This window comes from Kumtagia sp., assembly GCF_059502445.1.
This window is the reverse complement of record NZ_JCACER010000009.1, coordinates 1-111,869: the sequence shown is the minus strand read 5'-3', so window position 1 is coordinate 111,869 and position 111,869 is coordinate 1. Positions and strand designations below refer to the sequence as shown.

General features: G+C 65.8%; 103 protein-coding genes, 2 tRNA genes, 2 pseudogenes and 2 riboswitches. Of the genes and pseudogenes, 43 read left to right on the top strand and 64 right to left on the bottom strand.

The window, feature by feature from the left end:
• Positions 1–79: 79 nt before the first annotated feature.
• Positions 80–290, bottom strand: a riboswitch (cobalamin riboswitch).
• A gap of 195 nt (positions 291–485) precedes the next feature.
• The 12 genes and pseudogenes from AC5JDC_RS04165 to AC5JDC_RS04110 all read right to left on the bottom strand — a co-directional run bounded on the left by AC5JDC_RS04165 (position 486) and on the right by AC5JDC_RS04110 (position 9,498).
• Entirely contained in the window at positions 486–1,145 is a 660-nt protein-coding gene (locus tag AC5JDC_RS04165) for a YiaD family glycine zipper/OmpA-like lipoprotein (RefSeq protein WP_106774658.1), read from the bottom strand.
• Positions 1,146–1,243: 98 nt separating this feature from the next.
• A complete protein-coding gene (locus AC5JDC_RS04160) occupies positions 1,244–1,612 on the bottom strand; it encodes a GFA family protein (protein WP_106774657.1) in 369 nt (122 codons plus the stop codon).
• 98 nt (positions 1,613–1,710) lie between these two features.
• Positions 1,711–1,953 carry a hypothetical protein gene (locus AC5JDC_RS04155; protein WP_495839357.1) on the bottom strand — a complete coding sequence of 81 codons (243 nt, stop codon included), beginning with the start codon at positions 1,951–1,953 and terminating at the stop codon, positions 1,711–1,713.
• A complete protein-coding gene (locus AC5JDC_RS04150; protein WP_495839355.1) occupies positions 1,946–2,143 on the bottom strand; it encodes a DUF3606 domain-containing protein in 198 nt (65 codons plus the stop codon). Before AC5JDC_RS04150 ends, AC5JDC_RS04155 begins: the two co-directional genes overlap by 8 nt.
• A gap of 120 nt (positions 2,144–2,263) precedes the next feature.
• Positions 2,264–2,746: a hypothetical protein gene (locus tag AC5JDC_RS04145; RefSeq protein ID WP_106774655.1), complete on the bottom strand. Its 483-nt coding sequence runs from the start codon at positions 2,744–2,746 to the stop codon at positions 2,264–2,266.
• Positions 2,747–2,981: 235 nt separating this feature from the next.
• Positions 2,982–3,507, bottom strand: a pseudogene (locus AC5JDC_RS04140) (pyridoxal-phosphate dependent enzyme); the annotation flags it as partial.
• Between the two features lie 265 nt (positions 3,508–3,772).
• A complete protein-coding gene (locus AC5JDC_RS04135) occupies positions 3,773–4,840 on the bottom strand; it encodes a helix-turn-helix domain-containing protein (RefSeq protein WP_495839353.1) in 1,068 nt (355 codons plus the stop codon).
• A gap of 314 nt (positions 4,841–5,154) precedes the next feature.
• Positions 5,155–5,244: transfer RNA gene (locus AC5JDC_RS04130), tRNA-Ser, on the bottom strand.
• Between the two features lie 175 nt (positions 5,245–5,419).
• Positions 5,420–6,013 (bottom strand): ABC-type transport auxiliary lipoprotein family protein, encoded by a 594-nt coding sequence (locus AC5JDC_RS04125; protein ID WP_495839351.1) that lies wholly within the window; start codon positions 6,011–6,013, stop codon positions 5,420–5,422.
• Positions 6,014–6,112: 99 nt separating this feature from the next.
• Positions 6,113–7,486, bottom strand: a complete 1,374-nt coding sequence (locus tag AC5JDC_RS04120) for an MlaD family protein (protein ID WP_106774650.1) — start codon at positions 7,484–7,486, stop codon at positions 6,113–6,115.
• A gap of 15 nt (positions 7,487–7,501) precedes the next feature.
• Positions 7,502–8,323, bottom strand: coding sequence for an ABC transporter ATP-binding protein (locus AC5JDC_RS04115; RefSeq protein WP_495839348.1), 822 nt, complete (start codon positions 8,321–8,323; stop codon positions 7,502–7,504).
• On the bottom strand, positions 8,323–9,498 hold the full coding sequence (locus AC5JDC_RS04110; protein ID WP_495839346.1) for an ABC transporter permease: 1,176 nt from the start codon (positions 9,496–9,498) through the stop codon (positions 8,323–8,325). Before AC5JDC_RS04110 ends, AC5JDC_RS04115 begins: the two co-directional genes overlap by 1 nt.
• A gap of 80 nt (positions 9,499–9,578) precedes the next feature.
• On the opposite strand from AC5JDC_RS04110, the gene dgcA reads away from it, so the two are divergent.
• On the top strand, positions 9,579–10,562 hold the full coding sequence (gene dgcA / locus AC5JDC_RS04105) for an N-acetyl-D-Glu racemase DgcA (protein WP_495839344.1): 984 nt from the start codon (positions 9,579–9,581) through the stop codon (positions 10,560–10,562).
• On the opposite strand, the gene AC5JDC_RS04100 is transcribed toward dgcA, so the two are convergent.
• Positions 10,551–11,747 (bottom strand): MFS transporter, encoded by a 1,197-nt coding sequence (locus AC5JDC_RS04100; RefSeq protein ID WP_495839342.1) that lies wholly within the window; start codon positions 11,745–11,747, stop codon positions 10,551–10,553. The two genes, dgcA and AC5JDC_RS04100, sit on opposite strands and share 12 nt — an antisense overlap.
• Before the next feature lie 142 nt (positions 11,748–11,889).
• Complete coding sequence (locus AC5JDC_RS04095; protein WP_106774645.1) at positions 11,890–12,708, bottom strand: UDP-2,3-diacylglucosamine diphosphatase; 819 nt, start codon at positions 12,706–12,708, stop codon at positions 11,890–11,892.
• Between the two features lie 123 nt (positions 12,709–12,831).
• Between AC5JDC_RS04095 and AC5JDC_RS04090 the strand changes: the two genes are divergently transcribed.
• The gene (locus AC5JDC_RS04090; RefSeq protein ID WP_495839340.1) at positions 12,832–13,611 is read left to right on the top strand and encodes an SDR family oxidoreductase; all 780 of its coding nucleotides are present in this window, start codon (positions 12,832–12,834) and stop codon (positions 13,609–13,611) included.
• A gap of 65 nt (positions 13,612–13,676) precedes the next feature.
• Positions 13,677–15,989 carry an NADP-dependent malic enzyme gene (locus AC5JDC_RS04085; protein WP_106774643.1) on the top strand — a complete coding sequence of 771 codons (2,313 nt, stop codon included), beginning with the start codon at positions 13,677–13,679 and terminating at the stop codon, positions 15,987–15,989.
• A gap of 14 nt (positions 15,990–16,003) precedes the next feature.
• Here the strand turns inward: AC5JDC_RS04085 and AC5JDC_RS04080 are convergent, their stop codons facing one another.
• Positions 16,004–17,014 carry an isopenicillin N synthase family dioxygenase gene (locus AC5JDC_RS04080; protein ID WP_495839337.1) on the bottom strand — a complete coding sequence of 337 codons (1,011 nt, stop codon included), beginning with the start codon at positions 17,012–17,014 and terminating at the stop codon, positions 16,004–16,006.
• Positions 17,015–17,018: 4 nt separating this feature from the next.
• On the bottom strand, positions 17,019–17,417 hold the full coding sequence (locus AC5JDC_RS04075) for a hypothetical protein (RefSeq protein ID WP_495839335.1): 399 nt from the start codon (positions 17,415–17,417) through the stop codon (positions 17,019–17,021).
• A 249-nt stretch (positions 17,418–17,666) separates the two neighbouring features.
• On the opposite strand from AC5JDC_RS04075, the gene secG reads away from it, so the two are divergent.
• The 3 genes from secG (at position 17,667) to pyrG (ending at position 21,416) form a co-directional block, all read left to right on the top strand.
• Positions 17,667–18,230, top strand: coding sequence for a preprotein translocase subunit SecG (gene secG, locus AC5JDC_RS04070; protein ID WP_495839333.1), 564 nt, complete (start codon positions 17,667–17,669; stop codon positions 18,228–18,230).
• Positions 18,231–18,477: 247 nt separating this feature from the next.
• A complete protein-coding gene (locus AC5JDC_RS04065) occupies positions 18,478–19,632 on the top strand; it encodes a L,D-transpeptidase (RefSeq protein WP_495839331.1) in 1,155 nt (384 codons plus the stop codon).
• A 155-nt stretch (positions 19,633–19,787) separates the two neighbouring features.
• On the top strand, positions 19,788–21,416 hold the full coding sequence (gene pyrG, locus AC5JDC_RS04060; RefSeq protein ID WP_495839329.1) for a CTP synthase: 1,629 nt from the start codon (positions 19,788–19,790) through the stop codon (positions 21,414–21,416).
• Positions 21,417–21,657: 241 nt separating this feature from the next.
• Here pyrG and AC5JDC_RS04055 read toward each other — a convergent pair whose 3' ends face one another.
• Positions 21,658–23,178 carry a DUF1254 domain-containing protein gene (locus AC5JDC_RS04055; protein WP_495839327.1) on the bottom strand — a complete coding sequence of 507 codons (1,521 nt, stop codon included), beginning with the start codon at positions 23,176–23,178 and terminating at the stop codon, positions 21,658–21,660.
• Between the two features lie 136 nt (positions 23,179–23,314).
• Here AC5JDC_RS04055 and AC5JDC_RS04050 point away from each other — a divergent pair, with 136 nt between their 5' ends.
• Positions 23,315–24,352 (top strand): AraC family transcriptional regulator, encoded by a 1,038-nt coding sequence (locus AC5JDC_RS04050; protein WP_495839399.1) that lies wholly within the window; start codon positions 23,315–23,317, stop codon positions 24,350–24,352.
• Positions 24,353–24,365: 13 nt separating this feature from the next.
• A pseudogene (locus AC5JDC_RS04045) lies at positions 24,366–24,612 on the top strand (hypothetical protein); the annotation flags it as partial.
• On the opposite strand, the gene arsK reads toward AC5JDC_RS04045, so the two are convergent.
• The 4 genes from arsK to AC5JDC_RS04025 are packed head-to-tail and all read right to left on the bottom strand — an operon-like array spanning position 24,609 to position 27,746.
• Positions 24,609–25,796 carry an arsenite efflux MFS transporter ArsK gene (gene arsK, locus AC5JDC_RS04040; RefSeq protein WP_495839325.1) on the bottom strand — a complete coding sequence of 396 codons (1,188 nt, stop codon included), beginning with the start codon at positions 25,794–25,796 and terminating at the stop codon, positions 24,609–24,611. The pseudogene AC5JDC_RS04045 and the gene arsK sit on opposite strands and share 4 nt — an antisense overlap.
• Positions 25,797–25,809: 13 nt before the next feature.
• Positions 25,810–26,865 (bottom strand): ACR3 family arsenite efflux transporter, encoded by a 1,056-nt coding sequence (arsB, locus tag AC5JDC_RS04035; RefSeq protein ID WP_495839323.1) that lies wholly within the window; start codon positions 26,863–26,865, stop codon positions 25,810–25,812.
• A 3-nt stretch (positions 26,866–26,868) separates the two neighbouring features.
• The gene (locus tag AC5JDC_RS04030) at positions 26,869–27,396 is read right to left on the bottom strand and encodes an arsenate reductase ArsC (RefSeq protein WP_495839321.1); all 528 of its coding nucleotides are present in this window, start codon (positions 27,394–27,396) and stop codon (positions 26,869–26,871) included.
• Positions 27,393–27,746: an ArsR/SmtB family transcription factor gene (locus AC5JDC_RS04025; RefSeq protein ID WP_495839319.1), complete on the bottom strand. Its 354-nt coding sequence runs from the start codon at positions 27,744–27,746 to the stop codon at positions 27,393–27,395. The genes AC5JDC_RS04030 and AC5JDC_RS04025 overlap by 4 nt, the downstream gene beginning before the upstream one ends.
• A gap of 42 nt (positions 27,747–27,788) precedes the next feature.
• Here AC5JDC_RS04025 and AC5JDC_RS04020 point away from each other — a divergent pair, with 42 nt between their 5' ends.
• A complete protein-coding gene (locus AC5JDC_RS04020) occupies positions 27,789–28,331 on the top strand; it encodes a DUF6428 family protein (RefSeq protein WP_495839317.1) in 543 nt (180 codons plus the stop codon).
• A gap of 529 nt (positions 28,332–28,860) precedes the next feature.
• Positions 28,861–29,184 (top strand): hypothetical protein, encoded by a 324-nt coding sequence (locus tag AC5JDC_RS04015; protein WP_495839315.1) that lies wholly within the window; start codon positions 28,861–28,863, stop codon positions 29,182–29,184.
• 438 nt (positions 29,185–29,622) lie between these two features.
• On the opposite strand, the gene eno is transcribed toward AC5JDC_RS04015, so the two are convergent.
• The 5 genes from eno to AC5JDC_RS03990 form a co-directional block, all read right to left on the bottom strand.
• Entirely contained in the window at positions 29,623–30,897 is a 1,275-nt protein-coding gene (eno, locus tag AC5JDC_RS04010) for a phosphopyruvate hydratase (protein ID WP_495839313.1), read from the bottom strand.
• A gap of 160 nt (positions 30,898–31,057) precedes the next feature.
• Entirely contained in the window at positions 31,058–31,741 is a 684-nt protein-coding gene (locus AC5JDC_RS04005; protein ID WP_495839311.1) for an ABC transporter ATP-binding protein, read from the bottom strand.
• Position 31,742: 1 nt separating this feature from the next.
• The gene (locus AC5JDC_RS04000) at positions 31,743–33,032 is read right to left on the bottom strand and encodes a lipoprotein-releasing ABC transporter permease subunit (RefSeq protein WP_495839309.1); all 1,290 of its coding nucleotides are present in this window, start codon (positions 33,030–33,032) and stop codon (positions 31,743–31,745) included.
• Positions 33,029–34,360 (bottom strand): proline--tRNA ligase, encoded by a 1,332-nt coding sequence (gene proS, locus AC5JDC_RS03995; RefSeq protein ID WP_495839307.1) that lies wholly within the window; start codon positions 34,358–34,360, stop codon positions 33,029–33,031. The genes AC5JDC_RS04000 and proS overlap by 4 nt, the downstream gene beginning before the upstream one ends.
• A gap of 673 nt (positions 34,361–35,033) precedes the next feature.
• On the bottom strand, positions 35,034–35,663 hold the full coding sequence (locus tag AC5JDC_RS03990) for an invasion associated locus B family protein (protein ID WP_495839305.1): 630 nt from the start codon (positions 35,661–35,663) through the stop codon (positions 35,034–35,036).
• A 256-nt stretch (positions 35,664–35,919) separates the two neighbouring features.
• Here AC5JDC_RS03990 and AC5JDC_RS03985 point away from each other — a divergent pair, with 256 nt between their 5' ends.
• The 5 genes from AC5JDC_RS03985 to AC5JDC_RS03965 all read left to right on the top strand — a co-directional run bounded on the left by AC5JDC_RS03985 (position 35,920) and on the right by AC5JDC_RS03965 (position 39,973).
• Complete coding sequence (locus AC5JDC_RS03985) at positions 35,920–37,737, top strand: extracellular solute-binding protein (RefSeq protein WP_495839303.1); 1,818 nt, start codon at positions 35,920–35,922, stop codon at positions 37,735–37,737.
• A gap of 36 nt (positions 37,738–37,773) precedes the next feature.
• Positions 37,774–38,460, top strand: a complete 687-nt coding sequence (locus tag AC5JDC_RS03980) for a DsbA family oxidoreductase (RefSeq protein WP_495839301.1) — start codon at positions 37,774–37,776, stop codon at positions 38,458–38,460.
• 7 nt (positions 38,461–38,467) lie between these two features.
• Positions 38,468–38,695 (top strand): hypothetical protein, encoded by a 228-nt coding sequence (locus tag AC5JDC_RS03975; protein WP_495839299.1) that lies wholly within the window; start codon positions 38,468–38,470, stop codon positions 38,693–38,695.
• Between the two features lie 104 nt (positions 38,696–38,799).
• Positions 38,800–38,979, top strand: a complete 180-nt coding sequence (locus tag AC5JDC_RS03970) for a type II toxin-antitoxin system RelE/ParE family toxin (protein ID WP_495839297.1) — start codon at positions 38,800–38,802, stop codon at positions 38,977–38,979.
• Between the two features lie 169 nt (positions 38,980–39,148).
• Positions 39,149–39,973: a hypothetical protein gene (locus AC5JDC_RS03965; RefSeq protein WP_495839295.1), complete on the top strand. Its 825-nt coding sequence runs from the start codon at positions 39,149–39,151 to the stop codon at positions 39,971–39,973.
• A gap of 189 nt (positions 39,974–40,162) precedes the next feature.
• On the opposite strand, the gene mfd is transcribed toward AC5JDC_RS03965, so the two are convergent.
• Positions 40,163–43,657: a transcription-repair coupling factor gene (gene mfd / locus AC5JDC_RS03960; protein ID WP_495839293.1), complete on the bottom strand. Its 3,495-nt coding sequence runs from the start codon at positions 43,655–43,657 to the stop codon at positions 40,163–40,165.
• Positions 43,658–43,660: 3 nt separating this feature from the next.
• The gene (locus AC5JDC_RS03955) at positions 43,661–43,951 is read right to left on the bottom strand and encodes an FAD assembly factor SdhE (RefSeq protein WP_495839291.1); all 291 of its coding nucleotides are present in this window, start codon (positions 43,949–43,951) and stop codon (positions 43,661–43,663) included.
• A 320-nt stretch (positions 43,952–44,271) separates the two neighbouring features.
• Here AC5JDC_RS03955 and recG point away from each other — a divergent pair, with 320 nt between their 5' ends.
• Positions 44,272–46,380, top strand: a complete 2,109-nt coding sequence (gene recG, locus AC5JDC_RS03950; RefSeq protein WP_495839289.1) for an ATP-dependent DNA helicase RecG — start codon at positions 44,272–44,274, stop codon at positions 46,378–46,380.
• A gap of 4 nt (positions 46,381–46,384) precedes the next feature.
• On the opposite strand, the gene AC5JDC_RS03945 is transcribed toward recG, so the two are convergent.
• From AC5JDC_RS03945 to AC5JDC_RS03930, 4 genes are all read right to left on the bottom strand, one after another.
• Complete coding sequence (locus AC5JDC_RS03945; protein WP_106771138.1) at positions 46,385–47,125, bottom strand: DUF502 domain-containing protein; 741 nt, start codon at positions 47,123–47,125, stop codon at positions 46,385–46,387.
• Positions 47,126–47,219: 94 nt separating this feature from the next.
• Positions 47,220–49,043, bottom strand: coding sequence for a glutamine--fructose-6-phosphate transaminase (isomerizing) (gene glmS / locus AC5JDC_RS03940; RefSeq protein WP_106771139.1), 1,824 nt, complete (start codon positions 49,041–49,043; stop codon positions 47,220–47,222).
• 151 nt (positions 49,044–49,194) lie between these two features.
• On the bottom strand, positions 49,195–50,541 hold the full coding sequence (gene glmU / locus AC5JDC_RS03935) for a bifunctional UDP-N-acetylglucosamine diphosphorylase/glucosamine-1-phosphate N-acetyltransferase GlmU (protein ID WP_495839286.1): 1,347 nt from the start codon (positions 50,539–50,541) through the stop codon (positions 49,195–49,197).
• Between the two features lie 141 nt (positions 50,542–50,682).
• A complete protein-coding gene (locus AC5JDC_RS03930) occupies positions 50,683–51,429 on the bottom strand; it encodes a cytochrome c biogenesis CcdA family protein (RefSeq protein WP_495839284.1) in 747 nt (248 codons plus the stop codon).
• Positions 51,430–51,620: 191 nt separating this feature from the next.
• On the opposite strand from AC5JDC_RS03930, the gene AC5JDC_RS03925 reads away from it, so the two are divergent.
• Positions 51,621–51,696, top strand: a tRNA-Lys gene (locus AC5JDC_RS03925).
• Between the two features lie 108 nt (positions 51,697–51,804).
• On the opposite strand, the gene AC5JDC_RS03920 is transcribed toward AC5JDC_RS03925, so the two are convergent.
• The 7 genes from AC5JDC_RS03920 to AC5JDC_RS03890 all read right to left on the bottom strand — a co-directional run bounded on the left by AC5JDC_RS03920 (position 51,805) and on the right by AC5JDC_RS03890 (position 57,229).
• Entirely contained in the window at positions 51,805–52,269 is a 465-nt protein-coding gene (locus tag AC5JDC_RS03920; protein ID WP_495839282.1) for an aminoacyl-tRNA deacylase, read from the bottom strand.
• Positions 52,270–52,534: 265 nt separating this feature from the next.
• Positions 52,535–52,933: a GFA family protein gene (locus AC5JDC_RS03915; RefSeq protein WP_495839280.1), complete on the bottom strand. Its 399-nt coding sequence runs from the start codon at positions 52,931–52,933 to the stop codon at positions 52,535–52,537.
• Between the two features lie 142 nt (positions 52,934–53,075).
• A complete protein-coding gene (locus tag AC5JDC_RS03910; RefSeq protein WP_495839278.1) occupies positions 53,076–54,029 on the bottom strand; it encodes an alpha/beta fold hydrolase in 954 nt (317 codons plus the stop codon).
• 265 nt (positions 54,030–54,294) lie between these two features.
• On the bottom strand, positions 54,295–54,543 hold the full coding sequence (locus tag AC5JDC_RS03905) for a ParB N-terminal domain-containing protein (RefSeq protein WP_106771145.1): 249 nt from the start codon (positions 54,541–54,543) through the stop codon (positions 54,295–54,297).
• A 53-nt stretch (positions 54,544–54,596) separates the two neighbouring features.
• The gene (locus AC5JDC_RS03900) at positions 54,597–54,794 is read right to left on the bottom strand and encodes a hypothetical protein (protein ID WP_495839275.1); all 198 of its coding nucleotides are present in this window, start codon (positions 54,792–54,794) and stop codon (positions 54,597–54,599) included.
• 65 nt (positions 54,795–54,859) lie between these two features.
• Positions 54,860–55,960: an FAD-binding oxidoreductase gene (locus tag AC5JDC_RS03895; protein WP_495839397.1), complete on the bottom strand. Its 1,101-nt coding sequence runs from the start codon at positions 55,958–55,960 to the stop codon at positions 54,860–54,862.
• 21 nt (positions 55,961–55,981) lie between these two features.
• A complete protein-coding gene (locus AC5JDC_RS03890; protein WP_495839273.1) occupies positions 55,982–57,229 on the bottom strand; it encodes an aromatic ring-hydroxylating oxygenase subunit alpha in 1,248 nt (415 codons plus the stop codon).
• Between the two features lie 116 nt (positions 57,230–57,345).
• A riboswitch (cobalamin riboswitch) is annotated at positions 57,346–57,551 on the bottom strand.
• A 230-nt stretch (positions 57,552–57,781) separates the two neighbouring features.
• On the opposite strand from AC5JDC_RS03890, the gene zigA reads away from it, so the two are divergent.
• A complete protein-coding gene (zigA, locus tag AC5JDC_RS03885) occupies positions 57,782–59,002 on the top strand; it encodes a zinc metallochaperone GTPase ZigA (RefSeq protein WP_495839271.1) in 1,221 nt (406 codons plus the stop codon).
• 334 nt (positions 59,003–59,336) lie between these two features.
• Here the strand turns inward: zigA and AC5JDC_RS03880 are convergent, their stop codons facing one another.
• Both AC5JDC_RS03880 and metH read right to left on the bottom strand, forming a co-directional pair.
• Complete coding sequence (locus AC5JDC_RS03880) at positions 59,337–59,990, bottom strand: class I SAM-dependent methyltransferase (protein WP_495839269.1); 654 nt, start codon at positions 59,988–59,990, stop codon at positions 59,337–59,339.
• Positions 59,991–60,244: 254 nt separating this feature from the next.
• Entirely contained in the window at positions 60,245–64,027 is a 3,783-nt protein-coding gene (gene metH, locus AC5JDC_RS03875) for a methionine synthase (protein WP_495839267.1), read from the bottom strand.
• Positions 64,028–64,203: 176 nt separating this feature from the next.
• Here metH and AC5JDC_RS03870 point away from each other — a divergent pair, with 176 nt between their 5' ends.
• From AC5JDC_RS03870 to AC5JDC_RS03835, 8 genes are all read left to right on the top strand, one after another.
• The gene (locus AC5JDC_RS03870) at positions 64,204–64,431 is read left to right on the top strand and encodes a hypothetical protein (RefSeq protein ID WP_106771151.1); all 228 of its coding nucleotides are present in this window, start codon (positions 64,204–64,206) and stop codon (positions 64,429–64,431) included.
• Positions 64,432–64,573: 142 nt separating this feature from the next.
• Positions 64,574–65,488, top strand: coding sequence for a fatty acid desaturase family protein (locus AC5JDC_RS03865; protein WP_495839265.1), 915 nt, complete (start codon positions 64,574–64,576; stop codon positions 65,486–65,488).
• Between the two features lie 124 nt (positions 65,489–65,612).
• The gene (locus tag AC5JDC_RS03860; RefSeq protein ID WP_495839263.1) at positions 65,613–65,915 is read left to right on the top strand and encodes a virulence factor; all 303 of its coding nucleotides are present in this window, start codon (positions 65,613–65,615) and stop codon (positions 65,913–65,915) included.
• Complete coding sequence (locus tag AC5JDC_RS03855; protein ID WP_495839261.1) at positions 65,908–66,552, top strand: methylenetetrahydrofolate reductase C-terminal domain-containing protein; 645 nt, start codon at positions 65,908–65,910, stop codon at positions 66,550–66,552. The genes AC5JDC_RS03860 and AC5JDC_RS03855 overlap by 8 nt, the downstream gene beginning before the upstream one ends.
• The gene (locus AC5JDC_RS03850) at positions 66,549–67,649 is read left to right on the top strand and encodes a methylenetetrahydrofolate reductase (RefSeq protein ID WP_106771153.1); all 1,101 of its coding nucleotides are present in this window, start codon (positions 66,549–66,551) and stop codon (positions 67,647–67,649) included. Before AC5JDC_RS03855 ends, AC5JDC_RS03850 begins: the two co-directional genes overlap by 4 nt.
• 153 nt (positions 67,650–67,802) lie before the next feature.
• Positions 67,803–68,777, top strand: a complete 975-nt coding sequence (locus tag AC5JDC_RS03845) for a methyltetrahydrofolate cobalamin methyltransferase (RefSeq protein ID WP_106771154.1) — start codon at positions 67,803–67,805, stop codon at positions 68,775–68,777.
• 8 nt (positions 68,778–68,785) lie between these two features.
• Positions 68,786–69,298, top strand: coding sequence for a hypothetical protein (locus AC5JDC_RS03840; RefSeq protein ID WP_106771155.1), 513 nt, complete (start codon positions 68,786–68,788; stop codon positions 69,296–69,298).
• Complete coding sequence (locus AC5JDC_RS03835) at positions 69,295–71,397, top strand: ASKHA domain-containing protein (RefSeq protein WP_495839260.1); 2,103 nt, start codon at positions 69,295–69,297, stop codon at positions 71,395–71,397. The genes AC5JDC_RS03840 and AC5JDC_RS03835 overlap by 4 nt, the downstream gene beginning before the upstream one ends.
• A 44-nt stretch (positions 71,398–71,441) precedes the next feature.
• Here AC5JDC_RS03835 and AC5JDC_RS03830 read toward each other — a convergent pair whose 3' ends face one another.
• The 3 genes from AC5JDC_RS03830 to AC5JDC_RS03820 are packed head-to-tail and all read right to left on the bottom strand — an operon-like array spanning position 71,442 to position 75,297.
• A complete protein-coding gene (locus AC5JDC_RS03830) occupies positions 71,442–72,407 on the bottom strand; it encodes a substrate-binding domain-containing protein (RefSeq protein ID WP_495839258.1) in 966 nt (321 codons plus the stop codon).
• Positions 72,404–73,720: an ABC transporter permease gene (locus tag AC5JDC_RS03825; protein WP_495839256.1), complete on the bottom strand. Its 1,317-nt coding sequence runs from the start codon at positions 73,718–73,720 to the stop codon at positions 72,404–72,406. Before AC5JDC_RS03825 ends, AC5JDC_RS03830 begins: the two co-directional genes overlap by 4 nt.
• The gene (locus tag AC5JDC_RS03820) at positions 73,717–75,297 is read right to left on the bottom strand and encodes a sugar ABC transporter ATP-binding protein (RefSeq protein ID WP_495839254.1); all 1,581 of its coding nucleotides are present in this window, start codon (positions 75,295–75,297) and stop codon (positions 73,717–73,719) included. Before AC5JDC_RS03820 ends, AC5JDC_RS03825 begins: the two co-directional genes overlap by 4 nt.
• A gap of 230 nt (positions 75,298–75,527) precedes the next feature.
• On the opposite strand from AC5JDC_RS03820, the gene AC5JDC_RS03815 reads away from it, so the two are divergent.
• A complete protein-coding gene (locus AC5JDC_RS03815) occupies positions 75,528–76,526 on the top strand; it encodes a LacI family DNA-binding transcriptional regulator (RefSeq protein ID WP_495839395.1) in 999 nt (332 codons plus the stop codon).
• Positions 76,527–76,551: 25 nt separating this feature from the next.
• Here AC5JDC_RS03815 and AC5JDC_RS03810 read toward each other — a convergent pair whose 3' ends face one another.
• Entirely contained in the window at positions 76,552–77,052 is a 501-nt protein-coding gene (locus AC5JDC_RS03810; RefSeq protein ID WP_495839252.1) for a cupin, read from the bottom strand.
• A gap of 201 nt (positions 77,053–77,253) precedes the next feature.
• Here AC5JDC_RS03810 and AC5JDC_RS03805 point away from each other — a divergent pair, with 201 nt between their 5' ends.
• Positions 77,254–77,928 (top strand): HAD family hydrolase, encoded by a 675-nt coding sequence (locus AC5JDC_RS03805; protein WP_495839250.1) that lies wholly within the window; start codon positions 77,254–77,256, stop codon positions 77,926–77,928.
• A gap of 125 nt (positions 77,929–78,053) precedes the next feature.
• Here the strand turns inward: AC5JDC_RS03805 and AC5JDC_RS03800 are convergent, their stop codons facing one another.
• On the bottom strand, positions 78,054–78,221 hold the full coding sequence (locus tag AC5JDC_RS03800; protein WP_165815988.1) for a hypothetical protein: 168 nt from the start codon (positions 78,219–78,221) through the stop codon (positions 78,054–78,056).
• A gap of 380 nt (positions 78,222–78,601) precedes the next feature.
• Between AC5JDC_RS03800 and AC5JDC_RS03795 the strand changes: the two genes are divergently transcribed.
• Genes AC5JDC_RS03795 through AC5JDC_RS03785 form a run of 3 tightly spaced genes read left to right on the top strand, consistent with a single transcriptional unit; the run spans position 78,602 to position 83,454 of the window.
• Positions 78,602–80,551 carry a PrkA family serine protein kinase gene (locus AC5JDC_RS03795; protein ID WP_106771161.1) on the top strand — a complete coding sequence of 650 codons (1,950 nt, stop codon included), beginning with the start codon at positions 78,602–78,604 and terminating at the stop codon, positions 80,549–80,551.
• Positions 80,552–80,577: 26 nt separating this feature from the next.
• The gene (locus AC5JDC_RS03790) at positions 80,578–81,894 is read left to right on the top strand and encodes a YeaH/YhbH family protein (RefSeq protein ID WP_495839248.1); all 1,317 of its coding nucleotides are present in this window, start codon (positions 80,578–80,580) and stop codon (positions 81,892–81,894) included.
• Entirely contained in the window at positions 81,895–83,454 is a 1,560-nt protein-coding gene (locus AC5JDC_RS03785; RefSeq protein ID WP_495839246.1) for a SpoVR family protein, read from the top strand.
• 83 nt (positions 83,455–83,537) lie between these two features.
• On the opposite strand, the gene AC5JDC_RS03780 is transcribed toward AC5JDC_RS03785, so the two are convergent.
• Positions 83,538–84,281 carry an alpha/beta fold hydrolase gene (locus AC5JDC_RS03780; RefSeq protein ID WP_495839244.1) on the bottom strand — a complete coding sequence of 248 codons (744 nt, stop codon included), beginning with the start codon at positions 84,279–84,281 and terminating at the stop codon, positions 83,538–83,540.
• 212 nt (positions 84,282–84,493) lie between these two features.
• Here AC5JDC_RS03780 and AC5JDC_RS03775 point away from each other — a divergent pair, with 212 nt between their 5' ends.
• Positions 84,494–84,946: a MarR family winged helix-turn-helix transcriptional regulator gene (locus AC5JDC_RS03775; protein ID WP_106771165.1), complete on the top strand. Its 453-nt coding sequence runs from the start codon at positions 84,494–84,496 to the stop codon at positions 84,944–84,946.
• A 5-nt stretch (positions 84,947–84,951) separates the two neighbouring features.
• Here AC5JDC_RS03775 and msrQ read toward each other — a convergent pair whose 3' ends face one another.
• From msrQ to AC5JDC_RS03760, 3 genes are all read right to left on the bottom strand, one after another.
• A complete protein-coding gene (msrQ, locus tag AC5JDC_RS03770) occupies positions 84,952–85,824 on the bottom strand; it encodes a protein-methionine-sulfoxide reductase heme-binding subunit MsrQ (protein WP_495839241.1) in 873 nt (290 codons plus the stop codon).
• Positions 85,825–85,912: 88 nt separating this feature from the next.
• Positions 85,913–86,524, bottom strand: a complete 612-nt coding sequence (locus AC5JDC_RS03765; protein WP_495839239.1) for a pyridoxamine 5'-phosphate oxidase family protein — start codon at positions 86,522–86,524, stop codon at positions 85,913–85,915.
• 2 nt (positions 86,525–86,526) lie between these two features.
• Positions 86,527–86,877 carry a gamma-butyrobetaine hydroxylase family protein gene (locus AC5JDC_RS03760; protein ID WP_495839237.1) on the bottom strand — a complete coding sequence of 117 codons (351 nt, stop codon included), beginning with the start codon at positions 86,875–86,877 and terminating at the stop codon, positions 86,527–86,529.
• A 174-nt stretch (positions 86,878–87,051) separates the two neighbouring features.
• On the opposite strand from AC5JDC_RS03760, the gene moaA reads away from it, so the two are divergent.
• The 10 genes from moaA to AC5JDC_RS03710 all read left to right on the top strand — a co-directional run bounded on the left by moaA (position 87,052) and on the right by AC5JDC_RS03710 (position 95,943).
• Positions 87,052–88,053 (top strand): GTP 3',8-cyclase MoaA, encoded by a 1,002-nt coding sequence (moaA, locus tag AC5JDC_RS03755; protein WP_495839393.1) that lies wholly within the window; start codon positions 87,052–87,054, stop codon positions 88,051–88,053.
• Between the two features lie 136 nt (positions 88,054–88,189).
• Positions 88,190–89,539: an adenylate/guanylate cyclase domain-containing protein gene (locus AC5JDC_RS03750; protein ID WP_495839235.1), complete on the top strand. Its 1,350-nt coding sequence runs from the start codon at positions 88,190–88,192 to the stop codon at positions 89,537–89,539.
• Between the two features lie 111 nt (positions 89,540–89,650).
• Entirely contained in the window at positions 89,651–90,571 is a 921-nt protein-coding gene (locus tag AC5JDC_RS03745; protein ID WP_495839233.1) for a DMT family transporter, read from the top strand.
• A gap of 21 nt (positions 90,572–90,592) precedes the next feature.
• Positions 90,593–91,243, top strand: coding sequence for a molybdenum cofactor guanylyltransferase MobA (gene mobA / locus AC5JDC_RS03740; RefSeq protein WP_495839231.1), 651 nt, complete (start codon positions 90,593–90,595; stop codon positions 91,241–91,243).
• Positions 91,240–91,752 carry a molybdopterin-guanine dinucleotide biosynthesis protein B gene (gene mobB, locus AC5JDC_RS03735; RefSeq protein ID WP_106771173.1) on the top strand — a complete coding sequence of 171 codons (513 nt, stop codon included), beginning with the start codon at positions 91,240–91,242 and terminating at the stop codon, positions 91,750–91,752. Before mobA ends, mobB begins: the two co-directional genes overlap by 4 nt.
• A 149-nt stretch (positions 91,753–91,901) precedes the next feature.
• Positions 91,902–92,690, top strand: coding sequence for an ABC transporter substrate-binding protein (locus AC5JDC_RS03730; RefSeq protein ID WP_106771174.1), 789 nt, complete (start codon positions 91,902–91,904; stop codon positions 92,688–92,690).
• A gap of 72 nt (positions 92,691–92,762) precedes the next feature.
• On the top strand, positions 92,763–93,473 hold the full coding sequence (locus tag AC5JDC_RS03725; RefSeq protein WP_495839228.1) for an ABC transporter permease: 711 nt from the start codon (positions 92,763–92,765) through the stop codon (positions 93,471–93,473).
• A complete protein-coding gene (locus AC5JDC_RS03720) occupies positions 93,470–94,300 on the top strand; it encodes an ABC transporter permease (protein WP_106771176.1) in 831 nt (276 codons plus the stop codon). Before AC5JDC_RS03725 ends, AC5JDC_RS03720 begins: the two co-directional genes overlap by 4 nt.
• A 54-nt stretch (positions 94,301–94,354) precedes the next feature.
• Positions 94,355–95,227, top strand: coding sequence for an NAD(P)-dependent oxidoreductase (locus tag AC5JDC_RS03715; RefSeq protein ID WP_495839226.1), 873 nt, complete (start codon positions 94,355–94,357; stop codon positions 95,225–95,227).
• Positions 95,224–95,943 (top strand): DNA alkylation repair protein, encoded by a 720-nt coding sequence (locus tag AC5JDC_RS03710; RefSeq protein ID WP_495839224.1) that lies wholly within the window; start codon positions 95,224–95,226, stop codon positions 95,941–95,943. The genes AC5JDC_RS03715 and AC5JDC_RS03710 overlap by 4 nt, the downstream gene beginning before the upstream one ends.
• A gap of 47 nt (positions 95,944–95,990) precedes the next feature.
• On the opposite strand, the gene tgt is transcribed toward AC5JDC_RS03710, so the two are convergent.
• The 6 genes from tgt to coaD all read right to left on the bottom strand — a co-directional run bounded on the left by tgt (position 95,991) and on the right by coaD (position 100,386).
• On the bottom strand, positions 95,991–97,121 hold the full coding sequence (gene tgt / locus AC5JDC_RS03705) for a tRNA guanosine(34) transglycosylase Tgt (protein ID WP_495839222.1): 1,131 nt from the start codon (positions 97,119–97,121) through the stop codon (positions 95,991–95,993).
• 104 nt (positions 97,122–97,225) lie between these two features.
• A complete protein-coding gene (gene queA, locus AC5JDC_RS03700) occupies positions 97,226–98,302 on the bottom strand; it encodes a tRNA preQ1(34) S-adenosylmethionine ribosyltransferase-isomerase QueA (protein WP_495839220.1) in 1,077 nt (358 codons plus the stop codon).
• Entirely contained in the window at positions 98,299–98,700 is a 402-nt protein-coding gene (locus tag AC5JDC_RS03695) for a hypothetical protein (protein ID WP_495839218.1), read from the bottom strand. Before AC5JDC_RS03695 ends, queA begins: the two co-directional genes overlap by 4 nt.
• Positions 98,700–99,212, bottom strand: a complete 513-nt coding sequence (locus AC5JDC_RS03690; RefSeq protein WP_106771182.1) for a peptidylprolyl isomerase — start codon at positions 99,210–99,212, stop codon at positions 98,700–98,702. The genes AC5JDC_RS03695 and AC5JDC_RS03690 overlap by 1 nt, the downstream gene beginning before the upstream one ends.
• A 65-nt stretch (positions 99,213–99,277) precedes the next feature.
• Positions 99,278–99,862 (bottom strand): peptidylprolyl isomerase, encoded by a 585-nt coding sequence (locus tag AC5JDC_RS03685; protein ID WP_495839216.1) that lies wholly within the window; start codon positions 99,860–99,862, stop codon positions 99,278–99,280.
• Between the two features lie 23 nt (positions 99,863–99,885).
• A complete protein-coding gene (coaD, locus tag AC5JDC_RS03680; protein WP_106771184.1) occupies positions 99,886–100,386 on the bottom strand; it encodes a pantetheine-phosphate adenylyltransferase in 501 nt (166 codons plus the stop codon).
• Between the two features lie 185 nt (positions 100,387–100,571).
• Between coaD and AC5JDC_RS03675 the strand changes: the two genes are divergently transcribed.
• Positions 100,572–100,715, top strand: coding sequence for a hypothetical protein (locus tag AC5JDC_RS03675; protein WP_165815990.1), 144 nt, complete (start codon positions 100,572–100,574; stop codon positions 100,713–100,715).
• Positions 100,716–100,766: 51 nt separating this feature from the next.
• Here the strand turns inward: AC5JDC_RS03675 and dnaE are convergent, their stop codons facing one another.
• The 8 genes from dnaE to AC5JDC_RS03635 form a co-directional block, all read right to left on the bottom strand.
• Positions 100,767–104,225, bottom strand: a complete 3,459-nt coding sequence (gene dnaE, locus AC5JDC_RS03670) for a DNA polymerase III subunit alpha (RefSeq protein WP_495839391.1) — start codon at positions 104,223–104,225, stop codon at positions 100,767–100,769.
• Positions 104,226–104,470: 245 nt separating this feature from the next.
• On the bottom strand, positions 104,471–104,740 hold the full coding sequence (locus AC5JDC_RS03665) for a DUF1467 family protein (protein ID WP_106771186.1): 270 nt from the start codon (positions 104,738–104,740) through the stop codon (positions 104,471–104,473).
• 4 nt (positions 104,741–104,744) lie between these two features.
• Entirely contained in the window at positions 104,745–105,149 is a 405-nt protein-coding gene (gene mce / locus AC5JDC_RS03660; protein ID WP_106771187.1) for a methylmalonyl-CoA epimerase, read from the bottom strand.
• Between the two features lie 97 nt (positions 105,150–105,246).
• Positions 105,247–106,917, bottom strand: a complete 1,671-nt coding sequence (locus AC5JDC_RS03655) for a ribonuclease J (protein ID WP_106771188.1) — start codon at positions 106,915–106,917, stop codon at positions 105,247–105,249.
• Between the two features lie 102 nt (positions 106,918–107,019).
• The gene (locus AC5JDC_RS03650) at positions 107,020–107,847 is read right to left on the bottom strand and encodes a biotin--[acetyl-CoA-carboxylase] ligase (RefSeq protein WP_495839211.1); all 828 of its coding nucleotides are present in this window, start codon (positions 107,845–107,847) and stop codon (positions 107,020–107,022) included.
• 4 nt (positions 107,848–107,851) lie between these two features.
• A complete protein-coding gene (nuoN, locus tag AC5JDC_RS03645) occupies positions 107,852–109,288 on the bottom strand; it encodes an NADH-quinone oxidoreductase subunit NuoN (protein WP_106771190.1) in 1,437 nt (478 codons plus the stop codon).
• A 14-nt stretch (positions 109,289–109,302) separates the two neighbouring features.
• On the bottom strand, positions 109,303–110,841 hold the full coding sequence (locus tag AC5JDC_RS03640; protein WP_495839209.1) for an NADH-quinone oxidoreductase subunit M: 1,539 nt from the start codon (positions 110,839–110,841) through the stop codon (positions 109,303–109,305).
• A gap of 3 nt (positions 110,842–110,844) precedes the next feature.
• On the bottom strand, positions 110,845–111,869 hold a 1,025-nt coding region (locus AC5JDC_RS03635; RefSeq protein ID WP_495839207.1), incomplete at its 5' end, for a proton-conducting transporter transmembrane domain-containing protein.

Here is a 111,869-nt window from a genome sequence, read left to right as displayed (position 1 = left end):
GACGCGGCCGGTCGAACCGCCGCACGGCAAAAAGATGCACGCCATCAATTATCCTTTCTCGGGCATCCCCGCCCGGACATTGGACCAAATTGCGACGGCAGGTCTCCTGGCTCGCGGATTGTCTCCGACCATCGGCCTTCCCGCGGTAGTCGCAGTGGCCCGGTGCCTTCCGGCACCGCAAGGACGATCGGCATCCGCTTACAGTTGCGGGGGCAGCGCCGGTTTCACACCGGCTTCCCTTTTGATCCCCTGGGTCATGCCTTTGGGGAACCGTCGCGCGACACTTAGTGCCGGCGACACCGCCTCGTCAAGGCGATCTCCGGGAGGAGGCGTCCGCCTCCACAGCTTCCGGCTGCCGCGGGCGGAAAGCGCACCCTCCGGATGCGGCGGCGGACACGCCATGACGTGATCGGCAGACGCACGCCTGGTGCATCTGCCGAAACAGTCAGCTTTCTGGAACTTCTCCGGGTGGACGGGCTTGAACGCTATTCGGTGAGCGGCGAGATCTGGATCTCGACGCGCCGGTTCTGCGCCCTGCCCGAGTCGGTGGCATTGGAGGCGATCGGCCTGGTCTTGCCGAAGCCGGTGACGGCGAAGCGGCGTTCGTCGACGCCCTGGGCGCCGAGATAGTTGGCGACGGCCAGCGCGCGGCGCTGCGACAGGTCGAAATTGTGGCTGTCGCTGCCGGTCGAATCGGTATGGCCGTAGACGTCGACAATGGTCTGCCGGTAACGCTTGAGCACGATCGCGACGGAATTCAGCACCGGGTAGAAATTCGGTCTGATCGCATCCTGATCGATGCCGAATGTGATGTCGGAGGGCATGTTGAGGATGACCTGGTCGCCGACGCGGGTGACGCTGACGCCGGTGCCCTGGAGCTGCGCGCGCAGTTCCGACTCGTTCTTGTCCATGGTGGCGCCGATGGCGCCGCCGGCCAGCGCGCCGACGCCCGCGCCGATCAGCACCGCGTTGCGCTGCGCCACCCTGCTGCCGCCGACGGCCATGCCGGCCAGCGCGCCGAGGCCGGCGCCCAGCGCCGCGCCGCCCGCCGTATTCGAGATCTTCTGCTCGCCGGTATAAGGGTCGGTGGTGCAGGCCCCAAGCAACGCGGCGGCGGCCACGACGGCGACGATCTTGCTCTTCATGCTGATATAAATCCCTCACAAACCGGCCGGCGGCCGGCACGAATCCCTTCTCGTCCTTTTAGCATGAATTGCGGCGAAATCCGGAACCGGCCGGCCTGCTACCAGAGGTTCTTGCCGTCGATCACCACAACCTCGACGGCGTCGAGGTCGAAATCGTCGAGCAGGCGCGCATTGATGCTGACGCGCGGGTTGTCGAAGTCCGGCTCGCCGCTGGTGAAATCAGGCGTGTCGGTGAAGGTGCCGCAGCCGCAGACCGGACAGAAATGGTGTTTTATGGTCCTGGAGCCCCACTGATAGGTCGCGACATTTTCGCGCGGCGTCAGCAGCCGGAACTGCGGCGGCTGGTAATAGGCCCAGAGCGCGCCGCGTTTCGAGCACAGCGAACAGGTGCAGCGCGTGACCGTGGTCGGGGCCTCCGTCACTTCGAACACCGTCGCCTTGCAGTGACAGCTTCCGCGCAGGCTCATATGTCCGTCCTCCCTGAAGAAGACGATCTTACCCGAGCTCGTTCGTCTGAAAAATCCCGAGAATATCTGAATCCTAAGGCCCACGCCGGAGCGAAGTTCTATTCGCGCTTGCCGTCGTGGTGGCGGGTCTTCGCGCCGCGGTCGTCCATCGGCTCGGTCAATCCATAAGGCTTCTTCGGACGATCACCACGGTCGCCGGTGTCGACCGGATCGGGCTGCCGGTGGACCGGATCGGGTTTTGGCGCGCGGGCTCCGGTTTCCCGATCGTTCCCGTCAAAGGGACGCCCGCGCTCGCTGGCCTTTCGTGCGCCGCCTTGCGGCGGCTTGCCGGCGTCAGGCATGGCGCACCTCCGTGAGCCGCGCGGCCGCCTGCATCAGCGTCTCGCGATCATTGCCGTGCACGGCGATCAGGTGACGCGCCTGGTCGAGGCTGATGCCCGCCTCCTGCGCGAGATGGCGGACCTCGTAATCCTGCTCCGCCGCGACACGCGAACGGTCGCGGCTGTCGGTGACGGTCTTGTCGTCGGCCATGGTCTTCTCCTTTCAACTGGAACCTCCAACGAAGCCCGAATGTTCCCAAAGTGATTGAATCCCGAGCGTCGGCGCCACGTTCCGCGCTCCGACACTGCAGGACCACCGGGCCGACCTGCGTCAGCCGGCCTTCTTGGTCTGCGCCTCGCGTTTGCGGCGCAAAACCTCCTCCACGCCTTCCAGCTTCTTGCCGCCGCCCGAGATCGCCGTCGAGACGACTGCCGGCGGGTCGCTCGCCGGAAACGTGTCTTCCAGCCCGTGCTGCAGCTGCTCCTCCAGCGTGTCCGGGTTTTCCGACCGTCCGGCGGTGCGCCGCGTCTGGGTATCTTCCGGCGGCTGGCGGGTATCCGGATTGGAGCGGACCTCCTTGACGATGGTATAGAGCCGCTGGATCGCATATTCCTTCATCAGCTCGAAATCGGGATCGTCCCCAGCCATGGCCTCCAGCCGGTCGACCATGTGCTTTTCGTAGGAATCCAGGCAGGCCGCGGTTTCGGAACGGCAAAGCCGCTTGAGCGCTTCCTCGAGCAGCACCGGCCCGAAATGCAGGACGGCTTTCGTCTCGATCTCGGCGATCTTGTCAGGACGCAGGGTCGTGCTCATCGTGACGTGCTCCCATGACTCCTTCGGTCGGAATCAACCCGCACCGGCCAAGCTCGGTTCCATGGATCGGATGAATTCGCGGGGCGCAGGGTGCCGATCAGCCAAGCAGGCAGATGACGTTCATCATTCCCGGCGCGGCCCGACGGAGAAACCGTCGGGAGTCGAATGCGGAGTTTGCACCCGACTTCTGCGACGGGATTTTCCCCTGACTTTCAGCGGCGATCTCGCCGCAAAGTCAGGATTTCGGCGCTGTTCCGGGCAACCAGGTCCTGATCTGCCGGTCGGTGAGATTGCCCCCGCACAACGCCGTCGCCACGCGCAAGCCCTGCAGCGAACTTGCCCCCGCCAGAACACCGGCGAGACCCGCGGCACCGGCCGGCTCGACAAGCCGGCCCCAGGTCGCATGGGCGAAACGCATCGCTTCGATCATCTGATCGTCGTCGACCAGAACGACATCGTCGATGGTATCGGCCAGCCAGGTCACGGCCGATGGCACGGGAATCCGGACGGCGATCCCATCCGCGATGGTTCGGGCTTCGTCGGTCGGAACGGACGTTCCGGCCTGCCATGACAAGGCCATGCACGGTGCACCTCGGGCGGCAACGGCAATCACTCTGGTCGCAGGAGATACCGCTCTGAACCAGCAGCCGACACCAGCAGCGAGCGCGCCGTTTCCCAAAGGAACGAAGACGGCGTCGATGTCGGCGCAAGCATCCGTCAGCTCCGCCGCGATCGTTCGCACCGTCCTCCACGAATGGCAAGCCGCCTGTGGACGCGTAGTATCGACGATGAGAGGACGCGCTCCACTTCCCCCCGGGCGCAGTGAGCCAAGGCGTGGCGGTGGTCCTCAAGGTGCTCGGATCAGGGATTGGTCCCCTTGAGGTAAGCTTGGGTTACGTCGGAGAGGCTGCACGAACCGTGGTGTTCGCCCGCGTTAACGCGCGTCTTGCGGACCTATCACTCGTCAAGTGTGACCAAGCATCTTCTCAATCTGTTCACGGCTGTAAGGCAAGGATACGTCAGTTCTCATTTCGTCCTCTCCCTCTTTTTGGTCTTCGGCGGCTTGGTCACCATGGCATCGTCACCGTTGGCTTCATCGTCATCGATCAGCCCGTCGTCATAGCTCTCGGCTTCATCCTCTTCGATTTTGTGGGTCGGAAAGGAAATATAATCCAGCACGTCCGGGTTGAAGAACGCGGTGCGATGATAGCCCTCATACGGCAACCGGATCATATTCGGTTCGTCGTCATCGTTCCCGCTGTAAGGATAATGGATATCAATAAGAGGCTCGATGCATTCGAAAAGGTTGCAATCGACATCGGTGATGTCCCGTCGCTTGCCGGTCGAAAACTGGACCGTCACCGTGTGAGCTAGGGACACAATCTCATCGGTTTCCGCCGCTCTCGCGACCTTCTCAATCGCGAGATCTTCGGGTTTGATAGCACCCTCGGCGACCAGTTTATCGAACTGCTCGTCGGTAATCATAATCTGGAGTTGGACGCGCTTAACATCGTCCCAAGCAAAGTCCGACGTGTAGTCACCGCCGACAACCTCTTCATCTCGAATGGCCTCTACGATGGCCCAGTCGCGGGTGTCAGGCATCTGGATTGGCGTTGCCAGTTTGTATTCATCATGGTCTGGCCCGTACGTGTCATAAGCTTCACTGGAAAAATAAAACTCGGAAATCGCCTTGTGCCGGATCGCCACGGTACGATTGCCCAAGTCCTTGATAACGATGAACCGTTTGTTGCTCTGCAATTCGCGATAGGCTTGCGCGTACGTCGCTTCCGAAATCGAAAGCACCAAAGGCTCTCCGCCGCCGCCGAAATGCACCGCACACTCACCGTAATATTGCAAGTCCTTCGGAGCTTCGTCGTCATAAAATGCGGCCTGCTTCGGCGGATGCCGACCAAGCAATTCTAATTCGGTGACCTTGAAGTGCTTTGCTAGCTTGGCAAGGTGATTTTTCGGAATCTCGGCCTTGCTGGTTTCCCAGCGCTGATACGTGGGTTGCGTCACGCCCGCCGCCTTGGCGGCTTGGGTCTGGGTTTCGCCATTCATGACGCGGAAATGTTTCAGTCGATTGATCGTCATTTGGCTCGCCTGAAGGTTGGAGCTATTATGCGCATACATACACATAATATCTCCAACCTTGCAAGGGCGCTTTCTCGCTTGCAGCTTGGCGACGCAATCTGGGGAATGAATTTGTCTGCTCGTATCTCTCTGCGGTACCCGACGAACCAGGTCTGCGTAAATTATTTCGCTGTTGATGTTTGAATCCACCCCTTCCGCGATCTGCTCATTAGCGACTTAGCAACAATTGGCTGCAGCGTGGAATCGGCGGTGTATTCTACTTGGTGATGATGCGCCATCGGCGGTGATCGGCGGCTATGTCGCACGATAGTGTTTGGCGGAGGGAGTGGGATTCGAACCCACGGTGAGGTCGCCCCCACGCCGGTTTTCAAGACCGGTGCCTTAAACCGCTCGGCCATCCCTCCCGCGTGACCATGGATCGACCCATGGGCGCTTCGAACCGCCAGCTCGCCGCGGCGTCGAATCGGCTCCGGAGCCGCCACGGACGGGTTCGCGTCATTCCTCTAGTGCGCTAGCCGGTGCCGCGTCAACCACGGCCGCAGCGCAGTTTGGCCGCCGCCAACCGGCACGCGAGCCGCGCTAGACCTGCGACTGCGTCCAGCTCACGATCTCGGCGCCGGCCTCGCCGAAGGCGGCGTCGAGCGCCCGCACATAGGCGTCGTTGCCGCTGCCCGAGAGCGGCGCGGCGGCGCTGAAGACGCGCGAGGCGCGCACCACGCCGTTGCGGTCGTTGAGGATGCGCACGAAGATCTCGACCTCGGCGCGGCGGGCGCTGTCGACCCTGACCTGGAAGGTGCGAATCTCGGCGACGAGCTGATAGTCGATGGCGAGCCCCTCGCCCGGCGTGCCGACGCCGGTGAAGCCGCCGGAGCCCTGGAATGCCTGCGCCAGCTTGGCCTGCACGACCAGCGGCAGCCGGTCCGACCATTGCGCTCCCTTGAGGAACTGGATGGCGCCCGGTCCCGTGCGGATGACCACGTTCTCGCCGTCGAAGGCCTTCAGCGCGCCCGGCTCGGCAATCAGCAGCTGGGCGTTGCGGCGGTGCGTCGCCGCCGGGGCGTCGGGCGTGCTCAGATCGTAGGTGTCGAGCGGCGCCGGCCCGCCGCCCAAGGCGGCGCAGCCGGCGAGGGCGAAGGCGAGCAGCAGGATAGCGGACGGCTGTTTGACACGCATGTGGAGAAGGCTACCCGCTCGCTTGAGAACCCGGACGCGCCAGCGGGCGATGTCCCCCCGCCCCTGCTGATTCCTTCTTGCGGCGCGCTGCAATCGCTGTCAACGCCGCGCCCGCCCGTCATACTGGCGCACGGTACCGTCTCCACCGGTAATGATGCGCTGCGGATTGCGTTCGAGGTCGGTGATCGCCCGCTCGATGCGGGTGATGGAGCGGCGGGCGTCGCGGATGAGCGCCTCGGCGTCGCGCAGTCCCGATCCGGAGAAGCGCGCCAGCCCGTCGGTGATGGTGCCAAGCCGTGCGTTGAGCGTGTCGGCGACCTGTCGAAAACCCTTCAGCGTCTCGTTGGCGTTGGCGACCAGGCCCTTCGCATCGTCCGAGCCGAGCAGGTTGTCGACCTTGGCGAGCACGCCGTCGACCCGCACGGAAGCCTGGTTGAGGCGGCGCATCAGCTCGGTGGCGTCGCTGATCATCTGGTCGATGTCCTCGGCCTTGTTGCCGAATTTCGAGGTGACCTTGGCGACGTCCGCCGCCGCCGCATTGGCGCTGCGGCTGGCCTGCTCGATGTTGGACAGCGCCGTGCGCACCTTGGCGGGGTCGACGCCGTCGAGAATGCCGTCGACCTTGGCGATGGTCTGCTGCGTACGGTCCGAAAACTCCTTGATGGAGGCCACCGTCTCGCGCACCTCGCGCACCGTGTCGTTGAACTGGCCGCTGGTCTGCGCCAGGTCGCGCGAGAATTTCTCGGCGTTGCCGACCACGGCCTCGACCTTCCTGGGGTCGACCGCCTTCAATATGTCCTCGGCGGCCTTCAGCGAGCCGTCGAGCTTGCCGGACAGGCCGGCCAGCTCCTCGGACAGCTTGGAGGCGGCTTCCAGGAACTTGTCGACGCCATCGGCATTGCGCGCCAGTGCGCCCGAAAAGGTCTGCACATTGCGCACCGTGTCGGTGAGCGGCCCGCGCACATCCGTTGTAAATCCCTCGAGCTGGGTCAGCACCGTGTCGGCGCGGGTAAAGATGTCCTGCGCCTTCTGCAGGAGGTTGGTCACCGCCGAGGGATCGGCGTTGATTTCGGCGACGGTCCCGTTCGCCTCCGCCTCGTCGAGCAGGTTGGGCTCCTGCACCTCCGAGCCCTTGATCTCGATATTGGCCTGGCCGGTCAGGCCGGCGATGCCGATGACCGCGGAAGTCGAGCGGGTGATCGGCGTCAAGCGGTCGATCTGGGTGTCGGCGATGGCGACGGTGGGATTGGTCACGTCGATGTAGACGCGCTGCACGTCGCCGACTTTGACGCCGTTGAACAGCACGGCGCTGCCGCGCCCCAGGCCCGAGGCCGAGCCCGGGATGCGCACGCGCAGCAGCGTCGTCTCGCCGCGGTCGCCGATCGCCGCCGTCCAGTAGATGAAGGCGAAGGCGGCAACAATGGCGACCAGCGTGAAGATACCGACGACGACGTAATTGGCTCTGGTTTCCATCCCGCAACCGTAATTCTATGTTCGGCCCGCAAGATCAAGCTGGCGCGCACGTTTTCCGCGAAAATAGGATTTTACCCACGGCTCCTCGCTGGCCAGCATGTCTTTGATCGGGCCCTCCACCAGCACTTTCTTCTTGCCGAGCACGGCGACGCGGTCGCACACCGAGAACAGGCTGTCGAGGTCGTGCGTCACCATGTAGACGGTCAGCCCCATCGTGTCGCGCAGCTTGGCGACCAGCTCGTCGAACTCCGCGGCGCCGATCGGATCGAGGCCCGAAGTCGGCTCGTCGAGAAAGACCAGGTCGGGATCGAGCGCCAGCGCCCGGGCGAGTGCGGCGCGCTTGATCATGCCGCCCGACAGCTCCGAGGGGAATTTCGGCGCCGCGTCGGCCGGCAGGCCGACCAGCTCGAGCTTGAGGTAGGCGAGTTCGTCCATCAGCGAGCGCGGCATGTCGAGATATTCGCGCATCGGCACCTGGATGTTCTCCAGCACCGTCAGCGAGGAGAACAGCGCGCCATGCTGAAACAGCACGCCCATGCGCATGTCCATCCGCAGCCGCTCCTCCTCGCTCGCCTCGTCGACGTCGAGACCGAACAGCCGGATGGTGCCGGCGCGCTTCTTGTTGAGGCCGAGAACCGTGCGCAGCAGCACCGACTTGCCGGCGCCGGATGCGCCGACAAAGCCGAGTATCTCGCCGCGCCGGATGTCGAGATCGAGATTGTCGAGCACGATCTTGTCGCCGAAGCCGACGGTGACGCCGCGCACCGACAGGATCGGCTGGTCGTCCGCGACCGCCGCTCCGTTTGTCGTCGCATCCGACCTCGCTGCGCCACGCATCAGAAATTGATCTGCGCGAAGAAGATGGCGAACATGCCGTCGAGGATGACGACGACGAAGATCGACTTCACCACCGAGGCGGTGACGTGCAGGCCCAGCGATTCGGCGCTGCCGCCGACCTTCATGCCCTCGACCGAGGCGATGATGCCGATGATCATGGCCATGAACGGTGCCTTGATCAGGCCGACGAAGATGGTGCCGACGTCGATCGCCGAGCGCAGCCGGTCGATGAAGGCGGTGGGCGTGATGTCCGAATAGGTCCAGGTGATGCCGATGGCGCCGCCGATCGCCGCGAAATTGGCGAGCACGGTGAGGCAGGGCAGCGCGATCACCAGCGCCACGAGGCGCGGAAACACCAGCACGCCGACCGGATTGAGGCCGATGACGGTCAGCGCGTCGACCTCCTCGCGCATCTTCATGGAACCGATCTCGGCGGTGATGGCGCTGCCGGAGCGGCCGGCGATCATGATCGCCGTCATCAGCACGCCGAGTTCGCGCAGCACGAGGATGCCGACGAGGTCGACAACGAAGATGTCGGCGCCGAAATAGCGCAGCTGGAAGGCGCCCTGCTGCGCGACGATGGCGCCGACGATGGTTGACATCAGCAGGATCACGGGAATAGCGCCCACGCCCATCCGGTCGATCTGGTGGAAGATCGCGGTGAAATTGATGCCGTGGCCGCGGCCCGACTTCATCTGGCCGCCGCGGATGGTGGCGCCCAGGATGTTCATGGCGGCGAGGAAGTCGTCGCGGGCGCCGTAGACGGAGCGGCCGATCCCCTCGAGCAATCGCAGCACGACGTTGGGCCGGGCCGCCTTCTCCGGCCGCTCCAGCGCCCGCGCGGCGTCGATGGCGTTGAGCAGGACATCCATGGAGGGGCTCTGTCCTTCGACCGCCACCTCGGCGCCGCCGGCCTTCGCCCGCTCGCACAGCCGGTCGATCAGCCAGGCGCCGGCGGTGTCCATGCGCTCTATGCCGGACAGGTCGAGCACCAGCGGGCGGCCGCCCATCCGGCTGCCCAGCCGGTTCATGGCGTCATCCACCCCGGCAACGTTGCGCGTCGTCCAGCGGCCGGCGAGCCGCAAGACCAGACGGCCGTCCTCCTCGACCTCCTCGACGGACGGCCGGTTGACGGTCCCCGACAGGCTTGCCTCGCTGGAACGGTTGTTCAACATAAGACCCAAGTCTTAGCTGCGGAATCACGGCCTGTCACTTTACGCGGCATCGCGCGCGATCACATCCGGAGGAGAAAATCATGGCGCGTGTCCTTTCGGTCGAGGTCGAACGTTTTCCGATCGCCGGCACCTTCACCATCTCGCGCGGCTCCAAGACGGAAGCCGAGGTGATCTGCTGCACCATCCGCGAAGGAGCATTCGCCGGCCGCGGCGAATGCGTCCCCTACCGCCGCTACGGCGAATCGATCGACAGTGTGGTTTCGGCGATCGAGACCGGCCGCTCTGCCATCGAGAGCGGCATCGACCGGAAGGGGCTCGCCGCCGCCATGCCGGCCGGCGCGGCGCGCAACGGGCTCGACTGCGCGCTGTGGGATCTGGAAGCCAAGGCTTCCGGCCGCCCGGCGGCTGACGCGGTCGGCGTGTCGGCGCCGCACCCGATCATCACCGCCTACACGCTCTCGCTCGACACGCCGGAGCGTATGGCCGCGCAGGCGCGCGCCAACGCGGCGCGGCCGCTGCTCAAGGTCAAGATCGGCGGCCGTGGCGATGCCGAGCGCATCCGCGCGGTCGTCGAGGCGGCGCCGAAAAGCCGCATCATCCTCGACGCCAACGAAGGCTGGAACGAAGGCAACCTTGCGGAAAACCTCGCGCTTGCGGCGGAACTCGGCGTGGCGCTGGTCGAGCAGCCGCTGCCAGCCGACAGGGACGAGGCGCTGCGCGGCATGGCGCGGCCGGTGCCGGTCTGCGCCGACGAGAGCATCCATGTCGCGGAAGACCTCGAGCGGCTGGCCGGCCTTTACGACGCCGTCAATATCAAGCTCGACAAGGCGGGCGGGCTCACCGCCGCCCTGGCACTGCGCGACCGGGCGCGGGCGCTCGGCTTTCGCATCATGGTGGGCTGCATGGTCGGCACCTCGCTCGGCATGGCGCCGGCCGTGCTCCTGGCGCAGGACGCCGATTTCGTCGACCTCGACGGGCCCCTTCTTCTGGCAAGAGACCGCCAGCCGGCGCTCGCCTATGCCGGGTCGCTGGTCTTCCCGCCCACGTCGGCCCTATGGGGCTGAGCGGCGCGCCAGCGCGATCAGGCCCATTCCGGCGGCCGCGACGGCTGCCATCGGAAAGAAGCCGCCGACGCCGAAAGCCGCATAGAGCGGACCCGACAGAAGCGTGACGGCGGCCATCGAGAAGCCGTTGGCGAAGAAGGCGATGCCTTGCGCCGCCCCGGTGCGCTCCTCCGGGACCGTCTCGACGATCAGCTTCTGCACGCCGATCAGGATGAGCGCGGTCGACAAGGCATGCAACGTCTGCACCGCGAAGAAGCCGGCGACGCCGGCGCCGGATGGCCAGACCAGCGGAAAGGCGATCCAGCGCAGCACCGCCCCTGCCCCGGCGAGGCCGAGCACGGTGGTCGCCGAGCGGTGCGAGAACAGCCGGGTGAACAGCATGAACATGACGATCTCGGCGGCGACCGACCAGGCCCACAACATGCCGATCACCGTGTCGGCGATGCCGATCGACGTCCAGTAGATGGACACGAAGCCGTACAGAAAGCCGTGGCTGCCGGTGATCAGGCCGGCGCCGGCGACGAACAGCACGAAATAGCGGTTGAGCAGCCGCGGCCCGCCCTCCTGGATGTCGACCGCAGACAGGGGCGAGGCCCGCCGCGGCCGGCCGAGCCGCGGCGCCAGCAGCGATACCGCCAGCGTCAGGCACAGGCTGCCGGTGATGATGAGCGGAACGGCCTGCACGCCGGCCACGGACAGGAAGAAACCGCCGCCCAGATTAGCGGCGAGGAAGGCGATGGAGCCCCAGATGCGCATGCCGGGATAGACCGAGCCGAAGCGCCGCACACCGGAAAGCGCCAGCGAATCCGACAGCGGCGAATGCGGCGTCCAGGCGACCGCCAGCGCCAGCGACGCGGTGAGGACCACCAGATAGGTGGGCTGCAGGAAGAAGCCGAGCGAGACGGCGAGCGCTGCCGCGATCAGCAGGATCAGCACATTGGCCCGGTCCTTCGCCTCGTCGGCCATCGCCGTGATGAACGGGGTGGTGACGACGCGCAGGAACATCGGCGCCGACAGCATGAGCGCGATCTCGCCGGCGCCGAAGCCTTTTGCCTCCAGCCAGAGCGGGAAGTAGGGCAGATGGATGCCCTGCGGCACGAAGATCACGGCGAACAGCAGCGACATCCGGAGTTCGAAATGGCGCGGCTTGACGAGTTGTTCCGGCGAGAGCGGGGGCAGAGACATGAAGCGGTCCGGCCGGCTGTTCGGGCGATGCGGCCCGGTGCTGCTCGTCGGCCCATATCATGCCGGCAATGAGTCGCCCAACGGCCGGCGTCCGGCCTCGCCCGAAGCTCCGCCGCTGTGGCCGAAACGCCACGCAGGCGCGTCAGGCGGCTTCCGCCGCCGTGCCCTCGATCACCCGCGGCTCGAAGCCGCGCCCCTTCGACGCGGCGACCGCTACATGCGGCCAGTGCAGGATTTCCAGCGCCCCGTCGAAATGCTCGACCACCGCGGTGCAGCTTTCCACCCAGTCGCCGGTGTTGACATAGGTGATGTCGTCGAAGCGCTCGATCACGGCGTGGTGGATGTGGCCGCAGATGACGCCGTCGACCTCCGAGCGCCGCGCCTCCTCGCTCAGCACCTGCTGGAAGGCGCCGATGAAGTTCACGGCCTTCTTCACCTTCACCTTGGCCCAGGACGAGAACGACCAGTAGGGCAGGCCGAGCGCCCGCCGGATGCGGAAGACGACACGGTTGACGGTGATCGCCAGGTCGTAGGCGCGGTCGCCGAGATAGGCGAGCCAGCGGACGTTGTGGACGATGGTGTCGAACTGGTCGCCGTGGATGACGAGGAAACGCTTGCCGTCGGCGGTCTCGTGGATCGCCCGGTCGCTGACGACGATGCCGCCGAAATGCGTGCCCTGGAACTGCCGCAGGAACTCGTCGTGGTTGCCGGCGATGTAGAAGATGCTGGCGCCCTTGCGGGCCTGGCGCAGCAGCTTCTGCACCACGTCGTTGTGCGCCTGCGGCCAGTGCCAGGAGCGGCGCAGCCGCCAGCCGTCAACGATGTCGCCGACCAGGTAGATGGTGTCCGCCTCGTGATGGCGCAGGAAGTCGATGAGGAAATCGGCCTTGGCCGCCTTCGAGCCGAGATGCAGGTCGGAGATGAAAAGCGTTCTGTACCTGCGGGGCGCCGTGTCGGTCATGGCGGCCTGCTCCTGTTTCTGCTGGAGCGGCAATGCCCAGATTCATGCTACATCCGTATGACGGTTGCGGTTTCGCGGCGGCCCGCTATAGGGTGCGCGCCTTCGCAAACGGAGGACGGCGAGATGGATCTCGGCATTCGCGGACGCAAGGCGATCGTCTGCGCATCGAGCAAGGGGCTGGGCAAGGGCTGCGCCATGGCGCTGGCGGAAGCCGGCGTCGACCTGGTGATGAATGCCCGCGACGCCAAAATCCTCATTCAGGCGGCTGCCGAGATTCGCGAGCGTTTTCAGGTCAGTGTGACGGAAGTCTCAGGTGACGTCTCCGATCCGGCCGTGCAGCGCGAGCTGCTTGCCGCCTGCCCCGAGCCGGACATCCTGGTCAACAACAATGGCGGTCCGCCGCGCCGCGATTTCCGCGAGCTCGACCGCGCCGCCATCCTGCAGGGCATCACCGGCAATCTCGTGACGCCGTTCGAGTTGATCCAGGCGGTGGTCGACGGCATGGCGGCGCGCGGCTTCGGGCGCATCGTCAACATCACCTCGCTGTCGGTCTACGTGCCGATCGAGGGGCTCGACCTTTCCTCGGCGGCGCGGGCCGGCCTGACCTCGTTCCTGTCCGGCATCGCGCGCGGGGTTGCCGACAAAAACGTCACCATAAACAATCTGTTGCCGGGAAAGCTTGATACCGACCGGCTGCGCGGCCCGCACGATCCGAGCGTGCCGGAAGACCCGGACGCGGCGCGCAAGCGCAAGGCCCGGCTCGCCGCCGACATACCGGCCAAGCGGCTGGGAACGCCGGAGGAATTCGGCCAGATCTGCGCCTTCCTGTGCTCCGCCCATGCCGGCTACCTGACCGGGCAGAACATACCGGTCGACGGCGGGCTCTATGTGAGCGCGTTCTGACGCACGGGCGGAAACCGCTCGAAAAGGTGATAAAAACTCCGCAGGAAAGAACGAAGGTCGCGTGAATGAGCAGCGAAAACAGCAAGTCGGCCCGTTTGGACCTCGAAGAAGCGGCACTTTTCTTCCACAAATATCCGACCCCCGGCAAATTGGAGATCCAGGCGACCAAACCGCTCGGCAACCAGCGCGATCTGGCGCTGGCTTATTCGCCGGGCGTCGCCGCGCCCTGCCTCGCTATCCGTGACGACCCGGCGACCGCCGCCGACTACACCGGCCGCGCCAATCTGGTCGCCGTCATCTCCAACGGCAGCGCCGTGCTCGGCCTCGGCAATATCGGGCCGCTCGCCTCCAAGCCGGTCATGGAAGGCAAGGCGGTGCTGTTCAAGAAGTTCGCCGGCATCGACGTCTTCGACATCGAGATCGACGCGCCGCAGATCGACCGCATGGTCGAGACGGTCGCCGCGCTCGAGCCGACCTTCGGCGGCATCAACCTCGAGGACATCAAGGCGCCCGAATGCTTCGAGGTCGAGGAGCGGCTGAAGGCGCGCATGGGCATCCCGGTCTTCCATGACGACCAGCACGGCACCGCCATCATCGTCGCCGCGGCCATCCTCAACGGGCTGGAGTTCGCCGGCAAGAACGTCGCCGACGTCAAGATCGTCACCTCCGGCGCGGGTGCCGCGGCGCTCGCCTGCCTCAACCTGCTGGTGTCGCTCGGCGCCAAGGTCGAGAACATCTGGGTCACCGACCGCTTCGGCGTCGCCTACAAGGGCCGCGTCGACGAGATGGACCGCTGGAAGGACCCCTACGTCAAGGACACCGAGGCGCGCACGCTTGCCGACGTGATCGCCGGCGCCGACGTCTTCCTCGGCCTGTCGGCGGCCGGCGTGCTCAAGCCGGAGCTGCTCCAGCACATGGCGCCGAAGCCGCTCGTGCTGGCGCTCGCCAACCCGACGCCTGAGATCATGCCGGAGGTGGCGCGGGCCGCGCGGCCCGACGCCATGATCTGCACCGGCCGCTCGGACTTCCCCAACCAGGTCAACAACGTCCTGTGCTTCCCCTACATCTTCCGCGGGGCGCTGGACTGCGGCGCCAGCGCCATCAACGAGGAGATGAAGATGGCGGCGGTGCGCGCCATCGCGGCACTCGCCCGCGAGGAGCCGTCGGACGTGGCGGCGCGCGCCTATTCGGGCGAGACGCCGATCTTCGGCCCCGACTTCCTCATCCCCTCGCCCTTCGACCCGCGCCTCATCCTGCGCATCGCGCCGGCGGTGGCCAGGGCGGCCTGCGAGACCGGCGTGGCGACACGCCCGATCGCCGACTTCCCGGCCTATATCGACCGGCTGAACCGCTTCGTCTTCCGCTCCGGCCTGGTCATGAAGCCGGTGTTCTCCGCCGCCAAGACCTCACCCGCCAAGCGCGTCATCTATGCCGACGGCGAGGACGAGCGCGTGCTGCGCGCGGCCCAGGTGGTGATCGACGAGGAGATCGCCACGCCGATCCTCATCGGCCGTCCCAACGTCGTGGAAGTGCGCCTCAAGCGTTACGGCCTGCGCATCCGCCCCGGCACCGATTTCGAACTGATCAATCCCGAGGACGATCCGCGCTACCGCGACTATGTCGACCTGTTGACCGAGCTGGGCGGCCGGCGCGGCATCACGCCCGAGGCGGCGCGCACCATGGTGCGCACGGAAGCGACGGTGATCGCCGCGCTCGCGGTGCGCCGCAACGAGGCCGATGCCATGATCTGCGGCCTGGAGGGGCGGTTCGCGCGGCACCTTCGGCATGTCTCGCTGCTCATCGGCGCGCGCCCGGACGTCACCGACCGCGACCTCTCGGCGCTGTCGATGCTGATCTCCAGCCGCGGCGTGGTGTTCTTCACCGACACCTACGTCACCGTCGATCCGACCGCCGAGGAGATCGCCGAGATGACGATGCTCGCGGCCGAGGAGATACGGCGCTTCGGCATCGAGCCGAAGGCGGCGCTGCTGTCCTTCTCCAACTTCGGCTCGCGCGAATCGCCCAGCGCGCTGAAGATGCGGCAGGCCGCCGAGATTCTGCGCGACCGCGCGCCCGACCTCGAATGCGACGGCGAGATGCACGCCGATTCGGCGCTGTCGGAGGCGCTGCGCCAGCGCATCAACCCGCATTCTCGGCTGAAGGGCGAGGCGAACCTGCTGGTCTTCCCCAATCTGGATGCCGCCAACATCGCGCTGACCACGGTCAAGCAGATGATGGACGCGCTGCATGTCGGCCCGATCCTGCTCGGCACCGACCGGCCGGCACACATCCTGACCCCCTCGGTGACCTCGCGCGGCATCGTCAACATGACGGCGCTTGCGGTGGTGGAGGCGGCGCAGCGCAAGGCCGAGGGCTGAGGGCCGCCCGCCTCTCACGCCGCCGGCTTCACCGTCGCCTGGAACTTCGACATCAGATACGGCCCGGAAAACACCGGCGCGTAGCGCGGGCTCTCGCCCGGCGCCAGGCATGACGGGATGCAGGCGATCTCCTGGTGCCAGTTGGGCTGGTGGAAGAAGGCGAGCGACTGGCGGCGGGCCGCGCTGCCGTCGGAATTGACGACGCGGTGCAGCGTCGACACCCAGCGGTCGTTGGTCCAGCGCGCCATCAGGTCGCCGATGTTGATGACGAAGGCGCCGTCGACCGGCGGCACCTCGCGCCAATCCCCTTCCGGCGTGAATATCTGCAGGCCGGACGAGCCAGGCTGCGGCAACAGGATCGTGAGGCTGCCGTAGTCGGTATGGGCGCCGGCGCGCAACTGCCCCGGCTGCGGCGCCACATGCGTCTGCGGATAGTTGAGCGCGCGCAGGGCGCTGACCGGACGGTCGATGGTCTTGTCGAAAAAGGTTTCGGGCAGGTCGAGCGCCGCCGCGAAGACGCGCATGATGCGGCCGGCAAGGTCCTCCATGGCGCGGTAATAGGCTTCCCAGGCCGAGCGGAAACCCGCCGGCTCCTCCGGCCAGATCGTCGCGGCATAGCAGAAGGCGAGCGCCTGGGCATCGTCCAGCCCTTCCGGCACGGAAAGCGGGCCGCCGTTAAAACTTTCCTTGAGGTCGGGCGGCGTGTCCTGCCCCTTCGACTTCGCCAGCGCCTCCACGCCAGGGCCGAGATAGCCATAGGGATAGCCGGGATAAGGCGCCCTCGCCTTCTCCTTGACCTCGGCAGGCAGGTCGAAGAAGGCATGCGCCTTCCGCCAGACGGCATCGATCACCGGCCGCGGCACCGAATGGCCGGAGATCGCCAGGAAGCCGGTGCTGCGGCAGATGGCGTCGACCTCCGCGCCCAGGGCCCGGCGGCCGGCGGCATCGGCCTGCTCGAAGCGGGAGAGATCGAAGATAGGGAAGTTGCGGGCGGGGGCCGGATTTTCCGACAGATCGGACGGCATGTCGTCACCTTTCCCGGTAATTTCGCTCGAAAATCACAACCTTGCCGTGATCTTTCGGATCAATTTTCACGGAAAACCTATGCCCGATAACGACGCCAACGGTATTTATATCAAGATCATTGCGAACATCTGCATAACAATCTTTGCCAAGATATCTATATGCAACTCTATAGGAAGATGAAGGAGGATCTTCAGAAAGCTGAATGCAATCAACCACCACAGCCTCAACCAAATCCCAGCCCTCCACCTCCTTTAGTAGTCTGGGCTTTATGTATGCCTCACGGTATGCAAAATACACCACGAACAGGATCAGTATTATCCAGATAATCCATGCTGTAGTGTCTGCATCCACGGGCGGCATCGATACCGGACCTCGCTGGCTCCCCTCGGCTTTCGCGAACATAGCCGAACCTTGGCTTTGCGGACAACCGGGATCGGTGGTTCCGGCATCCGGCGATGATCAGCCCTCACCACTATCGCCTGAAGCGAATGGAGCGGTCGCGAAGCGGCATTTCTGTCAAAAAACCCTTTCACCCCCGCCGGCACTGCCCCATATAGGCCTCGGGCTTGGAAATGCGGCGAAAGCCATGTATTGAGCCGCCACGTTCGGCAGGGCGCGCCTGTCCGCGTCCTGGAATCCGCCGGAGAAGTCATGCAAACCGTCGTTATCGTCGTCCACCTGATGATCGTTCTGGCTCTTGTCGGCGTCGTGCTTCTGCAGCGCTCGGAAGGCGGCGGTCTCGGCATCGGCGGCGGCTCGGGCTTCATGACGGCGCGCGGCGCGGCCAATGCGCTGACGCGCACCACGGCGATCCTGGCGGCGGCCTTCTTCGTCACCTCGCTCGGCCTGTCGCTGATCGCCCGCTACGGCGAGCGGCCGATCGACATCCTCGACCGCGTGCCGACCACCCAGGGACAGGGCGGCGCCGGCGTGCTCGACCAGCTCGGCGGATCCTCCGACGTTCCGGCCCCGGCCGCGCCTGCCGGCGACACCCCTGCCCCGGCTCCCGGCGCCGATGCGCCCGCTCCGGCAATCCCGACGGCTCCCGAGGCGGCCCCGAGCGAAGGCTCCGCCACGCCACCCGCCGGCGAGCAGGCCACGCCGCCCGTCGTCACGCCGGTGACCCCGCCCGCCGCCGACGGCACCACCGCGACCCCGCCGGCCGCCGAGCCGGCGCCCGCCCAGCCGGCGCAGCCGCAGGTTCCGAATCAGTAACCATAAGCTGTGCTTCTTTGATCACACCCCGGCTAAATGCCGCCGTGATCACGCGGAATCGATCTCGCCGGCACCGCGCGGCGCCTTGAGCAGGCCCGGAATTTGCGCTTATAACGCGTCCACGGCCGCCATGATGGGGGGCGAAGCGGAAATGCCGCTCGTCTGAGCGCCGGGCGCATTACGTTTCGGGATATTTAGCATGCTACCTCGCAGTCTCCTGCTGTTGGGCCTCTGTGCCGCGTTGGGCATGGCCACGCCGGCCCTTGCCGAACCGGCCAAGCCGCAGAAATCCACGGTCGTCCAGGCCAAGAAGAAAACCGCCGAAGCCAGGACTTCGGCCAAGAAGAAGGTCGTCGCCAGGAAGAAGGCAGGCCAGACCGAGGAGGAGAAGGCACTCGCCGCCCAGGAGAAGGCCAAGGCGCGGCAGGAAGCACTCGAGAAGCAGCGCCAGGCAAAACTCGCCGCCATGCGCGCCAAGGCCAAGGCCGACGCGGACGCCCGCCGCACCGCCTTCCTGGGCTCGAAGGAGACGGCCAGGGAGGCAGCGGCCAAGGAGAAGCCCGGCAAGAAGGGCAAGGCCGCCGAGGTGGCGGTGGCCGAGCAGCCGAAGAGGAGCACCTTCCGCATCCTGTTCGGCGACGAGCGCAAGCCCGAGCCCGAGCAGTCCCAGCCGGTCGCCCTGCGCAGCGCCAAGCCGGTCACCGGGCTGACCGCCGAGCGCATCGCCGCGCAGAAGGCGGCGGCCGTCGGCGCCGAGACCGTGGTGCGCAGCGGCAACAATGGCGAGTTGCGCAGCGGCGAGGTCGGCAACCCGCAGTCCGGCTTCTTCCAGGTCCTGTTCGGCGACGAGCCGGCCGGCACCAACCTTTTGCCCGAGACCCGCGCCCTCGATTCGGTGCTGGAGCAGAAGCAGCAGACCAAGGGCCGCTTCAAGCTGCGCCCCGAATACGAGGCGCAGACCGTCGCCTTCTCCGGCTATCCCCGCGGCACCATCGTCGTCGATACCGCCAACCACTTCCTCTACCTCGTCGAATCGGCCGGCACCGCGCGGCGCTACGGCATCGCGGTCGGCCGCGAGGGCCTGCAATACAAGGGCCGGGTGACGGTCGGCGACAAGCAGGAATGGCCGCGCTGGATCCCGACCAAGGAGATGCAGCAGCGCGAGCCGAGGAAATACGGCCAGTACAAGGACGGCATGCCCGGCGGCGGCCAGAACCCGCTCGGCGCCCGCGCCATCTATCTCTACAGCGGCAAGCAGGACACCTATCTGCGCATCCACGGCACCATCGCGCCGCAGTCGATCGGCACCAACGCCTCCAATGGCTGCTTTCGCATGACCAACGAGCACGTCATCGACCTCTACAACCGCGTCCGCCCGGGCACGCCCGTCGTCGTGCTCTGATCGCGCCAACCGCATCCCGGAAGGGCCGGCCCGCGCCGGCCCTTTTTGTTTTGGGCGCAAAATCCTATATCGAGCGGGGCCCGCCGGGGATTATTCGGCCAGGGCCTGATTTTTTTCTGGCGGAATCGGACCGCCCCAGCTAAGCGATAATTCCCATGGCGCGATATGTTTTCATCACCGGCGGCGTGGTCTCCTCCCTTGGAAAAGGCATAGCGGCGGCAGCCCTCGGGGCGCTGCTGCAGGCGCGCGGCTACCGCGCCCGCATAAAAAAGCTCGACCCCTATCTCAACGTCGATCCCGGCACCATGTCGCCCTACCAGCATGGCGAGGTGTTCGTCACCGACGACGGCGCCGAGACCGACCTCGACCTCGGCCATTACGAGCGTTTCACCGGCCGCTCGGCCAACCAGAGCGACAACATCACCACCGGCCGCATCTACCGCAACATCATCGAGCGCGAGCGCCGCGGCGACTATCTCGGCGCCACCGTGCAGGTCATCCCGCACGTCACCGACGAGATCAAGAATTTCGTGCTGTCAGGCAACGAGGACTATGATTTCGTGCTGTGCGAGATCGGCGGCACGGTCGGCGACATCGAGGCCATGCCCTTCCTCGAAGCGATCCGCCAGCTCGGCAACGACCTGCCGCGCAACAACGCCGTCTACGTGCACCTCACCTTGATGCCCTATATCCCCAGCGCCGGCGAACTGAAGACCAAGCCGACGCAGCATTCGGTGAAGGAATTGCGCGGCATCGGCATCGCCCCCGACATTCTGCTCGTGCGCGCCGACCGCGCCATCCCCAAGGAGGAGCGGCGAAAGCTGTCGCTGTTCTGCAACGTGCGCGAAAGCGCCGTCATCCAGGCGCTCGACGTCGGCCACATCTACGACGTGCCGATGGCCTACCACAAGGAAGGGCTGGATTCCGAAGTGCTCGCCGCCTTCGGCATCGACCCGGCGCCGAAGCCGCGCATGGAGGCCTGGCAGGAGGTCTCGCGGAAAATCCACAATCCGGAGGGCGAGGTCACCATCGCCATCGTCGGCAAATATACAGGGCTGAAGGACGCCTACAAATCGCTGATCGAGGCGCTGTCGCATGGCGGCATCGCCAACGGCGTGCGGGTAAAGCTCGACTGGATCGAGAGCGAGATTTTCGAGAAGGAGGACCCCGCGCCCTTCCTGGAGAAGGTGCACGGCATCCTGGTCCCCGGCGGATTCGGCGAGCGCGGTTCGGAAGGCAAGATTCTGGCCGCGAAATTCGCAAGAGAGAGAAAGGTGCCGTATTTCGGCATCTGCTTCGGCATGCAGATGGCCTGCATCGAGGCGGCACGCTCGCTCGCCGGCATCGAGGCCGCCTCCTCCACCGAGTTCGGCCCCGCAAAAGAACCCGTCGTCGGCCTGATGACCGAATGGCTGCGCGGCAACATGCTGGAGAAGCGCCAGGCAGCCGGCGACCTCGGCGGCACCATGCGGCTCGGCGCCTATGAAGCCTCCCTGGCCCCGGAATCGCGCATCGCCTCGATCTATGGCGACACCCGCATCTCCGAGCGCCACCGCCACCGTTACGAGGTCAACATCGACTACAAGGAGCGGCTGGAGGGCTGCGGCCTGGTGTTCGCCGGCATGTCGCCCGACGGCGTTTTGCCGGAGACGGTCGAATATGCCGACCACCCCTGGTTCATCGGCGTGCAGTACCACCCGGAGTTGAAGAGCCGCCCGCTCGACCCGCACCCGCTGTTCGCGAGCTTCATCGGGGCGGCGGTGGAGCAGTCAAGGTTGGTGTGAGGGGTTGATGCAGGCCGATCTCCCCCCTTGTGGGGGAGATGCCCGGCAGGGCAGAGGGGGGTGCTGTCCCGCCAACGGTCCCGCAAAATCCGATGCGTACGCGCGTCGCGTGAAAAAAGGATTCCCGCGACGCGCTGCAGGTTCTGGTTGGCGCATGTCTTTACCCCGAAACCGCCGCACGCTTCCGGAGGCATGCTTTATGCCCCGGACATGCCCGACAACGGGTTGTCGATGACGCTCGCTACCTGACCAGCTCTATCTCGCCCGGCTTCCAGGTCTTGTCGAACCATGGCTCCAGCGGGCCGTAGAGGCGAAGAAGAACGTTCCAGCCCTTGCCGGGAACCGTCTGGACCCAGTTGGTCTCATGGCCTTCCGGCGCCGTCGGGCCGAACCAGACATCGACCGAGGAGTCCGGGTTGATCACGATGTCCTTCTTGTCGCTGCCGATGCTGGGGAATTGCTGGTCCGTCTGCAGCATCGAGCGCGTCTGGTTGTCGTAGACGACGAACGACCAGAATTCCTTTGCCGGAATGTTCGGCGGCAGGTGCACCTTGTAGGTCTTGCCGCCATCGAACGGCTTGCCGTCCTTGTCGGTCGTGGCACCGGCGTATTGCGAGCCGACGCCGACGCGCTTGATCGCCATGGCCGGCGAGATGCCCGTCGCGTAGTAGTGGAACAGGACACGGGCATCCAGATAGCGGACGCCGGGCTGCAGAAGAAACTCGTAACTGCCTCCGACGAAGCCGGTGAACCAGGCGCTGTCCGGATAATAATAGGCGTCCTTCATGCGGGTCTTGAAGGTGATGGTGCGCGCCGTCGCGTTGCCGACGGCCACCGCTTCCGTGAGGATCTTCTTCATCCGCTCGTCGGGTGCGAAGGGTTGCCCCTTCACGATGCCGATGGCGGCGAGCTGGCCCAGCACCTCCGGGTGATACGAATCGCTCGGCTCGTATTGGACGATGTCGTTCACTTCCTCGTAGAAATGAAAATCATTGGCATGGATTGTGTTGAACTCCTTGCCCGAGACGTTGACGATCTTCATCGGCGGCGGGTTGCCGGCTTCCGCAAGAGGATAGACCCTGGCGAACTTCCTGGTGTTTTCGACCGCGGTCGCGGTGCTGCCGTTGTCGAGGAAGCCGCGCCAGAAGAACAGGTTTCCGTAGGTCGACGTCCGCAGTACGAAATAGCCCTCGGGTATCTCGCCTTCATAGCCCGGCGGCAAAAGCAGGTATTTTCCGCCCTTGCCCTTGTCCGGACCGGCATTGCCGACATCGCCGACATATTCGAACCAGTGATTGTCGATCATGCCCAGGATGTTGGGCGGCGTCTCGATGACCAGCGGGCCGGCCTTGGTGTCCAGCCACATGAGGTTGTAGATGCTTTCGGTGTTGCCTGTCAGGAACAACGAACGCGAGTCCGCCAGGTTTTCGAAGATCAGAATGGTCTGGTTGTTGTCGGCGCCCTGACTGGCCAATCCGACCCGCATGGCTTCAACCGATGCGCCGGGCATGGCATTGAGAAATGCATCGACGCCACGCATGAAGGCGAGATTGTCGTAGATCTTCTCCGAAGTGGCGTCATCCGGGAAGCCGTCGAAAAACTTCAGCGTGCCAAGCCTGGTGTCGACGCTCTCCGGCGTGACGATCGAATCCGGTATCGGCGTCGTCATCTTCATCTTGGGCGCCGTATCGGCGGCAGCGGCGCTCAAGCCCATCAGCACCACCGCGGTGGTGCTGCAAAGCAGTCTCGTCATGCGTATCATTGCTTTTCCCCGCCAACAGCCACTGCAACCGTCGGCCGTTTCCTTGCGGCCGTCAATGGCGACTGCACTATTGAGCCGCAACGGCGTTGCGCCACCACTCATTTTACGCCAAGTCTGAAGAAATGCTTCGAGGGTCATAAGAATTCCCACGATCCCGGTCATTTCCAACCTGACGCTGCACGGCCTGCCGCAGCTGATCCGCCGCGAACTCGGCGAGCGGGCCCTGGCGCGGGCGGTCCGCGCCGCCGGCGTCGACCTCGAGGCGATCGAAGGCGAAAGCTGCTTCATCCCGCACGCGGCGGCCCTGAGGCTGATCGACACGGCGGCGCGGATTGCCGGCGAGGCCAATCTCGGCCTGCTGATGGCTCCGCAGATGGACGTCGCCAACTACGGAACCTATGGGCAATACATCTACGCCGCCGATACGCTCGGCGCGGCGATCGGCGGGGCGATCGAAGCCCTAGCCTACCACTCCCACGGCGATACGATGGCCCTCGTCACCCGCGGTGGCGAGGCCCGGTTCAGCTATGGCTTCGCCCTTGCCGGCCGCCCCGGCTACGGCCATGTCGCGAATGTCGCGGCCGGCGCGCTTGCAAGCGTTTGCCGGCACTTCCTGTCGGACAAATGGCGGCCGCTCAGGATCGAGCTCGACATCCCCCGGCCGCGCCACGCCACCCCCTTCGAGGACATGTTTCACTGTCCCGTGGTCTTCAACGCACCGGCGATGACCGTCGTGTTCGACCGGGGTCATCTCGACGCGTGCGGTCCGGCGCCCGCCGCCGGACCTATCCTCACGATCGCCGACGTGGCGCGCGACCGGCGCGGCGCCGCCCCGCGCGATACGCTCGGCGTCATCTCGGAACATATCCGCCTCCAGGTCCGCGGCGGCTCGATCTCGATCGACAGCACGGCCCGCGCGATGGAGATCAGCATCCGCACCCTGCAGCGCGAGCTGAATCGCGAGGGAACCGATTTCCGCTCCCTGGCGAATGCCGCCCGGGCCGGACGCGCCGACGAGCTGCTGCGGCACACCGACGTCTCGATCACCCGCATCGCCGCCGAGCTCGGCTACTCCACACCCGCCAATTTCAGCCGCGCCTTCCGCGGCGCCACCGGATCGAACCCCGGCGCGTTTCGCGCGGCCGCGCGAACGCCGCCGATGCGGAGCGGTTGAAATCGCCGTGGCCAGGAAGCGGCTGGAGGGCCGCGGCCTGGTGTTTGCCGGCGCTTTGCCCGACGGCGGGTTGCCCGAGACGGTCGAATACCCCGACCACCCTGGTTCATCCGCGTGCAGGATCACCCGGAGCCGAAAAGCCGCTCGACCCGCACGCGCAGTTGGCGGATTTCATCGGGGCTGCGGTGGAGCAGAGGAGGTTGGTGCGGGGGGGCGACTCTGCGCATCGGCATGTCGTGACAGAGGGCCCCGTCGGCTAAGGAACCGCTTTCAGCCTGCCGACAACGCCGAAGGCCACCACGGCAAGCAGGCCGAGTACGGCCGTTGCTGCCAGCGACGGGGTTACCCCGGCCTCGGCCATTCCAAGGGCCAATGCGAAGGGCGCGACCGCCGAAACCACCAGCCGGGCCGAAGAGACTTTGCCCTGCAGCCTGCCGTACCCATCACTTCCGAACAGGTGCAGCGGCAAGGTCCCGACAACGATGCTGAACAGGCCGTTGCCGAGACCGAACAGGATCGCGAAGATTGTCGCGCCAAGCAGCGACGGCGCCGTCAGAGCGAGCACGATGACCCCCACCGGCATCAAGATGGCGGCGATCACCGCCAGAACGACCGGCGAGAGGTTGCGGCCGAATACCATGTTGATGACACGGCTCGCCACCTGCGACGGACCGAACAGCGATCCGACGATTGCCGCCGATGCACCGAGCCCGAGGCCCGCCAGCAGCGGTACCATGTGGACCAGGATGGCGGCGGCGACCAGCGACTGCAACGCGAAGCCGACAACCATCAAGACAAAGCCCCTGCGCCGGTGCTCCGGGGGCAGCCTGCCGGCCGCCGTTACCGGCGCTCCGTCGGCGCGCGCACGGCTCAGCGTCAGGCCGCGTGACAGCCAGCCATGCAGCGGAACGCATATGACCAGATTGAGACCGGCAAAGACCAGGTAGATCTCCTGCCAGCTAAGGTGATGATGCAACGCCGTGGTGATCGGCCAGAACGCGGTCGAGGCGAACCCGCCGATCAGCGTGAGATAGGTGATGGAACGAGGCGCCGTCTGCGGTCCGAGTTGCACCAGGAGCGCAAAGGCGGCGCCGTACTGAACGAGGTTGGATGCTACCTCGACGCCGATCAGTGCGGCAACGAAGAAGGCTGCATTGGGTGCGGCAGCGCAGGCAACGAGCGCGGCGGCCGCCAGTATCGATCCGGCGGTCATCATGCGGCCCGCGCCATGCCTGTCGATCATGCGCCCGAACCACGGCGCGATCAGGCCGCCGACCAACAAGGCGGCGGAAAGTGCTGCGAAGACCCATTCCTTTGACCAGCCAAGATCCTTGGCCATGTCCGGCGCCAGGATGCTGAAGCTATAGTAGAGCGTGCCGTATGCGATGATCTGTGTGATGCCGAGCGCAACGATTGCCGCGGCCGGAGTCCGCTTTGTGCTCATCAGACATTCACGCTCAGGCGCCTGTCCAGCCCTCGGCGCGGACCGCTTGCCCGCGCTCGTACCAGCCTTTGCTTCTGTTGACGATCCAAACCACCGACAGCATCACCGGAACTTCAACCAGCACTCCGACGACGGTAGCAAGTGCTGCACCAGAACTGAAGCCGAAGAGGCTGATGGCGGCGGCGACGGCGAGTTCAAAGAAGTTCGACGCTCCTATCAATGCCGAGGGACCGGCCACGCAGTGCTTCTCGCCGGAAACGCGATTGAGGAGGTATGCGAGGCCCGCGTTGAAATAGACCTGGATCAGGATCGGTACGGCCAGCAGCGCTATGATCGTAGGATGAGAGATGATCTGCTCGCCCTGAAAGCCAAACAGCAGGATGAGCGTCGCCAGGAGAGCCGCAAGCGACATCGGCTGCAGCGTCCGCAAAAGTGCCTGAAGCGCCGCCTCCCCACCTTTCGCCAACAGGTGCCGGCGCAGGAATTGGGCGATCGCCACGGGGACCGCGATATAGAGGACGACCGAGAGGACGAGAGTGTCCCACGGGACGGTGATCGCCGACAGCCCGAGGAGCAGCCCGACGATCGGCGCGAAAGCAACAACCATGATGGCGTCGTTGAGGGCCACCTGAGACAGGGTGAAATGAGGCTCGCCCTTGGTCAGATTCGACCAGACGAACACCATCGCCGTGCAAGGGGCGGCGGCCAGGATGATCAATCCCGCAACATAGGAGTCGATCTGGTTCGCCGGCAGATAGGGCCGGAACAGCCAGCCGATGAAAAGCCAGCCGAGCAGAGCCATGGAAAACGGCTTGACCGCCCAGTTGATAAAGAGCGTAACCCCGATACCCCGCCAATACTGGCCGACGTCCCGCAAGGCCGCGAAGTCGATCTTGAGCAGCATCGGAATGACCATCAGCCAGATCAGAGCCGCTACAGGGATATTGACCTTGGCAATCTCAGCCGCGCCGATCGACTGGAAGAAGCCTGGAAACAGATGTCCGAGCGTCACGCCTGCAACAATGCAAAGCGCGACCCAAAGGGTCAGGTATCGTTCGAAAGTCGACATGGCTCAGCTTGCGTCCGTCGGCTTCGCGGTCGCCCCGTCCTGACGGCCGATAACCTTCAGGTGGTGCTCCATTGCCATGCGATCGATCGAAGCGTGCGGCAGGTTGAGAAACGCCATGATCCGGTTCTTCATGAACCTTGCAGCCGTGCTGAAGGCGCGTTCCTTCTCGATGTCGGTACCCTCGACATTGGAGGGATCCTCGATTCCCCAATGCGCCGTCATCGGCTGACCGGGCCAGACCGGACAGGCTTCGCCGGCCGCGTCGTCGCAGACGGTGAAGACGAAGTCCATTTCGGGTGCGCCAGCCACCGCGAATTCGTCCCATGCCTTGGATCGGAAACCTTCGGTAGGATAATCGAGCGCGGCGAGCACCTTCAGGGCGAAAGGGTTCACTGAACCTTTCGGCTGGCTTCCGGCGGAATAGGCGTTGAAGCGCCCTGCACCTTCCTTCTTCAGAATGCTCTCCGCCAGGATGGAGCGCGCAGAATTCCCGGTGCAGAGAAACAAGACGTTGTAGACGTGGTCGGTCATTGCACGATGTCCCTGGTTGGTACGCAGCAGGAGGCGGCATCGACGACGGGAGAACAGATCTCGGGACGGCCGGAACAGCAGTCCTCCATCAGAAAGCGGATCAGGCCGCTCAGAGCGTCATATTCAGCGCTGTAGATAATCGATCGGGCATCGCGGCGGGCGCTGGCAAGTCCCGCCCGCTCCAATTCCTTCAGATGGAAGGATACGTTGGAAGCCGACACGTCCGCCTTCTCCGCGATCACCCCGGCGGCCAGGCCATCGGTGCCGGCGACAACCAGCATGCGCAGGACGCGGAGTCTGGTTTCCTGGGACAAGGCACTGAAGGCAACTAGGGCTTGACGCTCATCCATATTTCGATAATCCTTGAAGTGTTGAAATGAGGATTAAACGAGATGAACGCGCTTGGCAACGACAAAGCACTGATCCTTTCAGATTCTGATGAGGTGACCATAGGCACTCTGCTCGATGCGCTGTCCCGCCGTCCTGCCGACCGCCTCACCTTTCGCTACGGCGGGCGTCCGATCCGGAAGGGTTATCATGTGACCGAGGTCAAGGCCGGCAGCTTCGCTGCCCTTGATTGCGGCGCCAATCCGGAGGCCTGGACGGAGATCTTCGTGCAACTTTGGGACGCTGACGACGCGCCCGAGCAGATGACGGCCAAGAAGTTCGCGGCGATCATCGGCAAAGTCGCAGACCGCGTGGCCCTCGATAGGGGCGCGAAACTGACCTTCGAGGTGAGCGACGGCGTCGCGCCTATGCAGCTTCATCGTGCGGCAAGCCCTGCACTGAATGAAGGCGAGATCATCATCGAGCTGTCGCCGCGCCCGGCCAGTTGCAAACCACGCGACCGGTGGCTGGAATCGGAAGGGCGTTCATGTTGCGGCGCCTCGGATCAGCCTCAGCCGTGTTGCGGCCAAGGGTCTGCCGGTGACTGAACCATTGTCCGTCATAACTGCGCCACAACCTCTTGGCGGCGCGAATGCTCGCCTGATTTTTCGCTGTCGCCAGTGGCGTAAAATCACTGCGTGGCTTGCACTCCATCGCCAGGGGAGCACTCCAGAAAGGGGATAGCCCACCACCCCTTCCCGCCAAAAACCCAGCAATTTCAATCCCGCCCACCAAAAATCGTCGACCTTTTATCCCCGCCCCTCAACACTCCGCCATACTGCTCGCCATCGCCCTCGCGGGAACACGGGTCATGAACCGGATGATCGTGGAGGGGACGGCGCCGGGTCGGCCGCGTGACGGTGCGCGGCTGGCGAAAGCTGGAGATCCGGGCCCCAGCCGCGACACCCGCGCAAATGCGGCGCTAGCGGACGGGCAAGAACGCCGGCGGGGCGCGTCCGTCGCGCCAGATAAAAAAATAAGAGGCTCGGCCTCGCGCCCCGCTTCCCACTTTCAATGGCCAGACTGCAACCGCAGGGCGTGGCGAAGATGAAACGCGCGCGCCGATAGGAGGTTTTCATGATCGGCATGGATGACGACGATTTTGGCGGCGAAGGCCGCTGGCAGTACATGACCCCCGACATGCGCGAGATGTTCGCCGACGCGCTGCGGCTTTCGGCGAGCAACAGCGGCGCGCCGCAGCGCTGCCGCCGAAAAGCCTGCCAGCGCTCCGGCCGCTGCTGCGTGAAGCTCGACGCCGAGGGCGACGGCACCTGCTTTGGCGGCATGACCGAGCAGACGGCGAAGGAGGCGGCGATGATGATCGTCTTCGCCATGACCCTGTGGGAGAAGCGCACCGGCATCCCGCTGCGCGACGGCGCGCGGCTCGCCCTGCCGAAATGAGCGACGGGCGGCGGCTTGCCTGTCCCTGTTGGCAAGCAGTTGCTCGCCCCCTCTCCCCCGACGCCAGGGCATAGGCACATGTCGGCAGCAGAGTTGTGGTGGGCAGAAACGTCTTCGCCGGCTTTGACTTCGCCGCCTCCGAGACCTGTTGGGTGGACGGCTCCCTGTTTGATATCTGACGACCTCACTCTGGCACATTTGATGCCGTCGGGCGCCGTCCATCTCAACAGGTCTCGACGGTGGCGAAGCCAGAGGCGGTCACGGCAATCGGCACTTGGCATCGCCCGTCGCCAGCGAAATGCGTGAATCCGACAGGTCCTTCACGGAGAGAGGCTAAGGTGAGGGGCTGCGCAATCTTCGAGGTCAGGGCCGTCCCCTCATCTGCCTGCTGGCATCTTCTCCCCGTGAAGGACGGGGAGAAGATGCCGGCAACAGCCTCTACCCCCTCAAAATGCCCCGGCCGGCATAACGCGCCTGCTTGCCCAGTTCCTCCTCGATGCGGATGAGCTGGTTGTATTTCGCGGTGCGGTCGGAGCGGGCCAGCGAGCCGGTCTTGATCTGCCCGCAATTGGTGGCCACCGCCAGATCGGCGATGGTCGAATCCTCGGTCTCGCCCGAGCGGTGCGACATGACGGCCGTATAGCCGGCCTTGTGAGCGGTCTCGACCGCGTCGAGGGTCTCGGACAGCGAGCCGATCTGGTTGACCTTGACCAGGATCGAGTTGGCGACGCCCATCTTGATGCCGTCGCGCAGCCGCGCCGTGTTGGTGACGAACAGATCGTCGCCGACCAGCTGCGTCTTCTTGCCGATCAGGTCGGTCAGGATTTTCCAGCCTTCCCAGTCGTCCTCGGCAAGACCGTCCTCGATCGAGATGATCGGATAGTCGGCGGCGAGTTTTGCCAGATACTTCGCCTGCGCCTTGGGATCGCGGGTCTTCTTCTCGCCCTCATAGACGTAGTTGCCGTCCTTGAAGAACTCGGTGGCCGCGCAATCGAGCGCCAGCGCCACCTCCTCGCCCGGCTTGAAGCCGGCCTTCTCGATCGAGCCCATGACGAAGTCGAGTGCTGCCTGCGCGCTCTTCAGATTGGGGGCGAAACCGCCCTCGTCGCCGACATTGGTGTTGTGGCCGGCTTCCTTCAGGCCCTTCTTCAGCGTGTGGAAGATCTCCGAACCCCAGCGCACGGCCTCGCGCAGCGACGGCGCGCCGACCGGCATGATCATGAACTCCTGGAAATCGATCGGATTGTCGGCATGGGCGCCGCCGTTGATGATGTTCATCATCGGCACCGGCAGCACATGGGCGGAAGCGCCGCCGACATAGCGGTAGACCGGCAGGTCGGAGGCTTCGGCGGCGGCGCGGGCGACTGCCAGCGACACGCCGAGGATGGCGTTGGCGCCGAGCCGGCCCTTGTTGGGCGTGCCGTCGAGCTCGATCATGGTGGCGTCGATGGCGATCTGGCTCTCCGCCTCCATGCCGCCGATCGCTTCGAATATCTCGCCGTTGACGGCCTCGACCGCACGCTCGACGCCCTTGCCGAGATAGCGGGCGCCGCCGTCGCGCAGCTCGACGGCTTCATGCGCGCCGGTCGAGGCGCCGGAGGGGACCGCGGCGCGGCCCATCGACCCGTCCTCCAGCACCACGTCCACCTCGACGGTCGGGTTGCCGCGGCTGTCGAGAATCTCGCGGCCGATGATGTCGACGATCGCCGTCATGAAGTCCCTCCGGATTGGATCGATTGAATTTTCGCGCCCGTCTTAGCCAAAGTGCTGCAAAAGGCAATGTGGAGCGGAGACGGCAGCCTACTTTCTTTATGCGACAGCCCGCTCACACGGCCCCGCGAACGGAAGAATAAATGCCCGCAATTCCCCGCCGTCACAGCGGCACGACGTGCCCCTCGGACAGGGTGACGCGGCGGTCCATGCGGCGCGCCAGCTCGTGGTTGTGGGTGGCGATCAGCGCCGCCAGGCCGGACTGGCGCACCAGCGCCGACAGCGCGTCGAACACGTAGGAGGCCGTCGTCGGGTCGAGATTGCCGGTCGGCTCGTCGGCAAGCAGCACCAGCGGCGCATTGGCGACGGCCCGGGCGATCGCCACGCGCTGCTGCTCGCCGCCCGACAGCTCCGCCGGCCGGTGCTCGGCGCGCTTGGCGATCTGCATGTAGTCGAGCAGCTGCATGGCGCGTGTCCGCGCCTCGGTCGCCGGCAGCCCCTTCACCAGCTGCGGCATCATGATGTTCTCCACCGCCGAGAACTCCGGCAGCAGGTGATGGAACTGGTAGACGAAGCCGATGTCGTTGCGGCGGATGGCCGTCCGCTCGTCGTCGGAGAGCCGCCCGCAGGCGCGGCCCGCCAGGATGACGTCGCCGGCATCCGGCCGCTCGAGCAGGCCGGCGGTGTGCAGCAGCGTCGACTTGCCGGTTCCGGACGGCGCCACCAGCGCCACCATCTCGCCGCGATGCAGCGAGAAATCGACGCCGTTGAGGATGGTCAGCTTGCGCTGGCCCTGCACGTAGTGGCGCTCGACCGCCTTCAGTTCGATGACGACGTCGGCAGCCATGTCATTCGTACCGCAGCGCTTCGACCGGATCGAGCCGCGCGGCGCGCCAGGCCGGAAAGATGGTCGCTATGAAGGAAAGCACCAGCGCCATCAGGACGACGGTCATCGTCTCGCTGAAGTCCATGCGGGCCGGCAGCTGGCTGAGGAAATAGAGTTCCGGGCTGAACAGCTCGGTGCCGGAGAGCCAGGAGAAGAACTGCCTGATCTTCTCGACGTTCAGGCAGACGACGACGCCGAGCACCACGCCGGCGACTGTGCCGGCGACGCCGATCGCCGCACCCGTCATCAGGAAGATGCGCAGGATGGCGCCGCGCGTGGCGCCCATGGTGCGCAGGATGGCGATGTCGTGCCCCTTGTCCTTCACCAGCATGATCAGCCCGGAGATGATGTTGAGCGCCGCCACCAGCACGATCAGCGTAAGAATCATGAACATGACGTTGCGCTCGACCTGCAGCGCCGAGAAGAAGGTCTGGTTGCGCTGGCGCCAGTCGGACAGGTAGACGGGGCGCCCCGCCGCCTCCTCGATCTGCGGCTTCAGCGCGTCGACGCCGTCCGGGTTGTCGACGAAGATTTCGATGGTCTGCGCCTGCCGCTCCAGGTTGAAATAGAGCTGCGCCTCGCCGAGCGGCATGAAGATGATCGAGGAATCGTATTCCGACATGCCCACTTCGAAGATCGCCGTCACCGGATAGGTCTTTACCCGCGGCGTGGTGCCGAATGGCGTGGCGTCGCCTTCCGGCGAGACCAGCGTGATCGTGTCGCCGAGCACCAGGCCGAGATTGTCGGCCATGCGCTGGCCGATGGCGACGCCCTCGCCTGTGTCGAAGCCGACCAGCGAGCCCTGGCGGATGTTGTTGGCGACCAGCGTGATCCGGGCCAGATCGGCGCCGCGCATGCCGCGCACCAGCGCGCCGCTGCCGGGCCCCGCGATGCCGGAGGCCAAGACCTGGCCGTCGACCATCGGGATGGCGTAGCGGACGCCCGGCACGCCGTCGATGCGCGTGGCGATGGCTTCGTAGTCGTCGAGCGGCAGGTCGACCGGCGACAGGATGACATGGCCGTTGATGCCGAGGATGCGGGTGAGCAGCTCGGCGCGGAAGCCGTTCATGACGGCCATGACGATGATCAGCGTCGCCACGCCCAGCATGATGCCGAAGAAGGAGATCGAGGCGATGACCGAGATCACCGTCTCCTTGCGGCGCGAGCGCAGATAGCGCCAGGCGACCATGCGCTCGAAGGGCGAGAACGCCCCGGCCCCGGCCGATGCGCCGGCCGACTTCTTGTCCGTCATGCCGACTTGCCCGAAAGCCGCGCCACCACCTCGGCCAGCGGCACGGTGCTGCGCTCGCCGGTCGCCCGTTTCTTGATCTCGGCCTCGCCGCTCGCCGCGCCGCGCGGGCCGACGATCACCTGCCAGGGCAGGCCGACCAGGTCGGCGGTCGCGAATTTTCCGCCCGGCCGCTGGTCGGTGTCGTCGTAGAGCACGTCGCGGCCCGCCGCCGTCAGCGCCGCGTAGAGGCCGTCGCAGGCGTTGTCGCAATCGGCGTCGCCGGCCTTCATGTTGATCAGCGCCACGTCGAAGGGCGCCACCGATTCCGGCCAGATGATGCCGTTCTCGTCATGGCTCGCCTCGATGATGGCCGCGATCAGGCGCGACGGGCCGATGCCGTAGGAGCCCATCGAGACGAAATGGTCCTTGCCGTCCGGCCCCGCCACCTTGGCGCCCATCGGCTTCGAGTATTTTTCGCCGAAATGAAAAATATGGCCGACCTCGATGCCGCGCGCCGACAGCCGTTCGGCCTCGGGTATCCGCTCCCACGCGGCCTCGTCATGCATCTCGTCGGTCGCCGCGTAGGGCGTCGTCCACTCCTTGACGATGCCGCCGATCTCGGCGTCGTCGCTGAAGTCGGTATCCTCGCCGGGGACCGGCAGCGACAGGAAATCGCGCTGGCAGAAGACCTGGCTCTCGCCGGTGTCGGCCAGGATGATGAACTCGTGGCTGAGGTCGCCGCCGATCGGGCCGGTGTCGGCGCGCATCGGGATCGCCTGCAGCCCCAGCCGCGTGAACGTCCTGAGATAGGACACGAACATGCGGTTGTAGGCCGCCCTGGCGCCCTCGTAGTCGAGGTCGAAGGAATAGGCGTCCTTCATGAGGAATTCTCTGCTGCGCATCACGCCGAAGCGCGGCCGTACCTCGTCGCGATACTTCCACTGGATATGGTAGAGGTTGAGCGGCAGGTCCTTGTACGACTTGACGTAGGAGCGGAAGATTTCCGTCACCATCTCCTCGTTGGTCGGGCCGAACAGCATGTCGCGGTCCTGGCGGTCCTTGATGCGCAGCATCTCCTTGCCGTAGTCGTCGTAGCGGCCGCTCTCGCGCCACAGCTCGGCCGACTGGATCGTCGGCATCAGGATCTCCAACGCGCCGGCGCGATCCTGCTCCTCGCGCACGATGCGGCACACCTTGTCGAGCACCCGCTTGCCCAGCGGCAGCCAGGAGAAGCTGCCCTGCCCCTGCTGGCGGATCATGCCGGCGCGCAGCATCAGCCGGTGCGACACGATCTCGGCCTCGCGGGGCGTTTCTTTGAGGATCGGCAGGAAATAGCGCGACAGCCGCATGAAAGGTCCGTTGGTGCTGGAAAGGCGCCGGAATCGGCGGCAGGCGGGAGGGTCTGCACGCGCTTCATAGCGATTTCATGACAGGAAGAAAACCCGGCCGTCCGAAGCGCTCCGCCGGGCCTCGGGACAACTGTCTTTTTTTCGTGCAAGGAATGCCGTTCTATTGTGCAGTGCAGCACATCAAAGGCTGTTTCCCGTCAAAATTTTCCGTGACAATTTGTCCTCCCTTGTTCTAAGGTGCCTCCACATAACCGAGAAGGCGATGAGCAATTCGCTTTCCTACGCGGTCAAGTCTTGGGAGGATGCGATCTAGGCGCGAGAAATTGCTGCCGCCGGACACCGGAAAGCAGATCGGACGCGTTAAAATTGCAAGGCCTTGTGCCTTGCATTTTTTTTGTGCAGATTTTTCAGCTACTTTTGACGGAACGCGGAGAAACGACGTGCGCGCGGCCGCGAGAGGCGGCGGCATTTCCCGTCGCACCGTATCTGTGTCCGAGCCGAAACGACGTGCTGTGGCCCCGCGAAAGGCGGCCGCTTCGCGGCTCGTGAGCCGGCTGTCGATTTGCCGCGTGCCCGACTGGCCTCGCCCTGCGGCCTCGCCTGCCGCGGCGCATCAAAAAAGCGGGGACGACGCCCCGCTTCTTTCTGTATCGTCCGTCCGTTTGCGTCGATGTCAGTTGGCGGTCTTCGCCTTGTCCTGCTCTTCCTTGAGCTTCTTGGCGAAGTCCTCGTTGTTCTTCGAAACGAATTCCTGGAGCTTCTTCTGGCGGTCCTCGATGTCGGACTGCTGCAGCGGCGCGCCGTCATAGGCGCCGGTGAAGCCCTGCAGCGACACCTTCACCGGATTGGGCTGGTTCTGGAAGTTGACGGAGGTCAGCGTGAGCTCCGAGCCCTTCTTGAAGTTGCCGACGAGCTGGTCGGAAAGCTGGACCTCGGCGACGCAACGGTCCGGGAAGCAGATGACGTAGTCGAGCTTCTGCGCCTTGCCGTTGTCGACCTGCAAGCCAATGCCGGGCGGCACGAGGCGCCCGGTCGGCACGGTCACCTGGAAGACCTTGCGGTTGATCTTGCCCTTCAGCTCGATCAGGCTGATGCCGGTCACCAATTGTCCGTTGGATGCGGTGATGATGTTCTGCACGTTGCAGATGTCGACTTCCTCCTGCTTCGTGCAGGCCTTGAACCAGCCCTGCGGAAGCTGCTGCTGCTGCTGAGCCGACGCCGGGGCAAGACCCGTGGCGAGCAACCCGACGACGCCTGCGGACAGCACCGAAAGACGGAACCTGTCGGTTTTCGAGCTCGTCATCTTGACCTTTCCTCTCAATGATCCGGAACGGCGTGAAGCGCCGTGCATGGCGGCTACCTGTTGCGCAAATGCGGCAACAGCATGACTCGGGCACGCCTGTACAGCCGTCGGCGCCGTAAATCCAGCCTCGGAGCGCAACAAACGCGCGGGGTCAGCCAGGAAGGCGCCGCCTCCGAGCACCGGCCAACCGGCCCCATATTAACGACATCATGGTAGTGTGGAACACGAATCATCGTGATCCCTGCGGATTTCCGCCATGCGACGTCCCCTTCTCGCGCTCTGCGCAGCGCTTGCCGCCATTGCCATGCCGGCGTCCGCCGTGGCGGAGCCGAAGCACGCCATCGCCATGCAGGGCGAGCCGGCCCTGCCCGCCGATTTCACGCATTTCCCCTATGCCGATCCCGACGCGCCGAAGGGCGGCGGCATCACCTATTGCGTGGTCGGCAGCTTCGACAACCTCAACCCGTTCATCATCAGGAGCCTGCGCACCACGGCGCGCGGCGTGATCGACACGATCTACGGCAACCTCGTCTTCGAGCCGCTGATGCAGCGCAACCTGGGCGAGCCGTTCTCGCTCTACGGCCTGCTGGCTGAATCGGTCGACATCACGCCCGACCGCAAGGTGGCGACCTTCAATCTCGATCCGAAGGCAAAATGGTCGGACGGCCGCCCGGTGACGCCGGAAGACGTCATCTTCACCTACGAGGTCTTCACGGAAAAGGGCCGGCCGCCCTACAGCGACCGGATGAAGGGCATCGCCAGGCTGGAGAAGACCGGCCCGCTGTCGGTGCGCTTCACCTTCAACGACCGGGCCGACCGCGAATTCCCGCTGATCGTCGCGATGACGCCGATCCTGCCGAAGCACGGCTTCGACAAGGAGACGTTCGACCACACCACCCTCGACCCGATCGTCGGCAGCGGGCCCTACACCATCGACAAGGTCGTTGCCGGCCAGCGCATCGTCTACAAGCGCAACCCCGACTACTGGGCGCGCGACCTGCCTTCCAAGCGCGGCTTCGACAATTTCGACAGCATCGCCATCGAGTATTTCCTCAACGAGAACTCGCTGTTCGAGGCGTTCAAGAAGGGCATCTGCTCGGTCTATCCCGTCGCCGACCCGCTCAAGCTGAAGCGCGACTTCGACTTCCCCGCGCTCAAGGACGGCCGCGCCACCGTCGGCGAGTTCACCATGGGCGTGCCGCCGGTGGTCACCGGCTTCCTGTTCAACACGCGGCTGCCGAAATTTTCCGACCCGCGCGTGCGCCGGGCGCTGGCCATGCTGTACGACTTCGAATGGGTGAACAAGAACATGTTCGACGGCCGCTACGACCGGCTGGCGAGCTATTGGCAGAATTCGGAACTCTCGGCACTCGGCCGGCCGGCCGGCGACAGGGAAAAGGCCCTTCTCGCCCCCTACCCCGACGCGGTGACGCCCGAGGTGATGGACGGAAGCTGGCGGCCGGCCGTGACCGACGGCTCGGGGCGCGACCGCAAGGCGCTGAAGGCGGCGCTCGACCTGCTGAAGACGGCGGGCTATCGGCTCGACGGTGCCGCGCTCGTCGGCCCCGACGGCCAGCCGCTCGCCTTCGAGATCCTGACCTCCTCCGACAGCGAGCAGCGGCTTGCCGCCGTCTACCAGCGCACATTGGCCAGGATCGGCATCGCCGTCTCGATCCGCACGCTGGAGGCCGACCAGATCCAGATGCGCAAGCAGCGCTTCAATTTCGACGTGCTGATCGGCGCCACCGGCTTCCTCGGATCGCTGTCGCCGGGCATCGAGCAGACTTTCCGCTGGGGCTCGGAATCGGCCAATGTCGAGGGCTCGTTCAACCTTGCGGGGGTGGCGGACCCGGCCATCGACGCGACGATGCAGGCCATGCTCAACGCCCGCGACAAGGACGACTACGTCGCCGCGGTCAGGGCGCTCGACCGGCTGCTGATCTCGGGCGCCTACATGGTGCCGATGCAGTACAATCCAAAACAGTATCTCGCCTACTGGACCTATCTGGAACACCCGGCCGAAACGTCGCTCTACGGCTACCAGTTGCCGACATGGTGGCGGAAGCCTAACTGAAGGTACGAGCACCCAACTGAAACCGGGAGACATTCGATGAGCGAACGGCAGTCCGTAACCGTCGACGTGGTGTCCGACGTCGTCTGTCCCTGGTGCTATGTCGGCCAGAAGCGTCTGGAAAGCGCGATCGCCGGCCTGGCCGACATCGACGTCACGGTGAACTGGCGGCCGTTCCAGCTCGACCCCACCGTTCCGCCGGAAGGCACGGATCGCAGGCAATACATGCTGGCGAAGTTCGGCAGCGAGGAGCGCATCCGCCAGATCCACCAGCGCATCGAGCCGCTGGGCGAGGCCGAGGGCATATCCTTCGCCTTCGACGCCATAAAGGTGGCGCCCAACACCCTCGACGCGCACCGCCTCATCCGCTGGGCCGCCAGCGGCGCGCCGGACGCGCAGAACCGCCTCGTCAAGCGGCTGTTCGCCCTTTATTTCGAGGAAGGCGGCAACATCGGCGACCACGCCGTGCTGGTGCAGGCCGCACGCGAGGCCGGCATGGACGCCGCCGTCGTCGAAGCGATGCTGGCCACCGACGCCGACCGCGAGGCTGTGGAGACGGAGGTGGCGACGGCTTCGAGTATGGGCATCACCGGCGTGCCCTGCTTCCTGCTCGACAGCCGCTATGCGGTGATGGGCGCGCAGGAGACGGAAACGCTGGTGGATGCGATCAGGCAGGTGGCGGCGGAGAAGGGGAAGGCTTCCCTTGGACAGTCGTCCACGCCATAATGCGGCGATGACGCAGCTTTTCGACCGCGCGGTAGAGGCCGCCCGCAATCTCCCTGCATCGGTTCAGGACGACATTGCCCGCCTTGTCCTCGAGTTGGCCGGCGAAGAACAACCGCCAGTTCAGCTCACGGCCGAGGAAGAGGCATCCCTGTCCGAATCGCTGGCGCAAGCCGCTCGCCGTGAATTCGCGAGCGAGGACGAGGTACGCGCCATCTGGGCGAAATGCGGGCTGTGAGGCTTCGCTACACACCAAGAGCAGCCGCCGAACTCGTCCGCATTCTCGCCTACATAGATAAACAATCGCCCCAAGGCGCGCGACGCGTATAGCGGCGTATTCAAGTGATCCTCGACCTTCTGGTCCAGCAGCCTCACAGCGGGCGACGGACAACCAATCGTCACCTGCGACGCATCGCAGCGACGCCCTACCCCTATCTCATCTTCTACGAAGTGACGGATCAGGAAGTCATTATAGTCGGCGTGCGGCATGGCGCCCGCGAGCCGAAATCCATGCCGCGGTGACGGCAGACGCTTGTCCGTGCTGCCCGGTGACGAGCCGTCCCGGCAACTCATGCCAGGCTCGCTCCTGGCTGCCATTGTCAGTATTTGTCAGGATTATTTTCCCCGAGTTTATCCCCGCCCCTCCCTGCCGGAGCGATACTTTCGCCGCCCGTGCTGGAAAGGAGCGGCAATGGACTGGACCGTGGCAATCGAGAGAAATCGCGAGGCGCTGAAGCGTATCCTCGCCATGCTCATCGCCATGGCCGGGTTGGACTCCAGGGAACTCGGGGGACAGTTCACTTTCTTTCGGCGGAAAGGCGGCAGCGGTGAAGAGGTGGCGCGGGCCGAAAAAAGTGAACTGTCCCCCGCACTGTCCCCTTCCCTTACCCTGCCGCGCCGCCTCCACCGGGCCGTGGTCAAATTGCTGCATCCGGCCGAGGCGGCGGTGCGGCGGCTGATCATCGTGGCGGCGCGCGGCCTGGTTGTGACCTTGCCGGCGCCGTGCCCCAGCAAGCCGAGGCCGGCGATGCCGCGCAAGGCCGGCCGTCCCGGCATGCCGCCGCCTGCGCAAAACCCCGCACGGCGCGTCCCATCGCTGCCCCTGCTCGATCCGCTGCGCATGCCCCGGCCCTGGAGCGGCCGTGCCTGGTGGGTCCCCAGGAGCGTGCCGCGCATCTCCTTTCCCGGCTACAGCGAGCCGTTCCGCATCCCGCCGCCGCCGTCGCCTGACGACCCCGTGAGCGCGACGCGCCTCGTCCTGCGGCTGCAGGCGCTGGCCGCCGCGCTCGACGACCTGCCGGGCCAGGCGAGACGTTTCGCCCGCTGGCGGGCGCGCCATGACGCCGCCCTCGCGCAGGAGCGGGAAACCGGCACGCGCCGGCTTCGCCGGACAAGGCCGCTGAAGCCCGGCCGGCCGCCGGGCTGGCGGCGAAAGCCCGACCACGAGGTGCGCGAGGTGCTGAACGAACTGCACGGGCTTGCCTTCGACGCCTTGCAGCGCCCCGACACGTCGTGACGGCACCTCGGCCGGGCCCGAGAAGCTAAGCATAAGCGGCCGGCGCGGATTTTTTCGCGGTCTGGCGGCGATAGGTGCTGTCCGGCAGTGCCGTTTCGCTTGGCGAAGCCGGCAAACCTGCCTGATAACAATCGGCCTTCGGCCGGATGCCGCCGACCCGAGTCTTGACTTCAATGCCCGCGAGCCGCGTCAGGCCGCCTTCGTCGCCAGCCGCGCCAGCTGCGTCATCACCACGGCCGAGCCGGCGAGACGCTTGTCGGCGTTCGGCCAGTCGCGGATGAAGACGACGCTCTGGTCCGGCCGGATCTTCGCCATCGAGCCCTGCTCGCCGATATAGCGCACCAGACCGGCCGGATCGGCGAATTCGCGCTTGCGGAAATGGATGACCACGCCCTTCGGCCCGGCGTCCAGCTTCTCGACATTGGCTTTCCGGCACAGGCCCTTGATGAAGACGATCTTCATCAGGTGCTCGACCTCCTGCGGCAGCGGCCCGAAACGGTCGATCAGCTCGGCGGCGAAGCCGTCGATTTCTTCCGGCGTGTCGAGATCGGCCAGGCGGCGGTAGAGCGCCAGCCTGAGCTGCAGGTCCGGAACGTAGCCTTCCGGGATCATCACAGCCGTGCCGATGGCGATCTGCGGCGACCAGTCGCCGTCCGACACCTCGCCGGTGCCGCGGATCTCCGCCACCGCCTCCTCAAGCATCTGCTGGTAGAGCTCGAAGCCGACCTCCTTGATGTGGCCGGACTGCTCCTCGCCCAGCAGATTGCCGGCGCCGCGGATGTCGAGATCGTGGCTGGCGAGCTGAAAGCCGGCGCCGAGCGTGTCGAGCGATTGCAGCACCTTAAGCCTCCGATCGGCGGTGTCTGTGAGCTTCCGGTTGGCCGGCAGCGTGAACAGCGCATAGGCCCGCGTCTTGGAGCGTCCGACGCGGCCGCGCAGCTGGTAGAGCTGGGAGAGGCCGAACATGTCGGCGCGGTGCACGATCAGCGTGTTGGCGGTCGGGATGTCCAGCCCGGATTCGACGATGGTGGTGGACAGGAGCACGTCGTACTGGCCGTCGTAGAAGGCGTTCATGATGTCGTCGAGCTCGCCCGGCGGCATCTGGCCGTGGGCGGTGGCGACCTTCAGCTCCGGCACCGACGAATGCAGGAACTCGCGGATTTCGGGAAGATCGGAAATGCGCGGCACGACATAAAAACTCTGGCCGCCGCGATAGCGCTCGCGCAGCAGCGTCTCGCGGATGACAAGCGGGTCGAAGGGCGAGATGAAGGTGCGCACCGCCAGCCGGTCGACCGGCGGCGTAGCGATCAGCGACAGCTCGCGCACGCCGGTGAGCGCCAGCTGCAATGTGCGCGGGATCGGCGTGGCCGACAGCGTCAGCACATGCACGTCGCTCTTGAGCTCCTTCAGCCGCTCCTTGTGCTTGACGCCGAAATGCTGCTCCTCGTCGATGATCAGCAGGCCGAGCCGCTTGAAGCTGATCGACGAGCCGAGCAGGGCATGCGTGCCGACGACGATGTCGACGCTGCCGTCGGCGATGCCCTTCTTGGTCTCGGCCAGCTCCTTGGCCGGAACCATGCGCGACGCCTGGCGGATGACCAGCGGCAGGCCGGAGAAGCGCTGCGTGAAGGTCTTGAAATGCTGGCGCGACAAAAGCGTGGTCGGCACGACCACCGCCACCTGGAATCCCTCCATTGCGGCGAGGAATGCTGCACGCAGCGCCACTTCCGTCTTGCCGAAGCCGACGTCGCCGCAGATCAGCCGGTCCATCGGCTTGCCGGCGGCAAGGTCGTCCATGACGGCGTCGATGGCGCGCTGCTGGTCGTCGGTCTCCTCATAGGGGAAGCGGGCGGCGAACTCGCTATAGACGCCGGCCGGTGGGTTAAAGGCGGGCGCGCCGCGCATCTGCCGCTCGGCGGCCAGCCGGATCAGCTGGCCGGCCATCTCCAGCAGCCGGCGCTTCAGTTTCGCCTTGCGCGCCTGCCAGGCGCCGCCGCCGAGCTTGTCGAGGGCAGCCTCGGAGCCGTCCGAGCCGTAGCGGGACAGAAGCTCGATGTTCTCGACCGGCAGGAACAGCCGGTCGTCGCCGGCATAATGCAGCTCCAGGCAGTCATGCGGCGCGCCGAGCGCCTCGATGGTCTTCAGGCCGACGAAGCGGCCGATGCCGTGCTGGCTGTGCACGACGATGTCGCCCGCCGACAACGACGAGGCTTCCGCTATGAAGTCGGCGGCCTTCCTGCGTTTGTGCCGGCGGACAAGGCGGTCGCCCAGAATGTCCTGCTCGGCGATGACGGCAAAGGCATCGGTCTCGAAGCCGGATTCGAGCGGCAGGACCGTCAGGCCCGCCTGCCCGGCCGAGAGCTTTTCGACCTCGGCCAGCGTCGCCACCGGCTTCAGATTGCCGAGCCCATGCTCGCCCAGAATTTGCGCCAGCCGGTCGCGCGAGCCTTCCGTCCATCCAGCGACGACGACCTTGCGCCGGCCGGCGCGCAGCGCGGCGATGTGATCGACGGCCGCCTGGAAGACGTTGGCGTTGGGATCGGCGCGCTCAAGCTCGAAGCCGCGGCCCTGCCGCGCGCCGGCATGCAGAACCTGGCGGCCGCCGGCGTCCGGCGCGGCGAAGGGCGTGAACTCCGCCGACAGCCGGTCGGGCAAGGCGGCGGCGATGTCGTCGGGCGTCAGATACATCAGCGCCGGCGGCACCGGGCGGTAGGGCACGGCGTCTTTCATCGCCCCGGCGACTTGGCCGTGGCGGGCCTGGTAATAGTCCTCGATCAAGGTATGGCGCTCGCCGATCGCCTCGCGCGCCAGATGGTCGAAGACGAAGGGCGCGTCCGGCACATAGTCGAACAGCGTCTCCAGGCGATCGTAGAAGAAGGGCAGCCAGTGCTCCATGCCGGCGAAGCGGCGGCCCTCGCTGACGGCCGCATAAAGCGCGTCGTCGCGGTTCGGCGCGCCGAAGGCCTCGATATAGCTGCGGCGGAAGCGGCTGATGGTCTCGGCCGTCAGCGCCACCTCGCTCATCGCCTGCAGCACGATCTCGGTGCGCTGGCCGGTGGTGCGCTGGGTGGCGACGTCGAAGGCGCGGATCGAATCCAGCGTGTCGCCGAAGAAGTCGAGGCGCAGCGCGTCGGGCGCGCCGGGCGCGAACAGGTCGAGGATGCCGCCGCGGACCGCATATTCGCCGACTTCTCGGACGGTGGCGACACGGTCGAAGCCCGACGTCTCCAGCCGCTCGATCAGCGCCTTCATGTCGACCTGGTTGCCGGTCCTGGCGCGGAACGTCTGCGCTTCGACGACGGCGCGAGGCGGCATGCGCTGCACCAGCGCGTTGGCCGTCGTCAGGATCACGGCGCGGTGCGGGCTCTTGGCAAGTGCGGCCATGGCGGTCATCGCCTCGACACGGCGCGCCGTCGCATCGGCTCCGGGCGAGACGCGGTCGTAGGGCAGGCAGTCCCAGGCCGGGAATTCCAGCACCGGCAGGTCCGGCGCGGCAAAGGTAAGCGCATCGGCGATCATCGGCAGGCGTTGGCCGTCGCGCGCCACGAAGACGACGGGACCGTCCGGCGCGGCTTCCGCCGACAGGGTGGCGAGGGCGAAGGCCTCAAAACCTTCGGCGACGCCGTCGATCATGACAGCGCCGGTGCGGTCTTTGCGCAGGCCGAGTTTTTCGGTCAGGGGCATGGCTTATCGGAACGTCATCGCCTGGCGAAAGGCGACGATCTTTTGCAGGATTTCGCTTTGGAGCCTGTCCGGCACCGGCTGCTCTCCGGTGATCCACGGCAGGAGCACGGTGTCGGGAATGTCGAGAAGCCCCTCATATTGGTCGAGTTCGGCCTCGGTCAAGGCATGGATGCGGGCATCGGCGAACGAGCCGAGGATCAGGTCGGTCTCGCGCATGCCGCGATGCCATGAGCGGAACAGCAGCTTTCGCCGGCGGGGATCCAGATCGTGGCTGGAGGGTGTGGTTCCGGTCATCGGGGCGCCCTGTGCAGAGCGGCGCATATAGCGTGGATAGACGATGGTGTCAGCCTTGCGCTGTCAGCAGTGAAGCCTAACATCCAGACGGTGAACCGCTTTCGTGTGAATATCGCGCCTTGTCGCACCCCCCTCTGTCCTGCCGGACATCTCCCCCGCAAGGGGGGAGATTGGCCGCGACCGCGCCGCCGCTTTACCCTCCCCCTTGTGGGGAGGGTCGGGCCGCAGGCCCGGGGTGGGGGTCAACAAGGGCATGCTGCCGTCTCCCCCACTCCGATCCGCTTCGCGGATCGACGCTCCCCACCAGGGGGAGGGTGAAGATGCGCCCTTCCCTGCTCGATCCGCTGTTCGTCCCCATCACCTCGCTCGACGGCGTCGGTCCTAAGGTCGGCGCTCTCATCGAGAACGTGGTGCCGGCCGACCTGACTGCACGCCCGGCACGCGCCGGCGACCTTCTCTTCACCTTGCCCAACAGCATCATCGACCGCCGCAACCGGCCGGGCGTGGCTCTGGCGCCGCAGGGTGCCATCGTCACGCTGGAGCTGCGCGTCGACCGGCACCAGCCGCCGCCGCGTGGAAACCGCTCCGTGCCCTACCGCGTCTATGCCTTCGACGAGACGGGCGAGATCGCGCTGACCTTCTTCCACGCCAACGCCGCCTGGCTGGAACGCAGCCTGCCGATCGGCGGGGACGTGGTGGTGAGCGGCCGCATGGACTGGTTCAACGGCCGCCCTTCCATGGTGCATCCCGACCACATCGCGACGGTCGGCCAGACGGAAAACCTGCCGCTGGTCGAGCCGGTCTATCCGCTGACCGCCGGGCTGCATGCCAAGGTGCTGCGCCGCGCCATCGGCCAGGCGCTGGCGCGCCTGCCGGAGCTGCCGGAGTGGCAGGACCCGGACGTGCTCAGGCGTCAGACGTTTCCGAGCTTCGCCGAGGCGCTGCGGCGCATCCACAATCCCGCCGAGCCGATCGATGTCTCGCCGGAGGCGGCGGCGTGGCGGCGGCTCGCCTATGACGAGATCCTTGCCGGCCAGGTGTCGCTGGCGCTGGTGCGCGCCAATGTCCACAAGCGCGCCGGCCGGCCGCTCGTCGGCGACGGCACCCGCATCGCCGCCCTGCGAGCCGCCCTGCCCTACCGGCTCACCGCCTCCCAGGAGCAGGCTCTGGCCGAGATCGATGCCGACATGGCAAAGCCCGACCGCATGCTGAGATTGCTGCAGGGCGACGTCGGCTCCGGCAAGACGGTGGTGGCGCTGCTTGCCATGGCGCGCGCGGTGGAGGCCGGCGGACAGGCGGCGCTGATGGCGCCGACCGAGATTCTAGCGCGCCAGCATCTGACCACCATCGCCCCGCTTGCGGCGAAGGCCGGCCTCAGCGTCGCCGTGCTCACCGGCCGCGAAAAGGGCCGCGAGCGGGCGGCGATCCTCGACGGCTTGGAAAGCGGCGCGATCGACATCGTCGTCGGCACCCATGCGCTGTTCCAGGAGACAGTGCGGTTCCGCGACCTGGCCTTCGCCGTGGTCGACGAGCAGCATCGGTTCGGCGTGCACCAGCGGCTCGCCATCACGGCCAAGGGCGAGGCGCCCGACATGCTGGTGATGACGGCCACTCCGATCCCGCGCACGCTGGTGCTGACCGCCTTCGGCGACATGGACGTGTCGCGGCTGACCGAGAAGCCGGCGGGCCGCCAGCCGATCCGCACGGTCACCCTGCCCTTCGAGCGCTACGACGAGCTGGTCGGCCGCATCGCCGACGCGCTGGCTGAGGGGCAGAAGATCTACTGGATCTGCCCGCTGGTCGAGGAATCGGAGGAGGTCGAGCTGACCTCGGCGGAGGAACGCCACACGGCGCTTCAACGTGAGTTGGATACCGCTGTCGGGCTCGTGCATGGCCGCATGTCGGGCCGCGACAAGGACGAGGCGATGCGCGCCTTCAAGGCGGGCGAGACGCGCGTGCTGGTCGCCACCACGGTGGTCGAGGTCGGCGTCGACGTGCCCGACGCCACCATCATCGTCATCGAGCATGCCGAGCGCTTCGGCCTGGCGCAGCTGCACCAATTGCGCGGCCGGGTCGGGCGCGGATCCAAGGCCTCGACCTGCGTCTTGCTCTACAAGCCGCCGCTCGGCGAGACCGCGACCGGCCGGCTGTCGGTGATGCGCGAGACCGAGGACGGTTTCCGCATCGCCGAGGAGGACTTGAAGCTGCGCGGCGAAGGCGAGTTGCTGGGCACGCGCCAGTCCGGCACGCCGGGCTTTCAGGTGGCGCGGCTGGAATTCCATGCCGATCTGCTGGAGATCGCCCGCGACGACGCCAGGCTGCTGCTCACGCGCGACCCCGGCCTGACCTCGGAACGCGGCGAGGCGGTGCGCGCCCTGCTCTACCTGTTCGGCCGCGACGAGGCGGTGCGGCTGCTGCGCGCCGGCTGACCAGCTACCTGTGCGGCCGGGACGAGCCGGTACGAAGATTCTCCAGTGTCGGGTTGGCGAGCGAGATGTCGATGGGCTCACCCTTGGTTGTGACGACCTTGCGCTTGTATTCGGGCGCCACCAGCCCGGCCGAGACGATCAGCTTGGCGCCGTCCTCGATGCTCATGTCGAGCGTCACGATCTCGGATCTGTGCACATACATCAGGAAGCCGGTGGTCGGGTTGGGCGTGCACGGCATGAACACGGCGACCAGCGGGTCGCCCGGCTTGTCCAGCCTGACGTTGATCTCGGTCTCCTTCTCGCCGGCCACGAACACCAGCGACCAGACCCCGGTGCGCGGATATTCGACCAGGCCGACGGTGCGGAACATCTCGTTCTTGTTGGAGAGAACCGTCTCGAATATCTGCTTCAGCGCGCGGTAGATGCCGCGCACCAGCGGCGTGCGGCCGACCAGCCCCTCGCCGAAACGGATGATCGAGCGGCCGATGATGTTGGCGGTGAGGAAGCCGATCAGCGTGATCAGCACCAGCGCCACGATCAGGCCGACGCCCGGTACCGCGAAGGGCAGGTAGTTATCGGGATTGTAGGCCGAAGGCAGGTAGGGTTTCACCCAGGAATCGACCCAATGGATGAAGCTCCAGGCGAGATAGGCGGTGATCGCCAGCGGCGCGCACACGACCACGCCGGTCAGGAAGTAGTTCCTGATCCGCGTCATGCCGGAAAGGGAGATCGGAGCGTCGCTCATCCGGGGCCCGAGAGTTTGTGAACCGCCGGAATAGAGCATTCCCGAGGCGGCGATACAATCCACAACGCCGCCGCCTCACGAACGTTTCAAGCCGCTATTCGACCGTCACCGACTTGGCGAGGTTGCGCGGCTGGTCGACGTCGGTGCCCATCACCACGGCGGTGAAATAGGCGAGCATCTGGATCGGCAGCGAATAGATGATCGGCGTGATGATCTCCGGCACGTCCGGCAGCACGATGGTCTCCATCGCGTTTATGGTGGCGTGCTCGGCGCCCTTCTTGTCAGTGATCAGGATGATCTTGCCGCCGCGCGCCGCGACCTCCTGCATGTTCGACACGGTTTTTTCGAAGATGCGGTCATGCGGCGCGATCACGATCACCGGCATCTTCTCGTCTATCAGCGCGATCGGCCCGTGCTTGAGCTCGCCCGCCGCATACCCTTCGGCATGGATGTAGCTGATTTCCTTGAGCTTCAGCGCGCCTTCCATCGCCAGCGGATAGTTGGTGTCACGGCCGAGATAGAGCACGTGGCGGTAGCGTGCCAGCTCGTGCGCCACGGCCTCGATCTGGCTTTCCAGCTTGAGCACCTGGCTGGCGTAGCGCGGCGCCTCGGCGAGATGGCGGACAAGGACCCTCTCCTGCTCGGGCGAGATCGTGCCGCGCTCGACGCCGGCGCGCACGGCGAGCGAGGCGAGCACGGAGAGCTGGCAGGTGAACGCCTTCGTCGAGGCGACGCCGATCTCCGGACCGGCCAGGGTCGGCAGCGTCACGTCGGCCTCGCGCGCGATGGTCGAGCCGCGCACGTTGACGATGGCGCCGATCGGGATGCCTTCCCTGCGGCAGTAGCGCAGCGAGGCCAGCGTGTCGGCCGTCTCGCCCGACTGCGAGACGAACAGCGCGGCGCTGTTCTTCGACAGCGGCATCTCGCGGTAGCGGAATTCCGAGGCGATGTCGGCGTCGACCGGCAGACGGGCCAGCCGCTCGAACCAGTACTTGCCGATCGAGCTGGCGAGGAAGGCGGTGCCGCAGGCCGACAACGCGATTCGGTCGAGGTTCTTGAACTCGAACGGCAGGTCGAGCGCGCGCGTGGTTCCCTCGACGAAGTCGAGATAGTGGGCCAGCGTATGCGAGATCACCTCCGGCTGCTCATGGATCTCCTTCTCCATGAAGTGCCGGTGGTTGCCCTTGTCGACGAGAAAACTGGTCCCGAGCGATTGCTGGCGGTCGCGCCGCACCTCGTTGCGGTCCATGTCGAAGATGGTGACCTTGTCGCGGCGCAGCACCGCCCAGTCGCCGTCCTCCAGATAGGTGATGGCGTTGGTGAAGGGGGCAAGCGCGATGGCGTCCGAGCCGAGGAACATCTCGCCCTCGCCATGCCCGACCGCCAGCGGCGGGCCGTTGCGCGCGCCGATGATCAGGTCCTCGTCGTCGCTGAACATGATGGCAAGGGCGAAGGCGCCCTCCAGCCGCCTGAGGGCGCGATAGGCGGCCTCGACCGAATTGGCGCCGCGAGCGATCTCGCGGGCTATCAGATGCGCCACGACCTCGGTGTCGGTCTGCGAATGGAAGACGTAGCCGTCGGCCATCAGCTCGGCGCGCAGCTCGGCGAAATTCTCGATGATGCCGTTGTGGACGATCGCCACGCCGTTGGAGAAATGCGGATGCGCGTTGGCCTCGTTGGGCACGCCGTGGGTGGCCCAGCGCGTGTGGCCGATGCCGATTCGCCCGCCCAGCGGCTCCTCGCCGAGCCGGCGCTCCAGATTGATCAGCTTGCCCTGCGAGCGCCGCCGCGCCAGCGTCCCGCCCTCGATGGTGGCGACGCCGGCCGAATCATAGCCGCGATATTCCAGGCGCTTCAGCGCATCGACGATCAGCGGCGCGACCGGCGACTGGCCGACGATTCCGACAATGCCACACATGAGAAAACCCCCGATCTACTTAAAATAGCTTCCGCTTTCCTTAGAAGAAGCTGTCCGGCGGATGATAATCAATTTCGGTGTCAGATGATGACAGCGAGCTGTCGGCACAAGTCTATTGGGCAGGACCTTCCAAACCGTTATCGTTGGCCGGCTATTTTTTGGTCGAGGCCAGACGCTCGCGCAGCCGGCGTCCGCGTTCCGGCAGGTTCTTCTGGCGGGCCCGCCCGAACGCCAGCGCGTCCGCCGGGACGTCTTCGGTGATGACGCTGCCGGCAGCGACGTTGGCGCCCTCGCCGATGCTGACCGGGGCGACCAGCGCCGAATTGGAACCGATGAAGGCGCCCCGGCCGATATCCGTGAAAGCCTTGTTGAAGCCGTCATAGTTGCAGGTGATGACGCCGGCGCCGACATTCGCCCCGGCGCCGACGCGCGCATCGCCGACATAGGCCAGGTGGTTGACCTTGGCGCCGGCCTCGATATTGGCCTTCTTGATCTCGCAGAAATTGCCGACCTTCACCCCTTCCGCGAGCGTGGCGCCGGGCCGCAGCCGCGCGAACGGCCCGACATGACTGCCGGGGCCGATGTCGGCGCCGTCGATATGGCTGAAGGCATGGATGACCGTGCCGCCCGCCACCCTGACGCCCGGACCGAAGAAGACGTTCGGCTCGACATAGGCGTCGGCGGCGATCTCGGTGTCGTGGGAGAAATAGACGGTGTCGGGCGCCACCAGCGTCACCCCCGCCAGCATCGCCTCGCGGCGGCGGCGGCGTTGCCATACCGCCTCGGCTTCGGCCAGCTCGGCCAGCGTGTTGACGCCGAGCGTGCTTTCGAACGGCGTCTCGATGGCGACCGCCTTCAGCCCCGCCCGGTTCGCGAGCGCGACGATGTCGGTGAGGTAGAATTCGCCCTTGGCGTTGTCGTTGCCGATCCCGTCGAGCAGGCTGAGCGCATGCGCCCCGGAAATCGCGATCAGGCCGCTGTTGCAGAAGGTGATCAGCTTTTCGGCCGGCGAGCAGTCCTTTTCCTCGCGGATGGCGACCAGCGCGTCGCCGTCCTCGATCAGCCGGCCGTAGCCGGTCGGCCGGTCGGTGCGGAAACCCAGCACCGCCACCGCAAACCCTTCCGCCAGCCTGGCGCGCGCCAGCATCAGCGCGCCGGCATCGATCAGCGGGGTGTCGGAAAACATCACCAGCACGTCGTCGAAGCCGCGCGCGATGGCCTCGCGGGCGGCAAGCACCGCATGCGCGGTGCCGAGGCGCGGCTCCTGCACGAATATTTCGGCCCCGGCGGCGAAGGAAGCGGCCGCCTTGCGCACCGCATCCGAATCGTGGCCGACCACGACCGCCATCTGCTCGGCCCCTGCCTGCTCGGCCGTCTTCAGCACATGCGCCAGCATCGGCAGGCCGGCGATCCTGTGCAGCACTTTTGGCGTGCTGCTCTTCATCCGGGTGCCCTCACCGGCTGCGAGGACGATCGACAGGCAGCTTCTCGACGACATTCTTGGTTTCCTGGCGGGACGGCGGAAAGGATTCGAGGCGCGCCCTTCTAGCATCGCCGGCGCCGGCTTCCAACGCCCGCTCCGGTCACCGTTTTTTACAACGGATACAAAGCAGGCTTGATGACGGCCGCGAAGGCCGCTTCAGCCGAGCCTGCCGAGCGCCGGAAACGTCTCGAGCAGCCAGTAGGACATCGTCTGCACGCCGCCGGTCATGAACAGCACGCCGGCAACGACCAGCAGCGCGCCGATCGCCTTCTCGACACGCCCGAGATGGACGCGGAAGCGCCCGAGGAAGCGCATGAATGCGCCCGAAAACAGCGCGGCGACGAGGAAGGGGATGCCGAGACCGAGCGAATAGGCGGCGAGCAGCAGCGCCCCGTCGCTGACCGTGGCGCTGCCGCCGGCCAGCGTCAGGATCGGTCCGAGCACCGGGCCGATGCAGGGCGTCCAGCCGAAGGCGAAGGCGAGGCCCATGACATAGGCGGCCGCAGCGCTCGCCGGCTTGCCGCGCGTCTGGAAGCGCGCCTCGCGCGACAGGAAGGGAATCCTGATCAGGCCGAGAAAATTGAGCCCCATCAGGATGATGACGAGGCCGGCGGCGATCGCCAGCGGCTCCTGCCAGACCCTGAGCAGCCGGCCGATGCTGGAGGCGCCGGCGCCGAGCGCCACGAACACGGTGGAGAAGCCGAGCACGAAGGCGACTGCCGTGAATGCCAGCCGGCGACGCGCCGGCGTCGGCGCGGCAACCTGGGCATCGCTGCGGAAATCCTCGACCGACACGCCGGCCATGTAGCAGAGGTAGGGCGGCACCAGCGGCAGCACGCAGGGCGACAGGAACGAGATCGCGCCCGCGCCCACCGCCGTCAGGTAGCCGACATCGACCGCCATGTTTCCGTATCCCGTTCGACCGCCCGCATATAGACAAGGAGCGCGCCCGGCTCCAATCACCTTGCCGTGGCGGATCGTCGCCATGCTACGCGGATGAGGATTACCGAAAACCGCATTTTTTGCGATTGACCGCCCAAGCGGCTGTCCCTATGGTCCGCCGCACTTTCGGGGGCGCCGCGCGCGCCCCGTGGGAGCGCATAGCTCAGCCGGTAGAGCAACTGACTTTTAATCAGTAGGTCCAGGGTTCGAGTCCCTGTGCGCTCACCAATGAATTCAACTCTGCCGAACGAAGGCACTGGCTGGTCGCCGGGGACGCCCTGCCAAGGAGCGGTACGGCGCGCGCGCCGAAAATCCCTCTATCGGAAGCGAACCCGTTCACCCGCTGATCCGTCCGTGCGGCACGCCGTACATCAGCCGGCCGAACCCGTCGCCCGAGACGTGCACGAGCGTGCGGTGGTCGCCGCCCTCGAACCAGACGTCGTCTCGGCGCTCCAGCCGGTCGTCGACCACGCATGGCACCCGGTAGGGCGCGCCGAAGATCGGCACGGCGCCGGTGTCGCAATCCGGGAACAGCGCGCTCGCCTCGTCCTCGTTGGCGAGTTCGACGGGCTCGCCGACCAGGGCGGAGACCTTGTCGAGGTCGACATGGCGCGAAGCCGGAACCACCGCCAGCAGGTAGCTGCCGTCCCATCTCAGCACGACGCCCTTGGCCAGCGCCCCGCCGGGCACGTGGCTGGCCTGCGCCGTCATCGCCGACGACCCGGTCTTGCTGTGACGCCCGACGTCGTAAGGGACGTGGTTGTCTTCCAGATATTCCTGCATGGTAAGCGCGATACCCATCGCCGTCTCCTTTCGCGTCGCTGCCGTGGCGACCGGCGCGGGACAAGCGGCGGGAGGTTTGGCGCGCCTGCGGAGCGACAACCGCGGCGCGCCGGTGACCGGCTCCTCGCCACACCGCCGGCTGGTCGCGTGGCCAGCCCTGTCGGCCGACCCATCCGAGAGCGAAGAGTACACCCGCGGGCCGATGCAGGCCAGCGGAATGCGCGAATCAGCCGACCTTGGCCCGCAACGCCGCGTGAAACGCGAGATGCTTCGGCAGATCCGCTCAGCCCGGCGGCGGGCCCTGCTCGTATTGCGGCAGGCCGTCGTCGATCCTCACCCAGGGCTGCCTGGAGGCGGTGAAGATGTGCATCTGCGGCCTGAACAGCGACGGGTCGTCGAGCGAGCCGCTGGTGATGCCCAGAATGCCGGCGGCGTCGCGGCGCGAGAAGATGGTGGTGCCGCAGTTGGCGCAGAAACCGCGCTTCAAGTCGGGCGAGGAATGCACGGTCGCCACCAGCCCGTCGAAGGCGACATCCTCGATGCGGAACAGCAGGCGGGCGTTGAATGCGGCGCCGATCGCCTTCTGACAGAGCCGGCAGTGGCAGACGCGCTGGTTGATCGGCGCCGCCTCAGCGCAATAGCGCACCGCGCCGCACAGACACCCGCCTTCATATCTCGCCATCCCCGCCACCTACCGCCGTATTGCGGCGACAGGATAGCGTTTCCCGTGGAGGCGGGGAACCGCATTCTGGCGCGCAGGTCTCCGCGATCGCTAGATGGGTACCAACTGCAAGCCGTCGATGGAACGGCTGCGACAGCGGATGTCACTGCCCCTCCTTCACCAGTTCGTCCCAGCTCTTCACCCTGGTCTCGCCGTCGAGAAATGGCCGGACCGTTGTCGCCAGCTCGGGAGCGAAGAAGACGTCGTAGTGGGTGCGGTTGGGGATGATCGCCAGCCGGTTCTGCGACATGGTCTCGCGCATCCAGCCGGCGTCTTTCAGGCCGCCGCCGAGCAGCTGGTAGAATTTCACGATGTGCTCGGGCCGGTACATGTCGCTGTCGCCATAGACCAGCATGACGGGCATCTTCAGCGTCTTCACGTCCTCCGACCAGTCATAGGGCTTGCGCATATACTCGCCCATGCGGTCGAGCAGCCTTGGAAAATCCTCCGGCTTCGGCGCGATCGCGACGTAGGACTGGTACATCGGCGTGTCCTTCATCATATCGGCCATCGCGGCGCCGACGGCGGCCTGCTGCGGCAGCATCTCCGGATAAAAACCGTCCTGCGCAAAACCGGCCGAGACAACAGCCAGGCGCCGCACCAGATCGGGGTGCTGAACCGCGAGCCGCAAGCCGGCGCCGCCGCCGAAGGAATAGCCGAGCACGTCGACCTTGTCGTAGCCGAGCTCCCTGACGATCACCGCCAGGTCGTCGCCGATGGCTTTCAAGTCGATCGGCCGGTCGCCCAGCGTGGTGCGGCCATGGCCCTGCAGGTCGACGCCGATGACGGTGCGGCCTTGCGCCAGGGCCGGCAGCACGGGTCCGAACATGCCGGTCGAGCCCAGCCCGCCATGCAGCAGCAGCAGCGGCTCGCCCGCGCCATGCACTTCGTAATAATAGTCGATGCCGTTCACCGCGATGCGGCCGCTCCTGGCCGGCGCCGGCGCGGTCACCGTTTCAGCCTGCTGCGCCTTGGCTTCCTCGGCGGCCGCGACGGCCGGCATGGCCAGCACGGCCGCGGCCGAGGCGAAAAGGGCGATCAGGGTGGACTTCAGCATGTCTGGCTCCTCGGAATGGGCTGTCGTTCTCGTGATGTCCCGAGGACGCGCGGATAGGCCTGGTGCCGACATGGGTTGGCAAAAAACTTCGCCCCGTGATGCCGATGTTCTTGCGCATCTCGGATTTGGCTGTGCCTCCCCAACCATCCGGGTGCGTCTTCACCGGCTTTGGCTTCGGGACGTCGAAGTCGATCAACAAATCCCACACCACCCGGACCGAAAGCCCGGCGCGTTCCGCCATCGGCGCCGGGGCCGGACAGTCCGGTCAATGCCGGCGCGCCTGCACCAAATAGGCGTTGATCTCGGTCTCGCCGAGCCACTTCGCCGCCTCCAGCCGGTGCAGGCCCTCGACCAAAATGTGCCGCTTGCCGTCATGGCGCACCTGGATCGGCACCTTCAGGCCGTTTTCTAGGATGTCCTCGGCGAGCAGCCGCACCGTCTGCGGGTGGAGCGTCTTGCGCCGTCCCACCGGCACGTAGATGTCGTCGACGGGAACTTTGTGGATTCGCAGCATCGTCTACCTCCCGCACGGGCATCACCCGCGACAGGATAGAGGGATCGCCGTGCTTAGCAAGGAAGCCGGGCGCCCGCCCGGGGGACGGCCGCCGGCTTCGGGCCGATCTCCGGAACCGCCACGGCGGCGAACAGCGCGCGCAGCCGCAGACCTTGCGGGCCGAGCGGAGCCCGCCGGTCGATCAGCCCGATCTGCCGCAGCGCCGCGGCTTCCAGATCGGCGCCGCGCGGAAGAGAGACCAGCCATTCCATGAAGACGTCCTCGGGTTCCGGCAGTGGTGCCGACCGGAGCGCACGGCCAAATATTTCGCCCGCGCTCACGCCTCGATCTCCAGGGCCGACAGCGGCCTGGAGCAGCAGGCGAGGATAAAACCTTCTGCGATCTCGTCGTCGAGGATGCCGCCATTGTGCTGCATCTCGACCTCGCCCGACACCTTCCTGACCCGGCAGGTGCCACACAGGCCAAACTCGCAGGCGGCGGCGATGCGCACGCCGGCGGCGCGGGCTGCCTGCAGCACCGTCTGGCCGGACAGGCACCGGCCCTCCACCCCGGAGACGCTGAAGCGGACGGGTATCGAGGCCCCCGCCTCGCCTTCCGAAGCGCCTTCGGCCGTGTCGGCGAAGGGCGCCGGCAGGGCTTCGACCGGTGGCGCGCCAAAACTCTCCTGATGATAGCGGGCCATGTCGAAGCCGGCGGCTTCCAGCATGTCGCGCACCGCGCGCATGAACGGCTCGGGGCCGCAGCAGAACACCTCGCGCTCGCGGAAGTCGGGCGAAAGCAGCGGCAGCCGCACCGCGTCGATGCGGCCCATATGGCCGAACCAGCTCTCGCGGCTGGAGCGCTCCTCGATGAGGAAGCCGAGCGACAGGCCCGGCATGCGGCCGCCGAGCAGCTCCAGCTCCTTCCGAAAAATGATCTCCTCCGGCCGCCTGGCGCAGTTGACGAAGGCGACGTCGGTCCATGGGGCGCAGTCGTTCAGCCAGCGCAGCATCGACATCATCGGGGTGACGCCAGAGCCGGCTGAGATGAACAGATATTTCGCCGCCGGATGGTTGTGGTGCGAAAAATCCCCGACGGGACCGAAGGCCCTGACGCGCATGCCGGGGAGGAAATGGTCGAACATCCAGCGCGTGCCGACGCTGCCCGCCTGCGCCTTGACCGTGACGGCGATCGAGAACGGCCGCGACGGCGACGACGACAGCGTATAGGTGCGCATCAGCGGGCCGTCCGGCGCCGGCAGCTCCAGCGTCACGAACTGGCCGGGCTTGTAGCGGAACCAGGTCTGCGCGTCGGAGCGGAAGGTGAAGGTCTTGACGTCCGGCGCCTCGTCGGTGACGGCGACCACCTCCAGCACCTGCAGCCGGTCGTTCCACGGCGCCATCTCGTCGAGGTGGCGGTAGAGGCCGAGATCGGTCATGGCGTTCATCTCCCCCTCCCGTCAGGCGACGCTGCGCAGCGCCGGCTTGCCGCCCTCGGCCAGCCGCGGCTCGATGAAGCGCGCGTACCAGTCGACGAACTGGATGACGCCGCCCTCGTGCAGCTCGGAATACGGCCCCGGCTCGTAGGCCGGCGATTTGATGCCGAAGGCGTTCTCCTCGACGATGCGGCGGTCCTGGTCGTTGGTCTCGGTCCACACATGGATGAGTTCGGCCAGGTCGTAGTCGACGCCCTCGACCGCGTCCTTGTGCACCAGCCATTTGGTGGTGACCGCCGTTTCCGTGGCGTTGATCGGCAGCACCCGGAAGGTGACGGCGTGGTCGCCGAGAATGTGGTTCCAGGTCGTCGGGTAGTGATAGAGCATCAGCGTGCCGATGCGCTCGACCGCCACCTGCGCGGACAGGCTCTTCCTCACCGCCCGCTTGCCGGTCATGGTGTAGCTGACGGCGTCGCGCAGCAGCGGCGCGCGGGTGGCCCGGTACTGACCGGCGGCGTCGATGCGGAAGCGCGCCGGCAGGCCGGCCGCCTCGCATTTCGCCCAATGATCCAGCATCTCCGGGTCGCTCTCGGCGCCGTTGACGCCGGTGACCGTCGGGGCTTCCGGAAAGGTCTTGCACAGCTCCGGATGGTTGCCGGCGCAGTGATAGCACTCGCGGTTGTTCTCCCAGACGAGCTTCCAATTGCCTTTTTCGACGATGGTCGATTCGTGGGCGATCTTCGCCTCGGTCAGCCGGTGCGGCGCGAAATAGGGCTGCATCAGCGCCCGGAACGGCGCAAAATCGGCAGGCTCGTCGGCGAGGCAGATGAAGACGTAGCCGCCGACGCTTTCGCAGGCGACCGGCTTGAGGCCGAAAGCGCCCTTGTCGAAACCCTCGGCCATCTGGCGCGCGAACAGCAGTTTTCCGTCGAGGTCGTAGGTCCACTGGTGGTAGGGGCAGACGAGCCGCGCCGACATGCCGCGCTCGGCGTTGCAGACGCGGCTGCCGCGATGGCGGCAGGAATTGTGGAAGGCGCGGATGCGCCCCTCGCGGTCACGCACGATCACCACCGGATAGTCGCCGACCTGCACGGTGAAGAAGCTGCCCGGCTTGGCGATCTCGCAGTCGTGGCCGACGAACAGCCAGTCGCGATACCAGACCAGCTCCATGTCCAGCCTGAAGAAGTCCGGGTCGATGTAGAAGGGCTGCTCCAGGCTGAAGCCGTCGCGACGGCGTCGGATCATCCTCAGCATTTCGGTGCGTGCGTCCATGTCCTGTCCTCACGGTGCAAGGACTGAACTGGTGGTGATGAAGGAGGATCGGCGACGGCAGTCGGGTTGCGACCGGCCGAGCGCTTCCGCCTCTTGACCGCCCACCGCGATCAGTCGGGTTCCGATGCTTCAAGGCTGGTTTCCGGGCTCCGAAGCTGGCCTTGGCAGGCCCGTCCCGACACCTTCCCGGGCCTTTGCCCAGTGGTCTCCCGTCGAGACGAAAAACTTCGATACCGTTGCGGGGGCAGCGCCGGCATCAAACCGGCTTCCCAATTCTCCCTGCGGCCTGTCGCCGAAGGGCACCTTGAACGGGGATCATCAGACCAGAGGGCGCGGCCGGCGTCCCGCGAGAATGCGACTTCGGCTGCGTCTCCAGCGACGCCGGCGAAATGGCGGGCTTGCTCTCCCGATTTGTTATGTTATTACGTTACTATTCCGGCGAATGCGAATACCTCGCCGGGACGAATGGTCGTTCCTCCCAAGCGATCGTCCGCATCCGGCCCGGGCACTCGGGCCGGATGCATCCCCCAGCTCCGAACGGATCCCAAAAACATGCCCGACGCAGCCAAGCCGACGAAACGCCTTCCCGTCACCGTCCTCTCCGGCTTCCTCGGCGCCGGCAAGACGACGCTGCTCAACCACGTGCTCAACAACCGCGAAGGCCGGCGCGTCGCCGTCATCGTCAACGACATGAGCGAGGTGAACATCGACGCCGCGCTGGTGCGCGACGGCGGCGCGAATCTTTCGCGCACGGAAGAGCAGCTGGTGGAGATGACCAATGGCTGCATCTGCTGCACGCTGCGCGACGACCTTTTGAAGGAGGTGCGCCGGCTGTGCGAGCAAGACCGCTTCGACTATCTGCTGATCGAGGGCACAGGAATCGCCGAGCCTCTGCCGGTCGCCACCACCTTCGATTTCCGCGACGACAACGGCGACAGCCTGTCGGACGTCGCCCGGCTCGACACGATGGTCACGGTCGTCGACGCGGCGAGCCTGCTCAAGGACTACTCCTCGCAGGATTTTCTGCGCGATCGCGGCGAGACGGCCGGCGCCGGGGACGACCGCGCGCTGGTCGATCTTCTGGTGGAGCAGATCGAATTCGCCGACGTGATCGTGCTCAACAAGGTCTCGGAAGCCGCCCCGCACGATCTCGACCTTGCGCGCAAGATCGTCCGCGCGCTCAACCCGGACGCCGCGCTGGTCGAAACCGATTTCGGCAGAGTCGGGCTCGATCAGGTGCTCGACACTGGCCGCTTCGACCTCGAAAAGGCGCAGCAGCATCCGCTGTGGTTCAAGGAGCTGAACGGTTTCGGCGACCACGTCCCGGAGACGGAGGAATACGGCATCCGCTCCTTCGTCTACCGCGCACGCCGGCCTTTCGACCCAGTGAGGCTGAAGGCTTTCGTCAACCGGCCCTGGCCGGGGGTGGTGCGCGCCAAGGGTTTTTTCTGGCTGGCGACCCGTCCGCACCATGTCGGCGAGCTCAGCCAGGCCGGCGCGCTGGTGCGGACGGGCAAGCGCGGACTGTGGTGGGCCGCCGTGCCGAAGGACCAATGGCCCGACCATCCCGAATGGCGCGCCGCGATGCGGCCCTATCTCGATCCGGTATGGGGCGACCGGCGCCAGGAGATCGTCTTCATTGGCTGCGACCCGATGGACGAGAAGGCGATCAGGGCGGAGCTGGACGCCTGCCTCGTCGCCGAAACCGGCTTCATGCCGGCCCGCTGGCGCGACCTGCCCGATCCGTTCCCCTCATGGGAGCGGGCGGCATGATGCTGCGTTTTTTGCGCAAGGTGGCCGGCAGCGCGGCGGCTCGTCCGCCCTGCGCCTGCCATCCAGCCGGCGAGCCGGACGGCGTCCGAGACGACCCGACACAGGAAAGAGAGGGGGACAGGGCGTCGCGCTTCACCTGCGACGAGACTGATGCTTGCCTGCAACCGGATCACCGCAAGCAGGCCGGCGGCTGAGCTGCGTCGCGGTCGGCTCGCGCCGGAATCCGTATCCGTGGCAAAAGCACGGTCTCACGCATCGCAGCGGCGAAGCCAAGCCGGCGAAGAATCGAATATCATCTCGGTCTGAGTTTCGGCTCTCGACCCGAACCGGAAGTTCAATTCAGGCCCAGACTCTGCGTGCGTCGTGCCCGTCTCGCCCGAATGCTCAGCCACCGAACATCGGGCCTTCCGATGCACGGACGTATCTCGCTGACGATCCAGCCGGCCTTCGTGAGTGCGGACCGCAGGGCAGCCTCGCGCCAGTACGTCTCGACGTAGCGCCGAGGCGCCGCAGCGCCGCCGTATGTGGAAACATCCTCGCCATCGCCCTCTCTGACCGAGGCGTGCAGTGGGCTACCGGTCCGGGTCGCCTCGGCAAGCCGTCCAAGCACCGTGCCGAAATCCTCGCGCGCGACGTGAATAAGAGAGGCACAGGCCCAGATTCCGTCGTACGGCATACCGGGACGCTGCGGGTCGGCCAGGTCATCGGTCAGAGGGTCCAACAGGTCGGCCTCGAAGCCGGCCTCGCGGAGCAGTTCGACGAAACCCTTCGAAATGTCGGTGCGCCGGACGCTGATTCCCCGCTTCTCAAGCTCAAGTGCATCTCGCCCGCCGCCGCTTCCAATCTCCAGCACCCTGCCCGAGCCACCCAGCTCGGCCACGAACGCATCGATCTCCGTCGCGACCCATTCGGGCACCGCCGCTGCCTCGGCAGCGTACTCCGCCGCGACCGTATCATAGGACCGCACGGTATCCCGGTCGGTGCTCATCCCGGCGCTCCTCCCTAACCCCATGAACGAGAGGCCCGTTGTGCCCCTCGCACTTTGGCTGTTGGCGACATCGCGGGCGATCTGCTTCCTACATAGCAGAAATTTGATCCGAGACCCTGCCAAGAATCGGTCGTATCTGATGGCTGCCGAAAGCGGAATGCGTGAATGCGGGGTCGTTCGCCGCGGAACGCGCCAGCCTGCGCGCGCTTCTCAGGCACGTCACGGCACGCTCGATGCCCGGAAGTCGCCCGGTCCTATTCCGCGGCCGCGGCGACCGGTCCCGGCACGTAGTTGAGGATCGGCCCGAGCCAGCGCTCGACCTCGGCCACGCCCATGTCCTTGCGGGCGGCGTAGTCCTCGACCTGGTCGCGCTCGACCTTGGCGACGCCGAAATAGTAGCTCTCGGGATGCGACAGGTAGATGCCGGAGACCGACGAGCCCGGCCACATCGCCATGCTCTCGGTCAGGCTGACGCCGGCGTTCTTCTCGGCGTCGAGCAGCCGGAACAGCGTGACCTTCTCCGTGTGGTCGGGCTGGGCGGGATAGCCCGGCGCCGGCCGGATGCCCTGATAACCCTCGCCGATCAGCTCGTCGGACGAAAAATCCTCCTGCGCGGCATAGCCCCAGAACTCCTTGCGTACCTTCTCGTGCATGCGCTCGGCGAAGGCTTCCGCGAAACGGTCGGCCAGCGCCTTCACCAGGATGGAGGAATAGTCGTCGTTGGCGCGCTCGAAGCGCTCGGCGATCGCCACCTCCTCGATGCCGGCCGTCACTACGAAGCCGCCGACATAGTCCGGCTTGCCGCTGGCCAGCGGCGCGACGAAGTCGGAGAGCGCCACATTCGCCTTGCCGTCGCGTTTTTGCAGCTGCTGGCGGAGCGTGAAGAAGGTGGCGAGCTCCCGTCCCCTGCCCTCGTCGGCGAACAGCCTGACGTCGTCGCCGACGGCGTTGGCCGACCAGAAGCCGATGACGGCCTTCGGCGCGAACCATTTTTCGTCGATGATCTTCTTCAGCATCGCCTGGGCGTCGTCGAAGAGCTGGCGCGCCGCCGCGCCCTGCTTCTCGTCCTCGAGGATTTTGGGATAACGCCCCTTCAGCTCCCAGGTCTGGAAGAACGGCGTCCAGTCGATGTAGTGCGCCAGCTCGGCAAGGTCCCAGCTCTCGAACACCTTCGTGCCGAGGAAGGACGGCTTCGGCGGCGTGTAGCCCGCCCAGTCGATCCTGTGGGCGTTGGCGCGGGCGCGCGCCAGCGGCAGCCGCTGCTTCTCGCGCTCGGAGCGCTCGTGCGCCTCGGCGACCTTGCGGTACTCGGCCTGAACGGTTCCGACATAGCCGGGCTTCATCTCCGGCGACAGCAGGCTCGACACCACGCCGACGGCGCGGCTGGCGTCGGTGACGTAGACGGCCTGGCCGCGATCGTAGCGCGGATGGATCTTCACCGCTGTATGGACCCGGCTCGTCGTCGCGCCGCCGATCAGCAGCGGGATGTCGAAGCCCTCGCGCTCCATCTCGGAGGCGACATGCACCATCTCGTCGAGCGACGGCGTGATCAGGCCGGAGAGGCCGATCACGTCCACCTTCTCGTCGCGCGCCGTCTGCAGGATTTTCGTCGCCGGCACCATGACGCCGAGGTCGATGATCTCGTAATTGTTGCAGGCGAGCACGACGCCGACGATGTTCTTGCCGATGTCGTGGACGTCGCCCTTCACCGTCGCCATCAGGATTTTTCCGGCGCTCCGGCGCTCCGTTCCGCCATTGGCGGCCTTTTCGGCCTCCATATAAGGCAGCAGCACCGCCACCGCCTGCTTCATCACGCGGGCCGACTTCACCACCTGCGGCAGGAACATTTTTCCCGACCCGAACAGGTCGCCGACGACGTTCATGCCGGCCATCAGCGGTCCTTCGATGACGTGCAGCGGGCGTTCCGCCTTTTGCCGCGCCTCCTCGGTGTCGGCCTCGATGAACTCGGTGATGCCGTTGACGAGCGCGTGCTCCAGCCGCTTCTCGACCGACCGTTCGCGCCAGGCGAGATCTTTCTCCTTCGCCTGTCCGCCGCCGGCACCCTTGAAGCGCTCGGCGATCTCCAGCATGCGCTCCGTCGCCGTGCCGCCGGCCTTCGGCTGGCGGTTCAGCACGACGTCCTCGCAGGCCTCGCGCAGCTCCGGATCGATCGATTCGTAGACGGCGAGCTGGCCGGCATTGACGATGCCCATGTCCATCCCGCGCTGGATGGCGTGGTAGAGGAAGACCGCGTGCATGGCCTCGCGCACCGGCTCGTTGCCGCGGAAGGAGAAGGAGAGGTTCGAGACGCCGCCGGAGATATGCACATGCGGCAGCGTGTCGATGATCTCGCCGGTCGCCTCGATGAAGTCGACGCCGTAATTGTCGTGCTCCTCGATGCCGGTGGCGACCGCGAACACGTTGGGGTCGAAAATGATGTCTTCGGGCGCGAAGCCGGCCTTTTCCGTCAAGAGCTTGTAGGCGCGGCTGCATATCTCGACTTTTCGCGCCCTGGTGTCGGCCTGCCCCACCTCGTCGAAGGCCATGACGACCACCGCCGCGCCGTAGGCCCGGCACAGCTTGGCGTGGTGCAGGAACGCCTCTTCGCCTTCCTTCATCGAGATCGAGTTGACGATCGGCTTGCCCTGCACGCATTTCAGGCCGGCCTCGATCACCTCCCATTTGGACGAGTCGATCATGACCGGGACCTTGGCGATGTCCGGTTCGGCGGCGATCAGGTTGAGGTATTCGACCATCGCCTTCTTCGAATCGATCAGGCCTTCGTCCATGTTGACGTCGATGATCTGCGCGCCGTTTTCCACCTGGTCGCGGGCGACATCGAGCGCGGTCGCGTAGTCCCCAGCGGTGATCAGCTTCCTGAACTTCGCCGAGCCGGTGACGTTGGTGCGCTCGCCGACATTGACGAAGGGGATTTCCTCGGTGAGCGTGAACGGCTCCAGGCCCGACAGCCGCATCTGCACCGGCCGCTTGGCCGGCTGGCGCGGCGCGTGCTGGCCGACCGCCTCGGCGATGGCGCGGATATGCTCCGGCGTCGAGCCGCAGCAGCCGCCGGCGACGTTGATCAATCCCTCTCGCGCAAACTCCTCGACTTGGGCGGCCATGAAGTCGGGGCTCTCGTCATACTGGCCGAAGGCGTTGGGCAAGCCGGCATTGGGATAGGCGCAGGTGAAGGTCTCCGCCACGTCCGACAGTTCGGCGAGGTGCGGCCGCATGGCATTGGCGCCGAGCGCGCAGTTCAGCCCGATGGTGAACGGCTTCGCGTGGCGCACGGAATGCCAGAAGGCGGTCGGCGTCTGGCCGGACAGCGTGCGGCCGGATAGGTCGGTGATGGTGCCGGAGATCATGATCGGCAGCCGCACGCCCTTTTCGCCAAAAATCTCCTCGCAGGCGAAGATCGCCGCCTTGGCGTTCAGCGTATCGAAAATGGTCTCGATCAGGATGATGTCGGAGCCGCCGTCGATCAGGCCGCGCAGCTGCTCGCCATAGGCGAGCCTGAGATCGTCGAAGGTGACGGCGCGGTAGCCCGGATTGTTGACGTCGGGCGAGATCGACGCCGTGCGGTTGGTGGGCCCGAGCGCGCCGGCGACGAAGCGGCGCCTGCCGTCCTCCTGCTCGGCCCGGATGGCGGCGCGGCGCACCAGCCGCGCGCCGTCGCGATTGAGCTCGTAGACCGCGTCCTCCATCGCATAGTCGGCCTGCGCGATGCGGGTCGAGGAGAAGGTGTTGGTCTCGATGATGTCGGCGCCGGCCTTGGCATACTTGTAGTGGATCTCCTCGATCGCCTTCGGCTGGGTGAGGATCAGCAGGTCGTTGTTGCCCTGCTGGTGGCAGGGGCAGCCGGCGAACCGGTCGCCGCGGAAATGGTCCTCGTCCAGGCCGAGCCCCTGGATCTGGGTGCCCATGGCGCCGTCGAGGACGAGAATGCGCTCGCGCGCGGCCGCCTTCAGGGCAGCGAGGATTTCGGAACCGTCCGGCTTGGCTGCCACCGGCCCGAAGAGTTCTTCGACAGAGGGCATTTGCGACACTCTTCATTTCCGATGCGACATTCATGCAATCACATAAAGACATCTTTATGTCAACATGCCATTCGCAATACTTGCCGGATCTGCAGGAGATGGAAATCGATTGTCCCAGGCCGTTCCCTTCCAACCTGCGGCTGCGCTAAGCTGCCGGGGTAAATGGGAGAGGACGCATGTGGATCAAGCTGACCAGTGTAAGGGATGAGACCGTACTGCTTGCGGTCGACAAGGTAACGCATGTGACTGCGCGGGAGTCGGGCGGCTCCTCGGTTTATCTGCTTGGCGATACGGTTGACGGCCGGCCGCGCGTACTCGGCGTCAAGGAAACCCTCGACCAGCTCGCGGCGCTGCTCGATGTTTCCGGCGCACCGGCAAAGCGCGCGGCCAAGGCGGCGAAATAGCGTGCCGACTTGAAAGCATTCCCGCCGGGCAGCACGCTGGCCGGCGGGCTTTCTTGCATTCGTCGGAAGGCAACCGCAACGCATAGGCCGCATAGGCAGCCGGCATTTACCGGCCGGCGGTTTTGCCGTTAGATGTCCGCCCATGTCGGACATCGATCACCGCGCGGTCATCGCGCAACTGTCGCCCGAGCAGCGCCGGCTCATCACCGCGAAGGCCGACCGGCCGGGCCTGTTTCGCCTCGCCGTTCATGGCGGCCTGATCGTTCTGCTCGCCATCCCGATCGACCTGAAAATTCCGTTCTGGCCGCTGCTGATGCTACCGCAGGGCGTGCTCGTCGTCTTCCTGTTTACCCTGCTGCACGAAACGATCCACGACACCGCTTTCGAGACGCCCTGGTTGAACCGTGCCGTCGCCTTCGCCTCGGGTTTCATGATCCTGCTTCCGCCGGACTGGTTCCGTTATTTTCATTTCGCCCATCACCGCCACACGCACGATCCGGACAACGATCCCGAACTCATGACGCCGAAGCCGGAGACGGTGGGCCAGTACCTGCTTTATCTCTCCGGCATTCCGTACTGGATCGCCATGGTGCGGGTTGTTTGCGCGAATGCGGCCGGGAAAAACCGCGACAGCTTCGTTCCGGAGAAGGGCCGGCCAAAAATCCGATGGGAAGCCCGCGTTTTTCTCGAGCTTTATGCCGTGCTCCTGGCGAGTTCCCTGGTCGCCGGGTCGAGCATCCTTCTGTGGGTTTGGATCGTGCCTGCCCTGGTCGGCCAGCCATTCCTGCGCGCCTATCTGCTGGCCGAGCACACGCGCTGCCCGCATGTCGCCAACATGCTCGAAAACACCCGCACGACCTTCACCACGGGGCTCGTCCGGTTCTTCGCGTGGAACATGCCCTACCACGCCGAGCATCATTCCTATCCGACCGTGCCGTTCCACCAGTTGCCGCGATTTCATCGGATCGCCGCCGAGCACCTGCGCAGCACCGAAAAGGGTTACGTCCGTTTCCATCGCAAGCTGGCCGCCGACCTGAAGCGGCACCTGTTCCGGTAAGCCGGATACGCCCTGTCCGCGATGTCGGTGCGCGTCGTTTTTGAAGGCCCGCGCGTCGCCGGATGAGAAGCGGGCCCCTCCCCCTTCCGGCAATGCTCGCGCAACAGAAACACGCGAGTTGCGAATGGCCGATCTCATCGTCGTCTACTGGCGCGACATCCCCGCCCAGGTCATCGTGAAAAGAGGCCGGCAGAGCGCCAAGCGCGAGTTGCCACTGCGCTTCACCGAAGCGATCGACATGGCGGCGATGCGCTCGGGTGCTGCCGAGACCGACGCCTATCTGGCGGAGTGGCGCAAAGCCGATCCGGTGCCCGTCGGCGACGACCTCGAAGCGGAAGCCGACAAGGCGGCGGTCGAACTCGACGCCAAGTATGGCCGGGAGCGGCTGGTCGCTCTCGCGAAATCCGGCGGCAAGGAAAATGTCTGAGCCCCACCCGAACTCCACGACGGCCAAGGGGCCGGCCAACGGCACGCCCGTCGTGACACCGCCGGCAGGCGGCGGCGTCACCCAGGCGACCATCGTCAAGAAGGCGGCGCCGAAGAGCGATTACAAGCCCGCCGACGTGTCGCCGCAGCGGCGCATGCAGCGTTCCTATTCGGTGCGGCTGTGGGCGATCCGCCATTCGCGCGTGCTCGAATGGTTTTATGCCCGCTTCGCCGACGTCTTCCTGCTGCTCCATCCGCTGTGGAAGGGTCTTGGCTACGGTCGCGTCGAAGCGCCGGTGAAATTCGTCGAAAAGCGGGTCAAGGGTTTCATGTTCGATTGCCGCATGTGCGGCCAGTGCATTCTGTCCTCGACCGGCATGTCCTGCCCGATGAACTGCCCGAAGCAGTTGCGCAACGGTCCCTGCGGCGGGGTGCGCGCCAACGGCAATTGCGAGGTCGAGCCCGACATGCCCTGCGTCTGGGTGAAGGCCTGGGAAGGCTCGCGCAACATGGTCAAGGGCGAGGCCATCCTCGCCGTGCAGAAGCCGGTCGACCAGTCGCTGCGCGAGACCTCGGCCTGGTTGCGTGTCACGGCGCGAGCCGCGGCCGAGCGGGAACAGGCGAAGGTAGCCGCATGATCGAGCGCCGTTCCGTGCAGCGCGACGAGAATCCGGCCGGCATCCACCTGCCGCTGGAGCCGCTGCCCGGCCATTCTTCGCGCGGCCGGCTGGAGCGGGTGCTGCGGCGCGGCGAGTTCGCCGTCACCACCGAACTCAACCCGCCGGACAGCGCCGATCCGGAAGACGTCTACAATCGCGCGAAAATCTTCGATGGCTGGGTCGACGGCATCAATGCGGTCGACGCGTCGGGCGCCAACTGCCACATGTCGTCGGTCGGCATCTGCGCGCTGCTGACCCGCATGGGCTATGCCCCGATCATGCAGATCGCCTGCCGCGACAGGAACCGCATCGCCATCCAGGGCGACGTGCTGGGCGCCGCCGCGATGGGCGTCTCCAACATCCTGTGCCTCACCGGCGACGGCGTGCAGGCCGGCGACCAGCCCGGCGCCAAGCCGGTGTTCGACCTCGATTCCATGTCGCTGCTCGAAACCGTGCGCATCATGCGCGACAATGGGAAATTCCTGTCGGGGCGCAAGCTGACCACCCCGCCGCAGCTCTTCCTCGGCGCGGCCGTCAATCCGTTCGCCCCGCCCTACGATTTCCGCCCGCTGCACCTCGGCAAGAAGATCGCCGCCGGAGCGCAGTTCGTGCAGAGCCAGTACTGCTTCGACGTGCCGATGTTCAGGGACTTCATGCAGCGGGTGCGCGATCTCGGCTTCGACGAGAAGGTTTTTATCCTCGTTGGGGTGGGCCCGCTGGCTTCCGCCAAGACGGCGAAATGGATCCGCTCCAACGTGCCGGGCATCCACATCCCCGATGCCATCATCACGCGGCTGGAAGGCGCCCAGGACCAGAAAGCCGAGGGCAAGAAGCTCTGCATCGACATCATCAACGAGGTAAAGGAAATCCCCGGCGTCTCCGGCGTCCATGTGATGGCTTACCGCCAGGAGGAATATGTCGCCGAGATCGTCGACGAGAGCGGCGTGCTGAAAGGTCGCCAGCCCTGGAAGCGCGAAGCCCGTGCCGACGACCAGAGGGTCGCCGAGCGGCTCGGCCACATCCTGCACGACGACGTCACCGAAACCCAGGTCGATATGGTGAAGACGGCCCACTGATGGTGAATGGTGAATGGTGAATGGGCGGAAGCTTGGATTTGCAGCGACGGCAAGTGAGCCTCCGCACCGACCGCTTCCATAATCACCGTTCACTATTCACCATTCACCACTAACGATATAACCAACTCTTTATATCCCCGAACGGAGAACTCCATGACCCGCACGATCGTCGCCTCGGCGACCCGCGAAATCGTCATCGGCTTCGATCAGCCCTTCTGCGTCATCGGCGAGCGCATCAATCCGACCGGCCGCAAGAAGCTGGCGGCCGAAATGTCGGCCGGCAATTTCGAGACGGTCATCAAGGACGCGATCGCGCAGGCCGCCGCCGGCGCCACCATGCTCGACGTCAATGCCGGCGTCACCGCGGTCGACCCGAACGCCACGGAGCCAGCGCTGCTCGTGCAGACGCTGGAGATCGTCCAGCAGACGGTCGACCTGCCGCTGTCGATCGACTCTTCCGTGAGCGCGGCGATCGAGGCAGCGCTGAAGGTGGCGAAGGGCCGGCCGCTGGTGAATTCGGTCACCGGCGAGGAGGAGAAGCTGGAAGCGATCCTGCCGCTGGTGAAGAAATACAACGTGCCGGTCGTCGCCATCTCCAACGACGAGACCGGCATCTCCATGGACCCGGACGTGCGTTTCGCGGTCGCCAAGAAGATCGTCGAGCGCTGCGCGGATTTCGGCATTCCGGCGCATGACGTGGTCGTCGACCCGCTGGTCATGCCGATCGGCGCGCTGGGCGATGCCGGCCGCCAGGTTTTCGCGCTGCTGCGCCGCCTGCGCGAGGAACTCAAGGTCAACACCACCTGCGGCCTCTCCAACATCTCCTTCGGCCTGCCGCACCGCCACGGCATCAACGCCGGCTTCATCCCGATGGTGATCGGCGCGGGCATGACCTCGGCGATCATGAACCCGGTCCGCCCGCAGGAAATGGAAGCGGTGCGCGCCGCCAACGTGCTCAACGGCACCGACAGGGACTGCATGACCTGGATCAAGACCTACAAGGATTTCAAACCGGGCGAGCACGCCGCCCCGCCGCCGGTCGCCGTCGTCACGCCGGGCGCCGAGGGCGCGGCTGCAGGGGGCGGCAGACGGCGCGGCGGCCGCGAGGCACGGATGGCGCGGGGGTAGGCGCCGCTATGGTTGCCAAAGAGCAACATTCTCACAACTCGTCGCTTCGAGAGAACATAATCGAGCACCAGTTTATTGGCGCCGCTCTTAAAGTTCTCTGGAACGCTGGAATTGTGGACGCAGAGATTCTGCGGTCGGAGTTCGACGGTTATGGCTACGATCTGGTTCTCAGCAAAGGCCAAATCGTTAGGCACATCCAACTGAAGTCTGGTTTGACGCTCAAGAAGATCAGCGTGTCTAACATGCTAGCTAGGCGCCCCAGTGGATGCGCCATTTTTATCGAAATCTCTGACAATCTCGATATGGAGAGGTATTGGTTTTTCGGCGCCAATGAGCCTGGATTACCTCTGCCGGCATTGGATGACTTCAAGACCACGAAAAGAACCACGCCCAAGTCAGACGGTTTGAAGCCCCAACGTCAGAACCACCGGGACATACCCGCCAATAAATTTACCAAGGTTCAGTCGCTTGAGCATCTCCTTGGCAAATTGCTCGGACAAGAAATAAGCGGCCACCAATGAACCCTCCCCCCAACATCACCGATCCCCTCGTCCTGTTCATGCCGTCCGGCAAGCGCGGGCGGTTTCCGGTCGGAACGCCGCTGCTCGACGCTGCGCGCTCGCTTGGCGTCTATGTCGAGAGCGTGTGCGGCGGGCGCGCCACCTGCGGTCGCTGCCAGATCGAGGTGCAGGAAGGCAACTTCGCCAAACACAAGATCGTCTCGACGCTCGACCACATCTCGCCAAAGGGCCCGAAGGAGGAGCGCTACGAGCGGGTGCGCGGCCTGCCCGAGCATCGCCGCCTCTCCTGCTCGGCCACCGTGCAGGGCGATCTCGTCATCGACGTGCCGCAGGACACCGTCATCAACGCCCAGGTGGTGCGAAAAGCCGCCACCGACCGGGTGATCGAGCGCAACGCGGCCGTGCAGCTCTGCTATGTCGAGGTTGAGGAGCCTGACATGCACAAGCCGCTCGGCGACCTCGACCGGCTGAAAGTGTCGCTGGAAAAGGACTGGGGTTGGAAGGACCTTCTGGTCGCCCCCCACCTGATCCCGAAGATCCAGAAGATTTTGCGCACGAAGCTGCCCGACCAGCCCGAGGTCAGCGAGGGCAAATGGGGCGTCACCGCGGTCGTCCACCGCGACATGGACTCTTCGCGTCCCTTCATCATCGACCTCTATCCTGGTTTGAAGAACGAAGCCTACGGCATCGCCTGCGACATCGGCTCGACCACGATTGCCATGCATCTGGTGTCGCTGCTGTCGGGCCGCATCGTCGCCTCGTCCGGCACGTCGAACCCGCAGATCCGCTTCGGCGAGGATCTGATGAGCCGCGTCTCCTATGTGATGATGAACCCCGACGGCCGCGAGGCGATGACCAGGGCGGTGCGCGAGGCGGTCAACACGCTGATCGGGAAAGTGTGCGAGGAAGGCGGCGTCGACCGCCACGACATCTTTGATTGCGTGTTCGTCGGCAACCCGATCATGCACCATCTGTTCCTCGGCATCGACCCGACCGAGCTCGGCCAGGCGCCGTTCGCGCTGGCCGTGTCGGGCGCCCTGCAGTTCTGGGCACATGAGATCGACATCGAGGTGGCGCCGGGCGCCAGGCTCTACACGCTGCCTTGCATCGCCGGCCATGTCGGCGCCGATGCCGCCGGCGCCACGCTGTCGGAAGGGCCTTACCGGCAGGACGGGATGATGCTGCTGGTCGACGTCGGCACCAATGCCGAGATCGTGCTCGGCAACCGCACCCGCGTCGTCGCCGCCTCGTCGCCAACCGGTCCGGCCTTTGAAGGTGCGGAGATTTCGTCCGGCCAGCGTGCAGCACCCGGTGCCATCGAGCGGGTGCGCATCGATCCCGACACGCTGGAGCCCAGATATCGCGTCATCGGCACCGACAAATGGTCGGACGAGGAGGGTTTTGAGGAGGCCTCCTGGGCCACCGGCGTCACCGGCATCTGCGGCTCGGCGATCATCGAGGTCGTCGCCGAGATGTACCTCACCGGCATCATCTCCGAGGACGGCGTCATCGACGGCGCCATGGCCGAGCGCAGCCCGCGCATCGTGCCGAACGGCCGCACCTTCTCATACCTGCTGCGCGAGGGCCGCCAGGGAGAACCGCGCATCACGGTGACGCAGAACGACATCCGCGCCATCCAGCTCGCCAAGGCCGCGCTCTATGCCGGCGTGAAACTGCTGATGGAAAAGCAGGGCGTCGAGGCGGTCGACACCATCCGCTTCGCCGGCGCCTTCGGCTCCTTCATCGATCCGAAATACGCCATGGTGCTCGGCCTGATCCCGGATTGCGACCTGTCGCAGGTCAAGGCGGTGGGCAACGCCGCCGGCACCGGCGCACTGATGGCCCTGCTCAACCGCGACCACCGCCGCGAGATCGAGACGCAGGTGTCGCGGATCGAGAAGATCGAGACGGCGCTGGAGCCCAGCTTCCAGCAGATCTTTGTCAACGCCATGGCGTTGCCCAACAAGGTCGACGCCTTCCCGAAGCTGGCGGAGCAGGTGAAGCTGCCGCCGCGCAAGGTGGTCGAGCAGCCGGGCGGCGACGGCAGCCCGCGCCGCCGCTCGCGCGAGGAACGCGCGGCACGACGCCAGCGCGACTGAAATATCGGGAAAGCCGGGCGCTCGCCGCGCCCGGCCGGCCGAAATCACATGCCCTTTTCCTTGAGCACGGCCTCGGCGTTCTCCGCCGTGACCTTCTCCGTCGGCAGCACGATCGCCTTCTCGACCTTCTCGCCGTTGAGGTGCTTGACCGCCTGGCGCAGGCCTTCGGCGCCCGGCGTGGCGTAGAGGAAGGTGGCGGTCAGCTCGCCGTTCTTCACCCAGGTCACGCCTTCGCCCGGCAGCGCGTCGATGCCGATGAACTTTATCTCCTTCTCGCGGCCGGCATCCTTGGCGGCGAGATAGGCGCCGTAGGCCATCGGATCGTTGTGGCCGTAGACCAGGTCGATCTTCTCGTTGCTCTTCAGCGCATTGGCCATGATGTTGTAGGCCTGATCCTGCTTCCAGTCGCCGGACTGCTTGTCGAGCAGGTTCTTGATTCCAGGCTCCTTGTCGGTGAACTCGTGAAAACCGTTGTGGCGGTCATGCGCTGGCTGGGTGCCCATGCCGCCCCAGATCTCGACGACGGTGCCCTGCGCCTTGCCCGGCCCGCCGAGCAGCTCCACCGCATACTCGCCCGCTGCCCGGCCGATCAGCACGTTGTCGCCGCCGACGAACTGCGTGTACTTGTCGGTCTCGACGTTGCGGTCGAGCACGAACACCGGGATGTTCGCCTCGATCGCCTGCTGGACGACGCCGGTGAGGCCCGCCGACTCCTTCGGCGAGATCAGCAGCGCGTCGACCTCCTGGCGGATCAGGTTCTCGACGTCGGCCACCTGCTTCTCGGTCTTGTCCTCGCCGTCGGTAACGATCAGCTCGACCTCGGGATGCTTGGCGGCTTCCGCGATGATGTCCTTGTTGAACTGCGCGCGCCACGGCTCGATCGTCGTCGCCTGGCTGAAGCCGATCGTCCATTTCTTCTCTTGCGCCACCGCATCCGCGCCGGTGAGCGCGGTGCTGGCGATGAATGCAACCGTCAGGGCCGAAAGCCCCAGGAAACCACGCCGTTTCATTCGACATTTCCTCCACTGTTATGTGCTGCTTGTTGCTGCGCCCGCCTGTCCGCGGACGCATCCTTTTGCGCCGGCCGGAACGCGGGCAGGCGCACAAAGCTCAGGAGATCGGCGGCGTTGCGCTCCTGGACGAGCACGGTGCCGACGATGATCAGGCCCTTCAGCACGAGCTGAAGGTTCGAGTTGATGTTGTGGAGCTGCAAAATGTTGGAGAGCAGCCCGAAGATCAGCACGCCGCAGAAGGTGCCGGCCATGGAGCCGCGCCCGCCCATCAGGCTGGTGCCGCCGATGACGACCGCAGCGATGGCGTCGAGCTCCAGCCCGGCGCCGGCGTCCGGCTTGCCTTGGCGGTACTGCGCCACGTAGAGCACCGCGGCGATGCCGGCGAGCAGGCCGGAGACCGCATAGGTGACGATCTTGACCTTGCCGGCCTCGATGCCGGAGAGCCGCGCCGCCTCCTCGTTGCCGCCGATGGCATAGACGTAGCGGCCGAACGGCGTGAACCGCAGCACGGCTGCGTAGATGACGATGGCGGCGATGAAGAAGATGCCGGGCATCGGGATCACCCCGAACACCAGCGAGCGCAGCCTGTCGAACTCGGCGACCGCGTTGGAGCCGGTATAGACCGGCAGCACCGCGTTGTTCTGGCCGGCGGTCAGCCGGGCGATGCCGAGTGCCGTCACCATCATGGCCAGCGTGACGATGAAGGGCTGCAGCCGGCCGCCGACGATCAGCAGGCCGTTGATGGCGCCGAAGCACAGCCCGACGCAGGGGGCGACGATGAGGACGCCGAGCACGCCGAACTTGGTCGAGACCTGCGGGACGAGATACCAGAGCAGCAGCGCCGCCAGCGCCGCTCCGGCGGCGAGCGGGATGAGCAGGCCGCGCATCCGGTCGAGTGTGACGTCGCGGCCGACGTCGCCGCCGTGACGCGCCTTCTCCAGATTGGCGAAGGCGAAGCGTACGACCGAGAAGCCGATGACCAGCGCGACGATGCCGGCCATCGGCAGGCCCATGGCGGCTGCGGGCGTATCGCCTTCGACGGTGAGCAGCATGGCGCAGACGACGGTGGCGATCGCCATCAGCGAGCCGACCGACAGGTCGATGCCGCCGGTGATGATGACGGCCGTCATGCCGGTGGCGATCAGCCCGGTTATCGACACCTGCCGGAGCACGTCGAGCAGGTTGCCATAGGACAGGAAGATGTTGTTGCCCTTCGAGCTGACCGGCGAGGAGAGCACGCCGAGCAGGAAGATGGCGATCAGCCCCCAATAAAGCTTGGTACGGGCGATGATGCGAAACACGCCGCTCATGCCGCGGCCTTCGCGGCGAGCGGTGCGGCAAGCTGCATGATGCGCTCCTCGGTGGCGTCGGCGCGCGCCACGATGCCGCGCTGCCGGCCCTCCGACATGACGAGGATCCGATCGGACAACAGCAGCAGCTCCGGCAACTCCGAGCTGACGACCATGATCGCCAGCCCCTCATGGCGCGCCAGGCGGAAGATCAGGTCGTAGATCTCGCGTTTTGCCCCGACGTCGATGCCGCGCGTCGGCTCGTCGAGCAGCAGCACCTTTGGACGCGTGCCCAGCCATTTGCCCATGACGACCTTCTGCTGGTTGCCGCCCGACAGGGTTCCCGCCGCTTGGTCGACGCCACTGCAGCGGATCGCCAGCGATTTCACCGCCTCGCGTGCCAGGGCGGCCTCTCCGGCAAAGGAGCGGATGCCGAAACGCGAAAGCCGCGACACCAGCGGCAGCGCGACATTGTCGGTGATCGACGCACCGAGATGCAGGCCTTGCGTTTTGCGGTCCTCGGTGACGAGCGCAAGGCCTAGCCGCCTGGCGTCGCGCGGCGAGTGGATGTCGGCCCTGCTCCCGTGCAGCCTGATCTCGCCTTCCGCCTGGCCGCCGGACGCGCCGAACAGGGTTTCCAGGATCTCGCTGCGCCCGGAGCCGAGCAGCCCGCCGATGCCCAGCACCTCGCCGGCGTGCAGGTCGAAGCTCACCCCATGCAGCATCTTGCGCCAGCCGCGCCGGTGCGGCTTCGATAGCACGAGGTCGCGCACTGACAGCACGACCGGGCCGCGCTTGCCGGTGTCGCCGTGATCGGCGGAGAGAAGCGCGCGGCCGACCATGGCGGCAATGATCTTGTCCTGGTCGAGCTCGGCGATCGGCCTTGTCAGCACATGCCGCCCATCCCTGAAAACGGTGACGCGGTCGGCCAGGTGCGTCACCTCGTCGAGGCGGTGCGAGATGTAGACGATCGCCACGCCGTCGCCGGCCAGCTGCCGCACGATCTTGAATAGCCGCTCGCATTCGGCCGGCGACAGCGCCGATGTCGGCTCGTCCATGATCAGGATGCGGGCGTTCAGCGACAAGGCCTTGGCGATCTCGACCAGTTGCTGCTCGCCGACCCGCAGGCTGCCGACGCGCTGGTCGGGATCGAGTTCGATGCCGAGCCGCCCGAGCAGGTCGCGCGCCGCCGCTCGCCCCGCCCTCCTGTCGATCACCACGCCGGCGATGCGCTTCTCGCGGCCGAGGAAGATGTTGTCGGCGACGGTCAGCTCGGGAACGAGGTTCAGCTCCTGGTGGATGATGGCGATGCCCGCGGCCTCGGCCTGGCGGATGCTGGCGAAGGCGACGGTGCTGCCGTCGAGCTCCAGCCGGCCCTCATACTCGGCATAGACCCCCGAGACGATCTTCATCAGCGTCGACTTGCCGGCGCCATTCTCGCCCATCAGCGCATGGATCTCGCCGGGGCGCAGCTCGAACGAAACGTCGGTCAGCGCCGCGATCCCGCCGAACCGCTTGCTGACATTCGCAGCGCGTAGCAGCGGGCCGGCCGAGGGATGGCGGTGTGGGGCAAAAGGCGCAATGCCGGATTCGATCATGGCAACAGTGGCCTCCCTTCCACGTTGCTGAATGCCCCCTCACGCTAATCTAAACGTTTCGGAGATGTCAACAGAAACCCCGCCATGAGAACGGCCGCGCCACACCACACACCGCCCTTCCCTTGCGCTTTCCGTGAATTTCTCCTAGTCCTGCTGCGGGAAGAGTTCCAAAACGTTTCGGAACAATGGACGAGATCAGGCGGCGTACCAGGAAATCGAGCGCACCGACGATGATCGACGTGGCGCAGTCCGCCGGTGTTTCGATCGCCACCGTCTCGGCCTTCGTCAACGGCTCGGCCAACGTCAGCGCCGAGCTCAGGCAGCGCATCGAGACGGCCATCCGCGACATCGGCTACAAGCGCAACGCCATCGCCCGCAGCCTCAAGATGGGCACCACGCACACCATCGGGCTCACTGTCCCGCACATCACCAACCCGTTCTTCACCGAGGTCGTGTCGGTGATCCAGCAGGCCTTCGACCGCGCGGGCTATGCGGTGATGCTGTTCTGCACGGACGAGCATCTGCATAATCAGGACGACCAGATCGGGCTGCTGCTCGACCGCATGGTCGACGGTCTCATCGTAGCGCGGGTCGGCGACGACGCAAAATTCAGGGAGATCATCGGCGGCGCCAGCGTGCCGGTCGTGCTGATCGACCGTCTCTGCCGGGGGGTCGAGACCGACGCCGTCGTGCTCGATAACAGGCAGGCCGTCTTCGAGGCGATCAGCTACATGATCGGTCTCGGCCATCGCCGCATCGGCTACATCTCGGGAGACGTCGACGTCTCCACCATCCGCGAGCGCGGCGAAGGCTATCGCCGGGCGATGGAGGCGGCGGGGCTTCCCGTTCCGGACGAGCTGGTGCGGCTGGGTGATTTCCACGAGGCCGATGGTTACAGGGCCGCCATGCAGCTCCTGATGCTGCCCGACCGGCCGACTGCGATCTTCTCCGCCAACAACCCGATGGTGGTGGGCGCCATGAAGGCCCTCCGCGATCTCGGACTGACCTGCCCCGATGATATTTCCGTCGCCTGCTTCGACGACTTCGCCTGGGCCGACGTGTTCCAGCCGCAGATGACGACCATCGCCCAGCCGGTCCAGGCGATTGGCGAGCAGGCGGCGCGGCTGATGCTTGATCGCCTGGGCGGCAAGGCGCCGGCGGAGCCGCGGATAGTCACCCTGCGTGGGCGCCTGATGATCCGAAACTCCTGCGCGCCGGCACGCCGCTGAAGGGGCCGCGACCGCGAGAGAACCTTCAGTGCTTGCGCCAGTGGGCGGCGAGCGCTCCGCCGGTGACCGGGTCGGTATCGGGAAAGCCGAGGCCGGCAATGCGCTCGACCATCGCCTCGCTCGGCGCCTCGCGGAGAAGATCGGGACTTTGGCCGGGCGGATAGGCGCCGACAACGAGAAAACCGCTGCTGGCGTCGAGCCGGCAGTGCCCGGTGCCGGCGGGAAGCAGCGCCACGTCGCCGGCTACCACCTCGACTTCCCGGCCGCCGGGTCCGCCCAGCATCAGCCGCGCGCCGCCCCGGGCAAAGCCCAGCACCTCATGCGCCGTCGAGTGATAGTGGTGATAGGCAAAGACGCCGTTGCGCCAGGACGGCGGCCAGCCATTGCGTTCGAACATGGCTTCGAACACAGCCGCTGGATCATTGTCGGAAGCGGCCACGGCGCCGCGATAGAGCAGCACCGGCAGCCGCGGATTGTTCGGCATCCAGCCGTTGCGGCCGAGTTGCAGGACTTCGGGTTGGATCATGGCAAGCTCATCCTGCGCGCCAAACCGCCAAGGTTCAACTTCGTTCCCTGCGCCGCCGGCTCCATCAGCGCTTCGCCACAAGACAAACCGGCACATCAATTTTCCCTGCCGGGACTCCAACCGTTGGCGCATACTCTATCTATCGACACGGAGCGGTTGCGGCCGCCCCGCGATTCGCCCGACGACAGCGAGGATCTCAGCATGCGTATCGAACCGGTGTTCCTCTTCGACCTCGACGGGACGCTGGTCGACAGCGTCTATCAGCACGTGCTCGCCTGGAAGGAGGCGCTCGACGCCGAAGGCATCGACCTGTCGGTCTGGCGCATCCATCGCAAGATCGGCATGAGCGGCGGCCTGTTCACCAATCAACTCCTGCGCGAGACCGATCTGGAGATCAACGAGGTGCGCGTCGAGCGGCTGCGGCACAACCACGCCGAGGCCTACCGGCGCTATGCCGGCTCCATCCGTCCGCTGCCGGGTGCACGCGAGCTGCTGTCCTGGCTGACGGAGGAAGGCATTCCCTGGGCCATCGCCACCAGCGGCCGCATGGAGACGGCCGCCGTCAACCTGGCGGCACTCGGCGTCGATCCCGACAAGGTCCCGGTGGTGACCCGCGACCAGGTCCGTTACGCAAAGCCCGATCCGGACCTGTTCGCCGCCGCGGCCGAACGGCTCGGCGCGTCGATCGAGACCGCGATGGTGGTGGGCGACAGCATCTGGGACATGCTCGCCGCGACCCGCTGCCGGGCTCTGGGCGTCGGCCTGCTCAGCGGCGGTTACGGTTCCGACGAGCTCAGGCAGTCCGGCGCCATCCGCGTCTACGAGGATCCGGCCGACCTGCTCGAGCATATCGACGAGGTCGGCGGACGCCGGTGACGCACGTCCTCAAGAAGAGAGGTTCGGCTGGTCGGGCTAGATCGTTCTCGTAGACCCCTCACGGAGCGGCAGCCCGGGAATGTCGGCAGCAGGCCGGGCGGAATCTCTTCCGCTGCCAAGCGCAGCTATACGCCGGGATTTGAGGGAAGCGCGAAGCCGTAGCAGTGGCCGGCGTCCTGCGCGCGCGGCGTGCAGATCGGCGGGTTGTGTATCTGCGCTCCAGTGCTGCCCTGGCAGGCCGACAGACCGACGACCGTCAACAGCAAGCCGACGAGAATGAGTGTCGAACGCATCCGAGAATTTCCCCCCGCAAACGCCTGGCAAACGGCGATTCACCTGCTTCTGCGACTATCCATCGCATCGCGGGCATCCGCAAGACTTTATGCGGGTGCTCGTCAGGGCCTTCGACCGGGCTGCAAGCCCTCCTTGCAATCCAGGGAAGAACGCGTGATGCCAAATTGTTGATAAGACGCATGTTCCTCCCGTCTAGCTCGAAAGGCCGGCGTTTACCATCACCGCCGAAATGGCGGGCGGCGATACAATTTGCCGGTTGTCGAACGGTCCTTCGCGGCTGCACGATTCTCGCCGCAATGTGAAGGAACTATAGGGTCGCGAATCAGTTGATCTCGGGTACAATCAGCAGGCGACGAGACGGGTACTTTGCGAGGTTGCCATGGGCGGCAAAGATTCCGATGTCTTCGATCTCTTTTCGGAGATTTACACCCACGCTGCGCGGGAGGAGATGAGCCTCCAGGAATATCTCCTGGCCTGCCGCGAGGACAAGTCGATGTACGCCACGGCGGCGGAGCGGATGGTGGACGCCATCGGCGAGCCGACGTTGATCGACACCAGCTCCGATGAGCGGCTGGGGCGGATCTTCGCCAACCGAACCATCAAGATGTATCCCTCCTTCGCCGAGTTCTACGGCATGGAGGACACGATCGAGCGGATCGTCGGCTACTTCCGCTACGCCTCGCAGGGGCTGGAGGAGCGCAAGCAGATCCTCTACCTGCTCGGTCCGGTCGGCGGCGGCAAGTCGTCGCTCGCCGAGCGCCTCAAGAAGTTGATGGAGGCACGGCCGATCTACACGCTGAAGATCGGCAACGAGATCAGCCCGGTTTTCGAATCGCCCCTCGGCCTGTTCCATCCGGAGCGGATGGCCGACCTGCTGGAAGACAAGTACGGCATCGCGCGGCGACGGCTAAACGGCCTGATCTCGCCATGGGCGGCCAAGCGCCTCGACGAGATCAACGGCGACATCTCGAAATTCAGCGTCGTCAAGCTCATGCCGTCCAGGCTGCGCCAGATCGGCATCGCCAAGACCGAGCCCGGCGACGAGAACAACCAGGACGTTTCCGCCCTGGTCGGCAAGGTCGACATCCGCCAGCTCGAGAATTTCAGCCAGTCCGACCCCGACGCCTATTCCTACAGCGGCGGCCTCAACCGCACGACGCAGGGCCTGCTCGAGTTCGTCGAGATGTTCAAGGCGCCGATCAAGGTGCTGCACCCCCTGCTGACGGCGACCCAGGAAGGCAGCTACAACGGCACCGAGAACTTCGGCTCGTTCCCCTATCAGGGCATCGTGCTCGCGCATTCCAACGAGTCGGAATGGTTGCAGTTCAAGAACAACAAGAACAACGAGGCTTTCCTCGACCGCATCCTGGTGGTCAAAGTGCCCTATTGCCTGCGCGTCACCGAGGAGAAATACATCTACGAGAAGCTCCTGCGCGAGAGCGAGCTGGCGAGCAGCCCGTGCGCGCCGGAGGTGCTCGATATCCTCAGCCGTTTCACCGTGTCGACCCGCCTCACGCCGCACGAGAACTCGCCGCTCTACACCAAGATGCGGGTCTATGACGGCGAGAACCTGAAGGAGATCGACCCCAAGGCCAAGTCGGTGCAGGAGTATCGAGACGCCGCCGGCGTCGACGAGGGCATGACCGGCATCAGCACGCGCTTTGCCTTTAAGATCCTGTCGCAGACCTTCAACTACGACACCAAGGAGGTCGCCGCCGATCCGGTGCATCTGATGTACATCCTCGAGCAGGCGATCCGGCGCGAGCAGTTCCCGAAGGAGACCGAGCAGACCTATCTCGACTACATCAAGTCGGAGCTTGCCTCCCGCTATGCCGAGTTCATCGGCCACGAGATCCAGAAGGCCTATCTGGAATCGTACAGCGAATACGGCCAGAACCTGTTCGACCGTTACATCGCCTATGCCGACGCCTGGGTCGAGGACCAGGACTACAAGGATCCGGACACCGGCCAGATCTTCAACCGCGAGGTGTTGGACAGCGAGCTGTCGCAGATTGAGAAGCCGGCCGGCATCGCCAACCCGAAAGACTTCCGCAACGAGGTGGTGAAGTTCACGCTGCGTGCCCGTGCCCGCAACAACGGCCGCAATCCGTCCTGGACCAGCTACGAGAAGCTGCGCGAGGTGATCGAGAAGCGCATGTTCGGTCAGGTGGAAGATCTGCTTCCGGTCATCAGCTTCGGCTCCAAGAAGGATAGCGTGACGGAGAAGCAGCATTCCGAGTTCGTGCAGCGCATGGTCGAGCGCGGCTACACCCAGCGTCAGGTGCGGCGGCTGGTGGACTGGTACATGCGGGTAAACAAGGCGGGTTGACGCCCGCCCGGCGTAAGGCGGGCTTCATGCCGAATGTTATCGACCGCCGGCTCAATCCGAAGGACAAGAGCCTCGGCAATCGGCAGCGCTTCCTGCGACGTGCGCGCGAGGAGCTGAAGCGCACCATCCGCGACCAGATCAGGACAGGCAAGATCGCCGACGTCGACGCCGACCACAGCGTTTCCATGCCGGCGAAGGGCACCGGTGAGCCGACCTTCGAGAACGCCCGCGACAGCGGCCGCCGCCACCACATCCTTCCCGGCAACAAGGAGTTCATGCCCGGCGATCGCCTGCCGAAGCCGGGCGGCGGCCAGGGCGGCTCGCCCGGCCCCGGCCTGTCCCAGCGCGAGTTCGAGGACGACTTCCGCTTCGTGCTGTCGCGCGAGGAGGTGCTGGACCTGTTCTTCGAAGATCTCGAACTGCCCGACATGGTCAAGCTCAACCTCAAGGAGGTTCTCGCCTACAAGCCGCGCCGCGCCGGCTTCGCCAGGACCGGCGCGCCGACCAATATCAATGTCGGGCGCACCATGCGCAACAGCCACGGCCGCCGCATCGCGCTGAAGCGGCCGCGCCAGGCCGAACTGGACGCGCTGGCGGCGGAGATCGAGGCACTCGAGGCGAATCCCGTGCCGGGCCCGGCCATGCGGCAACGCATCGCGGAACTGCGCGAAGAGCTCGAGAGGCTGACACGGCGGCGCAAGCTGATCGGCTATGTCGATCCCGTCGACATCCGCTTCAACCGCTTCGACCCGCAGCCGATCCCGACCGCCAAGGCCGTCATGTTCTGCCTCATGGACGTCTCGGGCTCCATGGGCGAGCGCGAGAAGGATCTCGCCAAACGCTTCTTCGTGCTGCTGCATCTGTTCCTCAAGCGCCGCTACGACCGCACCGAGATCGTCTTCATCCGCCATACCCACGAGGCGCATGAGGTGGACGAAGAAACCTTCTTCTACAGCACCCAGAGTGGTGGCACGGTGGTCTCGACCGCGCTGGAGGAGATGCGCCGCATCATCGCCGAGCGTTACCCGCCGCGGGAATGGAACATCTACGCCGCCCAGGCCTCGGACGGCGACAATTTCGCCACGGATTCGGAGCGCTGCATCTCGCTTCTCGAAGGCGAGATCATGAAGCTGTGCCAGTATTTCGCCTATGTCGAGATCATCGATGAGCGCGAGCGCCACATCTTCGGTGCCACTGACAACGGCACGTCGCTGTGGCGCGCCTATCGCTCGATCGGCGACAGCTGTCCGAACTTCCAGATGACCCGCATCGCCCGTCCGGCCGATATCTATCCGGTCTTCCGCCAGCTTTTCGCCAAGCAACAGACGCAGAAGGGCGGCTGAATGAACCCGACGCCAAGGCGGGGAGAGAGATCCCGACTGCTGTTTTCCGACTCCGACTGGAGCTTCGAGAAGCTGTCGCGCGCCTATGACGCCATCGAGACCATCGCCCTCGACGACCTCGGCCTCGACGTCTATCCCAACCAGCTCGAGATCATCTCGTCGGAGCAGATGCTCGACGCCTATTCCTCGGTCGGCATGCCGCTGATGTACCGGCACTGGTCCTTCGGCAAGCATTTCCTCTATCACGAGCAGTTGTACCGCAAGGGCCTGCGCGGCCTCGCCTATGAGATCGTCATCAATTCCGACCCTTGCATCGTCTATTTGATGGAAGAAAACACCATGGCGCTGCAGGCGCTGGTGACCGCGCATGCCGCCTTCGGCCACAATCACTTCTTCAAGAACAACTATCTATTCCAGCAATGGACCGATGCCGCGGCGATCCTGAGCTATCTCGATTTCGCCAAGAGCTATATCGTCCGCTGCGAGGAAAAGCACGGGCTCGCCGCCGTCGAGCGCGTCCTCGACGCCGCCCATGCGCTGATGGAGCAAGGCGTGTTCCGCTATCGGCGCCCTCCCCGGCTGTCGTCCGAGAAGGAACGCGAGGGGCTGCGCGAGCGGCTGGAATATGAGGAACGCACCTTCAACGACCTGTGGCGCACCCTGCCGCGCGCCAAGGGCGACGGGGGCGAGCGCGACGAGGATCGCAGCGTCTCAGAGCGCAAGAAGTCGCTCAACCTGCCCGAGGAAAACCTGCTCTATTTCCTCGAGAAGAACAGCCTCGTGCTGGAGCCCTGGCAGCGCGAGCTGCTGCGCATCGTGCGCGTGATCGCGCAATATTTCTACCCGCAGCGGCAGACGCAGGTGATGAACGAGGGCTGCGCCACCTTCGTCCACTACACCATCATGAACACGCTGTTCGACCAGGGCCGCATCGGCGAAGGCGCGATGCTGGAGATCCTGCGCAACCACTCCAATGTCGTCTTCCAGCCCGGCTTCGACGATCCGCGCTTTTCCGGCATAAATCCCTACGCCTTGGGCTTTTCCATGATGCAGGACATCCAGCGCATCTCGATGGAGCCGACCGCGGAGGACCGCGACTGGTTCCCGGACATCGCCGGCAATGGCGACTGGCGCGAGACGCTGCTGGAGGCCTGGGCCAATCACCGCGACGAATCCTTCATCCGGCAGTATCTGAGCCCGGCACTGATCCGCAAATGGCGGCTTTTCGTGCTGGACGACAGCGCGCAGGAGCAGCATTTTGAAGTCGCCTCGATCCACAACGAGCGCGGCTACGAGAAGGTGCGCAGCGCGCTCGCCAACGGCTACGACATCGGGATGACGCGGCCGGACATCCAGGTGGTGGATGTCGATCTGCTGGGCGACAGGCTGCTGCGGCTGCAGCAGACGGTCAAGAACGGCGTGTTGCTGGAGAAGGAGAGCCGCGAGGCGACCCTGCGGCACATCAAGGAACTGTGGGGCTACGACGTCAGCCTCGCCGGCGTCGATGCCGAAACCGGCGCCATGCTCTACGAGCATTCGACCAAGCAGGCATCGACGTAGCGGCTGCGCCGGGCGCCTGGGCCCATGGCGGACGCCTTCCCGTAGCCGACACCAGGCCCGGGGAAAAAAGCGCGGACCTGCGCTCAGCCGGCCAGCGCGAGCGCCAATGGCTGCCGCGCGAACGATACGATTCGCGCCACCACGCCTGGATCTGAAAGGATTCGACGATGACCGAGCCCCGGCGCCCAATGCAGCGCCACGTGGGAGCCGGCACTTGCATAAGCACGCGCATCAGCTGCCGGCACCTCCCGATCTTCAGGCGCATGGACGACCAGCGCCGGCGCGTTTGCGGCGGCAAGCTGCCGCGATCCGGTGAACGCGTCGAGCCGGCACTGCGCGATCCGTTCGATGCACCCGACCATGGCCTCGCGCGAGCGGCCGCCAAGCCCGACCGTCCGGCAAAAATCGTCGAGCAGTTCGGCCATCGAATTCGGAGCGGCGATCAGCACAAGCCGCCCGGCTTGCAGCGGCGGCACGCCGGGGAGCACCCCGGCGACGGTATTGACCGCGACGGCGCCGCCGAAGGAATGCCCGGCGACGACGTCGAACGGACCGAACCATTGGCCCGCCTGCCCCACCGCGGCCACCGCCTTCATCATCGTCAGGCGCCGCCCCGTTGAAGCTCCATGGCCGGGCAGGTCGACCGCATAGACGCGAAATCCCGCCTTGTTCAGGCCCTCGATCACCGCCTGCATGTATTCGGTGCGCGAGCGCCAGCCATGGATCACCAGCGCCCGCCCGATTTCGGTGCCCGGCTGCGGCCGGAACTCGTGCACGACAAAGCAATCCGGCCCGGCCTTGAGCCTGTGATGCCGCGCCGTCTGCATGAAAGCGGCGCCCCGCATGACCGCCTTGCGCTCGCCCTCGGTCTGCCTGCCCGGATGGGGCGTGCGCGCGAACAGCGCAAAGGCGGCCCTGCCGGCTAGGCCGGGCGCCACCGTGTCGCCGAGACGGAAAAGCGTGCGGGTGACCCGAAAACCCAAAGATGCCATAATCCGCATCCATCAATTAGTTCAAGTGTGAACAGATTAGTTCAAGAGTGAACAATACGCAAGACCTTCCCTGGGACAATCCGCGCTTCCGCAACTGGGTGTCGGTGGCGCGTGCCTGTCATGCCGTGGAGCGGGCGCTGGGAGCGGCGCTGCAGCCGCTCGATCTCAAGCCGGCGCAGCTCGACGTGCTGATGAATCTCCACCGCCATCCCGGAATGTCGCAGCACGAACTCGCCCGGCGGCTGCTGGTCGGCCGCTCGAACATCACCATGCTGCTGCCGCAGCTCGAAAGCCGGGGACTGCTGCGGCGCGAGGGCGACGAGAAGGACCGCCGTGTGCTGCGGTTGACGCTCACGGAGGCGGGCGAGGCGCTCCTGCAGGAGGCGCTCAAGGTGCACACCGCGCTCATAGAGAAGGTGATGGCGGCCTTTTCGCCCAGCGAATGCGACCTCGTCGGCGAGCACATGCGCCGCATCGTCGAAGTGCTGAAGATCGACTGAGCGCCCTACTCCGCCGGCGCCCGCGCAGGGCGCCGGCTGGACGCGCTGCCGCCGATCATCGGCCGCAATATCGGTACGACTGCAATGGCCGCACCGATCGCCAGCACCCACCAGGCCGGCCGCACCGAGAAAGCGAATTGCAGATTGGCGGCGAGCACCCGCAACGGCGGGATACCGGTGGCAAAGCCGTACCAGGCATATTCGAGCGCGGCGGTGGCAAGCGCCGACAGCACCGCGGCCGAGATCAGCACGATCGGCGACGCCAGGCTGAAGCCGCGCCAACGCGCGAGACGGTACCCCATCAGCAGCACGAACAGGCCGCTCATCAGCGTCGCCTCGTAGACGTCGGCCTTGGTCTGCATGAAGAAGTGCAGGGCCGCCAGAATGCCTATCGCGTAAACCACCTTGTGCAGTCGGTTCCAGTTGCGCCCGAGCTTCTTGATGGCCGCGTCCGTCGAGGTTGCACCCAGGATCGCCAGCCCCGTCAGTGCCACGAAGCCGATGGTGAGATAGATCCTCAGCGCGATCTCGGAGGCGACGCGGGCAAGGTCGAGATTCTGGTCGATCACATAGAGCCCGAGATGCGCGAGCCCATAAAACAGCGCGGCGACGCCGATCATGCGGCGCACCACGATCAGCTTAGGCCAGTCCGCGATGCGCCTCAGCGGCGTCACTGCGAGCGAGATGAACAGCAGGCGGATCGCCCAGTCGCCGGTCTCGTGAATCGCCTCCGTCACCGGGCGCGGCCCCAGCGCTCCCGCTGCCCAGGACCAGGCGAGCAGGACAGCCGGCACGAACAGTCCGGCAAACACCACCGCCTTCAAGGCCGAGAACCGGCCCGCACGGTCGTTCCAGGGCATTTTTGCCGAAGCTGCCATCACGACAGCCTATACGCCGATGGCGGCGGAACTGTTACCGGACGGCTTCATCACGAGTGGGTGAAGCCGCCGCCGGAGACAAGCCCCCTCACCACATTGTCTTCTTCGCCCGCTCCGGCCATTCGCGGTCGTAGGCGTCGCCGTCGATCCGCGCCGCGCTGGTCCTGGCCAGGATCTTTCCCGGGGTCGGCAGGCTATCGGCATCGACGTGCTTCCGCGGGTTCCACAGATCCGACCGGTGGATCGCCCGCGCGCACTGAAAATAGACGGCCTCGATGGTTATCACGACGACCGATCGCGCCGGCTTGCCATCCACCGCAAGGCTGGCGCAAAGCTCCGGATCGACATCGACCACCGCCCGTCCGTTGACGCGCAGCGTGGTGCCGGACCCCGGGATGAGGAACAGCAGCCCTACCCTGCCGTCGCGCACGATGTTGCGCAGCGAATCGACCCGGTTGTTGCCGTGCCGGTCGGGCATCAGCAGCGTCTTCTCGTCGCGGATGCGCACGAAACCGCTGAGATCGCCGCGCGGGCTGCAGTCGAGCCCTTCCGGGCCGCTGGTTGCCAGCGCCACGAAAGGCGAGGCCTCGATCAGGGCCGCGTATTCGGGAATGAGCCGGTCGAGCTCCTTCACCAGCGAGGTCTCGCCTGGTCGGCCATACAGGGTTTCCAGTTGCTCCACATTTTCGATGATCGGCATGTTCAATCCCGCGAAAGTCCCTTTTCCTCGAGCTCGGCGAGGTAGTCCTGCCAACGGTCATCCTTCTCGTGTCCCAGCGTATGCAGGTACTGCCACGTGAAGATGCCGGTATCGTGAAAATCGTCGAAAGTGATGCGCACGGCGTAGTTGCCGACCGGCTCGACCTTGAGGATGGCGACGTTGCGCTTGCCCGGCACGGTGACGCGCTGCTCGGGCGAATGACCCTGCACCTCGGCAGAGGGCGACAGCACACGCAAAAGCTCGGCAGGCAGCGCGAAGGGCGCATGATTGGGGTAAGTGACCGTCAGCAGCCTGCGGTCCTTGGAAACCCGGAGTTCGGAGGGGGCTGTCATTTTCGGTGTGCTTTCTCCTACGTCTGCCGACTTCTTATGCCAAGACGCAGACCACTCCCAGCACCCCGGACCAATTTCACGACCAATGCAACGGCAGACATGTCTTGATTGTCGCATGCACTCGTACGACATAGTGGTATATAGCGGTCCATGACCTGGAGGAATGCGAGAGTGATGCAAGCGGACATGATCGACCCGTTCGGCCGCGCCATCACCTATTTGCGCGTGTCGGTCACCGACCGCTGCGACTTCCGCTGCACCTATTGCATGGCGGAGGACATGACCTTCCTGCCGAAAAAGGACCTGCTGTCGCTGGAAGAGCTCGACCGGCTGACCACGGTCTTCATCGAGAAGGGCGTGCGCAAGCTCAGGCTCACCGGCGGAGAGCCGCTGGTGCGCAAGAACATCATGCATCTGGTGCGCCAGATCTCGCGCCATCTCGACAGCGGCGCGCTGGAGGAGCTGACGCTCACCACCAACGGCTCGCAGCTCGCCCGCTTCGCCGCCGAGCTCGCCGATTGCGGCGTCAAACGCATCAACGTCTCGCTCGACACGCTCGATGCGGACAAATTCAGGACGATCACCCGCTGGGGCAATCTCGACCGCGTCATGGCCGGTATCGACGCCGCCCAGGCCGCCGGCCTCCACGTCAAGCTCAACGCGGTGGCGCTGAAGGACTTCAACGACCGCGAAATCCCCGAGCTTTTACGCTTCGCGCATGGGCGCGGCATGGACCTGACCGTCATCGAGACCATGCCGATGGGCGAGATCGACGCCGATCGCACCGACCAGTACCTGCCGCTGTCGCTGCTGCGCGCCGAACTCGAGCGGCAGTTCACGCTGACCGACATCCCCTACAAGACCGGCGGCCCCGCCCGCTATGTCGAGGTCGCCGAGACGGGCGGCCGGCTCGGCTTCATCACGCCGATGACCCACAATTTCTGCGAGAGCTGCAACCGCGTCCGGCTGACCTGCACCGGCACGCTCTATATGTGCCTTGGCCAGGAGGACGCGGCCGACCTGCGCATCCCGCTGCGCGCCTCGGAAGGCAACGAGCGTGTCGCGGCGGCGATCGACGACGCCATCGGCCGCAAGCCGAAGGGTCACGACTTCGTGATCGACCGGCGCACGCGCAAACCCGCCGTTTCCCGCCACATGAGCGTGACCGGCGGCTGAACGCGCATTTCCATCAGAAGTTTTGACTGGACTTCGGTGCCGCTGCGGCGCTAGCGGCATCTTCCAATTTTCAGATCAATGAATCATGCAGACGGATCGCGGCCCGCAACGGGTAGCGACGCCGTATGACACCACGATGAAGCCGCAAAAGAGTAATCTCGCCGAACGGCGCCGGGAGCGCCTCGTCTCGCTGCTGTCGCGCGCCGAGCGGCAGGGTGCGCGCTGGCAGTTCTGGGTCACCTCCGGAGCCATCCTCGGGGTCGCCATCCTGTTCGCGGCGCTGAGCAAATGGGACGCCGCCTTCGGCTATTCCCTCTCGATCCTGGCATTCTTCCTGCTGGTGAACCTGCTCAACTACCTGCTCGTCCGCCGCGGCCTGCAGCCGATCTGGCTGGGGCTCGTGCTCGGGACGCTCAACATCGTGGTGCTGACCGTCGTGGTGGTGGCGCCCAATCCGTTCCACCACGACGCGCTGCCGCAGGCCATGATGCTGCGCGAGGGGGGCTTCAAATATCTGCTGATCTTCGTCTGCCTGGGCGCGCTGACGCTGTCGCCGCGGCTGGCCGCCTGGCTCGGCACGGCGGCGGCGCTCTGCTGGACGGCGGCGATCCTGTGGGTGATCGTGCAGCCGGGCACCATCGTCGCGGCGCGGCCGATGGCCGGGATCAGCGTCGGCGAGCGCCTGCGCCTCCACCTCAATCCGCATTTCGTCGACATCGTCGAACAGGCGACCAACATCGCCGTCATTCTGATCATCGCCGGCATCATCGCCGCGGTGGTGGCGCGCACGCGCGCGCTCGCCGAGGACTACACCCGCGCCGAGCGCGCCCGCTTCAACCTCGCCCGCCATTTCTCGCCCAATGTCGTCGACGCGCTGGCCGCCGCCGACGAGCCATTCGGCCCGGTGCGCCGCCAGGAGGTGGCGGTGCTGTTCGCCGACATCGTCGGCTTCACCAACTTTGCCGAGGAACACCCGGCCGAGCAGGTGTTCGAGATGCTGCGCGAGTTCCACCGGCGCATGGAGCAGGTGGTGTTCGACAATGGCGGCACCGTCGACAACTATATCGGCGACTGCATCATGGCGACCTTCGGCATTCCGCGCCCCAGCGACGACGACGCCACCCATGCGCTGCGCTGCGCCCGCGCCATGCGCGACGCGCTCGACCTCTGGAACCACGAGCGGCAGCGCGCCGGCTTCGCGCCGGTCGACGTGCGTATCGGCTGCCAGTACGGACCGGTGGTGCTCGGCGCCATCGGCAGCGAGCGCAACCTGTCCTTCGCCGTCATCGGCGACACCTGCAACGTGGCGAGCCGCCTGCAGGTGGCGTGCCGCGAACTGGACGCCTCGATCTGCGTCGGTGACGCGCTGGTACGGCGCGTCGCGCCGGCCGGCGGCGACAACCCGCTCGCCGGCCTCGTGCAGGTCGAGGCGGTCTCGGTGCGCGGCCGCGACGCTTCGGTGGACGTGTGGATCCTGCCCGGCTGAGGCAATCCGCGGCGGCGCCGCCTTGGATCAGCATGTGAGGACGGCATGCACATTGCCGCCCCGGCGCCAGGACGCTAAGCCGCCCTCACCCGCACATTGGAATCCTGCCTCGTGGCCCTGTCCCCCAACCTTGCCGGCGCGCTGTTCATGGTGGTCTCCATGGCCGGCTTCACGCTCAACGACGCGCTCGTCAAATATGTGTCCGAGGGCATGAACGTCGCCCAGATCATGCTCATCCGCGGCGCCTTCGCCACCTTGCTGATCACCTTGTTCGCCTGGCACCAGGGCGCTCTGCGGATGTCCCGCCTGCTCTTTCATCCGCTGGTGCTGCTGCGGTCTTTGTGCGAACTCGGCGCGACCGTCTTCTTCCTGGTCGCCCTCGCTCATCTGCCGATCGGAGACGTCTCGGCGATCCTGCAGGCGCTGCCGCTCGCCGTCACGGTCGGCGCGGCTCTGTTTCTCGGCGAGCCGGTCGGCTGGCGGCGCTGGCTGTCGGTCGCCTGCGGCTTTGTCGGCGTGCTCATCGTCATCCGCCCGGGCTTCGCCGGCTTCAACGTCTATTCGCTGCTGGTGCTCGCCGCCGTGCTGTGCGCAACCGTCCGCGACTTCACCACCCGCGCCGTGCCAGATCATGTGCCGACGCTGCTCGTCTCGATGATGACGGCGGCGGTCGTCGCTGTCGCGGGCGCCGCGCTGGTGCCATCCTTCGGCGGCTGGAAGCCGGTCGAGACCTGGGAGATCGTCACGCTCGCCGCCGCCGCCGTCCTGCTCTTCGTCGGCTACCAGTTCATCATCCGCTCCATGCGCACCGGCGACATCTCCTTCATCGCGCCGTTCCGATACACATCGCTGCTGTGGGCGATACTGCTGGGCTTTCTGATGTTCGGCGAGGTTCCCGACCTGCCGATGATCGTCGGCTCCTCCATCATCGTGGCGTCCGGGCTCTACATGCTGTATCGCGAGCGTGTGGTCGGCGCGCGGCTGCCTGCGGCCCGCAGCACCGCGCCGCAGATGGCGCCCGACGGGCTCTGAGCCGTCGCAGCCGCAGGACGCATGCGGGACAGGATGAGGCACGAGGACGGCATCATAGGCGTGGTGTTGTGCGGCGGACGCTCCAGCCGCCTGGGCGGCGGCGACAAGCCGCTGCTGCGGCTCGACGGAAGGACGATGCTGCGCCTCGTCCTCGACCGGCTTCGCCCGCAAGTGGATGCGCTGGCGATCAGCGCCAATGGCGACCCGGCGCGTTTCGCGGACTACGCCCTTCCCATGCTGCCGGATACGGTGCCCGGCTTTGCCGGCCCGCTGGCCGGCGTGCTCGCCGCCATCCGCTGGGCGGCGCACCGGCCCGGCTGCGAAAGCGTGCTGACGGTCGCGGGCGACACGCCCTTCTTTCCGGCCGATCTTGCGCGACGGCTCGCTGCGGCAACTTCGCAAACGCCCGACCGCATCGCCGTGGCGACAAGCGGCGGGCGGCGCCATCCGGTCTTCGCACTCTGGCCGATCGCTCTCGCCGACGACCTTGAACGCTTCCTGACGCAAGAGGGCAGCGGCCGCGTCAACACCTTCATCGATAGGCACGGAGGCATCGACGTGGCGTTTCCACTGGTCGTCGGCGCGGACGGTGAGCTCGATCCCTTCTTCAACGTCAACACGCCGGACGACCTTGCCGAGGCCCGGCGGCTCGCGGAGATTTTTGGCCCTTGACGCAGCGCGTGTTCGGCATCACCGGCTGGAAGAATTCCGGCAAGACCACCCTGACCGAGCGGCTGGTGGCGGAGTTCGCCCGCCGCGGCTGGACGGTGTCGACGGTCAAGCATGCTCATCACGCCTTCGACATCGACCAGCCCGGAACCGACAGTTTCCGCCATCGCGCCGCCGGCGCCGGCGAGGTCGCCATCGTGTCGGGCGTGCGCTGGGCGCTGATGCACGAGTTGCGCGGCGACGCCGAGCCCGATCTCGACGCCATCCTGGCCAGGCTGTCGCCCTGCGACCTCGTCCTGGTCGAGGGATACAAGCGCGAACGGCACAAGAAGATCGAGGTGCGGCGGCTCGAGGCCAGGAGCCGAGAGCCGCTGGCGCCCGGCGACCCGGCGATCGTCGCCATCGCCGCCGACCACGCCGTCACCGGAACCGGCCTGCCGGTGTTCGCCCTGGACGATGTGACGGCGATAGCCGATTTTGTGGAAAACGTGACCGGTCTTGTCCGAAACTGACGCTGCGTCGCGTCGCATGCACTAAGGTCGCGAGTGGTTTGCGATTGCTTTTTAAGCAAAAACAGTGGGAATATCCGTCGATGCAGGCGCTTTCTTGCGCCGCTGGCCACGCCTAAGGGAACGGGCGGGCCGAAACAGAGAGGAACGACATGCGTATCATGACACGTATCGCCCTGGCGGTATCGGCAGCCGCGCTGGCGGCGTCCCTTGGCGCGGCAAACGCGCAGGAGACCCTGAAGATCGGCACCGAAGGCGCCTATCCGCCCTTCAACAACCTGACCGCCGACGGCAAGCTGGAAGGCTTCGACATCGACATCGCCAACGCGCTCTGTGACGAGATGAAGGTCAAGTGCGAGTTCGTCACCCAGGATTGGGACGGCATCATCCCGGCGCTGCAGGCGGGCAAGTTCGACGCCATCATCGCCTCGATGTCGATCACCGACGAGCGCAAGCAGAAGGTCGACTTCACCCAGAAATACTACAACACGCCGTCGGCCATCGCCGGCCCGAAGGATTCCGATCTCAAGGGCGTGACCAAGGAAGATCTGGCCGGCAAGACCATCGGCGTCGCCACCTCGACCACCCACTTCAACTATGCCACGCAGACCTTCACCGACTCCGAGATCAAGGGCTATCCGACGAGCCAGGAGTTCCTGCTCGATCTCGCCAACGGTCGTCTCGACGCTGTCGAGGACGACGTCAGCGTGCTCGAGGAATGGCTGAAGACCTCCGACGGCGCCTGCTGCAAGATCATCGGCCAGCCTGCGCCGCAGCCCGTCGAGATCTTCGGCGAAGGCGCCGGCATCGCCGTGCGCAAGGGCGAGACCGGCCTGGTCGAAAAGTTCAATGCCGCCATCAAGGCGATCCGCGCCAACGGAAAATACAAGGAAATCAACGACAAGTATTTCGGCTTCGACGTCTACGGCGCCGAATCCTGATAGCAAGTCGGCAGGCGGCGGGCATTCCCGCCGCTTGCCGGGCAGCCCGACGGAAACTGAGAACCGTTGCCGATGCAGAGCACCTGGACGCTGCTCAGTTGGGGTCCCGAAGGCTGGCTGGACGACATTGCCTATGGTGCGTTCATCACCGTCTCGCTTGCTCTGGCGACGCTTCCGCTGGGGCTTCTCGTCGGCTTCTTCGTCGCGCTTGCCAAGCAATCGAGCGAGCCGACGCTGCGGCTCGCCGGCAACATCTACACCACCATCTTCCGCGGCCTGCCCGAACTGCTGACCCTGTTTCTGGTCTATTTCGGCGCGCAGATCGGGTTTCAGAGCCTCATAGAACTTTTCCGGCCGGACGCGGCCATGGATGTCAACAGCTTCATCGCCGGCATGGTGGCGCTGGGCGTGGTGCTTTCCTCCTATGCCAGCGAAGTGTTCCTTTCTGCGTTCCGGGCCATCCCGCATGGCCAGTATGAAGGCGGCTATTCGATCGGCCTGTCGAAGGGCCAGACGATGCGCCTCGTCGTGCTGCCGCAGTTGATCCGCATCGCCCTGCCCGGCCTGGCCAATCTCTGGCTGGTCCTGCTCCTGAACACGGCTCTCGTCTCGGCGATCGGCCTGTCCGACATCCTGCGCCAGGCCGGCATAGCGGCGCGCGTGACGCGCGAGCCGTTCCTCTTCTTCGGGGTCGCCGTGTTGTTCTACCTGGCGTTGGCCGTCCTGTCGTCTTACGGCATCAGGGCAATCGAACGTGCCGTCGATGAGCGGAGCCCGCGATGAGCACCGCTGCGCGGGAAGCCGTTGATCTCGACCTTCCGCCTCGCGTAAACCGCGGGTGGCCGCGCGAGCGCATCGTCGGCACCATTCTCGTTGCGCTTTGGGCGGTGGCCGGGCTCTGCCTCGTGGCCTATCTGGTCGCCGCCTGGAACCCGGAACTGTTCTGGCGCTGGGCGCCGGCCTATCTCGCCGGCCTCTGGACTACGCTGTCCTTGTGCGCGATCTCGCTCGTGCTCGGCGCCGTGCTGTCCGTGCCCGTCGCCTATGGCCGCATGTCCGGCAACCGGCTGCTGTCGTCCCTTGCGTACGGTTTCGTCTATTTCTTCCGCGGCACGCCGCTGATCGCCCAGACCTTCCTCATCTATTACGGGCTCGGCTCCTTCCGGCCGCAACTGGAAATGGTCGGCCTCTGGAGTTTCTTCCGGGAAGCCTGGTACTGCGCCATCCTCGCCTTCACCCTGAATACCGCCGCCTATCAGGCCGAAATCCTGCGCGGCGCTATCCAGGCGGTGCCGCGCGGCCAGTGGGAGGGCGCCGCCTCGCTCGGGCTGCACAAGCTGCAGACACTCTGGAAGGTCGTCCTGCCGCAGGCGCTGATCGTGGCGCTGCGTCCCTACGGCAACGAGGTCGTGTTGATGATCAAGAGTTCCGCGGTAGTGGCGCTCATCACCGTTCTCGACCTGATGGGGCAAACCCGCCTCGCCTTCTCGCGCAGCTTCGACTACCAGACCTATATCTGGGCCGGGGTGATCTATCTCGCCATGGTCGAGGTGCTGCGGCACGGCACCGAATGGATCGAGCGCCGGATCACGCGTCACCTGAAGCGCTGACGCCGATTTTCTGCCATAAGGTCGGGAATCGGTTCTCGGACGAAAGGATTTGGCATGGCTTCAGTCGCATTTCTCGGTCTCGGCGTGATGGGCTACCCGATGGCCGCCCACCTGAAGCACAAGGGCGGGCATGACGTGACGGTGTATAACCGTACCACTGCGAAAGCCGAGAAATGGGTGGCAGAGCACGGCGGCGCGCTGGCGCCCACCCCCAGGGAGGCGGCGAGCGGCAAGGATTTCGTCTTCTCCTGCGTCGGCAATGACGACGACCTGCGCGAGGTGACGACCGGCGAGAGCGGCGCCTTCCAGGCGATGAAAAAGGGCTCGATCTTCATCGACAACACCACTGCCTCGGCCGAGGTAGCGCGCGAGCTGTCGGAGAAGGCAACCGCCGGTGGCTTCGGTTTCCTTGACGCGCCCGTCTCCGGCGGCCAGGCCGGCGCCGAGAACGGCGTGCTGACCGTCATGGTCGGCGGCGACGAGAAGCATTTCGAAAAAGCCAGGCCGGTCATCGACGCCTATGCGCGCATGGTCGGGCTGATGGGGCCTGCCGGCGCCGGCCAGCTCACCAAAATGATCAACCAGATTTGTATCGCCGGCCTTGTGCAGGGCCTCGCTGAAGGCATCCATTTCGGCAAGAAGGCCGGGCTGGACGTGGAAAAGGTCGTCGAGGTGATCTCCAAGGGTGCGGCCGGCTCCTGGCAGATGGAGAGCCGCCACAAGACCATGAACGCCGGCAAATACGATTTCGGCTTCGCTGTCGACTGGATGCGCAAGGATCTCAAGATCTGCCTTGAAGAAGCGGACCGCAACGGCGCCAGGTTACCGGTGACCGCGCTGGTCGACCAGTTCTACAAGGAAGTCCAGCAGATGGGCGGCCGGCGCTGGGACACCTCCTCGCTGCTGGCCAGGCTGGAGAAGAAATGACCGGCTCGGCAGTCGCCGAGCTGTCGCCGGCGTCCACCGCCGACGAGGTCATTTCCTACCTGAAATCGATCGGTTCGGAAGCGAACCGGCAGGGCATGCTGCGCTACGGCATCCGTATCGAGCGGGCGCTCGGCATCTCCCACGGCGTGCAGCGGCAGATCGCCAAAAGGATCAAGCGCAACCATGAGCGCGCCTTCGCGCTGTGGGCGAGCGGCATCATGGAGGCGCAGTTCATCGCCTCCGTCACGGCCGATCCCAGGCGCTTTTCCGCCGACGATGCAAGGTCTTGGGCCACTTCCTTTGATTCCTGGGACATCGTCGACGGCGTTTCCGACCTGTTCGTCGACACCGACCACTGGCGCACGCTGATCGAGGAGTTTGCCGCCGACGAACGCGAGTTCGTGCGCCGCACCGCCTTCGCCATGATCGCCTGGTCGGTGGTGCACCGGAAGCAGGAGCCGGAAGAGACTTTCCTCTGCTTCCTCGCGCTGATCGAGCAGCACGCCACCGATCCGCGCAACTTCGTCAAAAAGGCCGTCAATTGGGCGCTGCGCTCGATCGGCAAACGTTCAGCGAGGCTCCATGCCGCTGCTCTGGAACTCGCCGAAAGGCTGGCGGCCTCGCCCGACAAGACCGCCCGCTGGAACGGCAAGGACGCAGTAAGGGAGCTGAAGAGCCCGAAGACGCTCGAGCGGTTGGCAAAGAAGGCGCGCTGACGGCCTGCTTGCCGCGCGTCCTTCAAGGCTCGCCCGCGTGCGCCTTTTCACACCGGCGGCAGGTCGCCCCTCGCCCAGCCCTCGCTGATCAGCGCGGACCGTTCCACGAGTTCGCCCGCCTCGATGGCTGCCCGAATATCCTGCATCAGCCGCTGGTAGTAGGCAAGATTGTTCCAGGTGAGCAGCATGGCACCGAGCGCCTCCTGCGAGCGCACGAGATGGTGCAGGTAGGCGCGCGAATAGTCGCGCGAGGCCGGGCAGTCGCTCTCCTCGTCGAGCGGGCGCGGATCGTCGGCGTGGCGGGCGTTGCGCAAATTCACCTTGCCGCGCCGGGTGTAGGCCAGCCCGTGGCGACCGGCGCGTGTCGGCATCACGCAGTCGAACATGTCGATGCCACGCGCCACCGACTTCAGGATATCGTCGGGTGTGCCGACGCCCATCAGGTAGCGTGGCTTGTCGGCCGGCAACTCCGGGCAGGTCGCCTCCAGCATGTCGAGCATGACCGCCTGCGGCTCGCCGACAGCAAGTCCGCCGACGGCATAGCCTTTCAGGCCGAGTTCGCTCAGCGCCGCGGCCGAGCGCTCGCGCAGCCGCGCCTTGTCGCCGCCCTGGACGATGCCGAACATCGCCCTGCCCGGCTGGTCGCCGAAAGCAGCCTTGCAGCGCTCGGCCCAGCGTAGCGACAGCTCCATGGCGCGCTCGATATCCTTCTCCTCGCCCGGCAAGGCAATGCATTCGTCGAGCTGCATCTGGATGTCGGAGCCGAGCAGGCCCTGGATCTCGATCGAGCGTTCCGGCGACATTTCGTAGGCGGCGCCGTCGATATGCGAGCGGAAAGTGACCCCTTTTTCGTCGAGCTTGCGCAATTTTGCCAGCGACATCACCTGAAACCCGCCGGAATCGGTGAGAATTGGATGCGGCCAGCGCGAAAAATGATGCAGTCCGCCCAGCCGAGCGACGCGTTCGGCGCCCGGCCGCAGCATCAGGTGGTAGGTGTTGCCGAGGATGATGTCGGACCCCAGCGCCCGCACCTGGTCCATATACATGGTCTTGACCGTGCCGCCGGTGCCGACCGGCATGAAGGCCGGCGTGCGGATTTTTCCACGCGGCATGGCAACTTCCCCGCGCCGGGCGTTTCCATCGGTGGCGAGCACTTTGAAGCCGAACGTCTCAGTCATCACAGTCCTTGTCGTGAACGGGCGCGATCGCCTGCCGGTCGAGCGCCGCCCGGTCGCGGATGCCGCCGTATATTATTTGGCCCAGCGCGGCGCCGTGATCGATGTCACGGCTCCCGGCGAAAGAGAAGCCCCGCATCTCCATAGGAATAGAAACGATAGCCGTTTTCGATGGCATGCCGGTAGGCGGCGCGCATGGTGTCGAGGCCGGAAAAGGCCGAGACCAGCATGAACAGCGTCGAGCGCGGCAGGTGGAAATTGGTCATCAGCACCTCCACCGCTCGAAAACGGTAGCCCGGCGTGATGAAGATCGAGGTCTCCCCGGTCCAAGGCTGGACGCTGCCGGCTTCGCCGGCCGCGCTTTCGAGCAGGCGCAGCGAGGTGGTGCCGACCGCGACGATGCGCCCTCCCCGCGCCCGCACGGCATTGAGCGCGGCGGCGGTGTCCGCGGACACCTGGCCGCGCTCGGCATGCATCCTGTGATCCGTCGTATCGTCCGCCTTGACCGGAAGAAAGGTGCCGGCGCCGACATGCAGCGTCACGAAATGCCGCTCGATGCCGGCGGCATCCAGTGCCGCGAACAGCTCCGGCGTGAAGTGCAGCCCGGCCGTGGGAGCGGCGACAGCCCCCTCTTCACGCGCGTAGACGGTCTGGTAGTCGGCCAGATCGCGGGCATCGTCGTCGCGTTTCGAGGCTATGTAGGGCGGCAGCGGGATGTGGCCGACCTGATGCAGCGCCTCGTCCAGCACCGGACCGGACATGTCGAAGGCGAGCAGCGCCTCGCCGGCGGCGCGCTTCTCCACGACCGTGGCGTCGAGCGCGCCGAGGAAACAGGTATTGCCGTCATGGCCGAAACTGATGCGGTCGCCTTCGGCGACGCGCTTGGCCGGCCGCAGGAAGGCGAGCCAGCGGTCCGGCGCGACGCGCATATGCAGCGTCGCCTCGACATGTGCCTGGTTGTCGCCGCGGCGGCGGATGCCGCGAAGCTGCGCCGGGATGACTTTTGTGTCGTTGAAGACCAGCGCGTCGCCCGCTTTCAGCAGGTCCGGCAGGTCGCGGACGGTGCGGTCCTCGAGACCGCTGTCCGGCCGCACGACCAGCAGTTTTGCGGAATCGCGCGGCACCGCGGGGCGCAGCGCGATCCGGTCTTCCGGCAGCTCGAAGTCGAACAGGTCGACCTTCATTCGCCTTCCGAGCACTCCACGGCCCAGGCGCCGACGCCCTTCATGCCGAGCACGCCAGCTGAGACGCGAGACTCGCCTTCCTGCAGCTTGACCACGCGCAGCCGTCCGACGACCTCGTTCACCGCTTCGTCGGTGATGTCGAGCAGCAGGTGCTTATCGTCCTCGAAAGCCTGCCCGACCAGAATCGGCTGGCCGGGAAAGCTGTCGGGGGTGCTCGACCAGGTCTTGTCGCCGACACGCACGACAAGACGCGAGATCGACAGCACGTCGACATGACCGACGAGCAGATCGATCGAGACGTCCTTGCCGTTGCCGCAAGTGAGCTCGCCCGTGGCGTATGCCGGCGCCGATAGCAGCGCCGGCGCCACCAGGCAGATTGCGGCGAGCGTCCGCTTCATCACTTGACGTCCGCGGCGACCTTCAGCGACACGATCTTGTCGGGATCCTGCACCGGCTCGCCACGCTTGACCTTGTCGACGTTCTCCATGCCCTCGATCACCTGGCCCCAGACCGTGTACTGGCGGTTGAGGAAGCCGGCGTCCCCGAAGCAGATGAAGAACTGCGAGTTGGCGGAATTCGGGTTCTGGGCCCGCGCCATCGAGCAGGTGCCGCGGCCGTGATTGACGTTGGAGAACTCGGCCTTCAGGTCGGGCTTGTCGGAGCCGCCCATGCCGGCGCGGCCCGGATTGAAGCTCGGCTTGGAGGAATTGCCGAACTTGACGTCGCCGGTCTGCGCCATGAAGCCGTCGATGACGCGATGGAAGACCACGCCGTCATACGCGCCCTCGCGCGCCAGCTCCTTGATGCGCTGGACGTGGCCAGGAGCGAGGTCGGGGAAGAGCTCGATCACCACCTTGCCCTTGGTCGTCTCCATGATGAGCGCCTGCTCGCGATCCTTGATCTCGGCCATGCTTGTTTCCTTTGCGTTCGAGGTTTTTTCGACCGACCTCTCGGCCGAGGGGTGCGGATCGCGGCCTAGTTGCCGTCCGCGGCGATACGGACCTTCACCATGCGGTCGGGATCGCTGACGACGCCGTTCTGATTGGCATCGCCCTTCTTGATCTTGTCGACCAGATCCATGCCGCTCTCCACCTGGCCGACGACGGTGTACTGGCCATTAAGGCCCGGATTGGGCGCGAGCATGATGAAGAACTGCGAATTGGCGGAATCGGGGTCCTGCGCGCGCGCCATGCCGACTATGCCCCGCACATAGGGCTCGCTGGAGAATTCCGCCGGCAGGTCCGGGCGCTCGGAGCCGCCCGTCCCGGCCTGGGCCGGGTCGTACCCGTTCGCCATGTCGCCGTACTGCACGTCGCCGGTCTGCGCCATGAAGCCATCGATGACGCGATGGAAGGCGACGTTGTCATAGGCGCCCTCACGCACCAGCGCCTTGATCTGCTCGACATGCTTGGGCGCGAGGTCGGGTCGCAACGCAACCGTCACGTCGCCGTCCTTCAGAGTGACGATCATGGTGTTCTCGGGCTCGGCCGCCAGTGCGGGGCCGAAACCGAGCAAGGCGCCGGCAAGGACGAGCGACGCGGCAAGTCTCGTGAACTTCATCAGAGAAACTCTCCAAATTCCCGTTACGTCTCGAATTTCTTCTCCAGCGCGTCGGCGACGACGGCGGGAACGAAGGGACGGATGTTGCCGCCCATCGACGCGATCTGGCGCACGAGTGTGGCGGTAATGGTTCTGACCGACGGACTGGCCGGCAGGAACACGGTCTGCAGGTCAGGCGCCATGGTCTCGTTCATGCCGGCCATCTGCATCTCGTAGTCGAGATCGGTGCCGTCGCGCAGGCCGCGGATCATGATCGAGGCGCCGACCGTTCGGGCGGCGTCGATCACCAGACCGTCGAAGGAGACCACCTTGATGCGTGAGGCATCCTCTCCGAACTCGGTCATGCTCGCCGCCTCGATCAGGCCGACGCGGTCCTCGAAGGAAAACAGCGGCTTCTTGCCGGGATGGATGCCGATCGCCGCGTGCACGATGTCGGCCACGGCGAGCGAGGCCTTCAGGACGTCGAGATGCCCGTTGGTCAGCGGGTCGAACGAGCCGGCATAGATGGCGATGCGCTCTGTCATGGCCGCAGCTTCTAGCGGCAGCCGGAGGCAAAGGCAATTGCGTCGCACGCCCCGGAACCGGCGGACGGCCGTGAACCAGGAATGAACACAATGATCACGAAAGGTTCACCGGCAACCGGCCAAGTTGATCCCCATATTGAAACCAAAGGGAAGGAAAGCGCGTTACAGCCGCAGGAGAACCCGCCATGATGATCTACATGCTCGCCATTGCAATGACCCTCGCCATGCTGATCGGCACCGCTTTCAGCCTCCACGGAGAGGCGGAACGCATAAAGGTAGAGAACCGCAGCAAGCGCGGCCAGGGTTTCGGCGCCGGCGATCGGCGATAGAGACGGCAGGACTTTTCCTGACCTTCGCTCCGGTCTTCGTCCGAAGGCCGTTCAAACCAGCTCCACCTCGACCACACCGGGCACGGCCTTCATGGCCGATGCCAGCAGCGGCGAAAGCCGATAGCGCTCCGGCAGCGCGATCTCGACCTCGCCGCGCGCCTCCTCCTTGAGCACGATGAAGCTGACCTGGCCGTCGCCCTTGACCGTGAGCTGGCCCGCCAGCGCGTTGAGCGGCGCGGCGTCGCGCACGTAGATGCGCAGCGCCTTCTGCACGCGGCTCGCCTCGTCCTCGAGCGACTGCACGGTCTGGATGCGCAAACTGACGCCCTCCGGCCGGTCCTCCGCCGCCACCGTCAGCACCACGGAGCGGCCGGGCTCCAGCAGATCGCGGTACTGCGCCAGCGTCTCGGAAAACATCACCGCCTCGTACTGGCCTGTCTGGTCCGAGAACATAACGACGCCCATCTTGTTGCCGGTGCGGGTCTTGCGCTCCTGCTTGGACGTCACCGTGCCGGCCAGCCGGCCCGCCGTGGCGCCGCGCTTCACGGCGATGGAGAAATCGACCCAGTTCTGCACCCGCATCTTCTCGAGTGCCGCCTTGTATTCGTCGAGCGGATGCGCCGAGAGATAGAAGCCGACGGCCAGAAACTCCTTGTGCAGGCGCTCGGCCGGCAGCCAGGGCTCGGCGGCGGGCAGGATCAGCTTCTGCTGGCGGCCGGCCGAGCCCGAGCCGAACATGTCGACGATGCCGAGCGCCGCATCCTCGTGGGCGCGCGACGCCAGGCCCATCATTCGCTCGATGCCCGCCATCATGGCGGCGCGGTCGTGGCCGAAGCAGTCCATGGCGCCGGCGAGAATCAGGCTTTCGAAAACGCGCTTGCCGACGACCTTCGGGTCGACCCGCTCGCAGAAATCCTCGAGATCGGCGAAGGGTTTCTCCCTGCGCTTCGCCACGATGTGCTCGACCGCCGCGTCGCCGACGCCCTTGATCGCGGCCAGCGCATAGAAGATGCGGTTCTCCTCCACCTCGAAGTCGCGATACGAGGTCTTCACGGATGGCGGCACCACGTCGATGCCGAGCCTGAGCGCGTCCTGGCGGAAATCCGCCAGCTTGTCAGTGTTGCCCATGTCGAGCGTCATCGACGCGGCCAAGAACTCGACCGGGTAGTGCGCCTTCAGGTAGGCGGTCTGGTAGGAGACCACCGCATAGGCGGCGGCGTGCGACTTGTTGAAGCCATAGTCGGCGAATTTCGCCAGCAGGTCGAAGATGAAGTCGGCCTGCTGCTTGGTCAGCCCGTTCTTCACCGCGCCTTCGACGAAGCGCACGCGTTGCGCGTCCATCTCGGCGCGGATCTTCTTGCCCATGGCGCGGCGCAAAAGGTCGGCCTCGCCGAGCGAATAGCCGGAAAGCTCCTGCGCGATCTGCATCACCTGCTCCTGGTAGACGATGACGCCCTGCGTCTCCGCCACCAGATGGTCGATCATCGGATGGATCGACGCGATCTCTTCTTCCTTGTGCTTGCGGGCGTTGTAGGTCGGGATGTTCTCCATCGGGCCTGGCCGGTAGAGCGCCACCAGCGCGATGATGTCCTCGATACGGTCCGGCTTCATGCCGATGAGGGCCTTGCGCATGCCGGCCGATTCCACCTGGAACACCCCGACCACTTCGCCGCGCGACAGCATCTGGTAGGTCTTCTGGTCGTCCAGCGGCAGTTTTGCCAGGTCGATGTCGACGCCGCGCCGGCGGATCAGCTTCACCGCGGTCTCCAGCACTGTGAGGGTCTTCAGGCCGAGGAAGTCGAACTTCACCAGCCCCGCCTCCTCCACCAGCTTCATGTTGAACTGGGTGACCGGCATGTCGGAGCGCGGGTCGCGGTACATCGGCACCAGCTCGGACAGCGGCCGGTCGCCGATGACGATGCCGGCGGCATGCGTCGAGGCGTGGCGGTAGAGGCCCTCCAGCTTCTGGGCCATGTCGAGCAGGGTCTGGACGATCGGCTCCTTCTCGACCTCCTCGGCGAAGCGCGGCTCGGCGGCGATGGCATCGGCCAGCTTGACCGGGTTGGCCGGGTTGGCCGGCACCATCTTGCACAGCCGGTCGACCTGGCCGTACGGCATCTGCAGCACGCGCCCGACGTCGCGCAGCACCGCGCGTGCCTGCAGCGAGCCGAAGGTGATGATCTGGCCGACCTGGTCACGGCCGTATTTCTCCTGAACGTAGCGGATCACCTCCTCGCGACGGTCCTGGCAGAAGTCGATGTCGAAATCCGGCATCGACACGCGGTCAGGATTGAGGAAGCGCTCGAACAGCAGCGAGAAGCGCAGCGGATCGATGTCGGTGATGGTGAGCGCATAGGCGACCAGCGAGCCGGCGCCCGAGCCGCGGCCCGGCCCCACCGGAATGCCGTGCGCCTTGGCCCATTTGATGAAGTCCGCGACGATCAGGAAGTAGCCGGGGAATTTCATGCGCTCGATGATGCCGAGTTCGAATTCCAGGCGTTCGCGATACTGCTCCTCGGTGAAGCCCTGCGTCATGCCAACCGTCTCGAAGCGGTGAACCAGGCCTTCGCGCGCCTGCCGGCGCAGTTCCTCGACCTCCGCCTTCTCGGCGTCGTCGCCGCTGCCGGTGAAGCGCGGCAGGATCGGCGAGCGCTTCTTCGGATAATAGGAGCAGCGCCTGGCGATCTCGACGGTGTTGTCGATCGCCTCGGGCAGGTCCTCGAACAGCGCCGCCATCTCGGCCTGGCTCTTCAGGTAGTTGTCGGGCGTCAGCCGGCGGCGGTCGTCGGAGGCGACGACCGAACCCTCGGCGATGGCGATCAGCGCGTCATGCGCCTCGAAATCATCGCGCGCCGGAAAGAAGGCCTCGTTGGTGGCGACCAGCGGCAACTCGTGGCGGTAGGCTAGGTCGATGGTCGCCGCCTCGATGCGGCGATCCCAATTGCCCACCCGCTCCAGCTCGACATAGAGCCTGTCGCCGAAAATCTCCTTGAGTTTGAGCAGGCGGTTCTCGGCAAGATCCGCATGGTCGAATTTCAGCGCCATGCCGACCGGCCCGCGCGGCCCGCCGGTAAGGCAGATCAGACCTGCGGAAAGCTCCTCCAGCCATTCGGTCGAGATCTTGATCGCCTCGCCCGCCGGGCCGTCGAGATAGGCGCGGCTGACCAGGCGCACCAGATTGGCATAACCGTCGGCGGTCGCAGCGATCAGCACGACCGGATTGTGCTCGACGCCGGCGCGCCGCTGGGCGCCGCTGCGGCCATCGCTCGGCTCGCCGCTGAAGGAAAGGTCGAGTTGGCAGCCGATCAGGGGCTGGACGCCGTCCTTCACCGTCTTGTTGGCGAATTCCAGCGCCCCGAACAAATTGTTGGTGTCGGCGATGGCGATCGCCGGAGCCCGGTCCTTCAGCGCATGCGCGACGATCTTGCCGATCGGCAGCGCGCCTTCCAGCAGCGAATAGGCGGAATGCACGCGCAAATGGATGAAGATGCCGGGCGTCTGGCCGCGCATTTCCGGTTTGCCGTCGACTTCCGGCGCGGATTCGGCCAGGCCCGGCGTGAACACCGCCGCCTCTGCGACGGCAGCGCCGCCGGACTGCATGGCGGCACGCAGGATGGGATCGCGCGGGGGTCGGTCGGCGGACATGGCAACTCGGCTGGAGACTCGGGGCTCGACGCCTATTGTCGCGCAACCGCGGGAGCGATACCAGACATATTGCCCGCTGCTCACAAGCGGGGCGATGCCGTTGGCGCCCGTTATCGGATGTCGGGGATAACCCGCGGGATATCGTCGATGCTGAGGCCGAAATAGCGCGTCAACAGCAGCAGGAAGCCGAAGATCAGAGCCGAGACGATCGTCGTCCAGATGACGGCGCGCAGCATGTGCGGTCCGCGCGGCGCGCTGGAGACGGTGCCGAGCACCGTCTCGCCGTCGTCGTCCTGCGTCTTCAGGCCGAAGGGCAGCACGGCGAACAGCACCGTCCACCAGATGATGAGATAGACGGCGAAGGCCGAGATGTAGGTCATGGGCTCACGCCTGCTCCAGTTCCACCAGCGTCCCCAAAAAATCCTTGGGATGCAGGAACAGTACCGGCTTGCCGTGCGCGCCGATCCTGGGATTGCCGTCGCCGAGCACGCGCGCGCCGGAAGCCTGCAGCCGGTCGCGGGCGGCGAGGATGTCGTCGACCTCGTAGCAGACGTGGTGCATGCCGCCGGACGGATTCTTCTCCAGGAAGGCAGTGATCGGTGAGGCTTCGCCCAAAGGCTCCAGGAGCTCGATCTTGGTGTTGCCGGTGTCGATGAAGACGACGGTTACGCCGTGCTCCGGCAGGGCCTGCGCCGCGCTCACCCTGGCGCCGAGCGTGTCGCGGTAAACCGCTGCCGCGGCTTGCAGATCCGGCACGGCGATGGCGACGTGGTTCAGGCGGCCAAGCATTGATGCAAACCCAAGCGAATAGCGAATAGGAAATAGCGAATAGAGGAAGAACCGACGCGAGAGCTATTCGCTATTCGCTACTCCCTATTCGCTCGTCTCACCTCGTAACAAACACCGTCACCAGCGGCTTCTTACCCCAGGCTTCGTTGGCGGAGCCGCGCACGGCGCGGCGCACCGCCTCCTGCACGAGGTCGAGGTCTTTTCGGCGCTGACGGGGGATGGAGTCCACCGCGCCGATTGCCGCATCGAGCATGATGTCCTCGATCTCCTCGCCCCTGGCGTCGAGTTTTGCTACGCCGATCGACACGATGTCGGGTTCGCCAGCGAGCTCGTATTTGTCGTCGAGCACGACATTGACGGCGACATGGCCGGCGAAGGAGAGCTTGCGCCGTTCGCGGATGCCCATCGCCTCGTCGTCGCCGACGAGCTTGCCATCCTTGTAGAAGCGGCCGAACGGCACCCGGTCGACGATCTCGGCCGCGCCCGGCGCCAGTCGTATCATGTCGCCGTCGCGCACCTGCGCTACTTCCGCAATGCCGGCTTCGGCCATCAGCGCGCCCTGGGCGACCAGGTGCGCCGCCTCGCCGTGCACGGGAATGCCGATCTTCGGGCGCGTCCACTCATACATGCGCCTGAGTTCGTTGCGGCGCGGATGACCGGAGACGTGCACCAGCGCGTCGCCGTCCTCGATGATCTTCACGCCCTGGTCGATCAGAAGGTTCTTGATCTCGAGGATCGCCTTCTCGTTGCCGGGAATGGTGCGCGAGGAGAACACCACGACGTCGCCCGCCGTCAGCGCCACCGTCTTCATCTCGTCGCGGGCGAGCTTTGCCAACGCGGCGCGCGCCTCGCCCTGGCTGCCGGTGCAGATCACGACAAGATTCTCGCGCGGGATATAGCCGAAATCCTCTTCGGCGATGAACTCCGGCAGCCCGTCCATGTAGCCGAGCTCGCCCGCCACATTGACGACGCGCTTCAGCGAGCGGCCGAGCAGCAGGCACTGCCGGCCGGCGTCGCGCGCCGCTTCGGCGATCGAGCGGATGCGGCCGACATTGGAGGAAAAGGTGGTGACGGCGACGCGGCCGGGCGCCGTCTCGATGACGCTGCGCAGCCCCTGCCCCACCGCCTGCTCCGACGGCGATTCGCCGTCGCGCAGCGCGTTGGTGGAATCGCAGACCAGAGCCAGCACGCCAGCGTCGCCGATCTCGCGGAAGCGTGCCTCGTTGGTGAGCGGTCCGATCTCCGGCGCCGGGTCGATCTTCCAGTCGGCAGTGTGGACGACAGTGCCGAGCGGCGTGGTGATGGCGAGCGACACCGGCTCGGGGATGGAATGGGTGACGGCGACCGCCTCGATGCCGAACGGGCCGGCCGTGAACTTTTCGCCGGCGCGAAAGATGTTGACCGGTATTTTCGGCCCGCCGCCGTCCGACTGCCGCTTGGCCTCCAGCAGCCCGGCGGCGAAGGGCGTCATCCACACCGGCGCCTTCAGCTTCGGCCACAATTCCAGCAGCGCGCCGTAATGGTCCTCATGCGCGTGGGTGATGACGATGCCGCGCAGCCGGTCGGCCTGAGCCTCGATAAAGCGGATGTCGGGAAGCACCAGATCGACGCCGGGAAGCGTGGCGTCCGGGAAGGTCACGCCAACATCGACCACCAGCCATTCGCGCCGGTCCGCAGGCCCGAAGCCATAAAGGGCGAAGTTCATGCCGATCTCGCCGACGCCGCCGAGCGGGGCGAAGACGAATTCGGGACCTGAATATCTTGCCATGTCTACCTCGTGGATGCCGGGGACAGTTTACGTTCTTTCCGCAGAAAGCGGTGGCGCTTCATGTCGCACAGGCGGAAAAAAGTAAGCTGTCCTTGAATGAATTCACACCGCGCCCGCCGAGGCGACCGCGCCGAAATGCACGTCGCCCGCGGCGATCGCGATCCTGCCGCCGTCCTCCTCGCGGATGACGAAACGGCATTCCTCATCGATCGTCTCGAACACGCCGCGCACGATCCTGTCGTCGGCTCGCACGGCGACCTCGCTGCCGAGGCCGGCAGCGCGCGCCAGCCAGCGCTTGCGGATGCGCGCCAGCCCCCTGCCCTCGTCCCAGTCACGCATCGCCACGCTCCAGGCGTCGGACAGCGCCAGAAACAACGTCGCCGCGTCGGCGCGCGCGCCGAGCGCCATGAGCGACGTCGCCGGATAGGGCAGGCCTTCGGGATAGGCCGCGACATTGACGCCGATGCCCACGGCGATGGCCGCCCGCTCGTCCGAGATCATCGTCGATTCCAGCAGGATGCCGGCGAGCTTGGCCCCACCGGCAAGCACGTCGTTCGGCCATTTGAGTTCGAAGCGCCCGCCTTGCGTGGATTGACCGCCGTCCGGTCCGACCGCGATGCCGGCGCCCGGCGCAACCGCGTCGAGCGCGTCCGACAGAGCGAGGCCGGCGACGAAGCCGAGCGTCGCCGCCACCCGCAGGTCACGCCCGACAATCAGCAGCAGCGTGGCCGCGAGATTGCCTTGTGGCGTCGCCCAGGCGCGTCCGCGCCGCCCGCGCCCGCTCTCCTGCCGGCTTGCCACCACCCACAGCTTTCCAGGATCGCCGGCGCGGGCATGCTCAATCGCCAGCGCGTTGGTGGAGCCGACCGTTTCGTGCGCGTCGAGCCGGTAGCCGTCGGCGATCGCGGTCGGGGCGAGCTGGAACGCCATCGCCTCAGAAGAACGATTTCGCGGCGGCCTCGGCCATGCTGCCGATCGGCGCGCCGATCAGCACGTAGAACAGCACGAAGGCACCGGACACGCCGAGCACCAGCCGAAGCTCGCCGGCCATCGGCAGGAAGCCGCCGACCGGCTCGTCGAACCACATGATCTTGATGATGCGGAGATAGTAGTAGGCGCCCACCACCGAAGCCAGCACGCCGATGACGGCGAGCGCATAGAGTTCGGCATCGATGGCGGCGAGGAAGACGTACCACTTCGCCCAGAAGCCGGCGAGCGGCGGGATGCCGGCCAGCGAGAACATCAGGATGGTCATGATCGTCGCCATGCCGGGATTGGTGGTCGACAGGCCCGCCAGGTCTCCGATCTGCTCGACGTTGCCGTCCTTGCGGCGCATCGCCAGGATGAAGGCGAAGGTGCCGAGCGTCATCACCAGATAGATCAGCATGTAGATGGCGACGCCGCGCACGCCGGCCTCGGTGTTGGCGGCGAGGCCGACCAGGGCAAAACCCATGTGGCCGATCGAGGAATAAGCCATCAGCCGCTTGATGTTCTTCTGGCCGATCGCCGCCACGGAGCCGAGGATCATCGAGGCGATGGCGATGAACACGACGATCTGCTGCCAGTCCGGCGCGATCGGCTCGAACGCACCCATGGTGACGCGCACGAGCAGCGCCATCGCTGCCATCTTCGGCGCGGCGGCGAAGAAGGCGGTAACCGGCGTCGGCGCGCCTTCGTAGACGTCGGGCGTCCACATGTGGAACGGCACGGCCGAGATCTTGAAAGCAAGGCCGGCCAGCACGAAGACCAGGCCGAAGACGAGGCCGAGCTGACGCTCGCCCTGCCCGAGCGCCGCGGCGATCGCCTCGAAGCTGGTGTTGCCGGTGTAGCCGTAGACGAGGCTGATACCGTAGAGCAGCATGCCTGACGACAGCGCGCCGAGCACAAAGTATTTGAGGCCGGCCTCCGTCGAGCGGGCGCTGTCGCGGTTGATCGCGGCGACCACGTAGAGCGACAGCGACTGCAGCTCGAGGCCGAGATAGAGCGAGATCATGTCGTTGGCCGCGACCATCAGCAGCATGCCGAGGGTGGCCAGCAGGATCAGCACCGGATACTCGAACTTGTCGAATTTCTCGGCCTTGGCGAAGCCGACCGACATGATCAGCGTCACCACCGAGCCGATGAGCGTCAGAATCTTCATGAAGCGGCCGAAGGCGTCGCTGACGAAGGCGCCGCCGAAGGCCGTGCCGTCGCCGGTGAAGAGCAGCATCCAGGCACCGGCGGCGATCAGCACCGCCACCGCCAGGCCGGTCACCGTGGTGTTCGCCCGCTCGCCTGAAAAGACGCCGACCATGAGCAGCGCCATCGCGCCGAGCGCGATGATCAGCTCGGGCGCTGCGAGCGAAAGGCTGAGGGAAAGGTCTGGCGTCATCTGCCGTGGTCCTGTCAGTGCGCGGCGGCGGGCGCTGCCGCCGCCGGTTCGGCCGCCGCCGCCTGCGGCGCTGCCTCGATGGATGCGGAAACCTGATTGACGAGCGCCTGCACGGAGGCCGCCGTCGCGTCGAAGACCGGCGCCGGATAGACGCCGAAGAAGATGGTGAGCACGACCAGCGGGTAGATCACCGTCTTTTCACGCGGCGATAGGTCCAGCAGCCCCTTCAGGCTCTCCTTCGACAGCACGCCGAAGACCACCTTGCGGTAGAGCCACAGCGCGTAGGCCGCCGACAGGATTACGCCGGTGGCTGCGAACAGCGCCACCCAGGTGTTGACCTGGAAGATGCCGACCAGCGTCAGGAACTCGCCGACGAAGCCGCTGGTGCCCGGCAGGCCGACATTGGCCATGGTGAAGATCAGGAACACCACGGCATATTTCGGCATGTTGTTGACCAGCCCGCCATAGGCGGCGATCTCACGGGTGTGCATGCGGTCATAGATGACGCCGACGCACAGGAACAGCGCGCCGGAGACCAGGCCGTGCGACAGCATCTGAAACAGCGCGCCCTGTATGCCGGCCTGGTTCATCGCGAAGATGCCCATGGTCACGTAGCCCATATGCGCCACCGACGAATAGGCGATCAGCTTCTTGATGTCCTCCTGCATCAGCGCCACCAGCGAGGTGTAGATGATGGCCACGACCGACAGCGCGAACACCAGCGGCGCGAAATCGGCCGAGGCGAGCGGGAACATCGGCAGCGAGAAGCGCAGGAAGCCGTAGCCGCCCATCTTCAGGAGGATCGCCGCCAGGATGACCGAACCGGCCGTCGGCGCCTCGACGTGGGCATCGGGCAGCCAAGTATGCACCGGCCACATCGGCATCTTCACCGCGAAGGAGGCGAAGAAGGCGAGCCACAGCCATGGCTGCATGCCGGCCGGGAAGGCGTGGGTCAGCAGCGTCGGGATGTCCATCGTGCCGGCCTGCCAGTACATCGCCATGATGGCGAGCAGCATCAGCACCGAGCCGAGCAGCGTGTAGAGAAAGAACTTGAAGCTGGCATAGACGCGCCGCTTGCCGCCCCACACGCCGATGATGATGAACATCGGGATGAGGCCGGCCTCGAAGAACACGTAGAACAGCACCAGGTCGAGCGCGCAGAACACGCCGATCATCAGCGTCTCGAGCAGCAGGAAGGCGATCATGTATTCCTTGACGCGCTTCTCCACCGACACCCAGGAGGCGAGGATGCAGAGCGGCATCAGGAAGGTCGTCAGGATGACGAACAGCATGGAGATGCCGTCGACGCCCATCTTGTAGGCGATGCCGCCGCCGAGCCAGGCGACTTCCTCGACCATCTGGAAGCCGGGTTCCGAATTGTCGAACCCGATCCAGATGAACAGCGACAGGATGAAGGTGAAGACGGTCGTCAGCAGGGCGACATTGCGGATGTTGCGCCGCGCGATCTCGCCGTCGTCGCGGATGAGCAAAATCAGGAACGCTCCGACCAGCGGCAGGAACGTGACCGTGGAGAGGATCGGCCAGTCGGTCATGGTCTAGAACGAGCTCCCGAGCATCATCCAGGTGACGAGCGCCGCGACGCCGATCAGCATGGCAAAGGCATAGTGATAGAGATAACCGGTCTGCAGCTTGACCACGCGGTTGGTGAGATCCATCACCCGGGCCGACACCCCGTCGGGACCGAAACCGTCGATCAGCCAGCCGTCGCCGCGCTTCCACAGGAAATAGCCGAGACGCTTCGCAGGCCTGACGAACAGGAAGTCGTAGAGCTCGTCGAAGTACCACTTGTTGAGCAGGAACTGGTAGAGCAGGCGGTGGCGCTGCGCGACCTGCCGCGGCGTCTCCGGGCTGCGGATGTAGAAGTGGTAGGCGACGAGGAAGCCACCCAGCATCGCCAGGAACGGCGCCAGCTTCACCAGCATCGGCACGTCGTGGAAGTCGTGCAGGATGTGGTTGTCGGGCAGCGTGAACAGCGCCGTCTTCCAGAACGCCTCGTAATGCTCGCCGATGAAGTAGTCGTGGAAGACGAAGCCGGCGAACAGCGCGCCGACGGCGAGCAAATAGAGCGGCACCAGCATGACGGGCGGCGATTCATGCACATGGTGCATGACGTCGGCAGTGGCGCGCGGGGTGCCGTGGAAGGTCATGAAGATCAGCCGCCACGAATAGAAGCTGGTGAAGGCGGCGGCCACGACCAGGAGCACGAAGGCCGCGCCGGCGAAGGCGTTGTGGCCGACGAAGGCGCCCTCGATGATGGCGTCCTTGGAAAAGAAGCCGGCCGTGCCGATGACGGTCGCCGGGATGCCGACGCCGGTCAGCGCGATCGTGCCGATGACCATCATCCAGTAGGTTTTGGGGATCAGCCGGCGCAGGCCGCCCATCCTGCGCATGTCCTGCTCGTCGGAGACGGCGTGGATGACCGAGCCCGAGCCGAGGAACAGCAGCGCCTTGAAGAAGGCGTGGGTGAACAGGTGGAAGATCGCCGCCGAGTAGAAGCCCATGCCGAGCGCCACGAACATGTAGCCGAGCTGCGAGCAGGTCGAATAGGCGATGACGCGCT

Bases quoted from the DNA above. Each gene is read 5' to 3' on its own strand.
- AC5JDC_RS04165 (WP_106774658.1), bottom strand. From the start codon at position 1,145: ATGAAGAGCAAGATCGTCGCCGTCGTGGCCGCCGCCGCGTTGCTTGGG.
- AC5JDC_RS04160 (WP_106774657.1), bottom strand. From the start codon at position 1,612: ATGAGCCTGCGCGGAAGCTGTCACTGCAAGGCGACGGTGTTCGAAGTG.
- AC5JDC_RS04155 (WP_495839357.1), bottom strand. From the start codon at position 1,953: ATGCCTGACGCCGGCAAGCCGCCGCAAGGCGGCGCACGAAAGGCCAGC.
- AC5JDC_RS04150 (WP_495839355.1), bottom strand. From the start codon at position 2,143: ATGGCCGACGACAAGACCGTCACCGACAGCCGCGACCGTTCGCGTGTC.
- AC5JDC_RS04145 (WP_106774655.1), bottom strand. From the start codon at position 2,746: ATGAGCACGACCCTGCGTCCTGACAAGATCGCCGAGATCGAGACGAAA.
- AC5JDC_RS04135 (WP_495839353.1), bottom strand. From the start codon at position 4,840: ATGACGATCAATCGACTGAAACATTTCCGCGTCATGAATGGCGAAACC.
- AC5JDC_RS04125 (WP_495839351.1), bottom strand. From the start codon at position 6,013: ATGCGTGTCAAACAGCCGTCCGCTATCCTGCTGCTCGCCTTCGCCCTC.
- AC5JDC_RS04120 (WP_106774650.1), bottom strand. From the start codon at position 7,486: ATGGAAACCAGAGCCAATTACGTCGTCGTCGGTATCTTCACGCTGGTC.
- AC5JDC_RS04115 (WP_495839348.1), bottom strand. From the start codon at position 8,323: ATGCGTGGCGCAGCGAGGTCGGATGCGACGACAAACGGAGCGGCGGTC.
- AC5JDC_RS04110 (WP_495839346.1), bottom strand. From the start codon at position 9,498: ATGTTGAACAACCGTTCCAGCGAGGCAAGCCTGTCGGGGACCGTCAAC.
- dgcA (WP_495839344.1), top strand. From the start codon at position 9,579: ATGGCGCGTGTCCTTTCGGTCGAGGTCGAACGTTTTCCGATCGCCGGC.
- AC5JDC_RS04100 (WP_495839342.1), bottom strand. From the start codon at position 11,747: ATGTCTCTGCCCCCGCTCTCGCCGGAACAACTCGTCAAGCCGCGCCAT.
- AC5JDC_RS04095 (WP_106774645.1), bottom strand. From the start codon at position 12,708: ATGACCGACACGGCGCCCCGCAGGTACAGAACGCTTTTCATCTCCGAC.
- AC5JDC_RS04090 (WP_495839340.1), top strand. From the start codon at position 12,832: ATGGATCTCGGCATTCGCGGACGCAAGGCGATCGTCTGCGCATCGAGC.
- AC5JDC_RS04085 (WP_106774643.1), top strand. From the start codon at position 13,677: ATGAGCAGCGAAAACAGCAAGTCGGCCCGTTTGGACCTCGAAGAAGCG.
- AC5JDC_RS04080 (WP_495839337.1), bottom strand. From the start codon at position 17,014: ATGCCGTCCGATCTGTCGGAAAATCCGGCCCCCGCCCGCAACTTCCCT.
- AC5JDC_RS04075 (WP_495839335.1), bottom strand. From the start codon at position 17,417: ATGTTCGCGAAAGCCGAGGGGAGCCAGCGAGGTCCGGTATCGATGCCG.
- secG (WP_495839333.1), top strand. From the start codon at position 17,667: ATGCAAACCGTCGTTATCGTCGTCCACCTGATGATCGTTCTGGCTCTT.
- AC5JDC_RS04065 (WP_495839331.1), top strand. From the start codon at position 18,478: ATGGCCACGCCGGCCCTTGCCGAACCGGCCAAGCCGCAGAAATCCACG.
- pyrG (WP_495839329.1), top strand. From the start codon at position 19,788: ATGGCGCGATATGTTTTCATCACCGGCGGCGTGGTCTCCTCCCTTGGA.
- AC5JDC_RS04055 (WP_495839327.1), bottom strand. From the start codon at position 23,178: ATGATACGCATGACGAGACTGCTTTGCAGCACCACCGCGGTGGTGCTG.
- arsK (WP_495839325.1), bottom strand. From the start codon at position 25,796: ATGAGCACAAAGCGGACTCCGGCCGCGGCAATCGTTGCGCTCGGCATC.
- arsB (WP_495839323.1), bottom strand. From the start codon at position 26,865: ATGTCGACTTTCGAACGATACCTGACCCTTTGGGTCGCGCTTTGCATT.
- AC5JDC_RS04030 (WP_495839321.1), bottom strand. From the start codon at position 27,396: ATGACCGACCACGTCTACAACGTCTTGTTTCTCTGCACCGGGAATTCT.
- AC5JDC_RS04025 (WP_495839319.1), bottom strand. From the start codon at position 27,746: ATGGATGAGCGTCAAGCCCTAGTTGCCTTCAGTGCCTTGTCCCAGGAA.
- AC5JDC_RS04020 (WP_495839317.1), top strand. From the start codon at position 27,789: ATGAACGCGCTTGGCAACGACAAAGCACTGATCCTTTCAGATTCTGAT.
- AC5JDC_RS04015 (WP_495839315.1), top strand. From the start codon at position 28,861: ATGATCGGCATGGATGACGACGATTTTGGCGGCGAAGGCCGCTGGCAG.
- eno (WP_495839313.1), bottom strand. From the start codon at position 30,897: ATGACGGCGATCGTCGACATCATCGGCCGCGAGATTCTCGACAGCCGC.
- AC5JDC_RS04005 (WP_495839311.1), bottom strand. From the start codon at position 31,741: ATGGCTGCCGACGTCGTCATCGAACTGAAGGCGGTCGAGCGCCACTAC.
- AC5JDC_RS04000 (WP_495839309.1), bottom strand. From the start codon at position 33,032: ATGACGGACAAGAAGTCGGCCGGCGCATCGGCCGGGGCCGGGGCGTTC.
- proS (WP_495839307.1), bottom strand. From the start codon at position 34,360: ATGCGGCTGTCGCGCTATTTCCTGCCGATCCTCAAAGAAACGCCCCGC.
- AC5JDC_RS03990 (WP_495839305.1), bottom strand. From the start codon at position 35,663: ATGACGAGCTCGAAAACCGACAGGTTCCGTCTTTCGGTGCTGTCCGCA.
- AC5JDC_RS03985 (WP_495839303.1), top strand. From the start codon at position 35,920: ATGCGACGTCCCCTTCTCGCGCTCTGCGCAGCGCTTGCCGCCATTGCC.
- AC5JDC_RS03980 (WP_495839301.1), top strand. From the start codon at position 37,774: ATGAGCGAACGGCAGTCCGTAACCGTCGACGTGGTGTCCGACGTCGTC.
- AC5JDC_RS03975 (WP_495839299.1), top strand. From the start codon at position 38,468: ATGACGCAGCTTTTCGACCGCGCGGTAGAGGCCGCCCGCAATCTCCCT.
- AC5JDC_RS03965 (WP_495839295.1), top strand. From the start codon at position 39,149: ATGGACTGGACCGTGGCAATCGAGAGAAATCGCGAGGCGCTGAAGCGT.
- mfd (WP_495839293.1), bottom strand. From the start codon at position 43,657: ATGCCCCTGACCGAAAAACTCGGCCTGCGCAAAGACCGCACCGGCGCT.
- AC5JDC_RS03955 (WP_495839291.1), bottom strand. From the start codon at position 43,951: ATGACCGGAACCACACCCTCCAGCCACGATCTGGATCCCCGCCGGCGA.
- recG (WP_495839289.1), top strand. From the start codon at position 44,272: ATGCGCCCTTCCCTGCTCGATCCGCTGTTCGTCCCCATCACCTCGCTC.
- AC5JDC_RS03945 (WP_106771138.1), bottom strand. From the start codon at position 47,125: ATGAGCGACGCTCCGATCTCCCTTTCCGGCATGACGCGGATCAGGAAC.
- glmS (WP_106771139.1), bottom strand. From the start codon at position 49,043: ATGTGTGGCATTGTCGGAATCGTCGGCCAGTCGCCGGTCGCGCCGCTG.
- glmU (WP_495839286.1), bottom strand. From the start codon at position 50,541: ATGTCGTCGAGAAGCTGCCTGTCGATCGTCCTCGCAGCCGGTGAGGGC.
- AC5JDC_RS03930 (WP_495839284.1), bottom strand. From the start codon at position 51,429: ATGGCGGTCGATGTCGGCTACCTGACGGCGGTGGGCGCGGGCGCGATC.
- AC5JDC_RS03920 (WP_495839282.1), bottom strand. From the start codon at position 52,269: ATGGGTATCGCGCTTACCATGCAGGAATATCTGGAAGACAACCACGTC.
- AC5JDC_RS03915 (WP_495839280.1), bottom strand. From the start codon at position 52,933: ATGGCGAGATATGAAGGCGGGTGTCTGTGCGGCGCGGTGCGCTATTGC.
- AC5JDC_RS03910 (WP_495839278.1), bottom strand. From the start codon at position 54,029: ATGCTGAAGTCCACCCTGATCGCCCTTTTCGCCTCGGCCGCGGCCGTG.
- AC5JDC_RS03905 (WP_106771145.1), bottom strand. From the start codon at position 54,543: ATGCTGCGAATCCACAAAGTTCCCGTCGACGACATCTACGTGCCGGTG.
- AC5JDC_RS03900 (WP_495839275.1), bottom strand. From the start codon at position 54,794: ATGGAATGGCTGGTCTCTCTTCCGCGCGGCGCCGATCTGGAAGCCGCG.
- AC5JDC_RS03895 (WP_495839397.1), bottom strand. From the start codon at position 55,960: ATGACCGATCTCGGCCTCTACCGCCACCTCGACGAGATGGCGCCGTGG.
- AC5JDC_RS03890 (WP_495839273.1), bottom strand. From the start codon at position 57,229: ATGGACGCACGCACCGAAATGCTGAGGATGATCCGACGCCGTCGCGAC.
- zigA (WP_495839271.1), top strand. From the start codon at position 57,782: ATGCCCGACGCAGCCAAGCCGACGAAACGCCTTCCCGTCACCGTCCTC.
- AC5JDC_RS03880 (WP_495839269.1), bottom strand. From the start codon at position 59,990: ATGAGCACCGACCGGGATACCGTGCGGTCCTATGATACGGTCGCGGCG.
- metH (WP_495839267.1), bottom strand. From the start codon at position 64,027: ATGCCCTCTGTCGAAGAACTCTTCGGGCCGGTGGCAGCCAAGCCGGAC.
- AC5JDC_RS03870 (WP_106771151.1), top strand. From the start codon at position 64,204: ATGTGGATCAAGCTGACCAGTGTAAGGGATGAGACCGTACTGCTTGCG.
- AC5JDC_RS03865 (WP_495839265.1), top strand. From the start codon at position 64,574: ATGTCGGACATCGATCACCGCGCGGTCATCGCGCAACTGTCGCCCGAG.
- AC5JDC_RS03860 (WP_495839263.1), top strand. From the start codon at position 65,613: ATGGCCGATCTCATCGTCGTCTACTGGCGCGACATCCCCGCCCAGGTC.
- AC5JDC_RS03855 (WP_495839261.1), top strand. From the start codon at position 65,908: ATGTCTGAGCCCCACCCGAACTCCACGACGGCCAAGGGGCCGGCCAAC.
- AC5JDC_RS03850 (WP_106771153.1), top strand. From the start codon at position 66,549: ATGATCGAGCGCCGTTCCGTGCAGCGCGACGAGAATCCGGCCGGCATC.
- AC5JDC_RS03845 (WP_106771154.1), top strand. From the start codon at position 67,803: ATGACCCGCACGATCGTCGCCTCGGCGACCCGCGAAATCGTCATCGGC.
- AC5JDC_RS03840 (WP_106771155.1), top strand. From the start codon at position 68,786: ATGGTTGCCAAAGAGCAACATTCTCACAACTCGTCGCTTCGAGAGAAC.
- AC5JDC_RS03835 (WP_495839260.1), top strand. From the start codon at position 69,295: ATGAACCCTCCCCCCAACATCACCGATCCCCTCGTCCTGTTCATGCCG.
- AC5JDC_RS03830 (WP_495839258.1), bottom strand. From the start codon at position 72,407: ATGAAACGGCGTGGTTTCCTGGGGCTTTCGGCCCTGACGGTTGCATTC.
- AC5JDC_RS03825 (WP_495839256.1), bottom strand. From the start codon at position 73,720: ATGAGCGGCGTGTTTCGCATCATCGCCCGTACCAAGCTTTATTGGGGG.
- AC5JDC_RS03820 (WP_495839254.1), bottom strand. From the start codon at position 75,297: ATGATCGAATCCGGCATTGCGCCTTTTGCCCCACACCGCCATCCCTCG.
- AC5JDC_RS03815 (WP_495839395.1), top strand. From the start codon at position 75,528: ATGATCGACGTGGCGCAGTCCGCCGGTGTTTCGATCGCCACCGTCTCG.
- AC5JDC_RS03810 (WP_495839252.1), bottom strand. From the start codon at position 77,052: ATGATCCAACCCGAAGTCCTGCAACTCGGCCGCAACGGCTGGATGCCG.
- AC5JDC_RS03805 (WP_495839250.1), top strand. From the start codon at position 77,254: ATGCGTATCGAACCGGTGTTCCTCTTCGACCTCGACGGGACGCTGGTC.
- AC5JDC_RS03800 (WP_165815988.1), bottom strand. From the start codon at position 78,221: ATGCGTTCGACACTCATTCTCGTCGGCTTGCTGTTGACGGTCGTCGGT.
- AC5JDC_RS03795 (WP_106771161.1), top strand. From the start codon at position 78,602: ATGGGCGGCAAAGATTCCGATGTCTTCGATCTCTTTTCGGAGATTTAC.
- AC5JDC_RS03790 (WP_495839248.1), top strand. From the start codon at position 80,578: ATGCCGAATGTTATCGACCGCCGGCTCAATCCGAAGGACAAGAGCCTC.
- AC5JDC_RS03785 (WP_495839246.1), top strand. From the start codon at position 81,895: ATGAACCCGACGCCAAGGCGGGGAGAGAGATCCCGACTGCTGTTTTCC.
- AC5JDC_RS03780 (WP_495839244.1), bottom strand. From the start codon at position 84,281: ATGCAGACGGCGCGGCATCACAGGCTCAAGGCCGGGCCGGATTGCTTT.
- msrQ (WP_495839241.1), bottom strand. From the start codon at position 85,824: ATGGCAGCTTCGGCAAAAATGCCCTGGAACGACCGTGCGGGCCGGTTC.
- AC5JDC_RS03765 (WP_495839239.1), bottom strand. From the start codon at position 86,524: ATGCCGATCATCGAAAATGTGGAGCAACTGGAAACCCTGTATGGCCGA.
- AC5JDC_RS03760 (WP_495839237.1), bottom strand. From the start codon at position 86,877: ATGACAGCCCCCTCCGAACTCCGGGTTTCCAAGGACCGCAGGCTGCTG.
- moaA (WP_495839393.1), top strand. From the start codon at position 87,052: ATGCAAGCGGACATGATCGACCCGTTCGGCCGCGCCATCACCTATTTG.
- AC5JDC_RS03750 (WP_495839235.1), top strand. From the start codon at position 88,190: ATGAAGCCGCAAAAGAGTAATCTCGCCGAACGGCGCCGGGAGCGCCTC.
- mobA (WP_495839231.1), top strand. From the start codon at position 90,593: ATGCGGGACAGGATGAGGCACGAGGACGGCATCATAGGCGTGGTGTTG.
- AC5JDC_RS03730 (WP_106771174.1), top strand. From the start codon at position 91,902: ATGCGTATCATGACACGTATCGCCCTGGCGGTATCGGCAGCCGCGCTG.
- AC5JDC_RS03725 (WP_495839228.1), top strand. From the start codon at position 92,763: ATGCAGAGCACCTGGACGCTGCTCAGTTGGGGTCCCGAAGGCTGGCTG.
- AC5JDC_RS03720 (WP_106771176.1), top strand. From the start codon at position 93,470: ATGAGCACCGCTGCGCGGGAAGCCGTTGATCTCGACCTTCCGCCTCGC.
- AC5JDC_RS03715 (WP_495839226.1), top strand. From the start codon at position 94,355: ATGGCTTCAGTCGCATTTCTCGGTCTCGGCGTGATGGGCTACCCGATG.
- AC5JDC_RS03710 (WP_495839224.1), top strand. From the start codon at position 95,224: ATGACCGGCTCGGCAGTCGCCGAGCTGTCGCCGGCGTCCACCGCCGAC.
- tgt (WP_495839222.1), bottom strand. From the start codon at position 97,121: ATGACTGAGACGTTCGGCTTCAAAGTGCTCGCCACCGATGGAAACGCC.
- queA (WP_495839220.1), bottom strand. From the start codon at position 98,302: ATGAAGGTCGACCTGTTCGACTTCGAGCTGCCGGAAGACCGGATCGCG.
- AC5JDC_RS03695 (WP_495839218.1), bottom strand. From the start codon at position 98,700: ATGAAGCGGACGCTCGCCGCAATCTGCCTGGTGGCGCCGGCGCTGCTA.
- AC5JDC_RS03690 (WP_106771182.1), bottom strand. From the start codon at position 99,212: ATGGCCGAGATCAAGGATCGCGAGCAGGCGCTCATCATGGAGACGACC.
- AC5JDC_RS03685 (WP_495839216.1), bottom strand. From the start codon at position 99,862: ATGAAGTTCACGAGACTTGCCGCGTCGCTCGTCCTTGCCGGCGCCTTG.
- coaD (WP_106771184.1), bottom strand. From the start codon at position 100,386: ATGACAGAGCGCATCGCCATCTATGCCGGCTCGTTCGACCCGCTGACC.
- AC5JDC_RS03675 (WP_165815990.1), top strand. From the start codon at position 100,572: ATGATGATCTACATGCTCGCCATTGCAATGACCCTCGCCATGCTGATC.
- dnaE (WP_495839391.1), bottom strand. From the start codon at position 104,225: ATGCGCGGCCAGACGCCCGGCATCTTCATCCATTTGCGCGTGCATTCC.
- AC5JDC_RS03665 (WP_106771186.1), bottom strand. From the start codon at position 104,740: ATGACCTACATCTCGGCCTTCGCCGTCTATCTCATCATCTGGTGGACG.
- mce (WP_106771187.1), bottom strand. From the start codon at position 105,149: ATGCTTGGCCGCCTGAACCACGTCGCCATCGCCGTGCCGGATCTGCAA.
- AC5JDC_RS03655 (WP_106771188.1), bottom strand. From the start codon at position 106,917: ATGGCAAGATATTCAGGTCCCGAATTCGTCTTCGCCCCGCTCGGCGGC.
- AC5JDC_RS03650 (WP_495839211.1), bottom strand. From the start codon at position 107,847: ATGGCGTTCCAGCTCGCCCCGACCGCGATCGCCGACGGCTACCGGCTC.
- nuoN (WP_106771190.1), bottom strand. From the start codon at position 109,288: ATGACGCCAGACCTTTCCCTCAGCCTTTCGCTCGCAGCGCCCGAGCTG.
- AC5JDC_RS03640 (WP_495839209.1), bottom strand. From the start codon at position 110,841: ATGACCGACTGGCCGATCCTCTCCACGGTCACGTTCCTGCCGCTGGTC.